Source organism: Nonomuraea sp. NPDC049028 (assembly GCF_043197735.1).
Classification (GTDB): Bacteria; Actinomycetota; Actinomycetes; order Streptosporangiales; family Streptosporangiaceae; genus Nonomuraea.
This window is the reverse complement of record NZ_JBICTR010000006.1, coordinates 113,821-226,428: the sequence shown is the minus strand read 5'-3', so window position 1 is coordinate 226,428 and position 112,608 is coordinate 113,821. Positions and strand designations below refer to the sequence as shown.

The 112,608-nt window shown below is 68.9% G+C and carries 105 protein-coding genes, 2 pseudogenes and 1 riboswitch (2 of these 108 cut by a window edge); of the genes and pseudogenes, 56 read left to right on the top strand and 51 right to left on the bottom strand.

Annotation, left to right across the window (positions count from 1 at the left end):
• The 3 genes in view from ACGFJ2_RS24405 to ACGFJ2_RS24395 are tightly spaced (at most 21 nt apart) and all read right to left on the bottom strand, a layout consistent with a single transcriptional unit that may run on beyond the window.
• Window positions 1-773 carry the 5' portion of a hypothetical protein gene (locus tag ACGFJ2_RS24405; protein WP_357944890.1) on the bottom strand. Its footprint begins 760 nt before the window's first position, so only the first 773 of its 1,533 coding nucleotides appear in the window; the start codon lies at window positions 771-773; its stop codon lies off the left edge, out of view.
• A 1-nt stretch (window position 774) separates the two neighbouring features.
• Window positions 775-1,272, bottom strand: a complete 498-nt coding sequence (locus ACGFJ2_RS24400; protein ID WP_393471841.1) for a hypothetical protein — start codon at window positions 1,270-1,272, stop codon at window positions 775-777.
• Window positions 1,273-1,293: 21 nt separating this feature from the next.
• On the bottom strand, window positions 1,294-4,110 hold the full coding sequence (locus ACGFJ2_RS24395) for a CHAT domain-containing protein (protein ID WP_393471838.1): 2,817 nt from the start codon (window positions 4,108-4,110) through the stop codon (window positions 1,294-1,296).
• Window positions 4,111-4,233: 123 nt separating this feature from the next.
• Here ACGFJ2_RS24395 and ACGFJ2_RS24390 point away from each other — a divergent pair, with 123 nt between their 5' ends.
• Window positions 4,234-6,303, top strand: coding sequence for a hypothetical protein (locus ACGFJ2_RS24390; protein ID WP_357944882.1), 2,070 nt, complete (start codon window positions 4,234-4,236; stop codon window positions 6,301-6,303).
• A 54-nt stretch (window positions 6,304-6,357) separates the two neighbouring features.
• Here ACGFJ2_RS24390 and ACGFJ2_RS24385 read toward each other — a convergent pair whose 3' ends face one another.
• Together ACGFJ2_RS24385 and ACGFJ2_RS24380 are read right to left on the bottom strand one after the other, a co-directional pair.
• Window positions 6,358-7,653, bottom strand: a complete 1,296-nt coding sequence (locus ACGFJ2_RS24385; RefSeq protein WP_393471835.1) for an RNA polymerase sigma factor — start codon at window positions 7,651-7,653, stop codon at window positions 6,358-6,360.
• A gap of 86 nt (window positions 7,654-7,739) precedes the next feature.
• Window positions 7,740-8,087, bottom strand: a complete 348-nt coding sequence (locus tag ACGFJ2_RS24380; protein ID WP_357944876.1) for a YciI family protein — start codon at window positions 8,085-8,087, stop codon at window positions 7,740-7,742.
• Window positions 8,088-8,393: 306 nt separating this feature from the next.
• Window positions 8,394-8,535, top strand: a riboswitch (cyclic di-AMP (ydaO/yuaA leader).
• Between the two features lie 186 nt (window positions 8,536-8,721).
• On the opposite strand from ACGFJ2_RS24380, the gene ACGFJ2_RS24375 reads away from it, so the two are divergent.
• Complete coding sequence (locus tag ACGFJ2_RS24375) at window positions 8,722-9,219, top strand: CHAP domain-containing protein (RefSeq protein WP_393471832.1); 498 nt, start codon at window positions 8,722-8,724, stop codon at window positions 9,217-9,219.
• Between the two features lie 81 nt (window positions 9,220-9,300).
• Entirely contained in the window at window positions 9,301-9,930 is a 630-nt protein-coding gene (locus ACGFJ2_RS24370) for a LysE family translocator (protein ID WP_393471829.1), read from the top strand.
• Between the two features lie 193 nt (window positions 9,931-10,123).
• Here the strand turns inward: ACGFJ2_RS24370 and ACGFJ2_RS24365 are convergent, their stop codons facing one another.
• From ACGFJ2_RS24365 to ACGFJ2_RS24350, 4 genes are all read right to left on the bottom strand, one after another.
• Window positions 10,124-11,002 (bottom strand): metallophosphoesterase, encoded by an 879-nt coding sequence (locus ACGFJ2_RS24365; RefSeq protein ID WP_358188313.1) that lies wholly within the window; start codon window positions 11,000-11,002, stop codon window positions 10,124-10,126.
• 71 nt (window positions 11,003-11,073) lie between these two features.
• A complete protein-coding gene (locus ACGFJ2_RS24360; protein ID WP_393471825.1) occupies window positions 11,074-11,712 on the bottom strand; it encodes a methyltransferase domain-containing protein in 639 nt (212 codons plus the stop codon).
• A gap of 397 nt (window positions 11,713-12,109) precedes the next feature.
• Entirely contained in the window at window positions 12,110-12,550 is a 441-nt protein-coding gene (locus ACGFJ2_RS24355; protein ID WP_358188321.1) for a nuclear transport factor 2 family protein, read from the bottom strand.
• A gap of 57 nt (window positions 12,551-12,607) precedes the next feature.
• Complete coding sequence (locus tag ACGFJ2_RS24350) at window positions 12,608-13,090, bottom strand: DUF3237 domain-containing protein (protein WP_357944861.1); 483 nt, start codon at window positions 13,088-13,090, stop codon at window positions 12,608-12,610.
• A gap of 152 nt (window positions 13,091-13,242) precedes the next feature.
• On the opposite strand from ACGFJ2_RS24350, the gene ACGFJ2_RS24345 reads away from it, so the two are divergent.
• On the top strand, window positions 13,243-13,896 hold the full coding sequence (locus tag ACGFJ2_RS24345; RefSeq protein WP_357944858.1) for a helix-turn-helix domain-containing protein: 654 nt from the start codon (window positions 13,243-13,245) through the stop codon (window positions 13,894-13,896).
• A gap of 403 nt (window positions 13,897-14,299) precedes the next feature.
• Here the strand turns inward: ACGFJ2_RS24345 and ACGFJ2_RS24340 are convergent, their stop codons facing one another.
• Complete coding sequence (locus ACGFJ2_RS24340; protein WP_357944855.1) at window positions 14,300-14,572, bottom strand: type II toxin-antitoxin system RelE/ParE family toxin; 273 nt, start codon at window positions 14,570-14,572, stop codon at window positions 14,300-14,302.
• Window positions 14,569-14,856: a type II toxin-antitoxin system Phd/YefM family antitoxin gene (locus ACGFJ2_RS24335; RefSeq protein ID WP_393471819.1), complete on the bottom strand. Its 288-nt coding sequence runs from the start codon at window positions 14,854-14,856 to the stop codon at window positions 14,569-14,571. The genes ACGFJ2_RS24340 and ACGFJ2_RS24335 overlap by 4 nt, the downstream gene beginning before the upstream one ends.
• 501 nt (window positions 14,857-15,357) lie before the next feature.
• On the opposite strand from ACGFJ2_RS24335, the gene ACGFJ2_RS24330 reads away from it, so the two are divergent.
• From ACGFJ2_RS24330 to ACGFJ2_RS24300, 7 genes are all read left to right on the top strand, one after another.
• Entirely contained in the window at window positions 15,358-16,251 is an 894-nt protein-coding gene (locus ACGFJ2_RS24330) for a TIGR01777 family oxidoreductase (RefSeq protein ID WP_393471816.1), read from the top strand.
• 50 nt (window positions 16,252-16,301) lie between these two features.
• A complete protein-coding gene (locus ACGFJ2_RS24325) occupies window positions 16,302-17,039 on the top strand; it encodes a peptidase E (RefSeq protein WP_357944848.1) in 738 nt (245 codons plus the stop codon).
• Between the two features lie 38 nt (window positions 17,040-17,077).
• Window positions 17,078-17,770: a lipoyl(octanoyl) transferase LipB gene (gene lipB / locus ACGFJ2_RS24320; protein WP_357944845.1), complete on the top strand. Its 693-nt coding sequence runs from the start codon at window positions 17,078-17,080 to the stop codon at window positions 17,768-17,770.
• Between the two features lie 59 nt (window positions 17,771-17,829).
• On the top strand, window positions 17,830-18,894 hold the full coding sequence (locus tag ACGFJ2_RS24315) for a hypothetical protein (RefSeq protein WP_358188348.1): 1,065 nt from the start codon (window positions 17,830-17,832) through the stop codon (window positions 18,892-18,894).
• Window positions 18,895-18,982: 88 nt separating this feature from the next.
• A complete protein-coding gene (gene lipA / locus ACGFJ2_RS24310; RefSeq protein WP_357944840.1) occupies window positions 18,983-19,912 on the top strand; it encodes a lipoyl synthase in 930 nt (309 codons plus the stop codon).
• Window positions 19,913-20,187: 275 nt separating this feature from the next.
• Window positions 20,188-20,868, top strand: a complete 681-nt coding sequence (locus ACGFJ2_RS24305) for a DUF4191 domain-containing protein (RefSeq protein WP_357944837.1) — start codon at window positions 20,188-20,190, stop codon at window positions 20,866-20,868.
• Window positions 20,868-21,647: a class I SAM-dependent methyltransferase gene (locus ACGFJ2_RS24300; RefSeq protein ID WP_393471810.1), complete on the top strand. Its 780-nt coding sequence runs from the start codon at window positions 20,868-20,870 to the stop codon at window positions 21,645-21,647. The genes ACGFJ2_RS24305 and ACGFJ2_RS24300 overlap by 1 nt, the downstream gene beginning before the upstream one ends.
• A gap of 56 nt (window positions 21,648-21,703) precedes the next feature.
• Here ACGFJ2_RS24300 and ACGFJ2_RS24295 read toward each other — a convergent pair whose 3' ends face one another.
• From ACGFJ2_RS24295 to ACGFJ2_RS24280, 4 genes are all read right to left on the bottom strand, one after another.
• The gene (locus ACGFJ2_RS24295) at window positions 21,704-22,642 is read right to left on the bottom strand and encodes a hypothetical protein (protein ID WP_393471808.1); all 939 of its coding nucleotides are present in this window, start codon (window positions 22,640-22,642) and stop codon (window positions 21,704-21,706) included.
• 11 nt (window positions 22,643-22,653) lie between these two features.
• On the bottom strand, window positions 22,654-23,274 hold the full coding sequence (locus ACGFJ2_RS24290; protein WP_393471805.1) for a TetR/AcrR family transcriptional regulator: 621 nt from the start codon (window positions 23,272-23,274) through the stop codon (window positions 22,654-22,656).
• A 57-nt stretch (window positions 23,275-23,331) separates the two neighbouring features.
• A complete protein-coding gene (locus ACGFJ2_RS24285; protein ID WP_393471802.1) occupies window positions 23,332-27,648 on the bottom strand; it encodes a GH92 family glycosyl hydrolase in 4,317 nt (1,438 codons plus the stop codon).
• Between the two features lie 63 nt (window positions 27,649-27,711).
• Window positions 27,712-28,173 (bottom strand): RDD family protein, encoded by a 462-nt coding sequence (locus ACGFJ2_RS24280; RefSeq protein WP_358188393.1) that lies wholly within the window; start codon window positions 28,171-28,173, stop codon window positions 27,712-27,714.
• Between the two features lie 88 nt (window positions 28,174-28,261).
• On the opposite strand from ACGFJ2_RS24280, the gene ACGFJ2_RS24275 reads away from it, so the two are divergent.
• The 6 genes from ACGFJ2_RS24275 (at window position 28,262) to ACGFJ2_RS24250 (ending at window position 33,564) form a co-directional block, all read left to right on the top strand.
• Window positions 28,262-29,311: a hypothetical protein gene (locus tag ACGFJ2_RS24275; RefSeq protein WP_393471798.1), complete on the top strand. Its 1,050-nt coding sequence runs from the start codon at window positions 28,262-28,264 to the stop codon at window positions 29,309-29,311.
• Between the two features lie 95 nt (window positions 29,312-29,406).
• Window positions 29,407-30,831, top strand: a complete 1,425-nt coding sequence (gene glnA / locus ACGFJ2_RS24270; protein WP_225298326.1) for a type I glutamate--ammonia ligase — start codon at window positions 29,407-29,409, stop codon at window positions 30,829-30,831.
• A gap of 134 nt (window positions 30,832-30,965) precedes the next feature.
• The gene (locus ACGFJ2_RS24265; RefSeq protein ID WP_393471794.1) at window positions 30,966-31,856 is read left to right on the top strand and encodes an RNA polymerase sigma-70 factor; all 891 of its coding nucleotides are present in this window, start codon (window positions 30,966-30,968) and stop codon (window positions 31,854-31,856) included.
• Between the two features lie 63 nt (window positions 31,857-31,919).
• A complete protein-coding gene (locus ACGFJ2_RS24260) occupies window positions 31,920-32,666 on the top strand; it encodes an SDR family oxidoreductase (protein ID WP_357944818.1) in 747 nt (248 codons plus the stop codon).
• On the top strand, window positions 32,663-33,070 hold the full coding sequence (locus ACGFJ2_RS24255) for a hypothetical protein (RefSeq protein ID WP_393471790.1): 408 nt from the start codon (window positions 32,663-32,665) through the stop codon (window positions 33,068-33,070). The genes ACGFJ2_RS24260 and ACGFJ2_RS24255 overlap by 4 nt, the downstream gene beginning before the upstream one ends.
• A 158-nt stretch (window positions 33,071-33,228) precedes the next feature.
• On the top strand, window positions 33,229-33,564 hold the full coding sequence (locus ACGFJ2_RS24250) for a hypothetical protein (protein ID WP_393471787.1): 336 nt from the start codon (window positions 33,229-33,231) through the stop codon (window positions 33,562-33,564).
• A gap of 97 nt (window positions 33,565-33,661) precedes the next feature.
• Here the strand turns inward: ACGFJ2_RS24250 and ACGFJ2_RS24245 are convergent, their stop codons facing one another.
• Window positions 33,662-33,904: a hypothetical protein gene (locus tag ACGFJ2_RS24245; protein ID WP_393471784.1), complete on the bottom strand. Its 243-nt coding sequence runs from the start codon at window positions 33,902-33,904 to the stop codon at window positions 33,662-33,664.
• Window positions 33,905-35,190: 1,286 nt separating this feature from the next.
• Between ACGFJ2_RS24245 and ACGFJ2_RS24240 the strand changes: the two genes are divergently transcribed.
• A complete protein-coding gene (locus ACGFJ2_RS24240; protein ID WP_393471781.1) occupies window positions 35,191-35,448 on the top strand; it encodes a type II toxin-antitoxin system Phd/YefM family antitoxin in 258 nt (85 codons plus the stop codon).
• Here ACGFJ2_RS24240 and ACGFJ2_RS24235 read toward each other — a convergent pair.
• A complete protein-coding gene (locus tag ACGFJ2_RS24235) occupies window positions 35,337-35,714 on the bottom strand; it encodes a cupin domain-containing protein (RefSeq protein ID WP_393471778.1) in 378 nt (125 codons plus the stop codon). The genes ACGFJ2_RS24240 and ACGFJ2_RS24235 overlap by 112 nt on opposite strands.
• A 41-nt stretch (window positions 35,715-35,755) precedes the next feature.
• Here ACGFJ2_RS24235 and ACGFJ2_RS24230 point away from each other — a divergent pair, with 41 nt between their 5' ends.
• Together ACGFJ2_RS24230 and ACGFJ2_RS24225 are read left to right on the top strand one after the other, a co-directional pair.
• The gene (locus ACGFJ2_RS24230) at window positions 35,756-36,322 is read left to right on the top strand and encodes a DUF4303 domain-containing protein (RefSeq protein ID WP_393471775.1); all 567 of its coding nucleotides are present in this window, start codon (window positions 35,756-35,758) and stop codon (window positions 36,320-36,322) included.
• 73 nt (window positions 36,323-36,395) lie between these two features.
• On the top strand, window positions 36,396-36,842 hold the full coding sequence (locus tag ACGFJ2_RS24225; RefSeq protein ID WP_393471772.1) for a hypothetical protein: 447 nt from the start codon (window positions 36,396-36,398) through the stop codon (window positions 36,840-36,842).
• A 256-nt stretch (window positions 36,843-37,098) separates the two neighbouring features.
• Here ACGFJ2_RS24225 and ACGFJ2_RS24220 read toward each other — a convergent pair whose 3' ends face one another.
• Entirely contained in the window at window positions 37,099-37,338 is a 240-nt protein-coding gene (locus ACGFJ2_RS24220; protein ID WP_393471769.1) for a GntR family transcriptional regulator, read from the bottom strand.
• 111 nt (window positions 37,339-37,449) lie between these two features.
• Between ACGFJ2_RS24220 and ACGFJ2_RS24215 the strand changes: the two genes are divergently transcribed.
• Window positions 37,450-37,737, top strand: a complete 288-nt coding sequence (locus tag ACGFJ2_RS24215; RefSeq protein ID WP_393471766.1) for a hypothetical protein — start codon at window positions 37,450-37,452, stop codon at window positions 37,735-37,737.
• A gap of 290 nt (window positions 37,738-38,027) precedes the next feature.
• On the opposite strand, the gene ACGFJ2_RS24210 is transcribed toward ACGFJ2_RS24215, so the two are convergent.
• From ACGFJ2_RS24210 to ACGFJ2_RS24200, 3 genes are all read right to left on the bottom strand, one after another.
• On the bottom strand, window positions 38,028-38,333 hold the full coding sequence (locus ACGFJ2_RS24210) for a hypothetical protein (RefSeq protein ID WP_393471763.1): 306 nt from the start codon (window positions 38,331-38,333) through the stop codon (window positions 38,028-38,030).
• Window positions 38,333-38,650, bottom strand: coding sequence for an AbrB/MazE/SpoVT family DNA-binding domain-containing protein (locus tag ACGFJ2_RS24205; RefSeq protein ID WP_358444245.1), 318 nt, complete (start codon window positions 38,648-38,650; stop codon window positions 38,333-38,335). The genes ACGFJ2_RS24210 and ACGFJ2_RS24205 overlap by 1 nt, the downstream gene beginning before the upstream one ends.
• Before the next feature lie 184 nt (window positions 38,651-38,834).
• Window positions 38,835-40,121, bottom strand: coding sequence for an MFS transporter (locus ACGFJ2_RS24200; protein ID WP_393471759.1), 1,287 nt, complete (start codon window positions 40,119-40,121; stop codon window positions 38,835-38,837).
• An 84-nt stretch (window positions 40,122-40,205) separates the two neighbouring features.
• Between ACGFJ2_RS24200 and ACGFJ2_RS24195 the strand changes: the two genes are divergently transcribed.
• Window positions 40,206-41,057: a LysR family transcriptional regulator gene (locus ACGFJ2_RS24195; RefSeq protein WP_393471756.1), complete on the top strand. Its 852-nt coding sequence runs from the start codon at window positions 40,206-40,208 to the stop codon at window positions 41,055-41,057.
• A 31-nt stretch (window positions 41,058-41,088) separates the two neighbouring features.
• On the opposite strand, the gene ACGFJ2_RS24190 is transcribed toward ACGFJ2_RS24195, so the two are convergent.
• From ACGFJ2_RS24190 to ACGFJ2_RS24180, 3 genes are all read right to left on the bottom strand, one after another.
• Window positions 41,089-41,631, bottom strand: a complete 543-nt coding sequence (locus tag ACGFJ2_RS24190) for a GNAT family N-acetyltransferase (protein WP_358188450.1) — start codon at window positions 41,629-41,631, stop codon at window positions 41,089-41,091.
• Window positions 41,632-41,652: 21 nt separating this feature from the next.
• Window positions 41,653-42,687: a hypothetical protein gene (locus ACGFJ2_RS24185; protein WP_357944793.1), complete on the bottom strand. Its 1,035-nt coding sequence runs from the start codon at window positions 42,685-42,687 to the stop codon at window positions 41,653-41,655.
• A gap of 71 nt (window positions 42,688-42,758) precedes the next feature.
• Window positions 42,759-45,698: a bifunctional [glutamine synthetase] adenylyltransferase/[glutamine synthetase]-adenylyl-L-tyrosine phosphorylase gene (locus ACGFJ2_RS24180; protein ID WP_393471751.1), complete on the bottom strand. Its 2,940-nt coding sequence runs from the start codon at window positions 45,696-45,698 to the stop codon at window positions 42,759-42,761.
• Between the two features lie 76 nt (window positions 45,699-45,774).
• On the opposite strand from ACGFJ2_RS24180, the gene ACGFJ2_RS24175 reads away from it, so the two are divergent.
• A complete protein-coding gene (locus ACGFJ2_RS24175) occupies window positions 45,775-46,296 on the top strand; it encodes an HXXEE domain-containing protein (protein ID WP_357944784.1) in 522 nt (173 codons plus the stop codon).
• An 81-nt stretch (window positions 46,297-46,377) separates the two neighbouring features.
• On the opposite strand, the gene ACGFJ2_RS24170 is transcribed toward ACGFJ2_RS24175, so the two are convergent.
• On the bottom strand, window positions 46,378-47,088 hold the full coding sequence (locus ACGFJ2_RS24170; protein WP_393471747.1) for a type 1 glutamine amidotransferase: 711 nt from the start codon (window positions 47,086-47,088) through the stop codon (window positions 46,378-46,380).
• A gap of 54 nt (window positions 47,089-47,142) precedes the next feature.
• On the opposite strand from ACGFJ2_RS24170, the gene ACGFJ2_RS24165 reads away from it, so the two are divergent.
• Complete coding sequence (locus tag ACGFJ2_RS24165) at window positions 47,143-50,559, top strand: protein kinase (protein WP_393471744.1); 3,417 nt, start codon at window positions 47,143-47,145, stop codon at window positions 50,557-50,559.
• A gap of 10 nt (window positions 50,560-50,569) precedes the next feature.
• Window positions 50,570-51,421 (top strand): alpha/beta hydrolase, encoded by an 852-nt coding sequence (locus tag ACGFJ2_RS24160; RefSeq protein ID WP_393471741.1) that lies wholly within the window; start codon window positions 50,570-50,572, stop codon window positions 51,419-51,421.
• Between the two features lie 10 nt (window positions 51,422-51,431).
• Here the strand turns inward: ACGFJ2_RS24160 and ACGFJ2_RS24155 are convergent, their stop codons facing one another.
• Complete coding sequence (locus ACGFJ2_RS24155) at window positions 51,432-52,151, bottom strand: hypothetical protein (protein ID WP_357944775.1); 720 nt, start codon at window positions 52,149-52,151, stop codon at window positions 51,432-51,434.
• A gap of 233 nt (window positions 52,152-52,384) precedes the next feature.
• Between ACGFJ2_RS24155 and ACGFJ2_RS24150 the strand changes: the two genes are divergently transcribed.
• The 3 genes from ACGFJ2_RS24150 to ACGFJ2_RS24140 all read left to right on the top strand — a co-directional run bounded on the left by ACGFJ2_RS24150 (window position 52,385) and on the right by ACGFJ2_RS24140 (window position 56,780).
• Window positions 52,385-53,641, top strand: a complete 1,257-nt coding sequence (locus ACGFJ2_RS24150) for a serine hydrolase domain-containing protein (RefSeq protein ID WP_357946329.1) — start codon at window positions 52,385-52,387, stop codon at window positions 53,639-53,641.
• A gap of 309 nt (window positions 53,642-53,950) precedes the next feature.
• The gene (locus tag ACGFJ2_RS24145; RefSeq protein WP_358188481.1) at window positions 53,951-54,298 is read left to right on the top strand and encodes a hypothetical protein; all 348 of its coding nucleotides are present in this window, start codon (window positions 53,951-53,953) and stop codon (window positions 54,296-54,298) included.
• A 184-nt stretch (window positions 54,299-54,482) separates the two neighbouring features.
• The gene (locus ACGFJ2_RS24140) at window positions 54,483-56,780 is read left to right on the top strand and encodes a WD40 repeat domain-containing protein (RefSeq protein WP_393471737.1); all 2,298 of its coding nucleotides are present in this window, start codon (window positions 54,483-54,485) and stop codon (window positions 56,778-56,780) included.
• Between the two features lie 194 nt (window positions 56,781-56,974).
• On the opposite strand, the gene ACGFJ2_RS24135 is transcribed toward ACGFJ2_RS24140, so the two are convergent.
• Together ACGFJ2_RS24135 and glnA (ACGFJ2_RS24130) are read right to left on the bottom strand one after the other, a co-directional pair.
• Window positions 56,975-57,454: a peptidoglycan-binding protein gene (locus tag ACGFJ2_RS24135; protein WP_393471734.1), complete on the bottom strand. Its 480-nt coding sequence runs from the start codon at window positions 57,452-57,454 to the stop codon at window positions 56,975-56,977.
• 254 nt (window positions 57,455-57,708) lie between these two features.
• Entirely contained in the window at window positions 57,709-59,070 is a 1,362-nt protein-coding gene (glnA, locus tag ACGFJ2_RS24130) for a type I glutamate--ammonia ligase (RefSeq protein ID WP_393471731.1), read from the bottom strand.
• A 152-nt stretch (window positions 59,071-59,222) separates the two neighbouring features.
• Between glnA (ACGFJ2_RS24130) and ACGFJ2_RS24125 the strand changes: the two genes are divergently transcribed.
• Both ACGFJ2_RS24125 and ACGFJ2_RS24120 read left to right on the top strand, forming a co-directional pair.
• Window positions 59,223-59,768, top strand: a complete 546-nt coding sequence (locus tag ACGFJ2_RS24125; protein ID WP_358188499.1) for a hypothetical protein — start codon at window positions 59,223-59,225, stop codon at window positions 59,766-59,768.
• Entirely contained in the window at window positions 59,765-60,745 is a 981-nt protein-coding gene (locus tag ACGFJ2_RS24120) for a terpene synthase family protein (RefSeq protein WP_357944760.1), read from the top strand. Before ACGFJ2_RS24125 ends, ACGFJ2_RS24120 begins: the two co-directional genes overlap by 4 nt.
• Here the strand turns inward: ACGFJ2_RS24120 and ACGFJ2_RS24115 are convergent.
• Window positions 60,736-61,806 carry a DUF5937 family protein gene (locus tag ACGFJ2_RS24115; RefSeq protein WP_393471726.1) on the bottom strand — a complete coding sequence of 357 codons (1,071 nt, stop codon included), beginning with the start codon at window positions 61,804-61,806 and terminating at the stop codon, window positions 60,736-60,738. The two genes, ACGFJ2_RS24120 and ACGFJ2_RS24115, sit on opposite strands and share 10 nt — an antisense overlap.
• Window positions 61,807-61,867: 61 nt before the next feature.
• Here ACGFJ2_RS24115 and ACGFJ2_RS24110 point away from each other — a divergent pair, with 61 nt between their 5' ends.
• From ACGFJ2_RS24110 to ACGFJ2_RS24100, 3 genes are all read left to right on the top strand, one after another.
• Window positions 61,868-63,079, top strand: a complete 1,212-nt coding sequence (locus ACGFJ2_RS24110; RefSeq protein ID WP_393471723.1) for an MDR family MFS transporter — start codon at window positions 61,868-61,870, stop codon at window positions 63,077-63,079.
• 58 nt (window positions 63,080-63,137) lie between these two features.
• Window positions 63,138-64,910 carry an NAD+ synthase gene (locus tag ACGFJ2_RS24105; RefSeq protein WP_357944752.1) on the top strand — a complete coding sequence of 591 codons (1,773 nt, stop codon included), beginning with the start codon at window positions 63,138-63,140 and terminating at the stop codon, window positions 64,908-64,910.
• 277 nt (window positions 64,911-65,187) lie between these two features.
• Window positions 65,188-66,198, top strand: a complete 1,011-nt coding sequence (locus ACGFJ2_RS24100) for a tachylectin-related carbohydrate-binding protein (protein ID WP_357944750.1) — start codon at window positions 65,188-65,190, stop codon at window positions 66,196-66,198.
• A gap of 124 nt (window positions 66,199-66,322) precedes the next feature.
• On the opposite strand, the gene ACGFJ2_RS24095 is transcribed toward ACGFJ2_RS24100, so the two are convergent.
• The 3 genes from ACGFJ2_RS24095 to ACGFJ2_RS24085 form a co-directional block, all read right to left on the bottom strand.
• Window positions 66,323-67,213 (bottom strand): aldo/keto reductase, encoded by an 891-nt coding sequence (locus tag ACGFJ2_RS24095; protein ID WP_357944747.1) that lies wholly within the window; start codon window positions 67,211-67,213, stop codon window positions 66,323-66,325.
• A gap of 169 nt (window positions 67,214-67,382) precedes the next feature.
• Complete coding sequence (locus ACGFJ2_RS24090) at window positions 67,383-68,069, bottom strand: hypothetical protein (RefSeq protein WP_393471719.1); 687 nt, start codon at window positions 68,067-68,069, stop codon at window positions 67,383-67,385.
• Window positions 68,070-68,769: 700 nt separating this feature from the next.
• Complete coding sequence (locus ACGFJ2_RS24085; RefSeq protein WP_357944737.1) at window positions 68,770-69,117, bottom strand: metalloregulator ArsR/SmtB family transcription factor; 348 nt, start codon at window positions 69,115-69,117, stop codon at window positions 68,770-68,772.
• A gap of 79 nt (window positions 69,118-69,196) precedes the next feature.
• On the opposite strand from ACGFJ2_RS24085, the gene ACGFJ2_RS24080 reads away from it, so the two are divergent.
• The 3 genes from ACGFJ2_RS24080 (at window position 69,197) to ACGFJ2_RS24070 (ending at window position 72,575) form a co-directional block, all read left to right on the top strand.
• A complete protein-coding gene (locus ACGFJ2_RS24080; RefSeq protein ID WP_357944734.1) occupies window positions 69,197-70,192 on the top strand; it encodes a zinc-binding dehydrogenase in 996 nt (331 codons plus the stop codon).
• A 325-nt stretch (window positions 70,193-70,517) separates the two neighbouring features.
• Window positions 70,518-71,399 (top strand): hypothetical protein, encoded by an 882-nt coding sequence (locus tag ACGFJ2_RS24075; RefSeq protein ID WP_393471715.1) that lies wholly within the window; start codon window positions 70,518-70,520, stop codon window positions 71,397-71,399.
• Window positions 71,400-71,723: 324 nt separating this feature from the next.
• On the top strand, window positions 71,724-72,575 hold the full coding sequence (locus tag ACGFJ2_RS24070; protein WP_357944728.1) for a hypothetical protein: 852 nt from the start codon (window positions 71,724-71,726) through the stop codon (window positions 72,573-72,575).
• A gap of 319 nt (window positions 72,576-72,894) precedes the next feature.
• Here the strand turns inward: ACGFJ2_RS24070 and ACGFJ2_RS24065 are convergent, their stop codons facing one another.
• A complete protein-coding gene (locus ACGFJ2_RS24065) occupies window positions 72,895-73,929 on the bottom strand; it encodes a DUF5937 family protein (RefSeq protein ID WP_358449823.1) in 1,035 nt (344 codons plus the stop codon).
• Window positions 73,930-73,986: 57 nt separating this feature from the next.
• Between ACGFJ2_RS24065 and ACGFJ2_RS24060 the strand changes: the two genes are divergently transcribed.
• Window positions 73,987-75,210: an MFS transporter gene (locus tag ACGFJ2_RS24060; protein ID WP_393471711.1), complete on the top strand. Its 1,224-nt coding sequence runs from the start codon at window positions 73,987-73,989 to the stop codon at window positions 75,208-75,210.
• Window positions 75,211-75,407: 197 nt separating this feature from the next.
• Here the strand turns inward: ACGFJ2_RS24060 and ACGFJ2_RS24055 are convergent, their stop codons facing one another.
• From ACGFJ2_RS24055 to ACGFJ2_RS24040, 4 genes and pseudogenes are all read right to left on the bottom strand, one after another.
• Window positions 75,408-76,316 carry an NAD(P)/FAD-dependent oxidoreductase gene (locus ACGFJ2_RS24055; RefSeq protein ID WP_393471708.1) on the bottom strand — a complete coding sequence of 303 codons (909 nt, stop codon included), beginning with the start codon at window positions 76,314-76,316 and terminating at the stop codon, window positions 75,408-75,410.
• Window positions 76,317-76,440: 124 nt separating this feature from the next.
• Window positions 76,441-76,695 (bottom strand): annotated as a pseudogene (locus ACGFJ2_RS24050) (FAD-dependent oxidoreductase); the annotation flags it as partial.
• Between the two features lie 50 nt (window positions 76,696-76,745).
• Complete coding sequence (locus tag ACGFJ2_RS24045; protein WP_357944715.1) at window positions 76,746-76,946, bottom strand: ferredoxin; 201 nt, start codon at window positions 76,944-76,946, stop codon at window positions 76,746-76,748.
• Window positions 76,946-78,112 (bottom strand): cytochrome P450, encoded by a 1,167-nt coding sequence (locus ACGFJ2_RS24040; RefSeq protein WP_357944713.1) that lies wholly within the window; start codon window positions 78,110-78,112, stop codon window positions 76,946-76,948. The genes ACGFJ2_RS24045 and ACGFJ2_RS24040 overlap by 1 nt, the downstream gene beginning before the upstream one ends.
• 139 nt (window positions 78,113-78,251) lie before the next feature.
• On the opposite strand from ACGFJ2_RS24040, the gene ACGFJ2_RS24035 reads away from it, so the two are divergent.
• From ACGFJ2_RS24035 to ACGFJ2_RS24025, 3 genes are all read left to right on the top strand, one after another.
• Window positions 78,252-78,866 (top strand): TetR family transcriptional regulator, encoded by a 615-nt coding sequence (locus ACGFJ2_RS24035; RefSeq protein ID WP_357944710.1) that lies wholly within the window; start codon window positions 78,252-78,254, stop codon window positions 78,864-78,866.
• A gap of 272 nt (window positions 78,867-79,138) precedes the next feature.
• A complete protein-coding gene (locus ACGFJ2_RS24030; protein ID WP_358205106.1) occupies window positions 79,139-79,447 on the top strand; it encodes a hypothetical protein in 309 nt (102 codons plus the stop codon).
• Entirely contained in the window at window positions 79,438-80,934 is a 1,497-nt protein-coding gene (locus tag ACGFJ2_RS24025; protein WP_393471703.1) for an ArnT family glycosyltransferase, read from the top strand. Before ACGFJ2_RS24030 ends, ACGFJ2_RS24025 begins: the two co-directional genes overlap by 10 nt.
• Window positions 80,935-81,408: 474 nt before the next feature.
• Here ACGFJ2_RS24025 and ACGFJ2_RS24020 read toward each other — a convergent pair whose 3' ends face one another.
• Entirely contained in the window at window positions 81,409-81,594 is a 186-nt protein-coding gene (locus ACGFJ2_RS24020) for a hypothetical protein (protein WP_393471700.1), read from the bottom strand.
• 133 nt (window positions 81,595-81,727) lie between these two features.
• Here ACGFJ2_RS24020 and ACGFJ2_RS24015 point away from each other — a divergent pair, with 133 nt between their 5' ends.
• Window positions 81,728-83,041, top strand: coding sequence for a cytochrome P450 (locus tag ACGFJ2_RS24015; RefSeq protein WP_357944695.1), 1,314 nt, complete (start codon window positions 81,728-81,730; stop codon window positions 83,039-83,041).
• A 254-nt stretch (window positions 83,042-83,295) separates the two neighbouring features.
• On the opposite strand, the gene ACGFJ2_RS24010 is transcribed toward ACGFJ2_RS24015, so the two are convergent.
• From ACGFJ2_RS24010 to ACGFJ2_RS23980, 7 genes are all read right to left on the bottom strand, one after another.
• On the bottom strand, window positions 83,296-84,099 hold the full coding sequence (locus tag ACGFJ2_RS24010; RefSeq protein WP_393471696.1) for an NAD-dependent epimerase/dehydratase family protein: 804 nt from the start codon (window positions 84,097-84,099) through the stop codon (window positions 83,296-83,298).
• 136 nt (window positions 84,100-84,235) lie between these two features.
• Complete coding sequence (locus tag ACGFJ2_RS24005) at window positions 84,236-85,453, bottom strand: hypothetical protein (protein WP_393471693.1); 1,218 nt, start codon at window positions 85,451-85,453, stop codon at window positions 84,236-84,238.
• A gap of 29 nt (window positions 85,454-85,482) precedes the next feature.
• Entirely contained in the window at window positions 85,483-85,884 is a 402-nt protein-coding gene (locus tag ACGFJ2_RS24000) for a hypothetical protein (RefSeq protein ID WP_393471690.1), read from the bottom strand.
• A 32-nt stretch (window positions 85,885-85,916) separates the two neighbouring features.
• Window positions 85,917-88,046, bottom strand: coding sequence for a right-handed parallel beta-helix repeat-containing protein (locus ACGFJ2_RS23995; protein ID WP_393471687.1), 2,130 nt, complete (start codon window positions 88,044-88,046; stop codon window positions 85,917-85,919).
• 101 nt (window positions 88,047-88,147) lie between these two features.
• Entirely contained in the window at window positions 88,148-88,756 is a 609-nt protein-coding gene (locus ACGFJ2_RS23990; RefSeq protein WP_357944681.1) for a TetR/AcrR family transcriptional regulator, read from the bottom strand.
• Between the two features lie 7 nt (window positions 88,757-88,763).
• Window positions 88,764-90,320: an MFS transporter gene (locus ACGFJ2_RS23985; protein WP_357944678.1), complete on the bottom strand. Its 1,557-nt coding sequence runs from the start codon at window positions 90,318-90,320 to the stop codon at window positions 88,764-88,766.
• A gap of 91 nt (window positions 90,321-90,411) precedes the next feature.
• On the bottom strand, window positions 90,412-91,638 hold the full coding sequence (locus ACGFJ2_RS23980) for an MFS transporter (RefSeq protein ID WP_357944676.1): 1,227 nt from the start codon (window positions 91,636-91,638) through the stop codon (window positions 90,412-90,414).
• A 147-nt stretch (window positions 91,639-91,785) separates the two neighbouring features.
• Here ACGFJ2_RS23980 and panB point away from each other — a divergent pair, with 147 nt between their 5' ends.
• The 3 genes from panB (at window position 91,786) to ACGFJ2_RS23965 (ending at window position 95,272) form a co-directional block, all read left to right on the top strand.
• A complete protein-coding gene (gene panB / locus ACGFJ2_RS23975; RefSeq protein WP_358205066.1) occupies window positions 91,786-92,634 on the top strand; it encodes a 3-methyl-2-oxobutanoate hydroxymethyltransferase in 849 nt (282 codons plus the stop codon).
• A gap of 97 nt (window positions 92,635-92,731) precedes the next feature.
• Window positions 92,732-93,919 (top strand): AAA family ATPase, encoded by a 1,188-nt coding sequence (locus ACGFJ2_RS23970; protein ID WP_357944671.1) that lies wholly within the window; start codon window positions 92,732-92,734, stop codon window positions 93,917-93,919.
• 111 nt (window positions 93,920-94,030) lie between these two features.
• On the top strand, window positions 94,031-95,272 hold the full coding sequence (locus ACGFJ2_RS23965) for a S8 family peptidase (protein WP_357944669.1): 1,242 nt from the start codon (window positions 94,031-94,033) through the stop codon (window positions 95,270-95,272).
• Window positions 95,273-95,366: 94 nt separating this feature from the next.
• On the opposite strand, the gene ACGFJ2_RS23960 is transcribed toward ACGFJ2_RS23965, so the two are convergent.
• Window positions 95,367-96,293: a serine/threonine dehydratase gene (locus tag ACGFJ2_RS23960; RefSeq protein WP_393471681.1), complete on the bottom strand. Its 927-nt coding sequence runs from the start codon at window positions 96,291-96,293 to the stop codon at window positions 95,367-95,369.
• A 48-nt stretch (window positions 96,294-96,341) separates the two neighbouring features.
• A complete protein-coding gene (locus tag ACGFJ2_RS23955) occupies window positions 96,342-97,514 on the bottom strand; it encodes an aminotransferase class I/II-fold pyridoxal phosphate-dependent enzyme (protein ID WP_357944665.1) in 1,173 nt (390 codons plus the stop codon).
• 59 nt (window positions 97,515-97,573) lie between these two features.
• Here ACGFJ2_RS23955 and ACGFJ2_RS23950 point away from each other — a divergent pair, with 59 nt between their 5' ends.
• From ACGFJ2_RS23950 to ACGFJ2_RS23925, 6 genes are all read left to right on the top strand, one after another.
• Window positions 97,574-99,007, top strand: coding sequence for a PLP-dependent aminotransferase family protein (locus tag ACGFJ2_RS23950; RefSeq protein ID WP_393471676.1), 1,434 nt, complete (start codon window positions 97,574-97,576; stop codon window positions 99,005-99,007).
• A gap of 102 nt (window positions 99,008-99,109) precedes the next feature.
• Entirely contained in the window at window positions 99,110-99,796 is a 687-nt protein-coding gene (locus tag ACGFJ2_RS23945; RefSeq protein WP_357944659.1) for an alpha/beta hydrolase, read from the top strand.
• A 45-nt stretch (window positions 99,797-99,841) separates the two neighbouring features.
• A complete protein-coding gene (locus ACGFJ2_RS23940; protein WP_393471673.1) occupies window positions 99,842-100,729 on the top strand; it encodes an ABC transporter ATP-binding protein in 888 nt (295 codons plus the stop codon).
• Window positions 100,726-101,451, top strand: coding sequence for an ABC transporter permease (locus ACGFJ2_RS23935; protein ID WP_357944654.1), 726 nt, complete (start codon window positions 100,726-100,728; stop codon window positions 101,449-101,451). The genes ACGFJ2_RS23940 and ACGFJ2_RS23935 overlap by 4 nt, the downstream gene beginning before the upstream one ends.
• 11 nt (window positions 101,452-101,462) lie before the next feature.
• Window positions 101,463-102,551, top strand: a complete 1,089-nt coding sequence (locus ACGFJ2_RS23930) for a sensor histidine kinase (protein ID WP_393471669.1) — start codon at window positions 101,463-101,465, stop codon at window positions 102,549-102,551.
• Window positions 102,548-103,156, top strand: coding sequence for a response regulator transcription factor (locus ACGFJ2_RS23925; RefSeq protein ID WP_358205012.1), 609 nt, complete (start codon window positions 102,548-102,550; stop codon window positions 103,154-103,156). Before ACGFJ2_RS23930 ends, ACGFJ2_RS23925 begins: the two co-directional genes overlap by 4 nt.
• A 7-nt stretch (window positions 103,157-103,163) precedes the next feature.
• Here ACGFJ2_RS23925 and npdG read toward each other — a convergent pair whose 3' ends face one another.
• Entirely contained in the window at window positions 103,164-103,814 is a 651-nt protein-coding gene (gene npdG / locus ACGFJ2_RS23920) for an NADPH-dependent F420 reductase (protein WP_393471666.1), read from the bottom strand.
• A gap of 518 nt (window positions 103,815-104,332) precedes the next feature.
• On the opposite strand from npdG, the gene ACGFJ2_RS23915 reads away from it, so the two are divergent.
• Entirely contained in the window at window positions 104,333-105,763 is a 1,431-nt protein-coding gene (locus ACGFJ2_RS23915) for a hypothetical protein (RefSeq protein WP_393471663.1), read from the top strand.
• Window positions 105,764-106,146: 383 nt separating this feature from the next.
• Here ACGFJ2_RS23915 and ACGFJ2_RS23910 read toward each other — a convergent pair whose 3' ends face one another.
• On the bottom strand, window positions 106,147-106,590 hold the full coding sequence (locus ACGFJ2_RS23910) for an ATP-binding protein (protein ID WP_357944642.1): 444 nt from the start codon (window positions 106,588-106,590) through the stop codon (window positions 106,147-106,149).
• 335 nt (window positions 106,591-106,925) lie between these two features.
• On the opposite strand from ACGFJ2_RS23910, the gene ACGFJ2_RS23905 reads away from it, so the two are divergent.
• From ACGFJ2_RS23905 to ACGFJ2_RS23885, 5 genes and pseudogenes are all read left to right on the top strand, one after another.
• The gene (locus tag ACGFJ2_RS23905; protein ID WP_357944639.1) at window positions 106,926-107,954 is read left to right on the top strand and encodes a helix-turn-helix transcriptional regulator; all 1,029 of its coding nucleotides are present in this window, start codon (window positions 106,926-106,928) and stop codon (window positions 107,952-107,954) included.
• Window positions 107,951-108,184, top strand: coding sequence for a DUF397 domain-containing protein (locus ACGFJ2_RS23900; protein WP_357944637.1), 234 nt, complete (start codon window positions 107,951-107,953; stop codon window positions 108,182-108,184). The genes ACGFJ2_RS23905 and ACGFJ2_RS23900 overlap by 4 nt, the downstream gene beginning before the upstream one ends.
• Window positions 108,185-108,358: 174 nt before the next feature.
• Window positions 108,359-108,571 (top strand): DUF397 domain-containing protein, encoded by a 213-nt coding sequence (locus ACGFJ2_RS23895; protein ID WP_357944635.1) that lies wholly within the window; start codon window positions 108,359-108,361, stop codon window positions 108,569-108,571.
• Between the two features lie 531 nt (window positions 108,572-109,102).
• Entirely contained in the window at window positions 109,103-109,837 is a 735-nt protein-coding gene (locus ACGFJ2_RS23890) for a hypothetical protein (protein WP_393471658.1), read from the top strand.
• Between the two features lie 68 nt (window positions 109,838-109,905).
• Window positions 109,906-110,424 (top strand): annotated as a pseudogene (locus ACGFJ2_RS23885) (transposase family protein); the annotation flags it as partial.
• Between the two features lie 411 nt (window positions 110,425-110,835).
• Here the strand turns inward: ACGFJ2_RS23885 and ACGFJ2_RS23880 are convergent.
• Window positions 110,836-111,219, bottom strand: coding sequence for a hypothetical protein (locus ACGFJ2_RS23880; RefSeq protein ID WP_357961394.1), 384 nt, complete (start codon window positions 111,217-111,219; stop codon window positions 110,836-110,838).
• A protein-coding gene (locus tag ACGFJ2_RS23875) for a polymorphic toxin-type HINT domain-containing protein (RefSeq protein ID WP_393471654.1) crosses the window boundary here: on the bottom strand, window positions 111,216-112,608 show its end. The gene runs 5,195 nt beyond the window's last position; the window shows 1,393 of its 6,588 coding nt (coding positions 5,196-6,588); its start codon lies off the right edge, out of view; it ends in the stop codon at window positions 111,216-111,218. Before ACGFJ2_RS23875 ends, ACGFJ2_RS23880 begins: the two co-directional genes overlap by 4 nt.

Below are 112,608 nucleotides of genomic sequence, written 5' to 3'. Positions count from 1 at the left end.
CCACGGTACTCGGACGGCCGCCGCAGCCCCATTGTGTCCAGCAACGTCCACCGATACACGTCGAACGCCGAACGGAACAACTCCCCGTACGGCTCAGCGGCACACACCGCCCCCCGATACCCCCACCACGCGACCACCAGCCCGCCCCAGCAGCACCCCAGCGCCCAGTGCCACGGCAGCAGCACCGCCCCGAGCGCCCCGCCCGCCAGCGAGAACGCCAGCCCCAGCCCGCTCACCGTGACCATGAGGTCGAGATCCCCCGCAGCCGCCGCGAACGTCTGCCGGAAGGTGTCCGGCAGCGTCGCGTACAGGCGCGGCCACGCCGTCACCCCGTCGATGCCGTACCTGTCGCGGCTGTGGTCCTCGGCCTCCCGCAGGATGTTGCCCAGCGCGGTCGGCATCAGCCGGGACTCGTCCACCGGATACAGGGAGCCCCGCTGGTCATCGGATGCCATGAAACGCAGCCGGCACCGCTCGGCCAGCCGTTCTCCGTACGGCAGGCCGTCCCAGTAACCCTCATAGACCCGGATCAGCCCGACCCGCCGCACGGCGACGAGCTGGCTGATCAGCAGCGCGCCCGCGAGGACCAGCCCCGACATGACGACCTGCACCTCCGCGCCGAGCCCCGACCACCAGCGGGCCGCTGTGGCCCAGCCCACGCCCGCGACGGCGACCGCCGCCAGGGCGCTCAGGAAGGCCAGCACCGGCAGGAACGTCGTGGTGAGCAACCGGCGGTCGACCACCCCCGACGCCGCTTCGACGAGTCCGCCCATGTCAGGCGCTCCAGTAGGGGACGAAGTCGTGATCCCCGTGCTGGCAGGTGTAGGCGGCCGCCTGACTGAAGCGGCGGAAGGTGTTCGTCGCGCCGCAGGTCTTGCACTGGATGCGGCTGGGGCCCGGCGCGGCCCGCCTGCCGTAAGGCTGCGCGTCGCCGAGCTGCCGTCCGGAGACGAGGCGGGAGGCGGTGTCGCGAACGATCTCCCCTTTGATCGCCTCAGCGCTGAGCACGCCCACGACGTCCTTCCCCCGTACGATCACCAGGCCTGGGCTGCCGGACACCAACGCGTGCAGCAGGTCGGCCGAGTCGAGCACGTCGCCGAACGGAGTGTCCGCCTCGACGACGCAGGCCGGTCCCCGCTTGCCCGCGCCGGTGAGCCCGGCAGGCTCACCGTCCGGCCCGAGCAGGACCGTGAACCTCGGCCCGTTGTCCGCCACCTCCGCGACGGTGAAGTCATTGGTCATCAACTCCTCGACCGGCCGTTGCCGCTCCACACCTTCCCCCTCCTGCCGTGATCAGAGCCAGTCGCCGATCAGCGTGAACGGCGCCCAGTGGTACGGATCGGCGAACGCGGGCACGTTGAGGTCCGGTGCCGCCCCCGCGTCCGTGCCCGTGTCCATGACGAGCGTGGCCTGCAGCATGCCCACCTCCGCGCCCTGCCGCTGCTCCTCGTTCAGGTCGGGGCCGGCGACGAGGTCGCGGAACAGACTGGCCGCCGCGGAGTAGTCGCCCGCCGCCAGGCGCAGCCGCGCCTCCTCCAGCCGGACGGCGGCCAGCGCCCTGGGGTCGCCCGCCAGGCGCAGGCAGGCGCCACGCGCGTAGTCAAGGACGTCGGCGATCGTCCTGTCGCGCAGCCACAGCTGCGCCCTGCGCAGGGCCTCGGCCTTGGGCGAGCCGGCCCGCAACGCCGCGTAGAACTCGCCGAACAGCATGCTGGTCGACAGCTCGTCCACGCGCCACAGGGCGACCAGTGCCGAGGGCGCGCCCGCGTACAGCAGCGCCCTGGTCAGGCCGATCAGCTCGTCTCCTGGGCGGCTCTGGCTCATGCCGGTCTCGCAGGCCGCCAGCGTCACGAGGTCCACGTCGAGCCGGAGCCCGAGGATGTCCGCCGCGGTCAGTCTGCCGCCCGCGAGCTCGATCCCGGACCGCATCGGGTCCTCTCGGTCGAATACGCCGTGAGTCGCGAAGTGGACGATGTCCGGCGCCTGCCCGGGTTCGGCGAACCGGGCCAGCAGGCTCTCGCGGGAGGCATCGCCCGCCGCCAGCACTTCCTGGCCGCCGAGCGTCTGCGACACGGCCAGCGCCTGCTCCCTGGCGAAGGCCAGCGGATGCTCTTCGGGCGGCGCGGCGACGATGAGCGCGCTCGCGCGGCGGGCCTTCCGCTTGGCCTGGCAGTAGCGCAGCACAGAGGCCGACGGCACGAACACGACCGGGTTGCGCTCGATCAGCGGGACGCCCTCGACGAGCACGGCCTGCAGGGGCAGCAGGTGAAGGGAGTCGTGCGGCACCAGGTAGACCACGTCCCCCGGCTCGGCCCACTCGGCCACCGGCGCGAGCAGCCGCACCAGTCGCTCGTCCGCGAGGTGCGCGCCGAGGCCGGCCCTGTCGCGGGCCAGGGTGTCCCCGGCGGCCCCGGCCAGCTCGCGAAGCTCGGCTCGGGTCACGTCCACGGTGACGACCTGCGGCTCCGGCGCGTCGGCCGTCACGCCGAAGACGTACGTCTCGTGGTCGGTCACGTGGTACTCGGCCAGCACCAGACGAGCCATGGCCTCGGTCCCCTCTGGCCCGTCCTGTGAAGGGCCCGGAGTCAGCAGGGCGGTGATGCCGTTCCAGCCGAGGCGTTCTCCCCGGCGCATCGACACATACTCGGGAGTCAGCTCGGCGAGCTGGTTTTCCAGCCGGTGCAGGCGCGACAAGTTCTGCCTGTAGGCCGTCAGCAGCGCCGCGTCCGCCGATCCACCGGACCGCAAGCCCGCCTCCTGCGCACTCAGGAGGCGGCGGGTCTCGGCCTCCTCGGCGAGGATCGTCGCCGGTGCGCCGGGTGGTGCGGCCAGGGCGGTCCAGGCCAGCCTGCGTACGAGCTCCTGACCGCGCGCGGCGTCCGCCCATTCGAGTGCGCCCGCCCTGTCGCCCAGGTGGAGCGAGAGCCGCACCAGCATGCCGGGGGCGTCGAGACGGGACTCGCTGAAGTAGGTGACGGCGTCCGCCTCGTCGAGCAGCGCCCCCCTGGCGTCCCCCATCGCCTCCGCCGCGGCCAGGTAGGCCACGCGCGCCTGCGCGTAGTCCTCCTCCAGCATGCTGATCTCCGCCAGCAGGACGCGCGTCTGGTAGACGGTGTGCGGGTCGGCGAGCGTCTCGGCCTCCCGCAGTGCCTCCTGCAGGTGGTGGCGCGCGAGAGGGAGGTCGTCCTGGTCGCGCGCCAGCACTCCCAGGTCGCAGAGGGTGGCCACGACCGCGCGCCGGTAGCCCGCCCCGCGTTGGATGTCCAGCGCCCGTTCATGCACACGGCGGGCCTCGTCGTACTGGCGGGCGAGCTGGAACAGCGACGCTATGGCACCGAGGTCGTCGGATACGCCCAGTTCGGCGCCGATCTCCAAATTGATCGTCAGGGAGGTGGTGAAGCATTCCATGGCCTCGCGGTGCCGCCCGCCCGTGTCCAGCAAACGGCCCACGTTGTGCGTGGCGGCCGCCTCGCCTTCTCTGTCTCCCGCCGCGCGGTAGGCCTCGGCCGCCTGTCTGGCCAGCCGTTCCGCCGGTGCCGGTTCATTGAGCAGCTCGTGGACGAGGCCCAGAGTGAGCAGCGTGTGCCCGAGCAGCGCCGGGTCGGTGCAGTCGCGGGCCGCGGGCTCGATGCCGGCGAGGAGCCCGCGCGCCTCGGTGAGGCGCCCCTGGTCCTTGACCGCGACGGCGAGGTTGACGGCGGCGCGTACGGTGCCCTCGCGTGAACCGGCCCGCCTGAACAGGTCCACGGCCTTCCGGTGGGACTCCTCAGCCGCGCGGAGTTGCCCGAGGTCGCGCTGCACCAGGCCGAGGGTGTCCAGGGTGCTCGCGTACTGCTCCGCCGCCCCAGGGTCATCGCCCAGCAGCTCACAGGCCTGGACCAGCGCCCGCAACGCCTCCTGGCCGCGCCCCGCCTTCAGCAACGCCAGCCCGAGCCACTGCCGCAGCGCGGACCTGACGAGCGGATCGGCGCGCCTGCCGTCGGCGAGCCTGCACGCCTGCCGGTATTCGCGGGCCGCGTCCTGCGGCCGCCCGCGCGCCAGGCGCCGCCGCGCACGGGCAAGGTTGGGCGTCCAGGGGTCGCCGGTCCGGACACGCAAACGCCTTGGCATGGCCCTCCGCGCTGGTTTTTCCGCCGCCACGCAGAAGTTATCCCCACCGGATCGCTCTGAGAAGGGCGAGATACGCATTCGTGATCGGGCGTGAACAGCGGCGTTCGCGGGGAAATCCCTCCAGTGGGTGACAAGCGGGCGTTACCTGATCATGGCCTGCTGATCCGGCCGCCGGGGCGGGCCGACCGGGTGTCAGCGTGGGCACGGCGGGTCGCCTGCGTGACGCCTGCCGCGCTCGGCGTGTGGGCGGCGGCCCGCACGGGCGGGGGCGCCGCCTGGCTGCCCCTGCTGGCCGGGCTGCTGGTCAGCGGGCACGTGGCGGGCAGGATGACGGCCTGGCGCGGCCTGGTCCGCAAGCGGGCTCGGCTGCGGCGCTGGGGAGAGATCATCGTGCTCGCGGCCGGCACGCTGCTGGTCTTCTCCCCTGCCGGAGAGTGGCTGGCCTCGGCCTGGGCGACGACGGCCTGGGCCACGGCGTTCAACGGGGTGTTCCTGGTGGCCGCCGTGCTGCTGCTGCAGGTCGGGGTCGGCACCTTCCGTGCCGTGGCCAGGCCGCCGAAACCCTTGCGGGCCCCGCTGGCGCTCTGCTCGGTGCTGGCGACCGTGCTGCTGCGTTACGCGTGGACGCCGTTCCTGCTGGCGTACGTGGCGCACCCCGACCCCCGGCTGGCCGTGCCCGCGCTCGCCCTGTGCCTGGTGGAGACGGTCGAGACGCTCCACAGGATCGCTGTCGGCACTCCCCAGGCACAACACTCGGACGTACAGGTGATCACGGCCGTGAATCTCGGTGAGTGGCTCTACGACGGTTTCTTGACCCGCCGCCGCAGGCCCGACTACGCGTTGATCTCCGCGCTGCTGCTGGACGCGCGGCTCACCGTCGGCTCCGTGTCCGCCGAGGCGGCGCTGCGCCGTGTCGAGCTGGCCGAGCTCGCTTTGGACCTGGTCGACGAGGAGGTCGTGCCGCGGACCACCCGGCGGCTGGCACGGCACCAGGAGATCCAGCGCACCTGCTGTCTGTGGCTGCGGGCGGAGATCTACCAGTATCTCGGGCTGGAGGACGAGGTGCTGGCCACCTGGCGGGAGTGCGCCCGCCGCTTCTCCGCCCTGGGCCTGCCGCGGATGGCGGCCCAGGCCCGGCACACTGCCTGGAGCCGCCTGATCACCAGGCACGGTCTCGGCTCGGTGGACCTGGATCACGAGCTTCTCTCGCCGGATGACAGCCCGTACCTGCGTAGAAACGCGCTCTTGGGCCTGGCGGTGATCACGCAGCAGCGCGGCGACGAGGAGGGCGCACGCCGGCTGGAGGCGCGGGCCATGGCGATCCGCCGCAGCGGAATCCGGGAGCGGCTGGCCTGGGGACAGGAGCAGGCGCTCACGTTCAACACCCATCCCTTCGCGCTGCTGATGGGCGTGCGCGGGCACACGAACCTGGACAAGCAGCTGCGCTCGTGGCTGTCCCGGCGCACTCCCGCGCCCTTCCCCGCTTGGGGCAACCCCATCCGCGACCTCGCGCTGCGCGCCGACGATCTCGTGACTGAAGGCCGCCCCGCCGAGGCCGCCGCGCTCTTCACCGAAGCCGCGCTGCGCGCCCGCGCGGCCGGGCAGGTGACATGGGAGATGAACGCGCTGACGGGACTGTCCCAGCTCGCCAGGTCCGTGGGCGACATGGAGGTGGCCAGGGACAGCCTGCTTGAGGCGGTGCGCTCGGCGGAGGACGTGCGCGGGCGCGCCCTCAGCCCTGATCTGCGGATCAGCGCGGGCGGCTCGATCAGCGGCCTGTACGACCTGGGCGTGTGGCTGTTCGCCTCGGCCACGCCGCAGGCACTCGGGGACGGCGGCACCGCGGTCACCGCCTGGCAGTTCTCCGAGCTGGGCCGCTCCAGGGTCTTCCTCGAACTGCTCGGCGAGCGGCTGCCGCCGCCCGCCGAGGGATCCGCCGCCGAGCGTGAGGCGTATGACACCTATGTCCGGCTCCGTGACCTGTCGGACCTCGAGAGCCCCGGCGCGGCCCAGGCCGTGCGGAAGGCCCACGACGAGTGGCACGCGGCGTGCGCCGAACTCGCCGCGCAGGGCGGCGCCGCAGGCGAGTACGCCGCCCTCCGGCTCGGGCGCCCGATCGAGTACGACGAGCTGCGCCGCCTGCTGGGCACGGTCGGCGAGGTCGTGCCCGCGGACACGAACACCGATAAGTGAAGGCGGCATCAGCCGCGGTCAGGGATGACCGCGCCGTCGTTGTCGCGGGCCTCGTCATCGCCCAACCGGCCGAGGTAGTACGCCGAGACGTAGGACAAGCGAGGTCCTGCCCGGATCATGATCAGTTAGACGCTCGGCGAGGAAGGCCCGCTCAACCTCGTTGTCGGTCAACTCCAGCGCCTGCCGGTACGCGGTCGCCGCCTCGTCCGTACGGCCGAGCCGCCGAAGCAGGTCCGCCTTGATCGCCGGCAGGTACTGGTAGCGGGAGAGCCGGCCATCCTGCTCCAGCGTCTCCACCAGCGTCAGTGCGAGCGCCGGTCCATGGGCCATCGACACCGGCACGGTCCGGTTCAGCGCGACCACCGGTGAGGGCCAGAGGGCCAGCAGTCTGTCGTAGAGTGCCACGATCTGTGCCCAGTCCGTCTGCTCGTACGACGGCGCCTCGGCGTACAGGGAGGCGATCGCCGCCTGCAGCAGGTAGCGCCCGGCGCGGCCACCGCGCAGGCCGGCCACGATCAGCTCGTGCGCCTCGGCCAGCGCGCCGCGGTCCCACCGCGAGCGGTCCTGCTCCTCGAGCCGCAGCAGCCGGCCGTCGGCGCCGGTCCGGGTCGCGCGCCGGGCGTCGGTGACCACGAGCAGTGCCAGCAGCCCTCGTACCTCTGGCTCATCGGGCATGAGCTCTCGCAGCGCGCGGGCCAGGTGCAGCGCGCGGTCGGCCAGGTCGGCGCGCACGAGCGCGGGGCCCGAGGGGGCCGTGTGCCCGGCGGTGAACAGCAGGTGGAGCACGCCGAGTACGGCTGCCAGCCGGTCCGGCAGCTCCGCCGGGCGCGGCACCCGGTAGGGGATGCGGGCGACGGAGATCTTCTTCTTCGCCCGGGTGATGCGGGCGGCCATCGTCTGTTCCGACACCAGCAGTGCCCGGGCGATGTCCGGGGTCGGCAGCCCGCACACCAGCCGCAGCGTGAGCGCGAGCTGCGCCTCCTGCGCGAGCGCGGGATGACAGCAGGTGAAGATGAGCCGCAGCCGTTCGTCGGGTACGGCATCCTCCAGTTCCACCGCGTCCGCCTCATCACGGTCCGCCGGCCTGCGCGGAGCGAGCTCGTCGGACTCCACCAGCAGTGGCAGCTTCGACCGGAAGGTCCGCTCGCGGCGGATCGCGTCCATCGCCCGGCGCTTGGCCGCGGTGGTGAGCCACGCCGCGGGGTTGGCGGGGATACCGTCGCGTTCCCAGGCCGACAGCGCCGCGGCGTACGCCTCCTGTACGCACTCCTCGGCCAGGTCCAGGTCCTGCGCGACGCGCACGGTCGCGGCGAGCACGAAAGCCCACTCGCGCCGATGCGCGTCAGCCACCGCCTGACCCGCGTCCGCCCGTCCCGCCTCCCTTTGGCCCGCCTCCGTTTGGCTCGCGTCGGTTTGGCCCGCGTCCGCCGCGGCCGTCATCGGGCGGTGGGCGCGATGCCGCCCGCGACGGGGCGCACCTCGACGCCGCCACGGCCCCACTGGACGGCGGGGTTGCGACGCGCCAGGTCCAGGGCGGCGTCCAGGTCGGGGGCCTCGATGACGCAGACGCCGGCGATGACTTCCTTGGCGTCGATGAAGGGCCCGTCGGTGACCACGTCGCCGCGCAACGAGGTGGCGGTGTCGGCGGACCGCAGCGCGTAGGCCGCGATCATGGCGCCGGAGTCGACGAGGTCGTCGGCGTGCCGCTGGCTCGCCGCCTGCTGCTCGGGGGTGTAGTCGCCGGCTCCGGCGTTGTCGAAGATGAGGATCGCGTACTGGGGCATGAGGGTCTCCTTGGCCGTCTGTCCGGTCGGTACGCCTCTACGTCGGACGGGCGAGGCGAATTCGACAGACCGTACGCGAACCTTTTCCAGACGCGCCCTGGCGCGACTTCAACAAGACACCCCCGCTACTTGACGGATCGACGAGCCGGCCGGGCTGGGCATGGCGATTTCATGGCGATGGAATTACCCAGGTCAGGGGTGCGTTGTACCCCTCTGTGCGCCTGGCCTAGACAGTGAGTATCCCTCTGGCCGCACCACCAAAGTCCGAGTACGGACGTTATACCCATCGCATGCATCACAGGCAATCACCTGTGACCGCTGAACCCGCCTGTGCGCGGGACCGGGGACCCATGTCTCGATCGGGGCTAATCGGCACGTCAACGTGTCGTAGGGCAGCTTCCACGCCCGAGCCCGTCAGCTAACCCGGTAAGCGGAATGGAAGCAAGGAGTAATCACCATTATCCGCACCCCCAAGATCAGCTATGCCAAGATCGCGCTCTGCGCGACCCTCACCGCCGCCGCCCTCGGCGCCCACACCGCGGCGAACGCCGCCACCACCCCCACAGGGCACACCCCCATCGCGGCTCAGGCCGCCCCCGCCTCCGCGCAGGGCGGCAGGAACGGCGAGGCCCAGGTGAACGTCACCGCCCAGCAGGTCCTGAACCTGGCCAAGGCCCAGGTCGGCACGTCCGAGGACGCCAACGGCGGCGGCACCAAGTTCCAGAAGTGGTATATGAACTCGGCCCGCGCCGCCGAGACCGTCCAGCGTGACGGCGGCAGCAGGCAGGACTACCTGAACGCCGCCTGGTGCTCGATGTTCGTCTCCTGGGTCGGCGAGGAGACCGGCGCCCGCTCCCAGGTCGGCTGGGACGCCTACACCGTCGCCCACGCCAAGTGGTTCGCCGCCAACCACCGCTGGGGCACCGTGGCCAAGCCCGGCGCCGTGGTCTTCTACTCCTGGAGCGGCAGCAAGGACCTGAGCTCCATCAGCCACGTCGGCTTCGTGGTCAAGGACAACGGCGACGGCACGATCTCCACGATCGAGGGCAACACCGGCAACGGCAAGGTCGAGCAGCGTGTCCGTCCCACCTCCCAGGTCGTCGGCTACGGCTACCCGCACTACGCCGCCTGACAGCTGGCCTGGCGCCTCTGGCACCCCCCGAGCGGCGTCCCCGAAGCGGTGCGCCGACACCAGAGGTGGAAAGATCATCGCATGCCGATCGATCCGCACCTGCTCGCCGTTTTCACGGCGACCACCATCGTCGCTCTGATCACCCCCGGACCCGACATGCTGTTCGTGCTGGGATGCGGTCTGCGGGGTGGGCCCCGCGCCGGGCTGCTGGCCACGGCCGGCGTGATCACGGGTGACGCGTTGTACATCGCCGCGGCCGCCGCCGGGCTCGCCGTGCTGCTGACGACGTTCCCGGTCGTCTTCACGGTGCTACGGTTCGCCGGCGCCGCGTACCTGATCTACCTCGGCGTCCAGATGATCCGCAACCGCAAGAACGGCCAGGCCGACGATCCGGCCAGCCGCGGAATGTCCGGTCGGCGGGCCTTCCTCAATGGCGTGGTCTCCTCCATGGCCAATCCGCAGACGTTCACGTTCATGGTCGCCTTCCTGCCCCAGTTCATCGATCCCGCGGCGGGGCCGGTCTGGCTGCAGTTCGCCATCCTCGGCGCCGTCCTGATCGTCCTGGAGTTCCTGGCCGACGCGACGGTCGGCGTGCTGGCCGGGCGGATCGGCGGCTGGCTGCGCGGCCGCCAGGCGGTGCGCCGCCGGATCGACGCCGCGACCGGGAGCGTGTTCATCGGTCTGGGCGTCACCCTCGCGGCCGAACGCTGACCGGCCGCGGCCCGGTCAGCGGAGGAACGCGGCTCGCCGCCTCGGTTTCCGACGGGCGACCCGTCTCGCCGGACGGGCTCGTCGGCGCGGTGTGGGGAGACGAGCCGCCGAATCGAGAAGTGCGGGTGCAGTGAGCGGCGGCTGCGCAAGCTCCCTGCGCGCCTGGTCGTCCATCTCCTGATCGCGCCGTGCTTCAGGAGTGGACTGCGATGAGTTCGGCGAGGTCCAACGCGTCCCCGCTGATACCGGCCAGCCAATCATCTTGTACGTACTCGAAGTCACCGGTTTCGGTGTCGAGCAGGCCGATGCTCCCAGCTGTCACCCGTTGTTCGGGGTTGATGGGCTCCGGCTCCCACTTGGTGGTCTTGGGCCGCACCAACTGGGCGAGCGCGTAGGAGGTCGTGCGGCCGTAGCGGCGGGGGCCGTTGGGGTGGTGGTAGTGGCCGCTGACGTGCAGGCGCGGCTGCAGGTGCTCGATGAGTGCGGTCAGCTTCGCCGAGCCCTGTACGTTCCCGCGCCGGTCGCGTGAGATCCCGTACGGGCCGTCATGAGTCACCAGGACGTCCACGTCACCCGGTCTGACCGCCATCAGCCGCGCGTACGCGCTCTCGTCCAGATCCATCTTCCCCGGAACCTCGATAAGCCCCAGGAACGCCACGCGCTGCCCGGCGACCTCAACCACGTTCCCGCAGGCGACATGGAGGTAGGCGCCGAGGGGATCCACCGGCACGACCTCGGCGCCCGCCGCGTCGTGCAAGGATGCCAGCCAGTCGTGATCCTCGTGGTTGCCGCTGACGAACAGCACACCGGGGACCCGCCCGAGAGCCGAGCGCACCCCCTCGGCGAAGGCCGGCGACGGATCGAGCAGCCGGAAGAAGTCCCCCTGAGCGGGATGATCCCGGCCGAACCGACGGCTGGCCTCGTCCCACCGATCGAACGACGGGTAGGCGCCCAGATCGCCGACCTGGATCACGGCGTCGAGCCGGATCTCCCGTCGCTTCCGCAGCGCCACGACCGCACCCAGCGCGTGCAGCACACAACCATGGACATCACCCAAGAAAGCGATCTTCATCGCCTGCCGACCTTTCGCGAAAGCCATCCGGACATGGCCCAGCACCGGTCGAACGGCGCAACGATGCGGTGTCAACCACCGGCCCTGAACCGGTGACTCACATCCCAGCGCTCCACCGCCATCTCGACGACCGAGCCAGGTCGAGCTTGACACCCTGGCCGGAAGAACGTCAACAACGGTGCGACGACCACCGCACCGGGAGCGGCCTGCTGGATCCAGGCGTACGGCACGGTGTGAATGCCACACGTGACGTGTACCCGGTCGTACGGTGCCCGGTCAGGGCAGCCGGCCGCGCCGTCACCGACGATCAGGTGCGGCTGCGCCCCGACCGCGGCCAAGGACTTGGCCGCCTGCTCACCGAGACCTTCATCAACCTCGATAGATGTCACGCTGCCGTCCTCGCCGACCAGATGTGACAGCAATGCGGCGGTCCAGCCCGTGCCGGTACCTCCTTCCAACACGCGGTGTCCAGGCCGGGGATTCAGCAGTCCGAGCAGGCCGACCACGGTACCGAGGGCTGAGCTGGAGCAGTTGTAGCGGCCTTCCGTGGCGCGAAGGGCGGTCGCGCCCTCGTCGAGTTGGGTCACGATGGCGGCCGGCCCGTAGACGGCCGCCCACCACGCGTCTGGATCGCCACCCCAATCGATGAGCACAGGCCCGTCATCGGCCAGAGCCAGCCCCACCGAGGGCACGAACAGGTGCCGCGGCACGGCTTTCAGCGCTTCCTCGAGGGTGCCGGGTGACCGGCTCTCGATTACCGCTTATCGCGTTGATCTTGCCGCTGATGCGGTTGTCGAGGTCCGGCGGCGTCACCTCCGCTTCCCGCTGCTGTGTCGGCCATCTCCTGTGCCGCCCCCGTCACCCTTGTTGTCCTCGTCCTTGGGCGGATCGAACTCCTCGTACGTGCGCTTGTCGCGCCCTCATGCTTGCCCACGCCCAACTCCTCACGCCCCGAACAAACAACCTCCGTAACTGTACGAATACCTAACGTGGCGAATATGTGGCGGTGCAGTCGGGAGTGCGGCACCCTGGCAAGGAGTGCCACCTGGTGACAAGGGCCGTGCGCGAGCGTCATCGGGTTGCGCAGGACCGCACCGGCCATTGGCGTCATGAATGACCCCCGGACCCGGCCGCTACGGCGGTCAGCGCTGCCTGCGCCTGAGGAAGATCGATGAAGGTGTCCTTGCGTTCGACGAGCCCGTTCTCGTCAAGCGTGACCACGTCGAGGCAGTCGAAGCGGATCGGCCGCCGGTTGCCGCCGGAGTCGGTGAGAACAGCGGTGAGAGCCCAGTCAAGAACCCAGTGCCGCTCACCAATGATGACCCGGTGGATGTCGAATCCCAGGTCAGGCCACTGGGCGAACAGCAAGGCGAAGCTGTCGCGGAGCGCGGATCGACCCTGAACCGGCTGCTCGCCGTTGTGCAGCCAGAACTGGGTTCCGGGCGAGTGCAGCGCGGCGATCGCGTCCACGTCGCGGGTGGCGAAAGTTGTGGCGTAGGTGTTGAAGAGTTCTCTGACGTTGTGCGCGGGCGATGCGGCGGTGGGCATGGCGCGCTGCCTCCTGTCACTAGGCTCACTGGGCTCACTCGGCGGGCTGATGGTTGGTCACTGGATGCGGTAGACGCGGTATTCGACGTGGTCGAGGGACAGCTCGTTGACGGCGATGGCAACGGTGGAGTTCAGCCACGAGTAGCGCTCCGCGCCGGTCTCGAACAGCGGCACGGATCGTGCGTGCATCTCGTTCCAGCCGATGGTCTCGCCGGCCAGTAGCCGGCCGATCGCCTCCTCCGACAGCGTGGCGCGGCCAGTGACGGTGACGAACACCAGCTCGTCGTCATGCGTGCGAATCGTCGCCCGGACGTCGAGGCGGGCGACACGGTCGGAGCCGACGGTGATCCAGTCACCGCCACCGGGCAGGAACTCGCCGCGCAGCCGCGGCCCCTCGACGGTTCCGCGGTCAACGACCGCGATCATGCGCATGGCCACCGGGGTGGAGAAGATCTGCATGGTCTGGAACCTGATGGCGAAGTCGCACAGGTGCTCGACCGTGACCATGGTGGCGGTGGGGTCGGTTTCGACAAGGGTCATACAGTCCTCCCAGGGCCAGGTCATGGAGCAGGTCCTGATCGTGCGACCTGCCGCGACAACACCTTCAGGCGATCACTTGGAAAAGTCAAGTAGGTGCTCTGAAATTCAGATCAGCAACTTGGATGGACCGAGAAGTGGGGTAGGCTGCCCCCATGGCATCGCGGTCCTACGGCCATTACTGTGCGGTGGCCAAGACACTTGACGTGGTCGGCGAGCGGTGGACTCTGCTGGTCGTCCGTGAGCTGCTCGACGGGCCGAAACGCTACGTCGATCTACTCGCCGGGCTCGTAGGCATCTCCACCGACATGCTCGCCACCCGTCTGAAGGTCCTGGAGGAAGCCGGAATCATCAGTCGGCGCACGCTCCCCGCGCCGGCCGCGTCAAAGGTGTACGAGCTGACGCCGCTCGGCCGTGCCCTGCAACCGACGATGACCGAGCTCGCCCGGTTCGGCATTCATTTGCTCGGCGAGCAGGACGACGGCGCCGCCTTCCAAATTCACTGGATCACATCGTCCCTGCGGGCGATGTTCCGGCCCGAGCGGGTCCCGGCCACACCCCTCACTGTTGAGTTCAGAGTGGGCACCGAAGCCATGCACGCCCGCATCGCCGAAGGCGACCTGCACACCTTCCCCGGCCACATCGACGATCCAGATGTGGTCCTGACCTTCGCCGATGCCACGACGCTCGCCGAGATGGGGCGCGATCCCGCCGCCGCACTCGCCGCGCTCTCCACGGGCCGCCTCCACGTGCAAGGAAGGCCCGACGCCATCCAGGCCACGAGAGAGCTCTTCGGGCTCAACCACTAGGACGGCCCAGTGCGCCTTCGGCTTCTGCGCCCCGGTCGGCCAACGTCGCCGCTCCCTCGCAGAGGGTCCTTCCACTCACGGCTTTTGGCCGCTGGTCACCCATCTGAACCATGGCAAAGGGGCGAGCGCGCGGCCGACCACCGACCGACTGATCGCCAACTGGCTTGCGGCACATCCCGACCGAACGCTGAAGTGACTGCTGGACAGCGGCGCTGTACGATCCGGGCTCCTGTACGCCATCCACGGTGAGCCAGAATGGGCGAACAGGCGGCCCTGTTCTCGCGCGGCCTTCCCCGGCGGTTCCACAACCCTGACCTGCCCGCATCCCTGACCTATCTCATGTGGCGACGCGTGATCTCCGCCAGCCCCTGGCACCGACAGGTAGGGCGGGCAGCAGCGGGCTCTATGGGCGGTAGGCGTCGCGGCGGTGTTTGATGGACTGGATCGTCACAGTGTGTTTGTCTTCGTCGATGCGGTAGACCACACGGTAGGTCCCGCGCCGGGCAACATGCAGTCCCTCGTATGGCTCTTGCAGAGGCTTGCCGACGCGCCATGGTTCGCGAGCGACAGCGCCGGTGATCAACTCCCAGGCCGCGGCCGCTACAGTCTCGGGAAGGCCCGAGGCGAGCGCAGGGCGAGCCGGTGGGCTCAGGAGGATGGTGTAGCGGTCGCTCACGCGCCGGCCTTGCCGAGGCGAGCCGCCAGGATGGCTGCCATCTCCTCCTCGGTGGTCACATCGCCGCGCGCCTCGGCGGCAGCGGCCTCGACCAGGTCGGCGCGCATTTCCGGGTCAGCGAGAATCTCGAGTGTCTCCTGCAGGGACTCCCACTCGGCCACGGACACGATAACGGCATGCGGCCGCCCGTTCCGGGTGAGTGTGAAGTGATCATGCTCGCGCGCGGCCCGGTCGGCAAGCTCGGTCAGCCGGTCCTTGGCTTCGCTGATCGGAATGACCTCCATGGATCCATGATCGCTCCATGGCTGGGATATCGGCCAAGATTTCGGCTAGCTACCGATGCGCTGCACTGATCGGTTGGTGCGCTCACGACCGTGCACCAAGTGGCGATGCCGGGGCTGCGCCGAGAACCGCCGCCGCGCCGATCAGCTTCTCTCCTGCGGACGGCACCGAGGCAGCGGTCGTGTCTTTGTCGTCGTCTCCAATGACGTCCCTTTCCCGTCTGTCCGGTACGTCCCGTGCGATCGCCCGTTGCCTTGGGCTCGGCCAAGGGCATCACCAGCGCCATCTGGACAACAATCGAAGCCGTGGGCGAAGCGCGCGGCGGAGCCACGCCCCAGGGAGACGCCCGAGCGAAGCGAGGACCGACGCGGGAGCGGGCGCCAGCCCGCCTGACAGAGCGAGCGAGCGAAGCGAGCACCTTCGATCGGGGTGGGCATCAGACGGCCAACACTCCAGACGGGTAACGGTGGGTGGCGGGAGGGCTCCGGCGTAGTGTGGGAGGTATGACGATCATCGTTACGGGGGCGTCCGGGCTGCTCGGGGGGCCCTTGGTGGATGCGCTCAAGGGGCAGGGGCGGCGGGTTGTCAGGATGGTGCGGCGGCCTCCGGAGAGCGATGAGGAGGCCTACTGGGAGCCTCGGGACGATGTGATCGATCTTTCGGTGCTCGAAGGGGCCGAAGGCGTCGTACATCTGGCCGGAGCGCCCATCGCCGACCGGCGCTGGAGCGAGTCGTACAAGCGCGAGCTGGTGCGGAGCCGGGTCGACGGGACTCGGGTGCTCGTCGGCGCGTTGCGACAGTTGTCCCGGCCGCCTGAGGTGCTCGTGTCGGCGTCCGGGGTGGACTTCTACGGTGACACCGGGGATCGGGTCATCGATGAGTCCCAGGGGAAGGGCACCGGGTTTCTGGCTGATCTGTGCGAGCTCTGGGAAGGTGCCGCCAAGCCCGCCGAGGAGGTCGGCATCCGGGCCGCGCAATTGCGTACCGGGCTCGTATTGAGTGGGCGTGGTGGGGCGCTTGGGCGGATGCTGCCCATCTTCAAGATGGGGCTCGGCGCGCCGCTCGGGAGTGGGAAGCAGTACTGGTCCTGGATATCCGAGGACGACTGGGTTCAGGCCGTACTACATATCCTGAAAAATCGGGAATTGGTGGGGGCGGTTAATCTGACTTCGCCCAATCCCGTGAGCAATGCGGAGTTCACCACCACGCTCGGGAAAGCCCTGCGTAAGGGCACTGTACCGATGCCTGTCCCGGCCTTCGCGCTGAGCATCGGCCTGGGAGAGTTCGCGCGGGAAGGGCTGTTGCCCAGCCACCGGATTCTGCCCGGGAAACTGTCCGGCAGCGGCTACGGATTCACCCATAGCCACCTCGACGAGGCCTTGAGCGACATAATCTAGCGCCATAATCTAGGGTGCTGTTCATCCTTTACCACGCGGGAGATACCAACATGACCAGGTCCGGCCAGTCGCACATTCTTGCCATCGGCGGTGGGTCGTTCCGCCCGACGGCGCGTCACGGTTTTCTGGAGGCGAGCCCGCTGCTGCGCTACGGCCTCGACCTGACCGGCCAGGACCGGCCGAAGCTGGGGCTGGTCGCCACCGCGATGGGCGACGACGCCGACTGGCTGCTGAAGATGTACGGCGCCTTCGCCGGGTGGGACGTCGAGCTGAGCCATCTGACGGTGTTCCCGATGCCCAATGTCAAGGATCCCCGGGCGTGGATGCTCGAGCAGGACATGATCTATGTCAGCGGTGGCAGCGTGGCCAACCTGGCGGCCCTGTGGCGGCTGCACGGCTACGACGAGGCGTTCGAGGAGGCGTGGCGGTCGGGCGTGGTGCTGTCCGGGCAGAGCGCGGGCGCCCTGTGCTGGCATGTGGGCGGCAACACCGACTCCTTCGGCCCCGAGCTCAACGTGTGGGCCGACGGCCTGGCCTTCCTGCCCTACTCGTGCGGAGTCCACTACAACTCCGAGCCGCAGCGCCGGCAGCTGCTGCACCAGTCGGTGGCCAGCGGCGAGCTGCCCGAGGGCTACGCCGCCGACGAGGGGGTGGCGCTGCACTACGTGGGCACCGATTTCATTCAGGCCGTAACCACCGATCCAGCCGGATACGCCTACAAAGTCGAGCATGACGGGGCCGAGGGGGCAAAGGAGTTCCGGATCGAGCCTCGGCTGCTCACCTCCTGAATTACCCTGGATGGGTGAGGGAACGGCACAATGGACACATGCGCCCCAAGCACGGGGTCGACCCCCACGCATTGGCCATCGTCCGTCTCGGTGTCGACGTCCCCTACGAGCAGGCTTGGCAGCTGCAACGCTGGGTGCACGGCAAACGGGTGGCCCGGGAGCTGACCGACACGGTCCTGCTCCTGGAGCACGCGCCCGTCTACACGGCGGGCAAGCGCACCGCCCCGCACGAACGCCCCTCCGACGGCACCCCCGTGATCGACGTCGACCGCGGGGGCCGCATCACTTGGCACGGTCCCGGCCAGCTCGTCGCCTACCCGATCGTCGAGATCGACGACGTGACCCGCTACATCTGCCGGCTCGAAGACACGATGATCCAGATCTGTGCGGACTTCGGGGTCACGGCCAGGCGGATACCGGGCTGGGCCGGGGTCTGGGCCGCGGGCGACACCAGCCTCGGCCTGCCCGACCGCCAGCTCGGCGCCGTCGCCATCCGCGTCTCACGCGGCGTCACGATGCACGGCTTCGCGCTCAACTGCGCCAATGATCCGCGGTGGTTCAGCCGGATCGTCCCGTGCGGCATCCCGGACGTGGGGGTCTCCTCACTGTCCGCCGAGACGGGCAGGCGGATCGTGGTCGAGGAGGTCATCCCGATCGCCGAGAAACGGCTGGCCGAAGCACTGGGCCTGGAGCCGTACGACCTGCACGAGGAAGACCTCATGCGCCGCTGACCCACGGCCGGTCGCCGAATCGCGGTGAAATCTGGCATTCGCCTGTTTACGATCAGCCTGTGAAGCGGTCTGTGCAGCAGTCTGCGACGTGGCTCGCGGCCCTGGTTCTCGCTCTCGTCGTGCACACCCTGACGCTGGCCTTCGTCGTGCTGGGCGGGTGGACGATCGTGGTCAACGCCCAGTTCGCCGCGGCGTGGGCGCTCGGTGCCCTGCTGATCGCCATCGGGTGGATGCTGCGGCCGCGCCTCGGCAGCCTGCCCGCCGACGCCGAGGTCCTCGACCCCTCCTCGGCCCCGCAGGTGTACGGGATGGCGGAGCGGGTGGCCGACCGGATCGGCGTCAAGCGTCCCCAGAAGGTGGCGGTCAGGGATCTGGTCCTGGGCACCACGTACACGCGCACCGGCCCGCTCAGGGTGCCCGTGCTGGTCATCGGGCTGCCCTCGTGGCTGGCCCTTTCGCCGCGGCAGCGAGTCGCGCTGCTGGCCAGGGCGTACGCGGAGCTGCCGACCGGCGGCGAGCTCATCGTGGACGGCGCGCTGGCGACGTTGGGCGCATGGCGCGAGGCGCTCATCGGAGCGGCACCGCTGCGTGCGCGCGAGGCGGCCCACACGCAGATGGCCACCTCGCTCGGCGTACTGAACTCCAACAGCACCGGCTACGAGGCGGTCAGCTTCCTGGGCCGGATCGTCGGGCGGGTGCTCGGCGGCCCGGTGCTGCTCACCGAGTACTGCCTGAAGCGGCTGGCCCGCTCCGACGACGCCCGCAGACACGAACGGCGGCAGGCGAGGGCCCTGCGCGTCCTCACGGCCGGGGAACTGGCCGAGATCGACGGGCTGCTGGCCAGCGGCAGGTACGTCGCCCCCATGCAGGCGGCGGCCCTGCGCGGCGAGAGCGTGGCGTCGATCAGGCGGACCGCGCTGCTGGCCCCCAACAGCGCCCCCGACGGCGTCCGCACCACCGCGCCCGGCTCGGCGCTGTCCGGCTCAGCACCGTCCGGCTCAGCGCCGTCCGGGTCCGTGCTGTCCAGCTCGGAGCTGCTCGGCTCGGCCGAGTCGGACCGGATCGACGACGAACTGCACCGCCACTACACCCGCGCCATCCGCAGCTTCGGCCTGGTCATCTGAGCCCGCCAAGCCAGCTGAATCATCCGATGACCCGGCGAATGGTGGCCCTGGGAGTGGGAGAGGTTGGGGCGAGACGTAAGCTGGGTCGGTGACCGTTGCTCCTGAAGGCCGAAAGCTCCTCCGCCTGGAGGTGCGCAACGCCGAAACCCCTATCGAGCGCAAGCCCCCGTGGATCAAGACCAAGCTGAAGACGGGCCCCGAATACACCGAGCTGAAATCGCTCGTGCGCCGGGAGGGCCTGCACACGGTCTGTGAAGAGGCGGGCTGCCCCAATATCTACGAGTGCTGGGAAGACCGCGAGGCGACGTTCCTCATCGGCGGCGACCAGTGCACGCGCCGCTGTGACTTCTGCCAGATCGACACCGGCAAGCCCAAGGAGTACGACCGGGACGAGCCGCGTCGCGTGGCCGAGTCGGTCGAGCAGATGGGCCTGCGCTACGCCACGGTGACCGGCGTGGCCCGCGACGACCTGCCCGACGGCGGCGCCTGGCTCTACGCCGAGACCGCGCGGCAGATCCACGCGCTGCTGCCCGGCTGCGGGGTCGAGCTGCTGGTGCCCGACTTCAACGGCAACCGTGAGCAGCTGGAAGAGGTGTTCTCGGCCAAGCCCGAGGTGTTCGCGCACAATGTCGAGACCGTGCCGCGGATCTTCAAGCGCATCCGGCCCGCGTTCCGCTATGAGCGCTCGCTCGGCGTGATCACGACGGCCCGTGAGGCCGGGCTGGTCACCAAGTCCAACCTGATCCTGGGCATGGGCGAGACGCGCGAGGAGGTCGTGGAGGCGATGCGCGACCTGCACGCCGCCGGCACCGACCTGCTGACGATCACCCAATACCTGCGCCCGACGCCCCGCCACCACCCGGTCGAGCGCTGGGTCAAGCCGGAGGAGTTCGTCGAGCTCCAGGCGGAGGCCGAGGCGATCGGCTTCGCGGGTGTCCTGTCGGGCCCGCTCGTCCGCTCCTCCTACCGCGCGGGCAAGCTCTACAAGCAGGCCATCGAGGCCCGCCAGAGCGCCTGAACTCCCCTGGGCCGCCTCCGCCATGGAGGCGGCCTGGCTGCGTGACATCGGCTCCGCTGAATGGACGTGCAATACCGGTTTGGTAACGCACGTAGGCCGGGGTCTCACCGTCACGTCACGGCGCCCGGCCCCGCATCACCGGAGGAGCGTGCCCCTGGACAGGGCCCGGCCCCGTACGGCGGGTGGGGCCCACCGTGCTCTGCCGTAAAAGAAAAACCCCCGAACGACCAGAGGCGTTTTCGTATCCCGCTCGGTTGGTTTGTATTCTTCGAAGCATGGCAAAGTCCGAGGACCCAGAGAAGCCGGGACGCATCAAGCAGTTCCGCATGATCGCGCAGATCATCAAGCAGGCCAACCCCAAGGGGTTGCCGATCGTCTTCCTTTCGGCGGTCGGCACGCTGGCTGTGATCGTCGTGATCGGGCTGGTCACGGACTATCTGTGGTATTCGGTGTTCCTCGGCGTGCTCGCCGCGCTCACCGTCGGCCTCGTGGTGTTCGGGCAGCTGGCGCAGCGCGCCCAATATTCGATCCTGCACGGCCAGACCGGCGCCGCCGCCGCGGTGCTGCAGGGCATGCGGGGCAACTGGCAGGTCACCCCGGCCATCGCGGTCAACCGTGACCAGGACCTGATCCACCTCGTGATCGGGTTCCCGGGGGTCGTGCTGGTGTCCGAGGGGCCCGGCAACCGGGTGGCGAAGATGCTCGCGGCCGAGAAGAAGCGGGTCGCGCGGGTGGTGCTGGGCGTCGAGATCTACGACATCCAGTGCGGTGACGGCGAGGGGCAGGTGCCGCTGGGCAAGCTCCAGCGCCACATCATGAAGCTGCCGCGCAACCTCAAGAAGCCCTCGGTCAACGAGGTCAAGGACCGCCTGCGCTCGCTCCCCAAGAACATGCCGATGCCCAAGGGCCCGATGCCCAAGGGCGCTCGGGTTCCGCGCGGCCCCAAGATGCGCTAGTGCCTCCAGGGAACGCGCTGTCGGACTCCTCGCGGGCCAACCGCGGCTGGTGGGACGGCAACGCCGACGACTACCAGGTCGAACACGGCGGGTTCCTGCGCGACACCGGCTTCGTCTGGTGCCCGGAGGGCGTCGACGAGGCCGAGGCGCACCTGCTGGGCGACGTACGCGGCCGGCGAGTGCTGGAGATGGGCTGTGGCGCGGCCCAGTGCGCGCGGTGGCTGGTCGGGCAGGGGGCCGAGGTCGCCGCGTTCGACCTGTCGCACCGGCAGTTGCGCCACTCGCAGCGGATCGACCTCGACACCGGCCTGCACGTCCCTGTGGTGCAGGCCGACGCCGAGGTGCTCCCGTTCGCCGGCGGGTCGTTCGATCTGGCGTGCTCGGCGTTCGGAGCGCTGCCGTTCGTGGCCGATCCGCTGGCGGTGTTCCGTGAGGTGGGCCGGGTGCTGCGGCCGGGCGGGCGGTTCGTGTTCTCGGTCAGCCATCCGATCCGGTGGGCGTTCCCCGACGATCCGGGGCCGCGCGGGCTGACGTCCGACCGGTCCTACTTCGACCGTTCGCCCTATGTCGAGACGGACGAGTACGGCACAACCACCTACGTCGAGCACCATCGGACAATGGCCGACTGGATCGGCCTGATCGTCGCCTCAGGCCTGACCGTGACGGGCCTGCTGGAGCCCGAATGGCCGGCGGGCCACGACCGGGTGTGGGGCGGCTGGAGCCCGCTGCGCGGCAAGTACATACCGGGCACCGCCATCTTCACCTGCACACACCACTGACCCACCGCACCCCGACCGACAGCTCGGCCTCGCGCGACTGACCGACCGAGCAGGGTTCAGGCGCGCCCGTACCGGGCCGCCATCGCGTGGAAGGCCGCCTTGGGCTCCCAGCGGGTCTCATCGAGCATCCGGACCACGCCGTACGCGCCCAGGTCGTCGTCGCCGAGCCGGTTGTAGGAGGCGAAGGTGAACCACAGGGCCGTGTCGACCCCCTCCTGTTCGAAGACGTCGAGCAGCTCGTTGAGGTAGCGGATCTGCTCGCCCTCGTCGCGTACGGAGCCGTCGGGCACCTCCCAGGCCATGCCCCCGAGCTCCCCCGCCCCCGTATAGGCACAGGTGCCGAACTCGGTCACCGCCACGGGCTTGCCGTGCTTGAAGTGGCCGCGCACCTCCTCCACGAAGCTGCCGGCGTTGTACGCGGCCCGGTAGGCGTCCACACCGACCAGGTCGAACGGCGTCCAGTCGACGAACTCCCACGGCCCGGAGGCGTACGTGATCCGGCCCCCGAACAGCGGCCGCACCGTCTCGGCGGCCTCCCCGAGAAAGCCGTTGAAACGGCCCATGATCGTGCCCAGCGACTGCCACCACTCCATGTCGGCCGACATCATTGCCCGCAGGCGCTCCATGTAGTCGGCACCGGGCATGAACCCTTCGCAGAAGGCGCTGGTCTCACAGCCGGTGACCAGCACCACCTCGGCGCCGCCGCGCCGGACGGCCTCGGCTCGTTCGGCGCAGTCGGCGTAGAGGGGGATCACCTGTTCCGGCGTGAGGTCGACGGGGAACGGCGCGAACCAGACCTCCAGCCCGGCCGCGGCGGCCTGCTCGGCCGCCACGCTCAGCCGCTCCGGGTCGCCGCCGGACACGCGTACGGCCGCGCAGCGCAGCTCGTCGGCGATCACCCGCATCTCGCGCCCGACCGTCTCGGCGTCGAACGTCGTCCGGGACAGGCTCTCGCCCGGCAGAAACCCGGTGTCATAGTTGATGCCTTTTTTCACGAAATATCCCCTTAATCTCCGGTGAAGCCGTGCTCTAGGAGGTCGAAGGCGAGCTCGACGTCGTCCGCCAGCCGACCGCCCGCCTCGGCGATGGGCGTCCCCTCGACGAGCCGCTGGAAGAACCCCTCCTGCACCGTCGTGAGCACGGCGGTGATCTGCGCGGCCATGAGCTGGTCCCGCAGCTCGCACGACCCGTCCGGCACTCCCCGCGCACTGGCCAGAGCGGCGGCCAGCTCGTACCGCTGCCCGGCCCGGGTCTGGTGCAGCCCCGCCATCAGCGCCGGGCTGGCCGAGATCACCCAGGCCCGGGTGAGCAGGCCCTCGACGTCGACCCCCTCCGTGTCCTCGGCGGCGAACGCCCGGTAGTGCTCGCGCAGCGCCTCGAGCGGCGCCTGTCCCGGCCGCCGCTCGTTGACGATCTTCGCCATGTCCTCCTTGACCACGTCGAGGACGAGGCTCTCCTTGGTCGGGAAGTAGGTGAACAGCGTGACCTTCGCGACCCCGGCCGCCTCGGCGATCTCGTTGACCGTCACGGCCTCGTAGCCCCGCTTGGCGAACATCCGCAGCGCCACCTCGGCGATGCGCCGCCGGGTCTGCTCCTTCTTCTTCTCCCTGAGTCCGGCCATCATCATGGGGACAGCATAAACCTTACCGGGTTCAATATCGAACCCGGTAAGGTTTTTATCGCGCTAGAGACCCTTGCACTGGCCCGCCGACGGTCCCAAGACCGTGTTGGACAGACCGTTCGCGGTCGGTGCCGGAGAGTTGCCCGTGCAGGTCAACGGCCCCTTGACCGTGCTGGCGGCGATCAGCGGCCCGCTGTCGCCGACCAGCGTCACCGGTCCGCCCACCACCGATTTCTCCACGGACAGCTCCTTCACCGAGGTCGCCGTGAGCGGGCCGCCCACCGAGGTGTCCACCAGGACCAGCCGCCCGGCGCCCACCGCGGTGACCGGTCCGCCGACCGTGGCGGCCCGCGCGATCAGCGAGGCCCCCTGCCGGACAATGAGGGGGCCGGTCACGTTCGCGCCCGCCGCCAGGCAGGTCACGCCGGAGCCGACCGTGAGGGGGCCGCTGTGGGTGCCGGTGACGGATCGCGTGCAGGCCGGATCCGGCACTGCCAGCAGCTCCAGCTCGGCCAGCGTGCCGGAGACGGTGAGGCGGTACTGGGCGTACCGCCCGGGGCGGGCGATCTTGAACGGCCGGGTCTGCCTCGCCTGGTCGAACCGCTGGCCGTCCCGCTGGTCGATGACCGTCCAGGCCGTACCGTCGTAGGAGCCCTCGAGCTTCCATGACGTGGGACCGGTGGCCGCCGAGGTGAGGGTGTAGAAGCTCACCTGGTCCCGCGTTCCCGTCTGAAGAGTGATATTTCCGGAAACGGTGGCTGTGGTTGCCGAGGTGTCGTCCGACAGCGCCGCCGGGCCCCCGGTGACCGGGATGTCGCGCATGGGCCGCGGCATCTCGCCGTCGGGCGTGATCGACGCCGGCGGCTCGCCCCACGTGGACGGCTTGGACCCCATCGCGAAGTCCAGTACGGCCCCACCGGCCAGCACGTCGTGCGGTAGCGCGGTGGACGTCCACGCCTTGCCGTTCACCTTGAGGCCCTGGATGTAGACGTTCTCGGCGCTGTTGGCCGGGGCATTGATCACCAGGTCCTTGCCGCTGGGCAGATGCACGGTGGCCTTGGTGAACAGCGGCGAGCCGATCGCGTAGTCCTGGCTGCCGGCCTGGAGCGGATAGAAGCCGAGGGCACTGAAGACGTACCAGGCGGACATCTCGCCGTTGTCCTCATCGCCCGGATAGCCCTGGCCGATCTCGCTGCCCAGGTACAGCCGCGACAGCGCCTCCCTGACCTTGGCCTGCGCCTTCCACGGCTGCCCCGCGTGGTCGTACATGTAGATGATGTGGTGCGAGGGCTGGTTGCTGTGGCCGTACTGGCCCATGCGGACGTCCCTGGCCTCGCGCATCTCGTGGATCACGCCGTTGTACGAACCGGGGAACGTGGCCGTCTCCTGGTCGGCGAAGAACGCGTCGAGCTTCTTGGCCAGACCCGCGCGCCCGCCGTAGAGGGCGGCGAGTCCGGTGCCGTCCTGGGGCGCGTGGAAGGCCATGTTCCAGCCGTCGGTCTCGGTGTAGTCGTAGCCCCAGACGCGGGGGTCGTAGTCGGCCTTGGTACGCCGCCACTTGCCCGTGGAGTCGCGGCCCTGGAAGAAGCCCACCTCCGGGTCGAACATGTTGACGTAGTTCAGGGCCCTGCTCCGGAAATATTCGGACTCCTCCAGGTAGCGGGCCTTCTCCGCGCCGGTGGCGTCCTTGGCCAGGGACGCGGCCATGTTCGAGATCCCGAAGTCGTTGATATATCCGTCCATGGCCCAGGACAGGCCCTCGCCTACCTCGTTCAGGGCGGTGTAGCCACGGAAGATCGAGGTCTGCAGGCCCTTGCGCCCGACGGCCGGGTTCGCCGGCACCACGGTGGCGTTCTTCACCGCCGCCGCGTACGCCGACTTGGCGTCGAAGCCGCGCACGCCCTTGCTGTAAGCGTCGGCGAAGGCCACGTCCGAGCTGGTGCCCACCATGAGGTCGGCGTAGCCGGGCGAGGACCAGCGGGCGATCCAGCCGGCGTCGCGATACTGCTGGACGAACCCGTCGATCAGCTCGCCCGCCTCGGGGGCCAGCAGCGAGTAGGCGGGCCAGGTCGTCCGGTAGGTGTCCCAGAAGCCGTTGTTGACGTAGATCTTGCCGTCCACGATCTTGGCCCCGGTCTGGGTGGGGGTGTCCGGGCCGCTCCTGGCCGATACCGGGCTGGCGTACTTGTAGGCGGGCGCGGCGGCCGTACCGGTGTTCTCGAAGCCCGAGTTCGGATAGAGGAACAGCCGGTACAGGTTCGAGTACAGCGTCGTGAGCTGGTCGGGCGTGGCGCCCTCGACCTCGACGGTGCCCAGCTTGTCCTCCCAGGCGCGCTGGGCGCGCGCCTTGACCTCCTCGAACGTGCCGTTCTCCAGCTCCAGGTTGCGCTTGGCCTGCGCCACGCCGAGGAAGGAGGTGGCGATGCGCATCGTGACCTGCTTGGCGGAGAAGGCGACATAGCCCGTCACGTTGTCGCGGCCGGCGCCGGTCAGCTTGCCGCCGCCGGTGGGCTGCTGGTCGAAGACCGCGTAGACGTACATCCGGGTGGCGCCCGCCGACAGGCCGCTGCGCGTGTCGGTGTAGCCGGTGACGACGCCCTGGTCGATGGTCAGCCCGCCGTCGTTGTTGTAGTTGTCGAAGATCAGGCTGCCGCCGTCGCCGGGGAAGGTGAAGCGGAACACGGCCGCGTGGTCGGCGGGCGCGATCTCCGTACGGATGCCGTTGAGCAGGTCCACCCCGTAGTAGTACGGCCTGGCGGCCTCGCCCGAGTGCAGGAACGGCGTGGCCCTGGCGACCCGGTCGGGGTTCGGCTTGGCCAGCAGCGACGGCATGACCTGGAAGGACTGCCGGTCCCCCATCCAAGGGCTCGGCTCGTGGCTGGCGGCGAACGCCTGGATGGTCGGGACGTTGTCGGCGTTGCCGTTGCGGTGATACTCGTACAGCCACGAGTTAGACCCGGAGCCGGTCATCGGCGTCCAGAAGTTGAACCCGTGCGGCACGGCCGTGGCCGGGAAGTTGTTGCCCCGCGAGAAGCCGCCGCTCGACTGGGTGCCACGCGTCGTCACCACATGGTCGGCCAGGCTCTTGACCTGCTGCGGCTTGGCGTTGACGAGCGTGATGTCGTCCACCCAGCCCTTGAACGGCAGCGGCCCGGCCGGCGCGTCGAAGGCGATCAGGATGCGCTTGATCCGCTTGCCCTTGGCCACGTCGCCGATGCGGGAGCGCTGGAAGTTCCACTGGTCGGCGTAGAGGGTCTTGGACTCGCCCTGCGCCCGCGGCGTCAGCCTGACCCCATGCTGGTCCTCGGCCCTGAGCTCACTGAGATAGGTGCCGTCGGCGAAGGCCAGGTCCACGCTCGCGTACGTGCTGGGGTAGCTCAGCGCAGCACCGGTGAACTCGGGGAACAGCACGTACGACAGCTCGGTGTCGGCCGTGACCTCGATGTCGGTCTCGAACACCTTGTTGGCCGAGTGACCGCCGCCGCTGGTGGTCGTACTGCCGGAGTAGCGCAGCGCCTTGAGGCCCGTGTAGCCGGCGCGGGGCTTGGCGGTGTAGCCGCTGCCGGGGCCGGGGCCGATCAGGCTGCGCATGTCGGAGGGCGGCTTCGGGGCGGTGTCGCCGTCCGAGAGCTGCAGCTCGGCGAGCTGAACGATCGTGCCCGAGCCGATCCGCGTGACGTTGAGCCGGTAGTAGAGGTAGGAGGCCGGATGCGCGACATCGAACTCGCGGGTCTTCAGCCGGGCGTCGAACACCTCTCCCGCCCGCGTGTCCACGGCCGTCCAGCTCTGCCCGTCCGCCGACCCCTCAAGCGCCCAGTCGCGCGGGTCGCGCTGGGCGGCGTCGTTGGCGGAGGCCATGGCGTACCGGGTGACCGCGATGGGCTTGGACAGCTTCACCGACACCCAGCCCGTGCCGGTGAACGCCAGCCACTTGGTGTTGACGTCCCCGTCGAACAGGTTCTCCTTCACCTCGCCCGAGGGGGTGTTCTCGCCGCTGGCCGCGATGTCGACGACCTCGTCGGTGATGTTGCCCGGGATGCCGCCGGTGGTGGCGCCGGTGATCCCCTCGGCCTTCCTGCCCTCGTCGACCGTGTTGAGCCAGGTCGGCTGCGGGTCGCCGGTCTCGAGGGAGGAATAGAAGAGCGCCCCCGGCGGCGCGGTCCGTACGGCGGCTTCCCGCTTGGCGCCCGGAGGCGGCGTCACCTCCTCGATGGGCGCCGGCTGCGTGGGCGCCGCCGAAGGCGCGTCCGACGGCAGCGGTGACGGAGCTGGATCGGTCACTGTTGGTGACGTCGGCGGATCGGCCGTCGCCACCCCGGATAACCCGGCGAATCCCAGTACAGCCGCGGTCGCCACGACCGCAAGACGTGCTCTCCGCATGTCGCCCTCCTGACAACGTTGTCAACAGCAGACTCCGCGAAGACAACGTTGTCAATGGACGTTTCACATACGCACGACGACCGTGTTGGAGGCGCGGTCGTGCAGCCCCCTGTGGTCGCGATCCCAGATGAGCGCGGGCACGGCCAGGCAGAGCAGCACCGTGCGTGCCAGCACGGGCACCAGCCGGGGGCTGCCACCGTCCATCGCGGCCACCCTGATCCCCGCGAGCCGGTGCCCGAACGTCTGCCCCATGAACCCGACGAGCAGGATGTACTGGATCGCGAACACCACCACGGGCGCCCACGGCGACTCGGCCGGGTTCATCCGCAGCACGAGCTGGACCACGACCCACGTGCAGATCATCCAGTCGATGACCAGCCCGGCGATGCGCCGCCCCCACCCGGCGACGGCGCCGCTCCCCTGCTCCGGCAGCCCCAGACGCTCACCCGGGTAGCCGAGATCGACCCCCGCCGCCCTCACACCGCCCAGCCAGGTCTGCGTCCACCGAGGCTCGTTCCCGCTCATACCCTCAACGGTATCCGGCGGGGGCCGCGGTCGGGATCGTGACCCAACCGCGCCACAAAGATCACCTTTGTCCCCCATCATGTACGCCATGCCGAACGGGGATGACTTAGACGCGCGCTTCAACGAGCTCGTCGCGCAGATCGATGAGGACGAGCGGCGCAGGATGCGCGCGGCGGCCAGCAGGGGAGCCAGGGCGCCGCGCTCGGACAAGGCCACCCGGCCACGGCGAGCGGGGCGGGGCCTGCTCGCGGCCGGTCTGGTGGCCGCGGTGATCGGCGGCGCGACCGTGATCGTCGCCGCCCGGCCCGACCTGCTGACACCGCAGGTGGGGAGTCCGGGGCCGGTCCCGGAGGAGACCCAACCGGTCATGGCGGCCCCGGAGGCGGCCGGCGTCGAGACCGCGACCCCGGAGCCGACCACGGCGGACCCGTTCGCGGGCTCCCCTGCCGAGAAGTACGCGGAGGGGGCGGCCGGCTTCGTCCTGCCCAAGGCCAAGGCGCTCGGCGGGCTGTCGAAGAAGGACGTGGCGAAGGCGCTGGACCGTACCCGCAAGCTCATGACCGCGGCCTTCCTCGACCGCAAGACGCTCATGGGCGGCAAGCCGAAGGCGTTCATGAAGCTGCTCGATCGCGAGCAGCGCGTCTGGTTCCAGAAGTACCTGGACCTCAAGAAGAGGGCCAAGGACGACTTCGACAGCCGCGGCTGGGTGACCAGCTTCGCCCCGAAGACCGCCCAGCTCTCCACGGACGTCATCAAGGTCAAGGGCAGGACGACCGTGGCCAAGGCCAGGAAGTACGGCCGCAGCGGCGCCGAGGTCAAACTGAACTACCTCGTGGTCTATGCCGTGAACCGCCCTGGACAACCCACCACGACCATCCGCCTCGTCACCCACCGCGTCGGCAGCGTGTTCGTCTACCGCGAGGCGGGAGAGCTCGTTCTGTGGCTGAAGGACTGGAGCAAAACCAGCACCCCCGTGCGCTGCGACGTGGGCGACTTCTTCATCCACCCCGCCTACGACGACTCCGCTCCGGACGCGGTGAAACCGAGCGGCCCACCGTCGAACCCCTACGACCTGGACGACGACAAGCACGGCAAAAAAGACGACAAGGACAGGTGCTGGGCTTCGGACCCGACCTGAGTCCGCTTAACATGTGCGAAACAATCGAGACACCGATCGGAAACGGCCGCGACCTAACCTCGGCCTGATAGTCATGTCCCCAGGGAGGTTCGAGAGTGTTCAACTCCGCCGACGACGTCCTGAAGTTCATCAGTGACGAAGGGGTGCAGTTCGTCGATGTCAGGTTCACCGACCTGCCGGGGACGACGCACCACTTCACCTTCCCGGTAGAGAACTTCGGCGCCAGTGTCTTCACCGATGGGCTCATGTTCGACGGCTCGTCGATCCGCGGCTTCCAGGCCATCCATGAGTCGGACATGCTGCTGCTGCCCGACCCGTCCAGCGCCGTGCTCGACCCGTTCCGCCAGCACAAGACGCTCAACATCAACTTCTTCGTGCACGACCCGCTGACCGGCGAGGCCTACAGCCGCGACCCGCGCAACGTCGCCCGCAAGGCGGAGGAATACCTCAAGGGCACCGGCATCGCCGACACCGTCTACTTCGGGCCCGAGGCGGAGTTCTACATCTTCGACGACGTCCGCTTCGAGACGCGGCAGAACGCCGGCTATTACTACATCGACTCCATCGAGGGCGCCTGGAACACCGGCAAGGCCACCGAAGGCGGCAACCTCGGCTACAAGCCCCGTTACAAGGGCGGATACTTCCCGGTCCCGCCGATGGACCACTTCACGGACCTGCGCTCGGAGATGGTGCGCAACCTCATCGAGGCCGGCATCGACGTCGAGATGCAGCACCACGAGGTCGGCACCGCCGGCCAGGCGGAGATCGACTTCAGGTTCGGCACGCTGCTCAAGACGGCCGACAACCTGATGCTCTACAAGTACGTCATCAAGAGCACCGCCCTCGAATACGGCCACACGGTCACGTTCATGCCCAAGCCGATCTTCGGCGACAACGGCTCCGGCATGCACTGCCACCAGTCGCTGTGGAAGGACGGCTCGCCGCTCTTCTACGACGAGGTCGGCTACGCGGGCCTGTCCGACACGGCCCGCTACTACATCGGCGGCCTGCTCAGGCACGCGCCGTCGCTGCTGGCGTTCACCAACCCGACGGTCAACTCCTACCACCGTCTGGTGCCCGGCTACGAGGCCCCGGTCAACCTGGTCTACTCGCAGCGCAACCGCTCGGCCTGCGTCCGCATCCCGATCACGGGGTCCAACCCGAAGGCCAAGCGCATCGAGTTCCGCGTGCCGGACCCGTCGTGCAACCCGTACTTCGCCTTCTCGGCCATGCTGATGGCCGGCCTCGACGGCATCCGCAACAAGATCGAGCCGCCGGAGCCCGTCGACAAGGACCTCTATGAGCTGCCTCCGGAGGAGGCCCGCCAGGTGCCGCAGGTGCCCGGCTCGCTCCCCGAGGTCCTGGCCGCGCTGGAGGCCGACCACGACTACCTGCTGGAGGGCGGCGTCTTCACGCCTGACCTGATCGAGACGTGGGTGGCGTACAAGCGCGAGAACGAGGTCGACCCGATCCGGCTGCGCCCGCACCCGCACGAGTTCGAGCTTTACTACGACATCTAGCAGCCCGACCGGAACAGCCCGGAACCGACCACGGTTCCGGGCTGTTCCGCGTTCGGGTGGGTGATCGTCTGGGCGCGAGCGGCGTACGGAGGTCGAATATCGGCCCGGCTCGGTGGCCTGGAAGGCTGGCGGGCGTGACAGGTGACGCGGTTGAGGAGTTCGAGCGGCACCGCTCGACCCTGTTCGGGCTGGCCTATCGGATGCTGGGTTCGGCCGAGGAGGCCGAGGACGTGGTCCAGGACACCTTCCTTCGCTGGCATCACCGCTCGGCTGTCGAATCGCCGTGGGCGTGGCTGGCCAAGGTGGCGACCAACCTGTGCGTGAACCGGTTGACTTCGGCGCGTGCCCGCCGGGTGAGCTATGTCGGTCCGTGGCTGCCTGAGCCGGTGCTGACCGCGAACGGCGCTCTGGGACCGCTGGACAGTGCCGAACAGCGAGACTTCGTCTCACTGGCCTTCCTGACCTTGCTGGAACGGCTCAACCCCGTGGAGCGCGCGGTGTTCGTGCTCCGTGAGGCCTTCGACTACAGCCATCGCCAGGTGGCCGAGGTCATCGACTCCTCCGAGGCGAACTCCCGGCAGCTGTACCGGCGTGCTCGCCTGCGACTCACCGACGCTCGTGGGAGCACCGAACGCCCGGTGGACCAGGCTCACCACCGTGACCTGGTGAAAGGTTTCCTGGCGGCCGCGGAGGAGGGGGAACTTCCAGGGTTGGAAAAGCTGCTGGCCGACGACGTGACCGTGTGGGTGGACGGCGGCGGCAGGATCAGCGCCGCCAGGCGACCTGTCTTCGGCGCCGACCGGGTGGCGCGCTATCTGGTCGGCGCATCGCGCACCACCGGTCAGCGGATCCGGCTGTCGATCGCGGAACTGAACGGCGCTCCCGGCCTGCTGGCCCTGGCCGGTGAGGAGCTGATCGGCGTGCTGGTGCCGGAGACGGCGGGCGGCCTGATCAGCGAGATTCGCATCATCGCCAATCCCGCCAAACTTCGGTTGTCACGTCGGGAAGGGCTGACCGGTTCTTAATGGGTGCACCTGACAACCGCGCGCGGCCATCAGCCTCGCGCTCTTCCATGAGAGTTGCCACCCATGACAGATCCGATCCTGGTGACGGGCGGTACCGGCCGGCTCGGCCGTAGGTTGGTTCCACGGCTTCTGGCCGCCGGCCACTCCGTACGCGTGCTGAGCCGCCAGCCGCCGCACGACCAGATGACGCACCGCGGCGACCTGATCACGGGTGAGGGGCTCGAGGATGCGGTCGCCGATACCGGCACGATCATCCACTGCGCGACCGGTAACGGCCACGCGGACCAGGACGCCACCCGCAATCTCGTCCGGGCGGCCATGCGAACCGGTCGCCCGCACCTGATCTACGTGTCCATCGTCGGCATCGATCGAGTTGACATCTCCTACTATCGGGCGAAGCTGGCGTGTGAGCGGCTCCTGGAAGAGTCCGGGCTGCCATTGACGATCCAGCGCACCACCCAGTTCCACGAGCTCATCGCCTGGATGTGCGCGATCCAGCGGCGGCTGCCGATGATCATGATGCCCGCCGGGGTCAGCTTTCAGCCCATCGACACCGGCGAGGTGGCCGCCCGCTTGACCGACCTGGCCGAGGCGCCACCGGCGGGCCGGGCGCGGGACATGGGCGGGCCTGAGGTACGTACCGCGGCCGATCTGGCCCGCGCCTATGCTCGGGCGCGGTCCAGCCGCCGGCCGGTGGTGTCGGTGCCGCTGCCCGGGATCGGGGGAACGCGCGGCTTTCGGGAAGGAAGACACCTGGCTCCCGACCATGCCGTCGGGCAGATCACCTTCGAGCGGTTCCTCACCGCATGAGCGCGCGCATCTGGCTCCGCGCGGGCCTGGCGTTCCTGGCCGCGGCACAGTTCGCCGTGGGCTGCTGGGCGCTGTTCTTCCCCCGATCGTTCTTCGACATCCCGTTCGTGGGGATGCGCATGCCGTACAACGCGCATCTGATGATGGATTACGGCGCGATGAGCCTGGCGACGGCGGTGGCGCTGGGGGTGAGCTTCTTCGTCGTACGGCGCGGCATGGTGCGCACGGCGCTTGCCGTGTACGTGGTGTTCGCGGTGCCGCACCTGGCGATCCACGTGCGGCTGCTGCACCACCTGACGCCTGGAGAGCGCGTGCCGTTGCTGCTCGCGCTCTCGGCGGCGGCCACGATCCCGCTGGCTTTGTGGCTGCTCACCAACAGGCTCAAGCCCTACGACGACCTCTAAGCCCGACCAGAACAACGCTCGCCGAGCAAGTGCGGGGCGTCCGCAACCCCCCAGATCAGGGGGGATGTGGACGACCGGAATGCTGCCGACGATGGGAGTCAGCCGAACGAGTCGAACCCGACTCGTCAAGAGCTCGCCAAGAGAAGGAGTCCCCCCCCATGTCCCAAGAGACCGTCGGCGCCATCCCGACCATCGAAGCCGACGCCCACGCACCCGCCGACCAGACGGGTACCGCCGCCGACGAGGCTCACGGCCGCAACGAACACTTCAGCGCCGCAGGAGAGGTCATCCTCCGCGCGGCGCTGGCCGGTGTCACACCGTTCACCCCGGTCACCGTCTCCATCACCGAGGTCGACGCCAACGGTCACCCCTTCATCGGCGGCGCCCGCATGACCGTGCACAACGTCCGCGCCTTCGAGGACGGCGTCGACACCCGGGTCAGCATCGAGTTCGACCGGCCTCTGCAGGTCAGACTCAGCTACCTCTGGCCCTGACCGCACTCACACTCTGGGAAAGGCCATCGGCTGTGCCCCCTGCAGCCGATGGCCATGCGTTCGATCCCGGCCGGTACCCGCGTTCCGAGCAGGGCCTTCAGCCGGTCGAGTTCCTGTCCGTGCCGCGCGATGATCGCCCGATGAGCGTCAGGGCGCACATCACGGTTCCAGTGAGCGCGCCGACGATCAGCAGGATCACCAGCGGGTTGACGTATCCGTATACCAGATCGGTCGTGGTTCCATCCCACCAATGGCACAGATGCCTGAGCGGAAACCACGTCCATGAGATGGACGGATCACCCAAAGGCTTGCCGACACGGTATTCGCTGGTGGGAGCCAACTCGAGAAATCGCCCAGCCCAGAATCCGTGCGCTTGACGTGCTCCTCACCCTGAAGAGGCGAGGATTCCTGTGCTGCTTACGCAGCAGTCCATGCCGCGTAAGCAGCACGAGCTGTGGAACAGGATGCTTGACGCTTCACCGACCCGCCTACCGGCAAGTCTCCACGTCCTGTCACCGCCCGCCCGGCGGCCTCGTCGAACCGATGAATCCAGAAAGTGATCTCACAGCCAGCTTGGTTATCGCTTGCCCGTTCGATCACAGAAACATTACTTTAAGCGATCGAGAAATCGCAAGCAGTTCCGATCACTGCACGCTCACGCCCTAAAGGGCACTCACGCGCAGGCCCACACCATCCCGCCTGAAGACGGGAGCACTGGCCCGCATCTCAGTAGACGATGAGCGCGCCGACAGTGGAGAGGAACGCGACAGCGAACCAACGGGAAGCTCTCACAAATGCCCGACTTTGCTGGGCCTGCTGTTTTAGCCGAAGGTTCGCGTCAGCGATCTTGATCACTATGGCCTCACAGAAACCCAGCAAGAACTCCGCCGGCTTCTCGCCGACAGCACGGTCGGGACGCTCCCGGGCGGACCGCGTAATCCAGACGTAGTGATTGCGTCAACCTCCAACGCATCTCATAGAACTACTAGAAACGGGACTTATGGTCCCGGCCGACCAACTTTTCCGGCGCCATTCCCCGCGCACACCGTACTGTCAAGACATGGGCACGACAGACGACGATGACGAGCAGAAAGAACACAGGCACCGCGGCGCCTGTTTCGGCGAGAGTGAGCTGAACGGGAAAAGCGACAAAGAGCGTAAGTGGACCAAATATCGCGCTTGCGGGGGGAGTGGTCGGCAATGACCCGCCCCCTCACCTGCCCCGAATGCCAAGGCACCGGCGAAGATCGGAGTATTCCCGGGTATGTGCTCAAATGCATATGCTGCTACGGGAGAGGCGTCGTAGGCGGTCCTGACGATCCAAAAGAGAACCCTCGACCCGCGCGGACGACACCACTCCCCGCGTGGCTGCATCCGGCACTGGAAGGAACAGGGCTGTGCGGCTACTGTGTCGGCTCCGGCCTGGTCGCCCACGTCAACGAGGAGACCAGCCGTCTCACGGAAACACCCTGCCCAGTATGCGCGCCAGCACCGCCGCCCATCACCCTCTGAGCCGGATCTCTCCGAGGCCCTCGCTGCCCTGGAGACCAACCACGACGACCTGCTCGAGGGCGGCGCCTTCGCGCCCCCTGGGCAGTCATACATATGTGCATGTTATGTGTGTACATGATGACTGACCGCGTGGAGCCCGAGGAGACCTCGGCCACCGTGTCCGAACTGGCGCGCAATGTCGCAGCCCTGATTCGGCGAGTCGAAGCAGGAGAAGAGATCATCATCACTCGTGACGACTCGCCTGTAGCGGTGATCGCTTCTCATTTCAAGCCCAATGGAGCCGCTCTCATAGCATTGTTCGAAGGATATGGGCCAGACCCCCAATGGGCCGAGTTGATCGAGGAGAGCCGGGAATTCATGTGGGGTGACTGATGAAGGCCCGCAAAGGTCCTTATGGCCACGAATGTCATCATCTCCCTGGAAAAGGGATTGTCTCTGGCCAGCCTGAGTAAGGGAGAACAATCTTCGTCGTCTGTGATGACGACCATGTCGGGCAGAGCGTTGAGCAGGCGGTCACTGATGCCGGCCCGGACCTGATAGGCGCCGCTGAGCAGGACGGCCGAGCCGCTTTCCGCGATACCGCAGGAACGGGGGTTCATGGCCGCTTCGCCGTCCTCGATCGTCCGCGAGGTCGCCACACAGTTGGAGGCGTTCCGCAATCGTTTGGCAGGATCGGCGCATGTCGATCGAGGATCTGGTGACTCGTCTGGTCGCTGCCACTCGCGCCGCCTTCACCCAGGCACGGGAGCTGCACCCAGACGAGTCGTTCTACTGTTACGCGCTGTACACCGACGCATTCGCCGCCTACATCTTGCCGACCTGCGGCTCTGAGGAGGGATTGCGGCAGGTGGCGCGCCGATACGCCGCCGAATTCGGGGGCACCGTAGCGCAGCAGGCGGATGATCTCCGCTGGAATCCGCCGGACTGGCCGGACCACGTGACCGGGGAGGAGCACTTCGCCGGTGTTCTTGAACTGCTCGAAAGCCGCGGTGACCCATGGCAGCGCGATGACGACGGTCTCGACGCCGAGGTGGGCGCCCGCTTCGAGGCGTGCTTCCGCGCGCTGGCCCTCCTGGACACGGAGGGTTTCTTCGGCCAAGGCGCCGAACGCGACCAGGTGATCGTCACCGTGCTCCAAGGCGACCAGAGCGATAGAAGCCGGCTGGAGAACGCGCAACGGCTCAACCCACCCGCCGCCATCACGCGCCTGGAGCCCTGCCTGAACGTCCCCCGAGCCTATTGGTGACTGCGTCACACTTGGATCGAAGGGTGCCTACCAGATCACCGCACTAGCCTACGCCGCCGATGCGAAGCGGCTGGTGGCGTGTGGCTCCTCCGGCGAACTGTTCGCCTGGGACCTGAACGACGAACGTGAGCTGCTTGCCACCGTCCGCGAGGCGAGCTACCAGGACGCCGCGATCTCGGCGAACGGCCAGACCTTGCTGGTGACCGATCACAAGCGGCTGCTGCGCGTCGAACTGCCCGGCGGTACGCGCCACAACCTGGGCATCCCGGACGCTCGAGCCATCGCTGTTTCCTCAGACGGGGCCATTATGGTCTCCGCCCACGATGGGTTCGTCCAAGCACGCGCCGTCGCCACCGGAAAGGAGTTGTGGCGGCTGAACCGCCCGGCGTCCTGCCTGCGGTTCAGCAGTGACGGGATGTTGCTGGCGTTGACCGGCAACGTCGGTGCCAAGGGCGTCGCCCTGGTGGATGCGTCCGACGGCTCACTGCGACAGGATCGGGGTCCACATCTGGGAGGTTGACGCCGGTCGGCACCTGCAACGGTTGCGCGGGGTGCAGGAGTCCATGACCGCCGTCGTCTTCGTCGACGGCCACCACCTCGCGGCCGCAGGCCGGGACGTCGACGCCGGCCCTCCCGTCTATCTCTGGACAGTCGCGGCCGGGTGACCGGATGGCGAGGTTGAGGTCAGCCTCGCCGACGCGGGCACGGGCGTTATCAGTTGCTGCCCATCCTCGTGCAGCGTGTGGCCACTCGATGGGACTCCCTCTTCCGCTCGCCTACTCGCCCTCCGGCGGCGAGACGAACGAACCCATCTGCGGCACGGTGTAAATCAGGCCCTCTTCCCGGAGCGCGGCCACCACCTTCCGAGCCGTTCCTCTCGCGACGCCGAACTCCCCGACGAGTTGCGTCTCACTGGGGATGGGCTGACGCGGCCGGTAGGTCCCGCTGCGGATGCGTTCACGCAGGATGTCGGCAACCTGCTTCCAGACGGGACGGTCCGCGGCGAACTCGATCATAGATCGACCGTAAGCGAGCATACTCAACACTTAATATTTGAGTACGAGGATGTACGAGTATGGACGAGCAGTTATGCTGGCAGCCCGAGGAGACTCAGGAGATCCGACATCATGGACATCTATCCCGACTTCCACGGCCCACATGCCGGCGAACAGCGACCGGATGCCGAGACGATCACCTGGCTGGCGCCAATGTCGAGATTCCCATGCGTGCGGGTCATCCGGCACACGTGCGAGTGCCAGGAAGTGATCTATGAGCTGTGCACGAGTGGTGGGCTCGCGTGGGTGCGGGTGACCGAGCGAGCGAAATCGGGTCCGGTCATTCGGGAAAGCCACCCGGGCCCGTACGGCGCCGCTGAGGAACTCTGGACGAAGTTCATGACTGGCCAGGTCAGGTGAGCCGCTCAACCGCCAGTCTTGCAGCCTCGCGACCGCGTCGGCGGATCAGGCGGAGATCACCGGGCCCAAGGGTCTTCTGCCGAGCTGCCCGGGCCTCCGCCTCGGCAAGTGGGCCGTGGATCTCCTCACTGGCTCTGACGAGAGCGGCCAGGTTGTCGCGCTCGATCTACCCTCTGTCGGGCGCGGGTCGCGACGCCGTAGCAGGCGCAGGTCAGTGCGGTCAGGATGGCGGCCACCGGCAGAGGGTTGGACAGGCCGCCGAGTACGGCCACACTGAGTGTGGGTTCCCTCTACGGGCCGGGTGGCGGAGTGAAAATGTCGTGAGTGCCTATCCTGCGCCAGACGATGTGGACTTCACCGGGAATTCGCTCGTCGCCGTAACCAAAGGTGGCTCGACCGTCCGGAGCCCACGTCATCTCGAACACGCCCGGATATGCGGTCACCCCCTTCACGCGAAGCCCCCCGCGGAAAGGCCCGTCAGCGACGATGTCGGGGATGAACGCCTCGGTGATCACCTTACGGAATCGAGCCTGTTGCCCGGCAGTCAGCTTTCGCCAGTCCCGCTCGGAGCGGTCGGCCGTTTCGAAGGTGGGCATCAGGCGTCGTCGCCCGAATCGTCGTCGCCCGAGTCAAGATGGGCGAACATGTCCTCAGCAGAGCGATGGAAGGTGGTACGGCCCGCAGTGATGTCAGCGGTCGCCTGCCCCTCACCGGCTTGCCATTCAGGCGTCCAGAACCACGCCTGATCGGCGGGGACCGACACGAAGCCGCGAATTGTCACGGTGCCGTCGTCGTGCACGGAGAACTCGACCTCGTCCCCTTCGCCGATGTGCAGCGCTCGGCGGATCTCATCGGGGAGGGTGAGCTGCGCCTTGGGGCGCACCTTGGCACGGGCCACTGACGTGACAGACACGATGGCTCCTCTAACTGTCGGATTTTCCAACAGTCCTACTCTACCCGGCGGGCGCGGGCCCCAAGTGCCCGGCTCCCTCTCCGATGGCCCTCACCGCCTTCGAGGCCGACCACGACTCGCTGCTCGAAGGAGGCGTCTTCACGTCTGACCTAATCGAGACGTGGTTTGCTAGAGGGGCCCGCGATTATTTACTGGCGGAAAGCCCAGCTGCCCCCGGTGAGTCGACAGCGGACACCGTGCGCCGAGCGCGGACCACGGCGCCATAGCAGGCGCAGGTCAGTGCGGTCAGGATGGCGGCCGCCGGCAGAGGGTGGGACAGGCCGCCGAGTACGGCCACGCCGAGGGTGGCGCCGACCTGACGGAAGGAGTTGAGCACGCCGCCCGCCGTGCCCGCCGTACCGATCGGCGCGCTGGTGAGGATGCCGGCCATCAGCGCGGGCAGTACGAACGACAGCCCGAAACCCATCACGACCAGTCCTGGCGCCAGGAAGTCGGTGAGCGAGACGCTCGCCAAGCCGGTCGCGAGCAGGGCGAGGCCGCCGAGGATCGGCAGGCGGGGGCCGTAGCGGGCCACCAGACGGCCGGTGAGCAGCGGGTTCACCGTCATCGGGAGGGTGAGGGGCAGGAAGGCCAGCCCGGTGGCCAGCGGGGTCATGTGGTGGGTGCCCTGCAGGGAGAGGGTCAGGACGAAGAGGGCGCCGGAGAAGGCGAAGTTCGCCACGGCGCCCGCGAGCAGTTCCGGCCAGGTCATGGCGAGCAGGCCGCCAGGCAGAGCGGGGGCGTGGCTGTGGCGCTCCACGAAGACCAGCGTGACCAGGGCGACCAGCGCCGACACCCCGGCGATCAATGACGAGTCGATCAGGGCTTCGGCGAGCAGGCCGAGCAGTACGCAGGCCAGCGCCTGCACCCACCAGTCGATGAGCCGGTGCCCCCGGGGTGAGCGCACCCTTCGCATGGCCAGCAGGCTGATCAGTGCGATGGGTGGGTTGAGCAGGAAGACGGCCCGCCAGCCGTACTGGTCGACCAGGAGGCCGCCCAAAAGCGGGCCCGCGGCCAGGGCGGTGCCGGTGATGGCGGCCCACAGGCCGGTGGCGCGGGCGCGGGCGGCGGGGTCGGGGAAGAGTTCGGGCAGGAGGGCGAGTGAGCCGCCCGTGCAGAGCGCTCCCGCCACGCCGAGCAGGGCGCGGGCCGCGACCAGCGCGCCGAGATGGGGCGCCGCGGCGCTCAGCAGTGAGATCACGCCGAAGGCCGCTACGCCGATCTTGAAGATCCGGGCGGCGCCGTACCGATCGGCGACCGCTCCCCCGGTGAGCAGTGACGCGGCGAAGGCGACGGTGTAGGCGTTCACCACCCATTGCTGTCCGGCCAGTGAGCCGCCGAGGGAGGTACGGAGGTCGGGCAGGGCGATCGTGAGCACGGTCGTGTCGAGGATCACCAAGAAGTAGGCCAGGGAGAAACCGAACATCTTCATGCCCCGAAGCCTGCTAAAGCGGCATATTTCCCCTCAACAGGCGCGGCCGCAGGGGGCGTTCGGGAAAACCGTATGCTTGGCCGAATGGATCTGCGTCAGTTGCGGGGGTTCGTGGCGGTAGCGGGGGCGGGCACCGTCACCGGCGCCGCGAACAACCTCGGTCTCGCTCCCGCCTCGGTGTCCGAACAGGTGCGCAGACTGGAGGACAGCCTCGGCGTCGCGCTCTTCGAGCGCACTCCCCAGGGCATGCGCCTGACCGGCCCGGGCGCCACCCTGCTCACACGTGCGCAGGGCCTGCTCGACCATGCGGACGAGGTACGGCGGGCGGTGACGGGCGGACGCCGCCAGGTCCGGATCGGGGCGCTGGAGATGTTGGCCGCGGCCAAACTGCCGGTCATCGTCCGCCGCCTGTCGCAGCGCCACCCCGACCTGGACGTGGAGGTGCGCTCATACACCAGGCAGGCGTTGCTGTCCGAGGTGGCATGTGGCGACCTGGACGCGGCGCTCCTGCTCGATTCCGGTCCGCGGATCGGCGGGCTGGGGTTCGCCCCGCCACCCGACCTGGACTTTCTGGACGTGGACGAAGTCAAGCTGCTGCTGGTCGCGGCTCCAGACGGTGATCGGGAGACGCTGCTGGTGAGCGCGCCGGGGTGTTCGATCCGGCTGGCGGCCGATCAGCTCTTCGGCACGCAGGTACCGCGCAGGGAGCTGACCAGCATCGCCATGGCACGTGAGTGGGCCATGCAGGGGTTCGGCAGGGCGCTGCTGCCCGACTTCACGCTGGAGGCGCACTTGACCGCCGGCACACTGGTCCCGCTCGACTTCGCGACAGAGACGGACCCCGCCTCCGACGCGCCGACGCTGGTTCTGCGGCTGGTCTGGCTGCGCAGCCGCGAGGCCGCCCTGCGCGACGTGCTCTACGCGATGAGCGCCTGACCTGACCAGACCACCCATAAGCCGGTACGTACTACGCCATGAGCGCCTGACCGCGCCTGAGCCGGTACAGGACGTGCGGCCGTTGCGGGCTGTCCGCCGCGACCCGCGGGTGATAGAAGTCGTCAGCTATGTCACGGGTCATGCCCAGGCGTTCCATGACCTTGCGCGAGCGGGTGTTCCCCACGGTCGTTATGGAGACGATCTCGTCCAGCCCCGCCACGTCGAACCCATACCGTACGGCCTCCCGGGCCGCCTCGATCGCGTACCCGTGCCCCCACGCCGCCTTGGCCAGCCGCCAGCCCACCTCGACCGCCGGGGTGAACGGCGCCTCGAACGTCTGCAGGACCAGCCCGGTGAACCCGATGAACTCGCCGCTCGTGCGCACCTCCAGCGCCCAGAGCCCGTACCCGTGGGCCTCGAAGCCCGCCTCGATCCTGTCGACGAAGCCGTCGCTCTCCGACCTGGTCAGCAGGGCCGGGAAGTGCTCCATGACCTCGGCGTCGGCGTTCATCGCCGCGAACGGTTCCCTGTCGTCGTCGCGCCATCTGCGCATGATGAGCCGTTCTGTCTCCATCAGCGCAACACTAGCCCAGATCTAACGACGGCCACGGAGACCGGTGAGGCGGCGGAGCAGGTCCCACCAGAACGACGCGCCGAACAGCAGCGCCACGAACGTCAGCACATAGCCGGGCCAGTGGCTGAGCGTGGTGAGGCGGTCCCACCAGGCGGCGCCGTTCCAGTGGATGCTCGGGTCGCCCTCGGCCGGGATCGCGATGTTGACGATCGCGTGGTCGAACACCATGACCAGCGCGGGCTGGCTCAGCGTCTCAGTGATGCACGGCATCGGATTGGACTGCGCGCACCGCTCCTTGAGCTCGCTGTAGGCGTCGGGCCCCGCCTCGGCCACGGCCGTCACCGAGGCGCGGAAGGCGTTGTCGCGCAGCAGCGTCTTGCCGTACTCGAACCCGTCCATCGTGAACAGCAGCACCACCACCACGCCGAGCAGGGCGACCACCCACTTGACGTAGCGCTTGTAGAGCATCGACAGCCGCTGCATCTCGCCGTCGAACCACGTCTCCACGCCCTGCCGGAAGCGGTCCATGTCGCGCTGCGCGGTCTCCCACACGCCCTTGAGATGGCCGTAGAGCGGGCTGCCCATCGACTTGAGCTTGGCCAGCAGCCCCTCGACGCCGTCCTTCTCGCCGGCGGCCATCTCCATCAGGGCCACCGCGAAGCGTTCCGGCGGAATGTTGGCGATGCTGGTGCGGCCCCTCTTCGGATGGTCGATCTCCTGGACCCGCTGGTAGAGCAGCTTCGTCACGGCGTCGTCGGCCTTGGTCTCCTGCTCGGGCGCCTGGGCCGCCTCGACCGGGGCCGGCTGGTCGCTGTGGGCGGGCCGTGGATCACGGATGAACGGCAGCCGCGCGAACACGTCGGCCACCTTGGCCGGCAACCACGACTTCCCCTGCGCGTCGCTGCCGTCCATGGTGTCGCGGAGATAGGCCCACAGGAACTTGCTACGAATGCCCAGCAGCCGTACGAAAGCCTCGTTCAGCCCGCTCACCAGCAGCGACAGCAGGAGGAACGCCAGCACCAGACCTAACGCGAGGTCGACGTAAATGGATAGCAAAATGGATCACCCCGCGCCTTGATACACCCGCCAGGGCGCGCCCGCACGGCCCGCAACCAACCTGTTACAGGTCACGAACCGTAGAAGACCCGGTCGACCACCTGGCGGGCCCGCCGGGTCACCCGGCGGTAGTCGTCGAGGAAGTCCTCCGAGCCATCGGGCGGATAACCGAGGATGCGGGCGATGAGCCTGCGCTCCCTGACGTCGGCCGGGACGCTGTCGCCGGGACGGCCCTTGACCAGCATGATCGCGTCCCTGACGCGCGAGGCGAAGCGCCAGGCCGCCGCCAGTACGGCCGCGTCGGGGGCCGCGAGCAGGCCCTCCCCCTCGGCCGCGCGCAGCGCCTCCAAGGTACGGGTGGTCCGCAGCGCCGGGTGTCCGGCCGCGAAACGGAGCTGCAGCAGTTGCGCCACCCACTCGACGTCCGACAGGCCGCCGGGGCCCAGCTTGGTGTGCAGGGCGGGATCGGCGCCGCGTGGCAGCCGCTCCGCCTCCATGCGGGCCTTGAGCCGCCTGATCTCGCGTACGACGTCGTCGGACAGGCCTTCGGGCGGGTAACGCAGGTCGTCGATCACGGCGACGAAGTCGGCGCCCAGCGCGGCGTCACCGGCCGAGAAGCGGGCCCGCAGCAGTGCCTGCGCCTCCCAAGGGGACGACCAGCGCGCGTAATAGGCCTGGTAGGAGGCCAGCGTACGGACGAGCGGGCCCTGCCTGCCCTCGGGGCGCAGGTCGGGGTCGATGAGCAGCGGCGGGTCGGGGGCAGGGAGGGCGAGCAGGCGGCGCAGCTCGTTGGCGACCGCGTACGCGGCGTCGGTGGCGTCGCGTTCGGAGGCGCCGGGCACGGGCGAGTGTACGAACATCACGTCAGCGTCGCTGGCGTAGGAGGACTCCATGCCGCCGAGCCGTCCCATGGCGATCACCGCGAACCTGGTCGGCAGCGGCCCCCGCCGCTCCAGCTCGACCTTGCCGATCGCCACGTCCAGCGCGGCCTGGATGGTCACGTCGTTCAGCGACGACAGCGCCACCCCGACCTGCTCAATACTCATAAGTCCGGAAATGTCGGCTACGGCCGTACGGAACAGCTCCCTGCGCCGCAGCGCACGTACCGCCGCCACCGCCGACTCCATGTCGGACCCGTGCCTCGACACGGCGGCCGACGCCTCTTTCAGTAGCGCGTCCGGCGAGCGCGCGGCCAGGTCCTCGTCGGAGCCCAGCAGCCCGACGGCGTCGGGCGCGTTCAGGAGCAGCCCGGTCGCGTAGCGGCTGCTGCCGAGCACCCGCGCCATCCGCGCCGCCACGGCCGTCTCGTCGCGCAGCAGCCGCAGGTACCACGGCGTGGTGCCGAGCTTGTCGCTCACCTGGCGGAAGCCGAGCAGCCCCGCGTCCGGGTCCGGCGTGTCGGCGAACCAGCCGAGCATGACCGGCAGCAGCGTCCGCTGGATCGCCGCCCGCCGCGAGACGCCCGTGGTCAGGGCGGCGATGTGGCGCAGGGCGCCGTTGGGGTCGACGTAGCCGAGCGCCGCCAGCCGGGCGGCCGCCGCGATGGTGGACAGCCGGGCCTCCGACTCGGGCAACCGGGCCACGGCCTGCAGCAGCGGCCGGTAGAACAACTTCTCGTGCAGCCGCCGCGCCTCCCTCGCGTGGCGGCGCCACCTGGCGGTGAACTCCCCCACCGGGTCGGCGTGCATGCCGAGCGCGCGGCCCAGCCGCCGCAGGTCGTCGGGGTCCGACGGCAGGACATGCGTACGACGCAGCCGGTGCAGTTGCAGCAGGTGCTCGACCTGGCGCAGGAAGGTGTACGCCTCGGCCAGCCCGCGTGAGTCGTCACGGCCCACGTAGCCGCCACGGGAGAGCGCGGCCAGGGCCGGCAGGGTGGCCTTGCGCCGCAGCAGCGGATCCTGCCGCCCGTGCACCAGCTGCAGCAGCTGCACCGCGAACTCGATGTCACGCAGCCCGCCGGGACCCAGCTTGATCTGCCGCTCGCCCTCGGCCCGTACGTGGGACTCGACGCGGCGGCGCATGGCCTGCACGTCCTCGACGAAGTGCTCCCGGGTCGCGGCCGACCAGACGAACTCGTTGACCGCCTCGACATAGGCCGAGCCCAGCGCCAGGTCGCCGGCCACCGGCCGCGCCTTGAGCAGCGCCTGGAACTCCCAGGTCTTGGCCCAGCGCCGGTAGTAGGCCAGATGGCTGGCCAGCGTGCGCACCAGCGGCCCCGCGCGGCCCTCGGGCCGCAGCCCGGCGTCGACCTCCCACAGCGCGCCCTCGGGGGTGGTCGCGGTGCAGGCCCGCATCATGGCCTGGGCCAGGCGGGTGGCGCCGCGCAGGGCCGCCGTCTCGTCGGCGCCCTCGCGCGGCTCGGCCACGAAGATCACGTCAACGTCGCTGATGTAGTTGAGCTCCCTGGCGCCCTGCTTGCCCATGCCGACCACCGCCAGCCGTACGTCGCTCGCGTCGACCTCGGCCCGCGCGATGGCCAGCGCGGCCTCCAGCGCCGCGCCCGCGAGGTCGGACAGCTCGGCGGTGACGTCGGGCAACCCGATCTGCCCGGTGAGGTCGCGCGCGGCCAGATGCAGCAGCCGCCCGCGGTAGGCGACCCGCAGCGCCACCAGCGCGCCGGGATCCGACGCGGTGGGCTCGTCCTCCTCCGGCTCGGCGCCGACGGCGCGCAGCAGCTCGGCCCGCGCGTCTCCCAGCTCGGGCAGGGCCAGCAGCCCCACCTGCTCGGGATGGCGTACGAGGTGCTCCCCCAAGGCGGCGCTCACCCCGAGCACCGCGAGCACCCGGCCCTGGAGGTCTTCGTCCGCGCGCAGTGTGTCGAGCACGCGGGGCTCGCGCTCGGCCAGGCGGGTCAGTGAGGCGAGCGCCAGGTCGGGATCGGACACGGCCACCAGTCCTTTGAGCAGATCGTCCAGCTCGGCCCCCGACTGTCGTACCAGGGTCGCGGCCCGCGCGCCGTCGGCGAAGCCGAGCTTGGCCAGGCGGGCGGCGGTGGACTCGATCCTCGGCACCCCTCCATCTTGACAGCCCACCGCCCCCGAAGCCTAAAGTTAAACGCAACGTTGCGTTGCGTTTTAGGGAGTTGAGATGGACGGCGTGCCGGCGACGGTGACGTGGGGGCTGCTCGCGGCCTGGGTGGCGCACGACGCGGAGGAGCTGGCCACGATGGCCCGCTGGACCCGCGAGCACCGGCCCGAGCTGGAGCGGCGCTACCCACGGGTCCCGTGGCAGCGGCTGGAGATGTCGCAGCGGCAGGTGAACGTGGCGATCGGGCTGATGGGCGGCGTCGTGGCCGGGGCGTCGGCCATGGGGGCGCGCACCGGAGGACGCAGCCCGGTGTTCCAGGCGGTGCTGGCCGGGTTCGGGCTGCACGGGGTGGGCCATCTGGTGCAGTCGGCGCTCGCGCGCGGCTACACGCCCGGCGTGGTGACGGCGCCGGTGGTGGTGATCCCGTTCACGGTGTGGGCATGGCGGCGGCTCAAGGCGTCGGGAGTGCCGACTGGGGGCGCCGGGTCGGCCCTGACCGGGCTGGCCGCGCTGCCGCTCGTCCTGGGCGGCGTCCACGCACTCGCCCACGCGCTCACCCGACCCCGTACCGGCCGCCGGTAATCCATCCGGCCCGGCGGCCGGTACGCGCGGACGTCAGCCGACGCAGACCAGGAACAGCCAGGGCGCGCGTCGGGGAACGACTCAGGACATGCCCTGAATGGGCTCAAGGTCCGCCCGCGCCCTGTCGGCGACCAGGCGCCCGAACGCCTCGGCCACCGGCCGCCAGGTGGCCATGAGCGTCTCCTCGGCCGCGCCGACCGCCGCGTTCAGCTCGCGGGCCGAGCCGAGGCCCGAGGCCGTGGACCACGAGGTGAAGATCTCCGGCGTGGCCTCGGGGTGGAACTGCACCGCCCAGGCCGCCGCGCCCAGCCGGTACGCCTGGTTCGGGTACGGCGTTCCCGTCATCAGCGGCACCGCCCCGTCGGGCAACCTGACGATCACGTCCTGGTGGAACTGGACGGCCACCGCCGTACCGACACCGGACAGCAGCGGATCGGCGGCCGCGGCGGGCAGCGCGACCACTTCGCAGACGCCCACCTCCAGCCCTTCGCCGCCCCGCTCGACGGTGCCGCCGCAGGCCAGGGTCATCAGCTGCGCGCCGAGGCAGATGGCCAGCGTGGGCGTACCGTCCTCGACGGAGCGGGCCAGCAGGTCGCGGGTGGCGGGCAGCCACGGGCAGCGATCGTCCTCCCACGCCGCCGCCTCCCCGCCGAGCACGATCAGCCCGTCGGCGGCGCGCTCGGGAACCTCCTCGCCCAAGTACGGCCGTACGACGTCGCAGACCGGCCCCAGCCAGTCGCCCAGGTAGCCGAGGGTCGCGTCTGCCTCGTGCTCAATGACCGTAATCCTCATAAAGAGTAATTTATCCGCCCAAACTTTCACCAAGCCGCACGCATCCAACTGCCCGTGGACAAGTTGATCGACGGGGATCCCCAGCGGCTGGGCAACTACTGGCTGGCCGGGCGGCTCGGCACGGGCGGACAGGGCGTGGTCTACGAGGGCTACGCCGAGGACGGCCGCCGGGTGGCGATCAAGGTGCTGCACGGCGACCAGTCGGCGCAACTGGCCAGGGAGGCGACCGCGGCGCGGCGGGTGGCCGCGTTCTGCACCGCGAGCGTCCTGGAAGCCGACCTGGAGGGGCCCAGGCCGTACATCGTCAGCGAGTACGTCCAGGGCCCCAGCTTGCGCAAGGCCGTCTCGGAGGGACGCCGCTTCGGCGGCGGCGAGCTGCACCGGCTGGCCACGGCCGTGGCGACCGCGCTGACCGCCATCCACGACGCCGGGGTGATCCACCGCGATCTGAAGCCCGACAACGTGCTGCTCGGCCCCGACGGGCCGCGGGTGATCGACTTCGGCGTGGCGCGGACCGCGGAGATGTCGCTCACCGCGACGGGCCTGGTGACGGGCACGCCCACGTACATGGCGCCCGAGGTGTTCGGCGGGCAGCGGGCCGGGACGCCCGCCGACGTGTTCGCCTGGGGCGCGATCATGGTCTACGCGGCGAGCGGCACCGACCCGTTCGAAGCCGAGAACCTGGGCGCGGTCATGCACCGGGTGCTGTCGGCCCGGCCCGACCTGAGCGTGCTGCCCACCACGCTGCGCCCGCTGGTGGCCGCGGCGCTCAGCAAGGAGCCGCTGGAGCGCCCGTCCGCTCGGGAGCTGCTGCTGGCCCTGGTGAGCGCCGAGGGCGGCCTCGACACCGGCCTGCTGCTCGCCGCCGGCGGCAGGGAGGCCGCGCGGGTGGGCGCCCCCGCCCACGATCCCGCGCTGGGCACGCTGGCCGAGGAGGCGTACGCGCTGCTGTCCGCCGAGGAGCGCGAACTCGCGCCTGAGGTCTTCCTGCGGCTGATCACGGTGAGCGAGCAGGGCGGCCTCGCGGTACGGCGGGCGGAGCTGGCCGAACTCGTCGAGGGCCGGCCGCTGCCCGAGGTCTCGTCGATCACCCGGATCCTGGAGGTGTTCGGCTACCTGCTGTCCAGGGAAGGCGAGGAGGTCTGGCTGGCCCGCCCCGCCATGCCCCTCGCCTGGCCGCGCTATCGCCGCTGGGTCGAGGCCAACCGGGACGGCCTGGCCGTACACAAGGAGATCCTGACCGCCGCGCGGCGGTGGGCTCGGGCCGGGCGCAAAGACGGCGACCTGTTGCAGGGCAGCAGCCTGGAGAACGCGCTGCGGTGGGCGGCCACGGCCCGCAGGAACATCACCCTGTCCACCGCCGAACGCGACTTCCTCGACGCGGGCGCCGGTCTGACCAGGCGCAGGAGCAGGCGGACCAGGCTCATCTCCATCAGCCTGGCGGCCCTGCTGGTGATCTCGCTGCTCGCGACCGGCCTGGCCGTCCAGCAGAGCGCGCTCGCCGACGAGCGGGCCGATCGGATCGCCGCGCAGCGCGACCAGGCGGAGGCGGCGCGACTGGCGCAGTTCGCGGGCACGCTGCGCAAGAGCGACCCGAGAGCGGCGATGCTGCTGAGCGTGGCCGCCTGGCGGCTGGACCGGACCCCGCAGACCAGGGCCGCGCTGACCGCTTCGCTGGCGCAGCGCGAGGTCGCCGCGTTCAGGGACCCCGCCGCCTCGGGAGACGCGCTGCGGCTGCTGAGCCGCGACGGCAGGACGCTGGCCAGCGTGAGCGACGACGCGGTCAGGCTCTGGGACGTACGCACCGGCAAGCGGAGCGGCGGCATCGGCCGGCTGGGCCTGGCGGGCGAGCGGCCGCTGACCGCCGCCCTCTCCCCCACCGGCCGGAATCTGCTGGTCGCCACCAACAAGCGGGCCCATGTGTGGGACCTGCGCACCGGCAAGGCCGCCGGGACGTGGACATTCAGCCATGACGTGGGCGACGACACGGGCACCTCGGTCGGCGTCCAGTACGGGACGACCGACCGGTACGCGCTGATCATCCTCGACCAGGACGAATACACCTGGGACCTGCGGACCGGCACCCGGACGAAGAGCCCGCTCGCCACTCGCCCGGTCGTCTCACCCGACGGCAAGTCGGCGGTGCGGCTCGTGGGCGGAAAGCTGCGGATCACGTACCGCCCGGGCGGACAGACGGAGAATCTCGGGAACGAGGTGGACATCTGGAACGGCGGCGCGGTGACCTTCAGCGCCGACGGGCGGTTGCTCGCCTCGGCGACCGGGCAGAACATCCAGGTCTGGCGGGCATACGACAGACTGCTCACCACGCTGACCCTGCCCGGCGGCACTGAGGACGATTCCGTGCCGCTGCCTCAGGTCGGCTTCGACGGCCACACCCTGCGCTATCTCAGCGAGGACCGCGTCCTCACCGTGGACCTGAGCGACTTCCCGGTGCGCAGGCCGAAGAAGGCGCCCTCGTGGTGGTGGGCTAAGTTCGGTCCTGGTGCGCGGCAGACCCTGACCTCCGATGACGGCTACAAGGTCTTCCTCGCCGACCCGCGCCGGCCACTCGGCGCCCCGGTGCTGAAGAAGCCCGGTTCCGACCCGGTGGACGCCGCGGCGATCAGCCCCGACGGGCGGCTGGCCGCGGTGGGCAGCATCAGCGGGTTCACGGTCCTCGACACCGGCACGCGGCGCACGCTCGCGCAGGCGGCGCCCCGCGGCGACCTGGCGGAATACACGACCTCCTTCCTGGCCTTCAGCCCCGACGGCACGAAGCTGGCCACTGGGCTGGAGTACAGCGACGAGGACGTGTCCCGCCGCTACGCGGTGAGCGTCTGGGACTGGAAGTCGAAGCGCCAGCTGTGGTCGGCCAAGGTGGGCGAGGTACATGACGCCGACTTCTCCCCCGACGGCAAGGTACTGGCGGTGGGGTCCGGCGAGCAGTACCTGTTCGACGCGGCGTCGGGCAGGCGGCTGGGCAAGCCGTTCGGGGGCACCGGCCGGGGCACGACCGTCACCGACGTGGTCTTCACCCACGACGGCAGGTCACTGGCGGTCGTGGACTCCCGCGGTCGCGTGAGCGTCTACGACACCGCCACCGGGAAGCGGGCCCGCCAGGCCGCCCTGGGCCGGCTCGAGGGCGGGGACGTCGCGGTCAGGTCACCCAGCGAGGACGTGGTCGCGCTGGTCACGCGCGACCACCGTTTACGGCTCGTCGACCTGGCCGCCGGCGCGGACCTGGGCACGCTCGACGACGGCGACGGCAGCGGCGGCAAGCTTTACGGCCCGGCGTTCACCACCGACGGCTCGGGAGTGCTCACCCTGGACGAGGCAGGGGCCCTACGCGAGCGGCCGGTCGAGCCGGGCAAGATGGTGGCCGCGATCTGCGCCCGCACCGGCCGGTCGCTGAGCCCCGGCGAGTGGCGAAGCTTCGTGTCGGGAGTGCCGTACCAGAAGGTTTGTCCTTAAGATCCCGGCTATGAGACTCGACGAGGTCGACGGCATGCGGGTCGCCACGTTCGGCACGGGACCGCGCCTGATCATCGCGGTGCACGGGATCACCGCCTCCCTGATGGCCTGGGCCGCGGTGGCGCGGCTGCTGCCCGCCGACTGGTCTCTGGTCGCGATGGACCTGCGCGGTCGCGGGCACAGCGCCGCGCTGCCCGGCCCGTACGGGCTGACCCGGCACGCGGAAGACGTGCTGCGCGTGGCCGACCACGTGGGCGCGGGCCCCGAGACGGTGCTGACCGGGCACTCCATGGGCGCCTACGTCGCCGCGCTGGCCGGTGCCGAACGCGACTTCGCCCGCGTGGTGCTCGTCGACGGCGGGTTGCCGCTGCCGCTGCCCGAGGGCGCCGATCCCGACGCGGTCCTGGAGGCCACCCTGGGACCGGCCGTGGAACGGCTGCGCCGGACATTCCCGACACCGGAGGCGTACGTCGGCTTCTTCATGGCGCACCCGGCCTTCCTCGACAGCTGGAACGCCGACGCCGAGGCGTACGTGCGCTATGACCTGACCGGCACCGAGGGCGCGCTGCGCTCGCGCGTGGCCGGTGACGCGGTGCGCGAGGACGGGCGGTGGATGCTCACCGAGTCCGAGCGCATCGGCGCGGCGCTGACCGCGATCGGGGCGCCGCTCTCGCTGCTCAGGGCGCCGCGCGGGCTGCTCAATCAAGACACCGGCATGCTGCCCGACGCGCTGGCCGCCACGTGGACCGCGCGCCTGCCGGGGCTCACCGACGAGGTGATCCCCGGCTGCAACCACTACACGATCATGTTCGACGAGCGCTGCGCGTCGATCGTCGCCGACCGGCTCACGTCCGGATCCTGAAGCCTGCGTCTCAGGCTTCGCGGGGAGCGATCCAGGTGGCGCGGGCGGCGGCCACCAGGGTGCCGTCGACCTCGTAGATCGCGCTCTCGCCGAACAGCTTGCGCCCCTCGCGGCCGGTCGCGCGGGCCACGACGGAGTAGGCCCCGCCCGCGTACAGCCGCCCATGGATCTGTACGGCCAGCCGCCCGAGCAGCGCCGACTCGCCGGGCTTGAAGTGGGCCCAGCCGGTGACGCAGTCGAGCGCCGCACCCACCACGGAGGCGGGCACGCCGTCCTCGTCGGCCACCGTGAACGGCACCCGCCACCCAGCGGCCACCAGGTCGGTCCCCTCGACCGGGCCGGGGAAGATCCGCAGCCCGTCACCCGGCTCGCGCAGCCCGCACGCGAAGCACTCGGGGAAGGCGTGGCCCCGCCAGCCGGGGAAACCGGCCTCGGCGCGGGCGGCGTCGTTGAACGGCACGAACTCGGGCGCCGTCAGGTCCTCGGCCACCGGGATGGCCTCGACCAGCAGCTTGTCGCCCTCGTGGAGGGACACCGTGTTGGCGACGTGCTCCAGGCACAGATCGGTCTCCAACGGGGTGGGCGCGTGCAGCGTGACCTCGACCGCCGATCTGTCGCCGCCCAAGGCCTCCGCCATGGTGCCGGCTATCCAGCCGCCGTTGGCGACTCCAGCCGGGCCCCTGAAACGCTCAGGAACGGTCAGCACGGTCTGCAGGGCAGCCGTCGTCATGCCACACCCTCCAACATCGCCCATATGGCGAAATATCCGAAAAGTCGTTTTGGAACGAGCCGATTTTAACGGACGATCAGTTTCCCACAACCTGAACGGGTCTTTGCCCACCGCATAACCCGCGCGGGGGCGTGAAACTTCCCAGCGGGAGACCCGGGCTGCGCCGGATCCTCCATGTCCGTAAGATACGGGCCCAACTTTGCACGGACGTTACCTGGGAGTCAGAAGTGACAATGCTCACTCGCCGGATGCTCACTCGTAGGAGCCTTCTCAAAGCGGGGGCCATTGCCGTACCCGCCGCCGCGATGACGGCTCGGCCGGCGCTCGCCGCACCCGTTCCGGTGGTGGAGACGTCGGGGACCGCTCCCGCGTCCTTGGCCGGGTTCGACAACGTGATCAAGACCTTCGTGAAGGAACGCGAGATCTCCTGCGCCCAGCTGGCGGTCATGAAGAGCGGAAAGATCGTCCTGGCCCGTGGCTATCGCTACAACACCGGCGCCCAGGCGATCCCCGCCGTCACTCCGACGTCGTTGTTCCGCATCGCCAGCCTGAGCAAGAACATCACCTCCGCCGCCATCATGCGGCTGGTGCAGGACGGCAAGCTGAGCCTTTCGGCCAAGGTGACCACGCTGCTCGGCCTCACCCCCGCCGACACCCGGATGAACCAGGTCACCGTGCTCCGGCTGATGCAGCACCTGGGCGGCTGGGACCGCGACACCTCCAAGCAGGACCAGCTCTGGCTGGACCACACGATCTCGGCCGCGCTGGACGTGCCGCTGCCGATCGGCCACGCCGAGATCATCAAGTACGCCACTGGCCGGCCGCTCGACTTCGCCCCCGGCTCGAAGATGGTCTACAGCAACTACGGCTACATGCTGCTCGGCCGGATCATCGAGAAGGTGTCGGGCATGTCGTACGAGACGTACGTCAAGACGAAGCTGCTCAAGCCCCTCGGCATCACCCGGATGCGCCTCGGCAAGAGCCTCAGGACCGAGGCCGCGGCCGGCGAGGTGATGTACCAGTCCCAGTACACGAACAAGACCGTCATGGACGAGTCGGGCACCGTCGTGCCGTACCCGTACGGCGGCTTCAACATGCCCAACCAGGACGCCAACGGCGGCTGGCTGGCCTCGGCCGTGGACCTCGTCCGCTGGACGCTCGCCTTCGACCGGCCGGGCACGGTGCTGAGCACGGCGTCGATCGCCAAACTGTTCGCCAAGCCGGAGACCGGCGTCACCTCCTCCGGCTCCTGGTACGGCGGCGGCTGGTGGGTCCGGCAGGTGACCGGGCACCTCAACACCTGGCACAACGGCTCGATGCCGGGCACGTTCTCGTACCTGGCGCGGCTGCAGAACGGCTGGAGCTACGCGGCGGTGTTCAACCGGCGCGAGGAGACGGGGACGCCGGACTTCGACGTGATCGACGACCAGATGAACGCCGTCAAGATCACCACCTGGCCGACGACGGACCTGACCTCGAAGTACTTCTGATCCAACGACGCGGCGGCCCCTCGCCGAGGGGGCGCCGCATCAGGCGTGAGCTCCCGATCAAGCTAGCCATCACGACCTGCGGCGGGCAGGGCTGGGTGATCCAGGAGCGAATCTGGAGAAACAGAGCCGCGACTTCCTGAACGGCACCGCCATGGGCGGTTACTCCGTTCCTCAACATGGGCCGAACCGTGGGACCGGCTGCCACGAGGCCACGACCTGCGACTGAAATATCCTGGCTTGGGTAGCTCAGCAGGTGATGTGGACTGCGACATCTCCCCGGCAGTGCCTCGCGCGTGTTGGAGGGAAGCCATGAAATTCATCATCGCCGCCGCCGGGTTGTGGCTGCTCCCCATGTTCGGAACGATCCCCGCCTGGGACGGCGACCGCCACCAGGTCAGCGAATCCCAGTACGAGGTCCTGCTGCATCAATGCAGGTACGCCAACACATCGCAGGCACGTTCGGAGTGCCGCGCGGCGGTCAGGGCGAACTACCGCGTCGGGGAGGTCGATCCCTCGCTGGATTGCCGCACCTATTCCAGCGTGACCGTGTGCGGCATGTTGCGGCTGAGCGCGAACGAACGCGCGTGCGTGCGGGACTCCGTGGCCAAGCACCTGTCGTATCGCCGAGCCGAAGTGGAGTGCTACGCGTTCCAGTGACCGCCGCGCCATCCACCCGAGCCGACGCTCGGGACCCAAATGATGCGCCGGTTCCACCAGGGAGAGGTGATGACCGCTGCCCAGATGATCACGATTCGGCGAAGCCCGCCATACCTTGGCGATCACGATCATTAGGTTCTGATCGAGCGCAAGAGGATCGAGCGCAAGAGGAGGGACAGCGCCCATGCCGCTCGATCTCACCTCGTTGATCGAGGCCGGTCCGGCGCTCCCGCACGGCGCGCTCGACGGGTCCTGGCCACCGGCCTTGCTGCGGGCCTATCTCCGGGCGCTCCCGCGGCTCCGCACGCTGCCCGGCTCTGAACGGCTCGAGTTCCTGCGCGCGACCGCCGCCGCCGAGGAACCGGAGGCCCTGGCGGCATTGGACTCGGCAGAGCCGGGGACTTGGACCCTGGCGTGGGAGACCGGCGAACAACCCACGGCCTTCCACGTGTGCCCGGCCCGGCACGACGGCCCGGTCTGGGCGGTGGCGGTGGGCGAGTTCGAGGGCCGCACGTTGGTGGCCAGCGGCGGCGACGACCACGTGGTACGGCTTCGCGCCGTGTTCGACCAGTCCGGATCGGAGCTGGAGGGCCATTCCGACCAGGCCGCGCCGGACCTAGAAGGTCATACGGCGAGCGTCCGCGCCCTGGTGTTCGGCGTGGTGGACGGCCACCCGATGCTGGCCGGCGGCGACGACGGCGGCACGATCCGTACCTGGAATCCGCTCACCGGAGCGAGCGGATTCACCCGCGACCTGACCGGCGGCTACCCGACAGCCCTGGCCTTCGTCGAGGCCGAGGGTGGGCGGACGCTGCTCGCCGTAGCCATCGGCTTCTACAACCGCGGCCACCCGGAGGACGACGAGGACGGGCGCGTCGACCTGCTGGATCCGGCCACCGGCGAGCTCGTACGCGCACTGCGCGCGGAGGAGCGGGACGCGGTACTCGACCTCGGTGTGACGAAGCTGGGCGAGCGGACGGTGCTGGCCGCCCTGTCCCCGTACGAGCTGCACGTGTGGGACGTCACCACCGGCGAGCGACTGGCGACGGCCGAACTGGACGACATCTGGGAGGACATGGAGCAGGACGGCCTCACTCCGCCCCTACTGATAGGCGAGGAGAACGGCCGGCCCGAGGTCGGTGTGGTGGTCCGCATCGAACACCCGCCCGGCTACACGGTGCAAAGCCGCGAACTGGTCTACCTGAAACTGGACGACCTCCGCGACAAGTCCCGCGGCCGAGGGTTCGACCGCGACCAGGGACCGGTGGCCATGACGACCCACGCCGGGCGGAACGTCATGCTCGTGGCGAACCACACCGACACCGGCAAGAAGTGGGAACGGCCCGCGAAGGCGGTGATCAGCCACCCAGGCCACAAGACGGACATCGACCTGGACGCCGACACCCGCCTGATCACGACCGCCGCCTTCGGGAGCCTGGCGGGACGTCTCTGCCTGGCCACGGGCGGGCTCGACGGGACGGTGCAGGTGTGGGACGCGCAGACGCCGCACCAGCACCGGCGGACCGGCCACGGCGGGTCAGGGCTGGCGCTGTTCACCACGGCACCGGGCACGCCCGCCCTGGCCGTCGGCACGCACAGCGACACCGTGCTCCTGGTGGACGCGGCGGGCGGGAAGAAGATCGGCTCAGTGGGCTGCCGCCAGAGCGGCCGTGGCCACGACTGCGACATCTCGCCCTACGACCACTGCTGCCGAGGCTTGACGGCCGGGCAGGTGGCCGGTCGGCCGTACATCGCGAGCAGTGGCTGTGCCGCGTACGGCACCATGCTGTGGCAGCCGCTGAGCAAGACCCGCGGGATCGCGCGGAAGGACGACGCCGAGGGCGGCCGGGTCACCTTCGGCGGCATGGACCACTCCTCACCCACCGCTCTCGCCTTCGGCGAGGTCGACGGCCGGGCGCTGCTCGCCGCCGGCGCCGAGGTGTGGGACCCGGTCACCCAGGAGTGCGTGGCCAAGCTGCCCAGGTGGGGGTTCGCGCTGAGCGAGAGCGCCTTCGGCCGGGCCGGGGATCAGCCGGTGCTGGCCACGCGGCGCGACGGCGAGGTGGACCTGTGGAACCCGCTGACCGGCCGGCACATCCGGACGCTCGGCGTGGATGACGCCGGTGCGGGCCTGGCCATGAGCCGCATCGCCGATCACGACGTACTTGCCGTCGGCAGCGGGAGGTATGTACACCTTTGGGACGCCGCCGCCGGAGAGCTCCGGGAGTGGATCCCGCACACTTCGACCGTCACCTGCCTGAGCCTGGTCGAGCACGACGATCGGGTCCTGCTGGTGACCGGGACCGAGGACGGCACGGTGACACTGTGGGACGCCGCCGCCTCGCGGCGCCGGGTGGCCGTCCTGGGCGCGTTCGCCCGCCCGGTACGCTCCGTGGCCGCGGCGACCATCCGCGGGGAACTGCACGTGTACGGCCAGTCGCGATACGGCCGCGTGCTCGCCTGGCGCGTCGACGCGGTTTGAGCGAATCGCCAGGCCGGAGACCGACCACGCGAAAACGGTGGAGGCCGCGCCGGCAGGCGCCGCCTGAAGAGGATGCGGAGTGTATCGACGCGCGCGGCCCCTCACCGCATTTTGCTGGTGAAGGGCCGCCCTGGCCGGACGAGGTCTGAACTAAGCGAAAGTACGACTTTCGCTCCGACTTTCGGCAAGCGAGTTCAGATCGTCTCTACCCAGGTATTGGTCCATGTGTTCCGCCCGACGCGACCGTCGACCTCGAGAGCGTGCTCTTTCTGGAATTGGCGGCAGATTTCTTCGCTCTTTGGCCCGTAGCTCCCGTCGACCGTGAGGGGCCAGCCGCGCTTGTTAATCTCGTCCTGCCACTGCCGCACATCCTCGCCGTTCATGATCGGCGGCTGCTTGAGGACGCGACCGGGGAACGGCGGGGCCACCGCGCTCGGGGCCGTCCACGTCTTGTCCCACGTCGTCTCGTCGACGACGCCGGTGACCTGCAGGTGCTTCTCGGCCTGGAAGTTCTTGCAGAGACGCTCGCTCTCTGTTCCATAGATCCCGTCTACTTTGATGTGCCAGCCGCGGTCCTGCATCCGCTGCTGCCATTTCTTTACGGCTTCGCCCTGCTGAGGCTTTTTGATGACGCCGGGAAATGGCGGTGCCTGCAAAGTCGGCGTAATGGTCACGAGTCGTCCTCCGTCGAGTCGTCGGCAAGGGCGGCGTCAGTCCCGCTTTCTGGGACACGTAATTCGCCGCCCTAATCCAGGTTTCCGGCAGGTGGATACCCGGCACCATCGGCGGCACTCTGGGGAAGCCGACGATTTAACTCGTTCTGGAAAATGTCGATACGACCTGTTGACACCAAGCCGAGGTGCGGCACCGACACCGTCGGGCGCGAAGCTCGGGCGGCGGGTGTCACGACGGACCCGCCGCCCCGCGCTTACAGCACCGGCAGGTAGCGGCCAAGCTCGAACTCGGTGACCTGGCGCCGGAATTCGCGCCACTCCGCCCGCTTGTTGCGCAGGAAGAAGTCGAAGACGTGCTCGCCCAGCGTCTCGGCCACCAGCTCGCTCTGCTCCATGACCGCGATGGCCTCGTCCAGCGACTGCGGCAGCGGCTGGATGCCCAGGGCGCGCCGCTCGGCGCTGGTGAGCGTCCACACGTTGTCCTCGGCGGCGGCCGGGAGCTCGTAGCCCTCCTCGATGCCCTTCAGACCGGCCGAGAGGATCAGCGCGAAGGCCAGGTAGGGGTTGCAGGCCGAGTCGAGCGAGCGGAACTCGATGCGGGTCGAGCCGCCCTTGTGCGGCTTGTACATCGGCACTCGTACCAGCGCGGACCGGTTGTTGTGGCCCCAGCAGACGTAGGACGGCGCCTCGCCGCCCTGGCCCGCGATGGCCTCCGCGCCGCCCCAGAGGCGCTTGTAGGAGTTGACCCACTGGTTGGTGATGGCCGTGATCTCGGCGGCGTGCTTGAGCAGCCCGGCGATGAACGAGCGGCCGGTCTTGGACAGCTGGTAGTCGGCACCGGCCTCGTAGAAGGCGTTGCGGTCGCCCTCGAACAGCGACATGTGGGTGTGCATGCCGGAGCCCGGGTGCTCGGTGAACGGCTTGGGCATGAAGGAGGCCCAGATGCCCTGCTCCAGCGCGACCTCCTTCATCACCAGCCGGAAGGTCATGATGTTGTCGGCCGTGGTGAGCGCGTCGGCGTAGCGCAGGTCGATCTCCTGCTGGCCGGGCGCGCCCTCGTGGTGGCTGAACTCGACCGAGATGCCCATCGACTCCAGCATCATGATCGCCTGGCGCCTGAAGTCGTGGCCCGAGCTGTGCGGGGTGTGGTCGAAGTAGCCGCCGGAGTCGATCGGCTCGGGGCGCCGACCCGGCTCGGGCCGGTTCTTCAGCAGGAAGAACTCGATCTCCGGGTGGGTGTAGAAGGTGAAGCCCATGTCGGCGCACTTGGCGAGCGTGCGCTTGAGCACCCAGCGCGGGTCGGCGTGCGACGGCGAGCCGTCCGGCATGAGGATGTCGCAGAAGATGCGGCCCGCGCCCGGCGTCTCGCTGCGCCACGGCAGGATCTGGAACGTCGCCGGGTCCGGCTTGGCCAGCATGTCGGCCTCGTAGACCCGGGCGAAGCCCTCGATGGCCGAGCCGTCGAAGCCGATGCCCTCGGCGAAGGCGCCTTCGAGCTCGGCCGGGGCTATCGCCACCGACTTCAGGAAGCCGAGAACGTCGGTGAACCAGAGCCGGATGAACCGGATGTCGCGTTCCTCGAGCGTGCGGAGCACGAACTCCTGCTGGCGGTCCAAAGCATCCCCTAGCGAAGACAGTACTGAGTTCCCTATCAGGATGCCGTGTCCGTGTTTCGCACACGTTACGTGGGGTCCCGGTGCGAGCCTCGCTGACAAAGAGCCCGGCCGGACCTATCGTGATCACGCAGTCAGTCTCGGGGGAGGCATTGGTGGCTATCGACCTGCTCAATCACAAGCTTGATAGGGCTTTCGACCACATCGACGCGGGCGACGGGGGCGTCATCGAGCGTGTGGACCTGCTGGGGTTGGGTGCACGGCTCCTGGTGGGATTCGGAGAGTCCCCAACCTCGGTCACCGGCAGCGATCTCGTCGCCGGTTTCGACGGGATCTGGTCGACTCTGTCCGAAGTGCTCGGCCGGGACGCCGACTGCCAGATCTTGCGGGAGGAGTTCCGCGAAGGCATGACGGCGGCGTTCGTCGAGGGCGACCTGTACGACCCGGTGTTCCGGCCGGCCACGGCGGCCGTGGCCGACCTCTGCGACGACGACGGCGACGGCCTGATCGGGCCCCGCGAGTTCCGTACGCTGCTGAGCGCCTTCGGCACCGCCTACGACGACGTGGACGAGGCGTTCGACCGGCTCGACCGGGCGGGCAGGGGCGTGCTGACCGTGGACGAGCTGATCGCGGCCGCCTGGCAGTACTACGTCAGTGACGACCCGAGCGCCGCGGGCAACTGGCTCTTTGGTCCCCTATGAGTACCGACGTGATCACCTCGGTGCGCACCGCCCTGAGGTCCATGCTCCAGTGGAAGCCGCTGGCTCCCGGACCGCGCCGCGGGGCGCCCGCCGCCACCACGCTGCTGGTGCTCACCGAGCGGGTGCCCGGCATGGCGGAGCCCTGCCGCATGCATCCGGCCGTGTACGCGATCGAGGCGGCCGTTCTTGACTGGGCCCGGCGGACCCATCTCCACGCGGGTCCCGGTGTGGGGTTCCACCGCATGGCGGGCCGCGCGTTCGCCGAGTTCGACGCGGCCGCGGCGGCGCTGTTCGCGCAGTGGCTGACCTGGCTGTTCAACCTCGACGACGAGCTCGACGAGGGGCCGGGCCGGCTGGAGGTCTTCCAGGGCCTGCTGGCGGGCGGCGCGGCCCATCCGCTGGAGGCGGCCTTCGCCGACCTGTGGCGGGTGACCAGCGCCCGGATGAGCGACCTGTGGCGGAGCAGGTTCGCGGCCAACCTGCGGCGTCAGCACGACGCCTGCCGCATCGAGGCCGAGAACCGCGCCACGGGCCGCGTACCGACCCTGGAGCAGTATCCGGCGCTGCGCAGGGGGACCGTCGGCCCGTACCTCTACGACCTCGTGGAGCCGTGCCTGCGCGTGGAGGTGCCCGCGTGGGTGCACGCCTGCGAGCCGTGGCAGCAGCTCGTCGACGCCTGTACCGACGTGACCGCCTGGTGCAACGACGTGGCCTCACTGCCCAAGGAACGCGGCGACGGGCACAACCTCGTCGTGGTCGTGATGCACCAGCTCGGCCTGGACCAGCCGGAGGCCACGGCCTGGGTGCTCGACCGGATCGCCGAGCGCTGCCAGGACATGCACGAGGCGGCCCGGAGCCTGCCGCTCGACACGCTCACGCCCAGGCTGGCGCGCGACGTGAGCAAGGTGGCGTGCGCCTACCTGGCCGCGCCGCGCGCCCACCTCGACTGGCTCCTGGAGTCGACCCGCTACACCTGACGACCGGCGATGGCGGGCGTGGGAGCAAGCGTGGGGGCGGGCGTCACCGGCATTGCGGGCGTGGGGGCCGGCGTGACCGGCATTGCGGGCGTGCTCGCGGCCAGCGTGTCGCCCGCGGCGGTGCGGCGGTACACGACCTGCTTGCCGACGCGCATCCCGACGGCCAGCCCGCCGCCGCTGAGTACGCCGAGGTGCTGGCTGACCGCGCCGGGCGTGAGCGACATGCGCCCGGCCAGCGCCGAGGTCGTGCTGGGCTCGGCCAGCGCGAGCAGGATCCGCGCCCGGCTGCGCCCGATGAGCGCCGCCAGCGCCTCGGGCGCGGGCGGCGGGCCCTGCTCCCACAGCGTCCCGACGCCCAGCACCGGATAGACCAGCATCGACTGGTACGGGGCCGACATCACGGCCACCGACGGCCAGTAGAACGCGCTCGGCACCAGCACCAGCCCGTCGCCGTGCAGCCCGGCGCCGTCCCTGTCCATCGTGCACCACGGCCGGTCGATGTGCAGCCGCTCCCCCGTCCACTCCACGGCGGGATCGAGCGCCGCGAACAGCTCGCGGGCACCGCCCTGGGCCAGCTGCCGTGACCTGCGCAGCACGTCGCGCTCCAGCAGCCCGTAGACGCGCGGCCAGAACTCGGCGAAGCACGTCTCCCAGTAGGCCTGCAGCGCGTCGGCGACCCGGGCCACGCCCGCCGCCGGATCATCCATGAACCGTTCGATCACCGCCGGGTCGGTTCCCCGAACCTCGGCCGCCTCGGCGCGGGCCCGTTCGGGCGGAGTGAGCCGTACGCGATCCAGCTCGGCGGTGAAGTCCGGCAGCGGCGTGTCGGGCGGCGGCGTGATGAAGTCGGCGAGATAGCCGCTCGGCGGGACGAGCGCGAACAGCTCGGTCAGGTCCAGCGCCGCGAGGCGGGGACGCACGCACTTGATCCACGGCAGGTGGATCGACTGCCTGGCCGGGTCCTGCAGCGTACGCAGGCTGGCGACCAGCTCCCACATCGGCGAGAACGCGAACCTGATCCGCGCGACGTCCTCGGGCCGCATCACCCACATCACCGACATACCTTTTAGTGTGCCCTAAATCGTTCGCGGCCACCAAAGGCGAAGGCTCAGTCTTAGTCCCGTGACTAGCACTGTTGTTGAGAAGCAATCGTTTCTGAAGTCCCAGGTGGGCGGGCTCCCCCGGCCGTTCTGGGCCCTGTGGAGTGGCACGCTGGTGAACCGCCTGGGCACCATGGTGATGCCGTTCACCGGCGTCTATCTGACACAGGCCAGAGGCGTCTCGGTGGCGGGCGCGGGGCTCGTGATGGCCGTGTTCGGCGCGGGGTCGCTGATCTCGCAGTTGCTCGGCGGGTGGCTGACCGACCGGATCGGGCGGCGGGCCACGCTGTCCGGCAGCATGATCGCCACCGCGGCCGCGATGCTGGCCCTGGGATACAGCACCTCCCTGGCCGCGATCACGACCTCGATGTTCGTGCTGGGGCTGGTGGTCGACGCCTACCGGCCCGCGTCCAACGCGCTGGTGGCGGACCTGGTCTCGCCGGTGGAGCGGCCCAGGGCGTACGGGCTGCTGTTCTGGGCCATCAACCTCGGCTACGCGGTCGGGATGACGGCGGGCGGGTGGCTGGCCCAGCTCGGGTTCGGCTGGCTGTTCTGGATCGACGCCGTCAGCAGCGTGATCTTCGCCGTACTGGTCTGGCGGGCGGTTCCCGAGACCCGCACGGCCGAGCGGGAGTCGGCGGGCGGGTTCGGCGTCGTGCTGCGCGACCGGGTGATGGTCGCCTTCACGCTCGTCGTGCTGGGGCAGGCGCTGGTGTACATGCAGACGGTGACCATGCTGCCGGTCGCGATGGTCAAGCAGGCGGGACTGTCCACCGGGGAGTTCGGCGTGGCGATGGCGCTGAACGGGGTGCTGATCGTCATCGTGCAGCCGCTGGTGTCCGGCTGGATCGGCCGCCTGGACGCCGCCAGGACGCTCGCGCTGGGGCTGGCCATCACGGGGGCCGGGTTCGCGCTGACCGCCTTCGTCACCGATGCCGTCTGGCTGGGCGTCACCATCGCCGTCTGGACGGCCGGCGAGATCATGACGGCGGGCATCGCGGGGACCATCGTCGCGGCGCTGGCGCCCGCGCACCTGCGGGGGCGGTATTCGGGGCTGTTCGGGTTCGCGTGGTCGGTCGCCTCGGTGCTGGCGCCGCTGGCCGGTGGAGCGCTGCTGGACGTGGGGCCGCAGGCCCTGTGGTTCACGGTGGGCGGCGTCGGGCTGCTGTCGGCGGTGGCCATGCTGGCGCTCGGCCCGGCGATCAGGCGGCGCGCCCTCCAGCCGGCTCTGTGAGCGAGCCCACTTTTCGTCGCTTGGACGATAAAAACGGCACCGTACTAGGCTGACCTTTGTGGCACAACTCCGTATCGCGCTGGCACAGACCAAACCGACCGTAGGCGACCTCTCCGGCAACGCCGACCGACTGCTCACGTGGACCCGCGACGCCGCGGACCGCGGCGCGCACCTGGTCGTGTTCACGGAGATGTTCTTGACCGGCTATCCGGTGGAGGACCTGGTCCTGCGTACATCCTTCGTGGACGCCAGCATCAGGACGCTGGGCGAGGTCGCGCTCAGGCTGCGAGAGGAGGGGCTGGGCGAGCTGCCCGTGGTCGTCGGCTACGTCGACCGGGCGGGGCTCGCGCCGCGCATCGGCCAGCCCAAGGGCGCCTCGCTCGACGCCGCCGCGGTGCTCCACCGGGGCGAGGTCGTCGTCCGCACGGCCAAGCACCACCTGCCCAACTACGGCGTGTTCGACGAATACCGCTACTTCGTGCGCGGCGACCGGCTGCCGATCTTCCGGCTGCACGGGGTCGACGTGGCGATCGCGGTCTGCGAGGACCTGTGGCAGGAGGGCGGCCCGGTGGCCGTGGTCGGCCAGGCCGGCGCCGGTCTGCTGGTGGCGCCCAACGCCTCGCCGTACGAGAAGGAGAAGGACGACGTACGCCTGGAGCTGTGCGCGCGCAGGGCGCGTGAGGCCGGGTGCGCGCTCGTCTACGTCAACCAGGTCGGCGGGCAGGACGAGCTGGTCTTCGACGGCGACTCGATCGTGGTGGACGCGGCCGGCGAGCTGGTGGCGCGCGCCGGGCAGTTCCGCGAGGAGCTGCTCGTGGTGGACCTGGATCTCCCGGTCTCCACCGCCGAGACCGGGTCGTTCCCGTACGACGCGGGCGACGGCTCCACCATCACCGTGGACCGCCTGGTGCTGTCGTCCGACCCGGTCGAGCCGCGCGAGCCCGTGCCCGCGCCGGTGGCCGAGCGCCTGGACCCGCACGCGGAGGTCTACTCGGCGCTGGTGCTGGCCGTACGCGACTATGTGGTCAAGAACGGCTTCCAGTCGGTGATCCTCGGCCTGTCCGGCGGCATCGACTCGGCGCTGACCGCGACCATCGCCTCCGACGCGATCGGGCCCGATCGGGTCCACGTGGTGCTGATGCCCTCGCGCTACTCCTCCGACCACTCGCTCGGCGACGCCGAAGAGCTGGTACGCAGGCAGGGCATCAACGCCCAGGTGGTGCCGATCGGCGAGATCGTCGACGCCTTCGAGAAGGAGATCGACCTGTCCGGGCTGGCCGCCGAGAACCTGCAGGCCCGCGTCCGCGGCACGATCCTCATGGGCCTGTCCAACGAACACGGCCACCTGGTGCTGACGACCGGCAACAAGAGCGAGCTGGCGACGGGCTACTCCACGCTGTACGGCGACTCGGCGGGCGGCTTCGCCCCGATCAAGGACGTACCGAAGACGATGGTGTGGGAGCTGTCCCGCTGGCGCAACGCCCATGGCGACCCGTCGTTCCGCCTCGACGCCGAGCGGCCCATCCCGGAGAACTCGATCACCAAGGAGCCGAGCGCCGAGCTGCGTCCCGACCAGCGCGACACCGACTCGCTGCCGCCGTACGAGGTGCTGGACCGACTGCTCGACGACTACGTCGAGAAGGACATGGGCGTACAGGAGCTCATCGCGGCCGGCCACGACCCCGCGCTGGTGACGCGCATCATCCGGCTGGTGGACACGGCGGAGTACAAGCGCCGGCAGTACCCGCCGGGCCCGAAGATCACCCCGAAGAACTTCGGCCGCGACCGCCGCCTCCCCATCACCAACAGGTGGCGCGAAACCACCTCCTAAGGCATGGTCCTCATTGCGGAGGCGCTGCGCGCCCATGGCTCGGGCAGCGCCTCCCAGGGGGCTGCCGCCCCCTTCGACCCCCGACAGGCATGGTCCTCGCTGCGCTCGGGCAGCCTCACTGGGGGCTTCGCCCTTAGCGAGGGGGCTTGCCAGCCCCCTCGCGCTCCCCCGGCCCCAGGCCTCTCCCGACTCATGCTCACTTTTCGTGATTACGCTAGCGCGGAGAGCGACGACATGTTGTCATTGGACTCGCCCTTCCCCCGGACGAGAACCTCCGATGCCACCACGTTCCCGTGCCCGCACCGCCGCCCGCCCCCGGACACAGAAAGAGCCGCAGAAAGAGAAATCAGCCCGAGAAGAGGAGCCTCACCGGCGGGTCGATCGCCACACGTTCTTGATGTGGCTGGCCGGAGCCGTGCTGATCCCAGCCATCGCCGCGATACCCGCCTATGTGCGCTTCCTCGGCGATGACACACCACCCTCGCAGACCGCGAAGGTGGCGCAGACGCTCCCATCCTTCGCAAAGGCGAGAAAGATCACCTATGCGGGTTCCGGCGTGCTCTACGCGATCTTCGCCGACGGAACCCTCCGCCGATTCGTCCACACCGATCCCGAGAACGGCGGCGCCAAGTGGCTGGCCCCAAAGGGAGAGGAACTTGGCGGCGGCTGGAACCGATTCCGCTGGCTGGAGGCAGGAGCGGACGGTTCCCTTTATGGGGTGGACGCGTCAGGCGACCTGTTCCTCTTCAAATATCAGCCGGGCGCACGTATGGAAGCCGACTCCGGCCAGGGCATCGGGCACGGGTTCAACGCATTCAGGGATTTCACCGCCGCCCCCGGAAACGGCTCGGATCAGATCTTCTACGGCCTCCTGCCCAACGGCCGACTCTGCTGGTATCGCTATCTGGGACCCGACGCTGTCGAACCATGGGTGAACGCCGGGCGCTGCAAGGTGGTCAAGCGGGGCTGGCAACGCTACCGCCGCATCATCGCATTGGAAGACGGCGTCCTGTTCACCATCGACGCACGCGGAGACCTGTACTGGCACCGCCAGCACGCACCCGAGAAAGGCGGCCGGACCTGGTTCAGAGACGATTACGAACCCAACGGCACCGGATGGCTGATCCACCAGGACGAGACGGCCTACCGGGGCGTCTTTTACATCCTGCTCCGCAGTGGCGAGCTCAGATGGTTCAAGTATCTCGAACCAGGCGTCTACAAGCCGGGCTACACCGGGTGGACATACCTCGGCAGTCCACGTTTCCCCGCCGGACAGATCACCGGCTAAGACGACCGCCTCCTCGCCCTCACCCGCACGCACGTAGGGGAAATATCCTCCCTGGAAGACGGTCAGGTGACCCGGTAGTCATATACGGCTCCGAGCGTTTCACGGTCGTCAGGCGAAGCGGCGCTTACGCCTCAGGGATGACGATCCCCAGGCTGATCGGGTCCCGCTCGTCGGGGTCCGGACCGCTGCGCACGCCGGTGTCGAGCGCGTCGACGCGGGCGATCTCCTCGGCTGACAGTTCGAAGTCGAACACGTCGAAGTTCTCGGCGATGCGGGCGGGATTGACGGACTTCGGGATGGCGGAACGCCCCTGCTGCAGGTGCCAGCGGAGCATCACCTGGGCCGGAGTCTTCCCGTGCGCGTCCGCGATCTCACGCAGCACCGGATCGGAAAGCACGCTTCTGCGGTGCTCGCCCCAGCCGGGATAGAAGGTGATGCCGCCGATGGGCGACCACGCCTGGGTGAGGATGCCGTGCTCCGCGTCGGCCTTCTGCACCTCGGGCTGGGTGAAGTAGGGGTGCAGCTCGATCTGGTTCACCGCGGGCACGACATCGGTGCGTTCGATCAGCTCGGCCAGGTGCCGGGGCATGAAGTTGCTGATCCCAATGGAGCGGACCTTCCCGTCGGACAGAAGTTTCTCGAGCGCTCGATAGGCGGCGATGGTCGCCTCGAATCCCTTCGGCGCCGGCTGGTGCAGGATCAGCAGGTCGATCTGCTCCACACCGAGCTTCCCGGCGGCCTTGTCGAAGGCATGCAGGGTCTGGTCGTACCCGTAGTCGCTCACCCAGACCTTGGTCTCGATGAACACCTCCGAGCGGTCCAGCCCCGAACGGCGGATGCCCTCGCCCACCTGGCGCTCGTTGCCGTACGCGGCGGCGGTGTCGATGTGCCGGTAGCCAGTCTTCAGCGCGGTCTCGACCGCCGCGGCGGTCTCTTCCGGAGACGACTGGAAGACGCCGAAGCCGAGAGCCGGCATCACGACGCCGTTGTTCAACTGGAGAGAAGTGGTGCTCATGACTCCACCTTAGGAAGCCTCGGCCGCGTGAGGGAGAGCACGCCAGTACCTCTCAGGCCAGGAATAGACGAAGCGCCGAACTGACAGCTTCTGGCACCACCGGTCAAGCCAGGCCCTCCCGCGGCGGCTGGGTCAGGGGCGTATGGATGCGAAGAGTTCAGCGAGGCAGCTAGTGGAGTGCCGCCTCCGCCTTTTCATAGGCCTCTTGGGCGATCTGGGGGAGCAGTTTGGCGGGATTGGCGCGAGGGCGCGGTTCCTGATTCGGGATCCGGATCTCCAGCAGATACCGCGAGGTCTGGATCACCTCCACCCAGTGCCAGATGGGGACCTTCCCGCTGCCGGTGATGCGATAGGCCCAGGCTCGTTCGCCCAGGCGTGGAACATCTATCGGCTGGATGTCTCCGGATCCGACGTCCGCATCGGACAAGTGGCGGCATCGCGCGGGCAGACTCGGATCCCCAAGACGGTTCAGCATGTCCGGGGAGCCGGTGATGATCGCCTCGTGGAAGCCCGCACCCTCGGGCCGTCGCAGGTGCTGCGTCCCTGGGTTGGGGACGGACTCGGTGATCGCGGTGACGGCCATCTGCGCACCTGCGGTGTTGTACCTACGCAGCACCTCGAACCACATTCCGGCGGTCCACTTGTCGCACTCCTCCGGCCCCACAAAAGGGGTGCTGATCTGGCGCAGTGGAATAAAAGTGGACTCCAGGTCGGCGACGGGCAACGCAACGACGGCACCCGGCACGTACGACCACTCCCGCACATCTCGGAAGCGAGTGAGCAGGGCTGCGACCAGCCGTGGGTCGCCCGCGCCCGAACCGGGATTGGGAGTTTTGTCCTCCTGCCCCCGTTTCATGATCCTCACATCCAGCCACGCCGACGCGGACGCACTCGGCGAGGGAGACACGGATAACGACGCCGACGCGGACGCACTCGGCGGAGGAGATACGGATGTGGCGGTCCGGGCTGCGATGTTGGCCGGTTGTGCTCCACATCCCGACGCGGCCACGCCCAATACTGCGGCGACCGCTACCCACCTCACCGCCCTGTGACTTGTCATGCTCCACCTCCCGAAGCCAGGCGCTCGAAAGGTCGAGGCCGAAGATCAATTATCGACCCTTTCTGTGCTGCGTCCGCGAATGCGTCGATCTCCTGACCACCCTGGCCGACGACGCACACGCCTCCCGACTGGCACCGTCGGTCACCTTGATCGTGTCACTGATGAGCAGCAGCCGTACTTCGTCGTCAGGGACGCGCACCGGGAACTCGGCGATACTCGATCCCACCCAATACGCGGCAGAGACAGCCAACGAATGGGAGCGCCAGATTGCCCCCGCCCCCGTTACACTCCGGCAATGATGGATGTGATCTTCCCTCCCAAGCTGACCGATGGTGACGTCGTACGAGGCCGCGTTCGACCACGGCCGGCAGCTGGGCGCCCTGGTCACCTTCGCCATCGACGGCTGGCAGCCGGGTACGTGGCCCCGCGACGGCGATACTGACCGCAGGGGCCGCGCTGGGCGGGCCTGCTCGTGGTGGCGATCACATGACCGCTGTCAGGCGGTGGTCGATGCGATCTGCCGGTTGTACGTATTGACGATGGCGTCCAGGAGACCAGGAAAGCGGTTCTCGAGATCCCCCAAGCGGAGTGTGGTCCAGCGACGGTTGCCGTCCTCGCGCTGGTGGATGATGCCGGCCTCTCGGAGTACCCGGAAGTGGTGCGTGAGCGTGGAGGGCGCGACGTCGACCGGGAAGGTGCCGCATGCTCGCTCGGGATCGACGCGCAGGGTTCGTACGATGGTCATGCGGGTCGGGTCGGCGAGCGCATGCAGCACGTCCAGCACGTCGAACTGGTCGGTGTCCGGGTGGGTCAATGTTGCGCGGCGGCCGTGTGACCGGGGCATCCCGCACCTCCTTTTACAGACATCGTACAAGCATGATACTACTTTCGTCGTACGACGAACGTCGAAATAGGAGCCCGTTATGCGTGCTTTGCTGATGGCCGCACCGTCACAGGGATCGGACCGCACTCAGGTCCAGGAGATCGACGAGCCACGTCCGGGCCCGGGAGAGGTGACCATCGATGTCGCCTACGCCGGGGTGAACTTCATGGACGTGATGGCGCGCCGCGGCGACCCCGGATACGCATCTGCCTGGCCGTACGTGCCCGGCCTGGAAGTTGCCGGGACCGTGCGCGAGGTGGGTGCGGACGTCGGCGACCTCGCCGTGGGGCAGCGGGTGGCCGCGTTCACTTCTGGGGGCGGCCTGGCCGAGGTCGCACGCGCTCGTGCGGCGCTCACCGTTGCAATACCGGACCAGGTCTCGTTGCTCTCGGCGGCGGGCGCTCCGATGGTGTTCACGACCGCCCTGCTCCTGCTGACCGACGCCGCCCGGCTCGGCTCTACCGACAGCGTGCTGGTGCACTCGGCCAGCGGTGGCGTGGGCAGCGCTCTCGCGCAGGTGGCGCCCACGGTAGGGGGCGGACTGCTCATCGGCACCGTCGGCCGCCCTAACAAGGTCGACTCGGCGCGCAAGAGCGGCTATGACATCGCCATCGCCCGTGGGGACGATCTGGTCGAGGCGGTACGTGCGGCCACCGGAGGCAAAGGCGTCGACGTCGTACTGGATCCTCTTGGCACCAGCATGCTCGACGTCGATCTGGCGGTCACGGCGCCCGGCGGGCGGATCGTGCTGTTCGGCAACGCCGGCGGCGCGCAACCCGCCCCGCTCCCGCCCGCAGGCAGGCTCATCGGCGGCAACGTCGCGATCGGTGGGTTCAGCATCACCGGCCTGAGCGCTTCCGCTCCCGAGCGCGTCGCCGCAGCCCTGCGCCGCGTCCTGGACATGCTCGCCACCGGCCGGCTCGACGTTGCCGCCACCGAGGTCGACTCACTCGCCGGCGTACCCGCCGTGCACCAGCTGCTCGCAGACGGGCGCGGCAACGGCAAGTACGTGGCACGAGTGACCGCCGGCGAATAGCACTCCCATGCCAACATCAACATCGATTGCCCCGTCCACGCGGCCTGGACTACAGGATCCTCTCGTGTTTCGCGGTTTTCCTTGATCATTATGCATGCGGGAGGGGGATGTTTCCGCGTGCCTTCGCTGGTCTGCGGGGCGGATATGGAGATATCAGAGGAGCATCGGCGGTGTCTGCAACACCCTGCTAGAAGGTGAATCCGCCGATGCTCTACCCGTTCTTGGCGCCATCCATACTTCTGATCCCAACGCCGACGGCCCCACAACCGCCGTACGTGCTCGAACCGCTTGCCGCACCCGCCGGGCGAGTGGCACCTTGATCGCCATGACTGCTGTGCCCCCGGCCTGGGTCGACGACCTGTTCCCTTTTCCCACGCCGCCCGCGCTCGCCAAACTGGTCGACATCGCCTGGCCGCACGCCTTCATCGACGAGGAGCTGTACGACGACGGACTCCTGACAACGCACTACGACTTCATGTTCGACCTGGAATCCGTTCCCCGCGCCCCCGACGGCTGGGAAGAGGCCTATCCAGGTCCGGCGTGGCGAGGTGACCACGTGCCGTTGTTCGCCACACCGGAGTATCTGCAGTTCGGCCATCTGGGCAACGGCACCTACGTCGGCTGGGTGGTGCCCGCGCCGGAACTGGGCGGAACCGACCACCCTGTCGCCCTCTTCGGCCAGGAACCCGGAGGACGCGTCATCGCCAGGGACACCCGGGCCGGCCTGGAGTGGATGCTCTCGTTCGGCCTCCGCAAGGAGAACCTCAGCGACGACGACCGCTCCCTCATCGCCCGCGTCGCCGCCGAGCTCGACCTCGACCCCGCCTCTGAACGCGCCGTCACCCCGGACGGTTTCGACGTGGTGGTGCCCCTTGAGCTCGCGGTCCCGTCCGGATGGAGACACGAGCCCGGTGCGTACGGAATCGGCCCCGGGGTTCTGGCCCCGGCGGACGCGTTCGCCCCGGACGGCCCCATGGACTCCTACCGGCTGGATGACGTCCTCGCCGACGCCGCCCAACTGCTGGGCGCGGGGTTCCCGGCAACCGCCCTGCACGGAATCATGGACGCGTTCCACCGTGACATCGCCCACTTCACCAGCCTGCTCCCCCTCTGGGTGCGCGCCTACCAGGACCTGGGCCGACCGCAATTCACGACCCGGCTCGATCACATCCTGCCGATGTACGAAGGCCTGCAGCCGCTTTCGTGATTCGCGGTACTTCGCGACAGCCGGATTCATTTTCTGGACAGCACGAGCCCTTGGGGGAAGGTGGTCATGGGCACGAGCAGAACCAACTGCTCCCCCTGACGAACAAGGTGAGCGCCTAATCCCACTAAGTCTTCAAAACTGACAAAATTCCAAGAGATGCGCATTACGACTACTCTTGACTTCTTCTGGAACTCCACTTTGACCTCCCAGGCTGGCGCGTCCCGATATGTGCGCATATCGTAAGTGGCATGGCAGAACATAATGGTCCTGTTCTGTGGCGGGCAATGCAGCCGGTCATGCCGTAACTGACGAAGAAGGCCCTCGATGACATCGAACAAGCCGGATTTCATTACACTCGTGCTCGTAGGGGCATTCTCCCTCGCCCTGGCCGCCTGCGATGCCCATGGCCAGATGGCCATTCGCGGGAGCACATCCGCATCCCCATCGAAGGCAGCCGTCAACGCACCATCGCCATCCCCGTCCGTTTTTGCCACCGGGCTATCGACGACTGGGGCTACACCAGATCCGAACAACGACTCCCCTGTGCTGAACATGATCCAGGAGCGCGGAGGCGGCAGCCTTGCCGCCCCGAGGGGAGCCATGGCCTACAGCGACAATCCCAGGAATACTACGGTTGTAGTACCCCAACAAGAAGGTTCCGAGTACTGGGGGACGGACTGGTGTCATTACTTCTACCGCCAGGCTCGCTGGTACGGGGATCTTTGCTTGCGACAGGCGCTCGCCGGTAATGGCCAAGCATTGACCAACATATACAATTTTTATCTCTACCAACCTGGCACGCTCGGCCAGTTGGTCCTGCAGGCTGATTTCAACGATCCACGCTGGAGAGTTATCAGCAGCCCGCTATTTCCGATGTCCAATGTGGTTCATTGGTTGGCGTGGCCAACTGCTGGCGAGGCGACGGCAAACACGCTGTGGCTTAACATGACAGACTACCAACAGAACCAGAATATCTGGCTTCCCTACCAGAAAGTGGCTGCTGAGATTCGAGCCGGAAACGGTTCCCGATTCGGCATTCAGGCAAACCAGCCACCACAAGACCTGTCCGCATGGGCTTGGGGGGTCTCCACTTTTACCAGCATGACCAACGCCATCGGCACACAATGGACTGCGCCGCAATGCGCCGCCAGCTATAACGGCTGCGGAACAGGTTGAATTCGTAGAGTGAACGCCACCTGGGCCTTCCATGCGCCTTCTTCCGCCTGCACCTCGACACCTGACAGCATCTGAGCTTCGACCGTGAACCCGGCATCGCGCAGCCAGGCTGCCACCTGGGCGGGCTGACGGTGGTGAACGTGGACCTTCATGGGATGGCCGCCATAACCTTGCGTCTTCAATCGTGACCCGTCACGACATGGAAGCCGACCAACACGAGTCCGCCGGGCCGCAGCACCCTCTGGAAGTGGCCGAAGACAGCGGGGATCTCAATATCTGGGACGTGAATCACCGACCAGAAGGCGAGCAGCTCGGCGTCTCAGGCCTCCTGGCCGAACTGACCGGGACCGGGGTGTGCGGCGTCCTCCGCTTCGCGGTCGACACCGGCGGCCCGGAGTCCTGATCCGGTGACGAGGGCGTCGCCGAGCTCCGAGCGTAGATAGAGGACCGAGCGGCCGTGGCGGGCGCTGGCGAGGAGGCCGGCGGCGCGGAGGGTGCGGAGGTGCTGGTTGACGGCCGATGGGGTGACGCCCAGGCGGCCGGAGAGTTCGGTCGATGAGGCGGGGGTCTCGAGCATGGTGAGCAGCCCTGCCCGGGTGGCGCCCAGAAGGTCGGTGAGCACCCCTGGGGAGTGACGGGGCTCCGGTTGCCACAGCGTGCCGACGCCCCGAGTGCCGTACATGATCAAAGGGGGCTCGGACGGGGAGATGGGGACGGTGGAGGCCCGGGTGAAGAGGGTCGGGACCAGGGTGATGCCCTCGCCGCTGGTGGAGCGCCGGTAGCGGGTGTCGCTGATCAGCCTCATGCGTACGACGCCGTCCTTCAGCTGAACACGCTCGCTGAGGTCGGCGAACATCGCGGCCAGGCCGCGGGCCGAGATGACCTGGCCGCGGTGGACCACGTCGGCCTGCAGGACCGCGCGCATCCTGGGCCACCAGGGCGCGAAGCAGGTACGCCAGTAGTCCCGCAGCGCGTCCAGGATGCGGGACGACGGGTCGCCGCGCAGCGGCTCGGGGAGCCGGGGGTGGATGACGCGCAGGTCATCGAGCACCCGGTCCACCGGGACGCGGGCGACTGTGGCGAGTTCGTCGTCGATGCGGGTAAGCGGGGCGTGGGGGCGGGGCGACAGGTAGTCCGGTGTCCACATGTCGTCGTTGGTGAGCGCTTTCAGCAGGGGCACGTCCAGCGTGGATCGGGCCTGCTCCGTGCGGCGCAGCCAGGGCAGGTGCACGGGATAGCGTCCGGGGTCGCGGAACGTGCGCAACGACAACGTGAGCTCGTTGAGCGGCGAGATGGCGAAGCGGACGTCGGCCACATCCATCCCCGCGAGCTCGTACTCGACCAGCCCGGCCATGAAGCCATACGCTACATCAATTGGCGACAAAGGCCCTATTGCGAGATAAAAGCCCCCGTGATCCAGACCTTCTTCCCTCAGGACCGCGTCGCCCGCTCACTGACCGTCAGCACGATGGCGTTCGCGCTCTCCAGCGGCGTCTTCTACACCGTCAGCACGCTGTACTTCACGCTCGTCATCGGGCTCAGCGCGACGACGGTGGGTCTCGGGCTGGGCATCGCGGGCGGCACCGGGGTGATGGCCTCGTACGCGGCAGGGTGGCTGGCTGACCGGGTCGGCGCGCACCGCGTCCAGACGGTGGCGACGGGGCTCAACGGGGTTGCGCTGCTCGCCTACACGTTCGCCTCCGACGCCGTCGTGTTCGCCCTGATCGCCTGCTTGGCCGTGATCATGCGTTCGGTGTGCTCCTCGTCGAAGCAGGCGATGCTGGCGCGGTGGTACACCGGCCAGGAGCGAGTCGAGGTACGGGCCCGGATGCGCGTGGTCACGAACGTCTTCATCGGCCTGGGCACGGTGGCCGCTGCGGCGGCGCTCCTGATCGGCACCGCTTCGGCGTACCGTGTGGCGATGATCGTCGCCGGCGTCTTGCTGCTGGCGGCCACCGTGCCGCTGGCCGGGCTCGGGCGTCAGGTGCCGGAGCTCGCCGCCAGGATGACCGCCGTCAGGGAGCGCACCGCGTCCACCGGGCCTTCGCCGCTCCGGGACCGTACGTACATCGCGAGCGTGGCGTGCAACGCCGTGGTGGCCACGCACTTCGGCCTGCTGACCGTCGGCATGCCGCTCTGGGTGGCCACCATCGACGCGCCCACCGCCATCGTCTCGGTGCTCCTCGTCCTCAACACCGTGGTCGTGGCCGCACTCCAGGTGCGCGCCTCGCGCGGCACCGACGACGTGCGCAAGGCCGGGCGCACGGTCAGGCGCGCGTCGTGGCTGCTCGCGATGGCATGCGGTCTGTACGCCCTGGCCGGCTACGGAAACATGATCGTCGCCTGCGTCCTGTTCGTCCTGGCCGCGTTCGCCCACACCATGGGTGAGATCCTGGGCGAGGCGGGTGGCTGGGGCATGGCCTTCGAACTGGCCGACCAGCGCAGCGCCGGTGCTTACCAAGGCCTCAGTCAGACCGGCTACGCGATCGCCGCCATGTTCTCCCCGATCCTCGCCACCACCGCCGTCGAACACGGCACCGCGGGCTGGGTCGGCCTGGCCGCCCTCTTCGTCCTGGCCGGCACGGGCGCCGCCGCGGTGGCCCGGCACGCGGCCACGATGATCCCCGCCGCCTAGCGAAGAGACGGAGCTGCGACGAGTCCACGTCCAGATGGTCCCGCTCCCGACCACACCAGGCACACTGTCGAGGCCGCTCACCGCGTGGATGGTATGGCCGGAGAAGCAGTGGAACATCCGAAGATCATTCATGCGCGAGACCGCATCCCCGCTAGTGGGCGGTGTGGCGCGGGAGTGCCGGTACACCGTCCAGGTGTTCAGGTCCCGCTCGGCATGGATCGGAGAGCGTCGGTGACGTGCCCGCGGGCGAGCCTGACGCCGCGCGGATGGTTCCAGCCGATCGCCGCGGTGGGGACGCCGTCCACTTCGGCCAGGGCGGCGAACCGGCCGCTGCCCGGCTCGCCGTCGAGTGGGCGCAGGCGGGCGCCGGGTGGGATGTGGCCGTGGATCTGGAGCTTGACGTCGTACTGGTCGGTCCAGAAGTACGGGATCGGGGTGTACGGCGCGCCATCGCCCATGATGTCGGCGGCTACGGCCATGGCTTGCTGGGTGGCGTTGGTGCGGTTCTCCAGGCGGATGCTCGTACCCAGAAGCTCGTGGTGCCAGCGGGCCACGTCGCCGACGGCGTACACGCCCGGTGCGGCCCGGCAGTGGGAGTCGCACTCGACGCCGTCGGTGAGCGACAGGCCGCTTCCGGCCAGCCAGCCGGTGGCCGGGACGGACCCGACGGCGATCACCACCACGTCGGCGGGGACACTCTCGCCGCTGGTCAACTCGACCGCACCGACCAGTCCGGCCGGACCACCCCCGCCCAGACGATCCGCACCCGGGCCGTCCCTGCCCGGACCATCCCCGGCAGCCGCTCCCGTCAGGCCGGCCACGCCCACCCCGGTGCGTACCCGGACTCCGTGGCTTTCGTGGAGTGCCCCCACCAGGCTGCCGAGCTCGTCGCCCAGCTGGCGGACCATCACGGTCGGCAGGGGGTCGACGAGCGTGACCTCGGCGCCCAGGGTGCGAGCGGTGGCGGCGATCTCGCAGCCGAGTACGCCCGCGCCGATGACCGCGACCCGCCGCGCCCCGCGCAGCCGCTCGCGCAGGGCTAGGGCATCGTCGAGAGTGCGCAACGTATGCACCCCGACGAGGTCCTGAGCGCGCAACGTATGCACGCCGACAAGGTCCTGAGTACGGCAACGCGGGCACCCCGACGAGGCCATCAGCGCCCAACGTGTGCACGCTGGCAAGGTCCCCCAGGAACGGCGGTCGGCGCGGGCTCAGCCCGGTGGCGATGACGAGCGTGTCATAGGACAGCGTCCGCCCGTCGTCGAGATCCACCGTGCGAGCGGTGGTGTCGAGCCGTTCGGCGCGGCGGCCGAGGATGAACTCGGCGCCGAGCGCGTCGAGCCGCGCGGCGTCGCGCAGGAAGACGCGTTCGGCGGGCCAGGCTGCGGCCAGCACCTCCTTCGACAGCGGTGGCCGGTCATAGGGCAGATGCGGCTCCTGCCCGACCAGCCGGATCTGCCCGGCGTACCCCTTGGCCCGCAACATCTCCGCCACGGTGAGCCCCCCGGCCGAGGCGCCGACGATGAGCACGCCGCTCACGGCTCCTCCGTCAAAGCGATGGCCGTGGCCGGGCACAGCAGCGCGGCCTCGCGGACGGCCGCGTGGAGTTCGGGCGGCGGCGCGGGGTCGAGCAGGACCACTACGCCGTCGTCGGGGTGCTGGTCGAAGACTTCAGGAGCGCTGAGCACGCACATGCCCGCGGCGCAGCAGCGTTCCGGGTCCACGTCGATGCGCATCACACCACGTCCCAGGTGACCGGGAGCCGGTGCACGCCGTAGATCATCATGTCGGTGCGCAGCGGCACCTCCTCCGCCGGTACGTCCAGGCGCAGCGTCGGGAACCGCTCGAACAGCGCGGGCAGGCCGACCTGCAGCTCGACGCGGGCCAGCTGCTGGCCCAGGCACTGGTGGACGCCATGGCCGAAGGCCACGTGCCCGGTGGCCGGGCTGCCCAGGTCGAGTACGTCGGGGTCGGCGAACTGGTGCGGGTCGTGGTTGGCCGCCGGGATCGACACGGTGACGGTCTGACCGGCCTTGATCAGCTGCCCGCCGAGCTCGATGTCCTCCAATGCGGCCCGGTGCAGGCCGGGGACGATGCTCAGGCGACGCAGCAGTTCCTCGACGGCCCTGCCGGCGTCGGCGCGCAGGAGCGCGAGCTGGTCGGGGTGGCTCATCAGGGCGAAGGCGCTCAGGGCGAGCATGTTCGCGGTGGTGTCGAACCCGGCGCCCATGAGGATGCCGCCGATGACGGACAGCTCGTCGTCGGTCAGGTCGCTGTCGTTGGCCAGGCCGCTGAACAGGTCGTCGGTGGGCTGGACGCGCTTGGCCGCCGCCAGGTCGCGCATGAACCCCTGCACCGCGGCGAAGGCGGCGACCTTGTCCTCCGGAGATATGCCCATGCCCCCGAGCACGGCCATGTGGTGCTGGAACTCGGCCCGGTCGGCGGTCGGCACGCCCAGCAGTTCGCAGATCATCAGGGCCGGGAGCGGCAGCGCGAACGCCTCCACCAGGTCCACCGGCGGGCCGTGCCGCTCCATCGCGTCCAGGTGTTCGGCGGTGATCTGCTCGATCCGGCCCGTGAGCTGACGCATCCGGCGGACGGTGAACTGGCCGGTGAGCAGCTGGCGGTAGCGGGTGTGCTCGGGCGGGTCCATCGAGGGGAAGGCGCCGGGCGGCGCGGGCCGGGGCTTCGCGCTGAGAGTCGCCCCGGGGAACGGGCTGTGGGTGAGCTCGGCCCGGTGGCTGAATCGCTTGTCGGCAAGGACCGCGCGGACCAGGTCGTGCCTGGTCACCAGCCAGCCGATATGGCCGTCGGGATAGGCCATCGGGGCCACGGGATGTTCGGAGCGCAGGTGCCCGAGCTCTTCGGGCGGGTCGAAGGGACAGCCTGGGCGACGCGTCATCGGAATCGGGATCGGGCTCGGGTACGAGGGTGCGGACATCTCATTCCTCTCTGGTCTGGAGGTGACGCGGCTCCACTTAACACCACTAAGAGTAAAAATACAACTAGTGTAAAAACAGTCGTGATGTAAGCTCGTCCCCGTGGAGGAGACACGGCGTGAGCGCAAGAAGCGCCAGACCAAGCAGCTGCTCGTCAGCACCGCGTACCGGCTGTTCAGCGAGCAGGGCTACGAGCGGACCACCGTCGCGCAGATCACCTCCGAAGCGGATGTGGCCACGAAGACGTTCTTCAACTACTTCCCGAGCAAGGAGGACGTGCTGTTCTCCGACGCCGAGCACTATTACGAGGCGGCGCTGGAGGTCCTCGCCGAGCGGGCACCGGATGAAGGAGTCCCGGAGCTGCTGCTGCGGACCTACGACCGGGTCATCGCCCGCTATCTCGCCGACGGTCCGCTGGCCGGCGACCGTGAGCGGATGGAGGTCTACGGCAACCTGATCATGACCGTCCCGGCCGTACAGGCGAAGGCCCTGCACGTGCTGTTCGACCTGCAGAGCAGGATCGCGGGCGCGTTCGTGAAGGCCTTCCCGGACGAGCTGGACCCGATCAGCGCGGCGGCCGCGCTCGGCTCCCTGCTGGGCGCCGTCCAGGCGGCCACGCGCGCCTGCGGGGAACTGCACGGCCATTCGGAGGAGGAGTACTTGAAGGCGGGCCGCCGAGCCGTCGAGATCGCCATGCGCGGACTGGGGACATTGTGACCGGGCTCTTCTCGTACGAAATGCCGACAAACCCGGCCATGCCTAGTCCGCGACCACACGCTCAGGTGTGTCAAGCCAGAGCTGCTGCCCCTGAGAAGTGACGGTCATGCCGTACCTGGAGGTCATGCGCACCCTTCCAGAGGCATGAGCCACGCAGCGCCGCTCATGAAACACGTCCTACATACCGTCTCCCACAAGGCCAGTTAACCGGCGCCTTCAGACGTCACCAACGTCGCCAGAGCATCGAGGATCGGCGACGAGGTGATAGCAACATGATATCATCCAGCTATCAGGCAGCACTGAGGCTCGTTGACTGCTGGACTCATCATGAGCGCGAACACGGGCAAGGACATGTCCGCACGTCGAATCGGTCGACGGCGGCGGTCGCAGGCGTCAATCGCACGGCGGCCGAGCGCGAGATCTTCGGCCCGCGCGGCGAACGGTCCTCGCCGACCGGATCCGTCGAGCGGCGTCGAGCCGGCCGCCACCTCTTCCGGCTGGTCCTGCGCTACGGCGATCGCGAACGCCCTACCGATACGACCGGTGGTGATCACGACCGATGGTTGACGGCGTGGATGTGACGAGGTCGCCGGCGGGTTCCCGATCGTGGGCGGTGCCGTGGCCGGTGTGGCTGGTGGCCGGGCTGATGGTCGCCGGGTTGCTCAGCCTGTCGGGGGCGTACGGCTTCCATGGTGACGAGATGTACTTCGCGGTGGCGGGGCGGCATCCGGCGTTCGGGTACGTGGATCAGCCACCGCTGACGCCGTTGCTGTCTGCGGCGTCGGTCGCGATCCTGGGGGCCTCGCCGACGGCGGTGCGGATCCTGCCGGCGCTGGAGATGGCCTCGGTCGTGATGATCGTGGGGTTCATCGCCCGCGATCTGGGTGGCTCCCGCCGGGCGCAGATACTGGCCGCGGTGACGGCCGGCGTCTCCGGGTATCTCGGCGCGGGGCATCTGGACACCACCACCGAGCTGGACCTGCTGGTCTGGGCGGTGGTGATGTGGTTACTGGTGCGGCTGCTCGCCGGCGGGGATCGGCGGCTGTGGGTGGCGGTGGGGCTGAGCGCGGGCATCGGGCTGGAGAACAAGGACACGCTGCTGTTCCTCGCCGCGGGGCTCGCCATCGGGGTGCTGCTGTACCGGCGCTGGGAAGTCGTCCGCTCACCGTGGGCGTGGGCTGCGGCCGTGATCGCGGCCATGATGTGGGCCCCGAACCTGGCATGGCAGGCCGTGAACGGCTGGCCGCAGCTGACGATGGCCTCGCAGATCGCCGGGTACGCGGCGACGAACCGCGCCCAGGCCCTGCCTTTGCTGTGGCTGTTCACCGGTCCCTTGCTGTTCCCGGTCTGCGTCATGGGCCTGGTCTGGGTGCTGGGGTCGCGGGCGGCCGCGCCTTGGCGACCGCTGGGGGTCGCCGCCCTCGTGGCCATGGTCTTGGCCCTGCTCAGCGGCGGCAAGGCGTACTACGCGATCGGCAGCGCCGCGCTGTTCATGGCGGCCGGCGGGATCATCCTGGACAAGTGGATCGCCCGGGGCCATCGACGGCTCAAGATCGCGGGGTTCGGCGCGGCTGGCGTCGCCTCCGGTGGGCTGATCGCGCTGCTGACCCTGCCGGTCCTGCCGGTCGGTGCTTACGCCAAGACCACCCTGCCGGCCACGGTGCCCGACGTGGCCAACCAGATCGGCTGGCCACAGTTCGTGGCGACCGTGGAACAGGTCGTAGCCGGGCTGCCCCCGGCGCAACGCGCCCACGCGGTGATCCTGGCCAACAGCTACAGCGAGGCCAGCCCTCTCATCCTCCTCGGCAAGAGCCTGCCGCCGATCCACTCTGGCCACAATTCCTACTGGACCTGGGGACCCCCGCCCGCCGAGCGCACCGTCGTCGTCCACGTCGGGGACTGGCGACCGGCCAACTGGGCCCAGTACTTCACCGGCTGCCGGGACGCGGCCCGTATCGACAATCGGCTCGGGATCGACAACGGCGAACAGGGCAAGCCGGTCACGGTGTGCACCGGCATCCGCGCCCCGTGGACAACGATATGGCCCGCCCTCCGCACCATCAGCTGACCCAGCAAGCCCGCCTTGACCAGCCGCGCCGCAGCCCACGTCGCCGCCGTGAACCTCGGTATCCCGACATTCCGCGACATCGCCAGCGAACGATCATCGGGAACGAACGCTCAGGGCATTGACCCGGCTCAGCCGGGTTCCGGTGGGGTCTGCTCAGGACACCGATCGCGTGTCACGCATACGGCCGCCCCGTGAGCCGCCTCTTAGCTTGACGTTTAACCTGCGATCTACACATTTGCCGTGATGGGTCGCATGGGTGACGTCTGCTGCTGTAACGGATTGTGGCGATCTGGGCACGGGCAGGCGCTATGCGTAGGGCGGCCATCGCCTCATCGTCGAGTTGAGAAGACCACGAGGAGAGGCGGTGGCCGTGACCTCCATTTTGGCGTGCGCGACGGCGAGCGTCCCAGCACCGGTCGGGGAAGGCTCGCGTACCCAGGCGCTGGATGACCTGTCGGAGTTCCGAGCCGAACTCTACGACCCCGCGTGTTCGGCCGGCCGCCAGCAGTCCTTGCGCTCGATCCCGGACAGCAGCCCGGACAGATGGGCGCGGGCGGTACGGCGCGGTTCCACCCGGCAGAACCGGTCCGCGATCCGGCCCATCAGTTCCTCGAAGGTGACCGGCCGGGCTTCAGGCCCTACGCTGTCGCCCGCGGCCACGTCACGAGCGTCTCGAGTTCGAGCAGGCGCTCGAACTCACTGATGATCACGCGGTGGCCGTACTCATGTGGCCTCAACAGCGAGATCGCGAAGTGTCGCTGGGGCCCTCCCCTGGAGTGCTAGGAGACAGCGCATGCCCACGAAGCCGTCCCTGCCCGAGGTGGTCGCAGCGCTGCTACGCCGGGACCCGGTCGTGCTGTGTACCCGACTGGCGCTCACACACGAAGGAGTTGCCCGGCTGCCGATCCCGGGGCGCCGGAAGTTTTGGGTAGTGAGCGATCCCGACTGCCTTCATCGAATCCTGGTCACCGACGCGACACAGTTCGACAAGGGCGGGCCCATCTATCGGATCATCGCCGATGCCCTGGGCGAGGATGGACTATTCACGGTGAACGATGAGGCGACCTGGCGCCTGCTGCGCCAGATCATGAATCCCGCCTTTCGCCGAGCCGAACTGCGCACCGTAATGGAGTTGACGGCCGATGCTTGGCGGAGCCGAATGGACGCATGGGATCTGCGCGGTCCGATAGACATCTTCAGCGAGCTGAAGCTGCTGAGTGTCGAGGTGTTGATGCGGCATGCGCTGGGGAACGCAGTCGATACGGCCGAGCTCACGCAGCTCGCCCTGCCGGTCTTCGACGGCATGGCGGGGCGAATCTTCCTCCCGCACTGGGCACCTGGGGCGAGCGGCTATCGAAAGGCCATCGCGGCGCTGGATGACAGAGTTAGGTCAATCATCTCCTCGCGCCGGGATCAGGGCACCGAGGCCGGGGACCTGCTCGGGCAGCTGATGACCGCCACCGATCCGCAGACCGGTCACCGCCTAAGCGACCGGCAGGTACGAGACCAGGTCTTCACGCTGTTGATGGCGGGATTCGACTCCACGGCAACCGTGCTGTCGTGGGCGTGCGTCCTGATGGCCGAGCGAGGGGATCAGCTGGACCGGCTACGGACCGAGGTGGTCAATGTCTGCGCGGACCGCACCCCTACACTGGAGGACCTTCCGCGGCTCGTCACCGTGCAGGCTCTGCTGCAGGAGTCGCTGCGCCTGCATCCCGCGTTCCCCATGTTTTTCCGCAACGTCAAGGCGGAGACTCAACTTGGTAAGCACCGGCTCGCCGTAGGCGACCAGATCATCATCGCCCCCTATGCGACGCACCGCGATCCAGCCCGATGGCCCGGCCCGGCGGGCTTCGACTCCGGCCGATTCGCCGGCAGGCTCGACCACGAGCAACGGGCGGCTTATCTGCCGTTCGGCGAGGGAAAGCGGAAATGCATCGGTGAGGACATGGCCACCATGACCGGGCTCCTCATCCTGGCTATGTTGGCGCAGCGGTTTACCGCTTTTCGCCGCCCGGATGGCCATAGCGGCCAGGCGGCTCGATACGCGATGACCCGTCCATCAAGGGACAACGCCCGCTTGATCCTCACGCCGATCGGTGAGTAGGCCGACCTGGTGCGGCAGCCTCCATTTGTTTAAGCTGAGCTGCTTGTATGCGGTGGCCAGGCAGATTTGTTGGTGGAACCAGCGGGCGCGGGCTTGGTGCTGGCGTCGCCAGGCTGACCAGTGGGCGGTGTGTTCCAGTTCGTCGCGGGCAGAAATTTCGGCAAGATATGCGCGCACTACCATGTCGGCGGTCGCGTTAGCTTTTGGCAGGGCAACTGCCGGCCCATGCGAAACGTCACACGTCGAGCGGCCACTTATGGCATTCGATCGAGAGCATGACGGAGTGTGTAGTCCGCAGTGGCGTAGACGCCGCCCTGAAGCGGGTCACCGGTGAAGTACTGGGTCGCTCCAGGGATCCGGTCCGCATAGACCTCCGCGTCATCTTGAGGGCGATACCCGAGTTGGTCGTCGAGCTCCCAGAACCGGCGGGTATTGGCCGATACCGCGTACGCGGCGGTGAAGGTGATGTCGGGCCGGGTCAGGGCGGACCAGATGAACCCGGCGCAGTCGCGCGGGCTCAGCCAGGTGGCCAGGTGCCGGGGCTCGCTCGGCTCGTGTTCGAGGCTCCCGATGCGCAGGCACACTACCTCCATGCCGAACTTGTCGGCGTACAGCCGCCCCAAAGCTTCCACGGCGACCTTGCTGACGCCGTACAGGCCGTCGGGGCGAGGCGGCAGGTGCGGCGAGACCGTTTGCGCGGCCGGGTAGCAGCCGGTCAGGCGGTTGCTACTGGCTAGTACCACGCGCTTGGTCCCCGTCCGCCGCGCCGCCTCCAGAACATGGTGGGTGCCCAGGACGTTGCCCTCCAGGAGGTCGGCGAGCGGCGCTTCATCTGGCACTCCGGCCAGGTGCACGACCGCATCGGCACCCCTGATGACCGACATCACGTCCTCGATGCCGGTCAACGAAGTTTGGCGGACTTCCTCGTTCGGCCCTTGAACGGTCAACGGCGCCCGGTCGACGGAGATCAGCCGGCTGAGTCGCCGCCGCAGCGGCTCACGCAACACACTTCCGACCCGTCCAGCGGCACCAGTAAGAACAACCGTCTCCATCGTCATGAACGGCAGTATGTCAACGCCGTCCGACGCTCCTGATCGCAGGAGGTCCCGCATTGATCTTCTCGCGACCGATATCCATGGGTGGGGCGCGGTGGGGATCGTTTTGTTTCGGCTACGTCGCAGCACCCCAGCACCTTCAGGCGAAGAGCAGGGTCAGGCCGCCGATCGTGTAGCAGATCATCAGGACGAACAGCGGGATCTGCCCCGCCACCGCCCTGTCGGGCCGCAGCAGGCGGACGGATCGGTCATGCGCGGCGACCACGCCCACCACGTGCCCGATCACGATGGCCAGCACCTGGACCGTGGCGATCGTGGCCGGGCTGACCACGTTCTGGTCCACCGAGGTGTCGAGGCCGAGTGACAGGATGATCGCGCGCTGGCCCTCGATGACCAGCAGTGAGAAATAGTGCGCGATCAGGTAACCGATCGCGATCGGCACCAGCGAATGGGCGAAGCGGGGCGCCAGTCCCCTGGTCCCGCCGATCAGTCCGGCCAGCCCGAGGCAGGCGCCGTACAGCACCGCCACCCCGGCGATGGCCGCCAGCAGGCCGAGCGTGCCGAGCCCGGCTCTGCCCAGGGAGCCGGACTGCAGGGCGTTCACCCAGGCGGGCGACGAGGAGAAGCCGTCGTAGCCGGTGCCGCCGAGCAGTACGCAGACGGTGGCCACCAGGCCGGGGGCCGGTTCGAGGGCGTCGAGGCCGTCGAACGGATTCCGCAGCACCGGCTTGCCGTCGGCCCGCCTGCCGAAGGGTGCCAGATGGCCGATCAGGGTCGAGTACACCTCGAACGGGTCGCCCCTGGACAGCCACGCGTGGCCGTACACCAAGGTCCCGGCCAGCTGCGCCATGCTGTACAGGCCGCAGAAGACCAGCAGCGTCGCGGGCGCGGCGGGCTCGGGCGCGACCAGCTCCATCCAGGTGTACGCCAGCAGGCCGACGGCGGCGGGCCAGTAGCCGAGCCGCGGTGGCAGTGGCGCGCGCGGCCGGTCGGGCAGCAGCCGGAACGGGTTCAGCACCCGCCACACCGGCCCGAACAGCAGCGAAGCGGGCACGAGCCCGACCCAGAAGAGCACATACACCAGGTACGGGCCGGCGTTGCCGTCAGCGGGGCCGACCACGAGCCAACCCAGCGTGTACGCGACCGCCAGGAGGGTGAGCACCCGCAACGGCCGGGCAGGTGGGCGCAACGGGAGCACCCATCCCGCCCGATCGCCGCGGAAGCGGGAGTCCGCCCAGAGCAGCCCGAGCGCCAGAAAGGACACCACGAGCGCGGCGAATGCCCCGGCATAGGCGTAGAAGAGCGGAATCGGCAGATCGCTGCGACTACCAATCCCATGCGCCAGCACGCCGGTCACCTATCCGCCCACCGTCTCGACCGCGCCCGTCATCGAACGGCCACCTGGGTGAGTACGAGCTTGCTCCGGTGTGTCTCCACCTGGAACACGCCGGTCAGGTCCGCGGTGAACCGCAGCGTCACCGGCTCGCCGGGGCGCAGCTCGGCCTTGAGGTCGTAGCCGTGCACGTGCACCTCGTCCGCGACGTCGCTGGTCACCGTGATGCTGACCGGCTGCCCCTTGGCCACCTCCAGCCACCCCGACGGCGGGCTCACCTTGCCCCCGGCGATGGTGATCGCCGCGTTAGGCCGCGCGCTGGGCTGTCCCGTGGAGACCTCGTGGCTGTTGCCGGGATTGTGGTGGGTCTGCGACAGCGGCCCGCACCCCGTCACCAGCCCACACGCCAACGCACACACCGGGGCACACACCAGGGCGACGACGGCTCTCCTCACGTGAGCACTCACCCGAGCACTCACCCGAGCACTCACGCCGGCACCCCGGCCTCGGCCGACGCCGTCTCCGCCGTACCGCCGCGCCGCCTGGGCGCCAGGACGACCACCGCGCAGAGCACCCAGAACCCGGTGAGCAGCCCGCGAACCCAGCCGGGCCCCAGCGGAATCACCGGGATCAGATAGACCACCCGGTCGAACGCGTCCAAAGCCGCCAGCACCCCCAGCACGATCGTGAACCAGCCGAACACCGGCCGCCCCCGCCGCAGCGCCGTGCCCAGACAGAGCCACCAGCCCGCCATGAGCAGCAGCGCGAGCGCCGCCACCAGCGTGCCGCCCGTGGCGGCGGCCACCACGTCGAACGCCAGACCCAGGAACCCGCACAGGCTCCCGGCCACGACCAGCCGGTGCCGGTACTCGCTGCGCGCGGCCATCGCCGGGGGCACCCCGTTGGCCGCCGGATCGCCCTTGCGCCGCCGTACGGCCTGGCCGGTCCGTCGCCAGAACAGGGCCGCTAGCAGCGCGAGCACGGCCGAGCCGCCCAACGCGAGCTGGGCCTCCACCTTGCCGAGGCCCGCGGCGCCGAACCAGTCGCAGCCCGCGGGCAGCCGCGCCTGCGCGGCGCTGAAGTCGGCGCACAGGTAGAGCTTGATGAGCTTCACCGGCTCGGCCAGCCAGCGGCTGGAGCCACCGGACAACGCGGGCGCCTCGGCCGCGCAGACCGGCAGCACCGCGGGCGAGGCCCGGCCCACGTCGGCCTGCCAGCAGTTGCCGGTCCCCTGGCCGTCCCACCAGACGTCCAGAGCGTTGGGGCGCCGCTCGCCGGTGGGGCTCACGCCGAAGACGTTGCCCTCGTAGCGGTTGAAGTTGGAGGTGTCGGCCTGCTTGGCGAGGTCGTTCTCGCCCCTGATGAACGCGGGGACGCCGAAGAGCCCGAAGGCCGCGCGGTTGTGGCCCCAGATCTGGTTGTTCTTGAAGACGTTGTAGTTGCCGCCCGCGACCAGCACGCCGGTGCCCGGCGGGGCGCCCGTCTGCGAGCAGACCACGCCCTGCTCGTAGCCGCGCTGGGCGGGCGGCTTGGCGCAGGTGCCGTTGCGCGTGTACTCGTAGTAGTCCTTGTTGTTGTCGTGGATCTTGTTGTTCTCGAACTTGGCGTGGTTCTGCGGCAGGCCGGGGTGGCTGGGCCAGAGGCTGTCCATCGTGGCGCCGACCATGTTGTCGTAGAACTCGTTGTCGTGGACCCACATGGAGTCGCCCGCGGTGCCCGAGTAGCCGAGCGCGTTGTCGTGGCTCTTGCAGCGGCGAATCTCGATGGCGTAGCGCGGGACCTCGTGGCCGCGGCCGTTGTTGATGTTGGAGGCGCTGCCGGGGTAGAGGCCGCCGTCGCCGTTGCCGTACGCCTCGCAGTCGGTGTAGAGGCCGTGGTCGCTGGCGAAGGTCAGGAAGCCGTACTCGTCGTTCCAGCGGGTGAGCACCTGGTCGATGACGAAGCCGTCGGTCTCCAGGATGTACAGGGAGTTGAACGTCGTGCGCTGGGCGGTGAGGTTCCTGAAGTAGACGCCGTCGGTACGGTCGGCGCGGATGGCGTTCAGCTTGCGGTACTGGGCGTCGACGATCACGTCGAGGGGGGACGCGCCGGTGCCCTCGATCTGGAGGTCCTTCTTGCCGAGGATGGCGACGAGGTTCTGGTTGTGCGGGCAGCGCTGCTGCTGTTCGAAGGAGAGGATCTGGTAGCCCCAGGTGGACCAGCGGGCCGGGAGGTGGGCGCAGTCGCCGGTCGGGGCGGCCTGGCTGGGTTCTTCCTGGTACAGGCCGGGGAGTACGGCGATGGTCATGCCCGGCCGGTCGACCTTGTCGACGGCCTCCTGCAGATCCCTCACCCCCTTTTCCCGACATTTCGCGAAAAGGTGGAGGTTGCGTTGTTTGATGGATTCCGGGAAGGTCGCGATTCTTCGGGCGAAGTCGTCCGCGTCTGTTTTACAGACCAGCAGATCGGGCTCCGCCCCGCGTAAGCCGGGTCGTAAGACGGGTAAGGTGCCCGAACCGTCGGGCAGCGTGACCGGGCGCTCTTCGTGGGCCAGCGCCGGGGCGGCGAGCATGAGCAGCAGGGACGAGCTCAGGGCGACGACGGTGGCGACGGTGGCGAACCTGCGCATGGGGGGCATGGCCGCGAGGCTAGAACAGGACTCATGTTCTGCCTAGAGCCAAGATCAAAACGGCCGGGAGAATCTCCCGGCCGTCCGAACCTCAATCCTGAGAGCTGATCTCAGCTCTGGGGACCGATCCCCGCTATGACCGCGTCGACGATCCGCTCGGGCAGGTCGGCGGGCAGGTCGCCGGCGGGCGCCCACTTGGTGTGGTGCATCATGGTCCCGGACAGCATGGCCATGGCGAGGTCGATGTCGAGGTCCGGCCTCAGCTCACCAGAGGCGACGCCACGCTCCAGCGTGCCGCGCATGGCCCGCTTGCGCGGCTCGATGGCGCGCTTCATGAAGCGCTCCATCAGCCGCGGGTAGCGATCCGCCTCGCTCATCGCGATGTTCATCACGCACCGGCCCCGGGACTCGCCCGCTTCCTTGCGGATCAGTTCCAGCAGGACGATCAGGTCATCGCGCACCGACTCTTGGAGTAGCGGCGGCAGCGGTGCCCTGAGCGTGGCGAGCGCGTCGACCACCAGGTCTTCCTTGTTGGACCAGCGCCGGTAGATGGTCGTCTTGCCGACGCCCGCCCTCGACGCGATCGCCTCGATGGTCAGCTCCGACACGCCCATGCCCTCGGCGATCAGATCGAGGGTCGCCTCGATGATCGCCTTCTCGGCCTTTTCGCTGCGCGGACGGCCCGCCGGACGGGCCGTCGTGGATTCCTGGATCGTCATCGCGGCCTCACACTACCGCTGGTTCTTTCTTTTCCACCTGCTGGACCGGGCGCGCCTTGCCCGGCATCCACTTCAGCACCACCAGCACGCCCAGCAGCGCGATGACCGCGGAGACCAGGGCCGTGGTGTGCATCCCGTGGAGGAAGGCGTTGAAGGCGGGCTGGATGAGCGCCTGCCCGTGCTGGCCGAGGGCGTGCGCGGCGCCGACCGTCGCCATGATCGACTCACCGGCGGCGTGCTGGGCGTCGGCCGGGAGGCCGAGGCCGGACAGGGCGGGCGCGATCTCGCCCCGGTAGCTGGAGGACAGCACCGAGCCGAGCACGGCCACGCCGAGCGCGCCGGAGATCTGGCGGACGGTGTTGCTCATGGCCGAGCCGACACCGGCCTTCTCCCTGGGCAGCGCCTCCATGATGGCGGTGGTCGCCGGGGGCATGATGTTGGCCATCGCGGCGCCCTGCACGAAGAAGATGATCTCGATGATCACGATCGGCGTGCTCTGGTCGAGGAACGCGTAGCTGGTGAGCGCCGCGGTGACCACCAGCATGCTGACCACGGAGGAGAGCTTGGCTCCGAAGCGCTGGTTAACCCGCTGGCTGAGCGGCGCGAAGATGAGCTGCGCCGCGGCGAACGGGATCATCAGCGCGCCCGCCTGCACCGGGGTGAAGCCCAGCACGATCTGCATGTAGAAGGTCAGGAAGAACATCCCGCCCATCATCGCGAAGAAGACGATGCCCATCATGCCGATGGCGGAGGAGAACCGGACGTTGCCGAAGTTGCGCACGTCGAAGGCGGGGTGGTCGGTACGCCGCTCCCACCAGACGAACGCCGCCAGCACCGCCACACCGATCAGCGTCGGGGTGAGCACCTCGGCGGAGGCCACGGTGGCCAACTCGCCGCCGCGGATGATGCCGTAGACGATGGCGACCAGGCCGATGATGGACAGCACCACGCCGATCGGGTCGAGCTTCGACGGCTTGGGGTCACGCGACTCCGGCACGATCGTGCCGATGAGGATCATGCTGATGATCACAATCGGCACGTTGACCAGGAAGACCGAGCCCCACCAGAAGTGCTCGATCAGCACGCCGCCGGTGATCGGGCCGATCGCCACCGCCAAGCCGACGCCACCGGCCCAGACACCGATGGCCTTGCCGCGCTCGCTCGGCGGGAAGACGTTGGAGATGATGGCCAGGGTCGCGGGCATGATGGCCGCGCCGCCGATGCCCATCGCCGCCCGGGCCAGGATCAGCTGCATCGGATCTTGTGCGTAGGCACTGGCCAGCGAGGCCAGGCCGAACATCAACATGCCGATGAACAGCATCCGCTTGCGTCCGGTGCGGTCACCGATCACCCCGAAGGTGAACAGCAATCCGGCGAACACCAGCGTGTAGGAGTTGATCGCCCACTCCAGCTCGCTCTGGGTCGCGCCCAGACCGACGTTGGGGTCCGCGATGGTCTTCATCGCCACGTTGAGGATCGTGTTGTCGAGCACGACCGCCAGCAGGCTGAACACCAGCACGCCGAGGATGGGCCAGCGGCGTGGATGTCCTGTGTTCGCATCCATGGAAAGCACCTTAATTTCGATACGCTTGAGTTTCGCAACGCTACCGTATCGCAAGGATATTCCGATACGCAACGGACTCGTTTCGTAAGGGTTAACTTGTGGCGACGACTGGCTCGGCCGGCTCCGTGACCACGGTCGGCGGCGCCTCGACCGGCTGGGGCCGCCGCCGCCAGAACGGCAGCGCGACCAGCACCATCGCCACCCCGGTGAGCCCGGCCACCACGAACGCCCAGGCAGGACCGTGCGCGTCGATGATCGCCCCGGCGACCGGCGCGGAGAGCGCGCCGCCGATCAGCAGGGCGGTGCCGTGGAAGCCCATCGCCTCTCCCCTGGCGCCCGCGGGCACCCAGCGGCTGACGGTGTCGACCGTGGAGGACAGCGAGGGGGCGCAGAGCACACCGGCGGGCAGCAGGGCCAGCATGAGCCACCACCAGTCGCCACCGGCCAGCGAGGCCAGCACGGTCAGCAGCCCCATGCCCGCGATGAGGGCCAAGGGCGAGACGCCGCGCGACAGCCCACCGTACACGAAGCCGCCCGTGAGTGAGTAAAGGCACCAGATGGCGACCGCGAGCCCGATCCACGGGGTCTGACCGGCGTGCTCCATGGTGCCGACCAGGGCGAGCTCGGTCGCGGTGAGCACGAACGTGGCCGCGGCCACCGTGCCCAGCAGCGCGACGAAGGCAGGTGTGAGCCACTGCCGCCGGGGCACCTTCATCGCCGGCGCCTTCAGCTCCTCGGCCGACCGGGTCGGCGGGTTGAGCGCGATCAGCGCCACGCCCGAGCCGGTCAGCCCGACCGCGATGGCCGCCAGCGTCGGCCCGCTGCCGAGGGTGGTCATCCCGGCCACGGCCAGCGCCGGGCCGACCATGTAGGCGAGCTCGACCAGCATCGAGTCGAGCGAGAAGCCGGCCCTGCGGTGCTCGACCGGCACCATGGCCGCCAGGCACTGCCTGATCACGCTGAACACCGGCTGCCCCAGCAGCCCCGCCACCGCCGCCGCCACGACCAGCCCCGCGTACGGCAGCGCCCACGCGCCCGCCCAGAACGCCGCCTGCGCGACGGTGGTGACGGTGAGGATCGGCCGCAGCCCGTATTTGTCGACGAACCTGCCCGTCAGCGGCGACCCGACGGCCATGCCGACCGTGCTGGCCATGGTGACCAGCCCCGCTTGCCCGAAGCCGAGCCCCAGGCCGTTGACGACATAGAGCGTCAACGCCATGCCCGTCGCGGTGGTGGGGATGCGGGCGATCAGGCCCACCAGGAGTAACGTACGCACGCCGGGCAGCCGGAACAGCCGCTTGTAAGGGTCGAGAGCCATGTTGATTGCTTACCTCCAGGTCCATTGTGGCAAGCGGCACCGACAATTCCGCCACTGGTTATCGCCGTGCGCCGTCAGCCTCGTGCCATCATCGGAAGGGTCCGGGTACGCCACAGGGGCGCCTCGAGACTTCACCGGAGGGTTGTCATGTCCTCTTCCACCACGCTGAACGGTTCCACCACGCTCTACGGCGGCGCCACGGGCCGCCGCGTCACCGTCCGGGACCTCATCGCGGCCAAGGAGCGCGGAGAGAGGTGGCCCATGGTCACCTCCTACGACGCGATGACGGCCCGCGTGTTCGACCAGGCGGGCATCCCCGTCCTGCTGGTCGGCGACTCGGCGGCCATGGTCGTCTACGGCTACGACTCCACGCTGCCCGTCACGGTCGACGACCTGCTGCCGCTGACGGCCGCCGTCGTCCGCGGCTCCGCGCGCGCCCTCGTGGTCGCCGACCTGCCGTTCGGCTCGTACCAGGGTTCGGCCCAGCAGGCGCTGGAGACGGCGGCGCGTTTCATGAAGGAGGCCGGCGCGCACGCGGTCAAGCTGGAGGGCGGCCGGCGTGTCCTGCCGCAGGTCGAGCTGCTGGTCTCGGCGGGCATCCCGGTCATGGGGCACCTCGGCCTGACCCCGCAGTCGGTCAACGTCCTCGGCGGCTACCGCGTCCAGGGGCGCGGGCAGTCGGGCGACGAGCTCATGTCGGACGCCAAGGACCTCGAACGGGCGGGCGCCTTCTCGGTGGTGCTCGAATGCGTGCCCACCGAGCTGGCCGAACGGGTCACCGCCTCGATCGCCATCCCGACGATCGGCATCGGCGCGGGACCGGCCACGGACGCGCAGGTGCTGGTGTGGCAGGACCTCATGGGGCTCACCCCGCGCCCGGCCAAGTTCGTCAAGCAGTACTCGGGGCTGGCCACGGAGATGGACCGCGCCGTACGCGCCTTCGCGGCCGACGTGACCTCGGGCGCCTTCCCGGAGCCCGGCCACTCGTACGAGTGACGCGAGTGACCGGCCACGGCCAGACCCCTGGACACATCCCGACAAATGGGAAAAAGTTTATTGACAGCTTATAGTCCGGCCGGTTGGGGTGCGCGTCATGCCTTTCGTGGGACGAGAGCACGAACTCCGACAGCTGGCCGACGCCCTGAGCCGTCCCCCGCTCGTCCTCCTCATCGAGGGCGAGGCGGGGGTCGGCAAGACCCGGCTGCTGCATGAGCTCACCGGCCAGCCGATGCTCGTCGGGAGCTGCCACCCCATGCGGTTCCCGTACGGGCCGGTCGTGGAGGCGTTGCGCGAGGTCCGCCCGCTGCGCGACCTCAACCCGATCACCGGGGCGTTACGCCCGTTCCTCCCGGAGTGCGGCCATCTGCTGCCGCCCGCGCCGCCCCCGATCCAGGACGCGATGGTGGAGCGGCATCGGCTGTTCAGGGCGGTGCTGTCGCTGCTGGGCTCGCTGCGGCCGATCACGCTGGTGGTCGAGGACGTGCACTGGGTCGATCCGGGGACCAGGGAGCTGCTGGCGTTCCTGGCCCGCTGCCTGCCCGACGGGGTCAACCTGGTGGTCACGTACCGCACGGAGGACCTGAGCCATCCCGTGACCGAGCTGCTCGCGCATCTGCCGCCGCGGATCGACCACGCCGAGATCGCGCTCGCCCCGCTCGCCACCGCCGAGACCGCGCTCCTGGTCAAGCATCTGCTGCCGGGCGCGGCCGACCTGTGGCCGCTCACCGGCGGCGTACCCCGCGCCATCGAGGAGCTGACCCGCATGCTGGCCGACGGCCAGGAGCCGGGCACGCCGCCCGCGCTGCGCGACGCCGTGCTGGTGAAGCTGGCCGCGCTGCCGCGCGCGGCGCGCCACATCGTGCAGGCGGCCTCCCAGGTCGAGCATCCGGTGTGCGAGGACGTGCTGACGGGCGTCGCGGGCGTGCCGCCGGAACAGGGCGAGCGCGGCCTCACCGAGGCGGTACGGTGCGGCCTGCTGCGCGAGTGGGCACCCGGCAGGTACGGCCTGCGCCAGCCGCTGGTCAGGCAGGCCGTCTCGGAGACGATCACCCCGGCGGCCGGCAGGCGGCTCCGGCGCAGGCTCGCCGGCCCGGCCGAACCTCAGGGCACGCTGTCGCCGCGCGAGGAGGAGGTGGCCAGGCTGGCCGCCGACGGTCTCACCAACAAGGAGATCGCCGAGAGCCTGTTCCTGTCGCCGCGCACGGTGGAGGTGCACATCGCCAACGCGCTGCGCAAGCTCGGCCTCACCTCACGCAAGCAGCTCAACGTCGGCACGACGTGAAACGCACTAAGTAGTCGCAATACGTGTCCTCCACGTATGGCCGCGAGCGCGCTTCTGACTCATGTTTTCAGTGATCCCCGTCCAATACCCCAGGAAGGGTTCACACCTGTCATGCGACCACGCACCCTGATGCTCGCATCGCTCGTCGGCGCGCTGGCTCTGTCCGCGGCGCCGCTCCCCGCCTCGGCCGCCGCGCCGGAGACCAGCACGTACATCGTCCAGCTCAACCCCAACGTCCGCGCCGGCACGCAGGCCGCCGCCCAGGACCAGGTCAGCAGGTACGGCGGGCACCTGATCGGCGTCTACGAGGACGCCTTCAAGGGTTACACCGCCACCTTGACCGCGGAGGCCGCCGAGAAGCTCCGGCAGACCCCTAACGTGCTCACCGTCGAAAAGGACGCCGTCGTCACGGCGTTCGCGCAGACGGTCCCGACGGGCGTCCGGCGGATCTTCGCCCCGTCCAACCCGAACCTGGACATCGACGGCGTCGACGACGTCCAGATCAACACGGACGTGGCCGTCGTGGACACCGGGGTGGACTACACCCATCCCGACCTGAACGTGGTGGCGCGGACCAACTGCGTGACCGGCGTCTGCGTGAACAACACGGGCACCGACGACAACGGCCACGGCTCGCACGTCGCGGGCATCATCGGCGCGCGCGACAACACCATCGGCTCCGTCGGCGTGGCCCCGGCCGCCCGCATCCACGCGGTGAAGGTGCTCAACGCGGCCGGCTCGGGCACCCTGTCGGCCATCGCCGCCGGGCTCAACTGGGTCGTGGCCCGCGCCTCCACCATCGAGGTCATCAACCTGAGCCTCGGCTGCAACGGATGCACGAGCAGCGCCATCAGCACCGCGATCACGAACGCCACCAACGCCGGCATCGTGGTCGTCGTCGCGGCGGGCAACAACCACGCGAACGCCTCGTCGTTCTTCCCGGCCAACCACCCCGACGTGGTCACCGTCTCGGCGCTGACCGACAACGACGGGCTGGCGGGCGGCCTCGGCGGCAGCACGCTGTCGTGCCGCAGCGAGACCGACCAGGACGACACCTCGGCGTTCTACTCGAACTTCGGCGCCACGATCGAGATCACCGCGCCCGGTACCTGCATCTACTCCACGTGGATGAACGGCGGCTACAACACGATCAGCGGCACCTCGATGGCCAGTCCGCACGTCGCGGGCGCGGCCGGCATCCTCACCTCGGGCGCCCGCAAGCCCACCAACCGGGCAGGGGCGCTGGCCGTGCGGAGCAAGCTGATCTCCACCGGCAACTCCAACTGGACCGACGACTCGGGCGACGGCGTCAAGGAGCCGCTGCTCGACGTACACGACGCGACACAGTACTGACCCCTCCCCTTCACTGACCGCTCCCCCTCACTGACCGCTCCCCCTCACTGACCGCTCCCCCTCCAGGTGCCCGGCACGCCGGGCGCCTGGAACGTCAGGCGAGCGTGGCGGGGTCGGTGTTCGAGCCGCACACCACGACCGCGACCCGCTCGCCGTCAGCGGGCACGTACGCCCCGGACAGCAGCGCGGCGTACGCGGCCGCTCCCGCGTGTTCGGTGGCCAGCCGGCGCTCCTCCCAGAGGGCATGGCGGGCGGCCACGATCGCGTCGTCGGACACGAGCACGCTCTGGACACTCGCCCGGGAGAGGACGTCGTAGGCCACGCCGCCGACCTGGCTCGCGCCCAGCGCGTCCGCTCCCACACCGCTGACCTGCACCGGCACCGGATGGCCCGCCCGGAGCGCCTCGTGCAGAGTCGGGCACAGCACCGGCTCGACGGCGACGATCCGCGGCCCGCTCCCGCCACCAGAGGCACCGACACCGACCGTGATGCCCGCGGCGAACCCGCCGCCTCCCACGGCCACCACCACCGTGTCCACCCCGCCCGTCTGCGCCATCAACTCCAGACCCGTGGTCCCCTGCCCCGCCACGACCTCCGCCTGGTCGTAGGCGTGCACCGAGAGCGCCCCGGTCTCCGCCGCCCGCTTGGCCGCCGCCTCCGCGGCCTCCGAGTAGATGGCCCCGATCTGGTTGATCTCCGCGCCCAGCCGCCGCAGCCCGGCCACCTTCACCGGGCTGGTCACCTCCGGTACGAAGATCTCCGCCCGGACGCCCAGCGCCCTGGCGGCGTAGGCGACGGCGAGGCCGTGGTTGCCGCCGCTGGCCGCGATCACCCCGCTCGGCGGCAGCTCGCCGGCCGACAGGATGCGGTTGAACGCCCCCCGCACCTTGAACGATCCCGAATGCTGCAGCTGCTCCAGCTTGAAGAAGAGCCCGGGAGAGATCTCGAGCACCGGTGTACGCAGCACATGCCCGCCGATCCGCTCGGCCGCGCTCGTCACGTCCTCGTACGTCACCGTCATCGAGATCTCCCTCCGAAGCATTTAGGCATTTTCCTAATTCCCTAAGCGTTATGTCAACGCCTGGGAGATGTCCGCCCACAGATCCTCGGGGTGCTCGATGCCCACGGCGATGCGTACGGTGCCCTCGCCGATCCCGTGCCTGGCCAGCTCCTCGGCGCTGAGCCCGAGGTGCGACGTGGTCGCCGGGTGCATGACGAGCGTCTCGACACCGCCCAGCGAGGGAGCCAGCAGCGCCAGCTTGATCGAGCTCATGAACTTCTCCCCGGCGGCCCGGCCGCCGACGAGGTCGAAGGAGAACACGCCGCCGAAGTCGGGCAGGAGCTTGGCCGCCAGCTCGTACGACGGGTGCGACGGCAGTCCCGGCCAGTGCACGGCGGCGACCGCCGGATGCTCGGCGAGCCGGGTGGCGAGCAGGCGGGTGTTGGCGCAGTGGCGTTCCATGCGCAGCGCCAGCGTCTGGATCCCGCGCAGCGTCAGCCACGCCGCGAACGGGTCCGCCGAGGCACCCAGCTTCGTCGCGAAGCGCCACACCTTCTCGTACAGCTCCTCGTCGGCGAACACCGCGATGCCGCCCACCACGTCCGTGTGCCCGGACAGGTACTTGGTCGTGGAGTGGACGACGATGTCGGCGCCGTGTTCGATGGGACGGCACAGCATGGGCGTGGCGAAGGTGTTGTCCACGACGGACACGATGCCGAGCTCCCGCGCGACGGCGAACATCCCGGGCAGGTCGGCGACCTGGGCGATCGGGTTGGCGATGGTCTCCAGGTAGACGAGCCTGGTCTCGGGGCGCACGGCGGCGCGCAGGGCGGCGGGGTCGTCCTCGGGCACGTAAGTGACCTCGACGCCGAACCTGGCGACCAGGTCGTTGATCATCCCGGCCGTCCCGCCGTACAGGGCCTTCTGGGCGATCAGGTGGTCGCCCGGCTTGAGCAGGCCCAGCAGCACGGTGTTGATCGCGCCCATGCCGGAGCCGGTGGCCATGGCGGCGACTCCGCCCTCCAGGCCGGAGACGGCCAGTTCCAGGGCTCGGACGGTGGGATTGCTGTAGCGCCCATACACGAACGGGCCGTCGGGGCGGCCCATCGCGTCGGCCATGATCGCCGGGTCGTCGAAGACGAAGCCGGAGGTCTGGTAGATGGGCATCGTGATCGGACGGCTGCCCTCGATGGGTGGCTGGGGCAGATGCACGGCTCGGGTCTCGGGGTGCAGTTCGCTCATACAGCGAGAATGTCCCAAGATGTGGCTCTTTGTCAGATCCAATGATAGAGAATTGGTCCATGAATGGGGCCAATCTCGATGACCTCGTCGACCTGCTGGGCCGCTGGGCGTCCGGGCGCGGGCCCCTCTACCTGCTGCTCACCGGCCGCCTGCGGGCGCTCATCGACGACGGCGTACTGCCGCCCGGCGAGCAGCTGCCGCCCGACCGGGCGCTGGCCAGGCGGCTGGCGGTCGGCCGGGGCACCGTCGTGGCCGCCTACGACCTGCTCCAGCAGGAGGGCCGCGTGGTGCGCCGCCAGGGCAGCGGCACCCGCGTCGCGGCCTGCGACCTGCCCTCCACCCGCGCCACGGACAGCGTTGTCGCCAACCCGCTGCTCCTGCACATCCTCCATCCCCCGGACGGCGTACAGCTGCTGACCTGCGCCGCCCCCGACGACCCCCCGCCCGAGCTGATCGAGGCCTACCAGGAGGCGGCCGGCCGCCTCGCCGGTATGCGCGACCTGGGTTACCAGCCCGCCGGGAACCCCGCCCTGCGCGAGGCCGTCGCCGCCTATTACCGCGAACGCGGCGTGCCCACCACCGCCGGGGAGATCCTGGTCACGAACGGCGCGCAGCAGGCGCTGACGCTGCTGTCGGGCCTGCTGGTCGCGCCGGGCGACACCGTGCTGACCGGGTCGCCGACGTACCCGGGCGCGCTGGAGGTGTTCAGGCACGCCGCCGCGGCCGTCCGCCCCGTGACCCTGGACCCGGTCCCCGCCGAGGCGATGCGCGAACGGCCCGCCCTGGTGTACGCCGTGCCGACCGCCAGCAACCCGGCCGGTTCGATCATGGAATCGGCTGACCGGAGGCGCCTGGCCGCCCTCGCCGCCGAGTACGACGTGCCGGTGATCGACGACGAGGTCTGCGCGGAGCTCTGCTTCTCCGGCGAGATCCCGCCGCCGCTGGCCGCGTACGGGACCGGCGAGCAGGTGATCACGATCGCCTCGCTGAGCAAGCTGGTGTGGGGCGGGCTGCGGGTGGGCTGGATCCGGGCGTCCGCGCCGCTGGTCTCGCGGCTGGCCCGGCTGCGGGCCGTACACGATCTGGGGGGCGAGATCCTCGGCCAGCTCGCCGCCGCCACGCTGCTGGGACGGCTGGAGGAGATCAGGCGAGCGCGCGTACGGACGCTGCGGGCGCGCCACGACCACCTCTGCGCCGAGCTGCGCGAACACCTGCCCTCGTGGGAGTTCGAGCCCGCGTGCGGCGGCCAGACGATCTGGGTACGGCTGCCGCGCGGCGAGGCCGACTCGTTCGCGCAGGTGGCGCTCAGGCACGGGGTGGCGGTGCCGCCGGGGCGCTCGTTCGACCCGCTCGGCGGGCACGCCGAGTACACGCGGCTGCACTTCCTGTTCCCCGAGGAGGAGCTGTCGCGGGCGGTCGCCGGCCTGGCGCGAGCCTGGCGCTCGTACGACGGCGCCCACGAGCCCGCCACCCGCCACACACTGATCGTCTGATTCGCCATCGTCTAATTCGCCATCGTCTGATCCGCTCCCCGCCGAGTCCGCCGACAGCTGACATCGGCGTGGCCGGATCATCGCGTGCGGGAAAGTAGAAGCATGAACGTGACGTTCGTGCTCGTGCACAGCCCGTCAGTGGGGCCTTCGACCTGGACGCCGGTGGCCGAGGCCCTGGGGCGCAGGGGTTATGCCGCCGTGGTGCCCGACCTGACCGGAGTGGCGCGGAGCGGCTCGCCGTACTGGCCGAAGGTGGTGGAGGCGGTGCGCGCGGCCGCGCCCGAGACGCCGCTCGTGCTGGTCCCGCACAGCAACGCCGGGCTCTTCCTGCCGGTGATCAAGGAGGGGCTGGGCGAGCGGGTGGTGTCGTGCGTGTTCGCCGACGCGCACATCCCGCCCCGTGACGGGCTGGTGCGGGCGGCGCAGGAGGCGTTCCTGCCGTTCCTGCGTGATCTGGCCGACGACGACGGCGTGCTGCCGCGCTGGACCGACTGGTGGAGCGACGACGACGTGGCCGCCATGCTGCCCGATCCGCGCGTCCGCGCCACGGTGGTCGAGGAGCAGCCGCGCCTGCCGCTCGGCTACTACACCGAGCCCATTCCCGTCCCCGCCGGGTGGGACGCGGTCAGGTGCGCCTGCCTCTGGTACGGCCCGCCCTACGACAAGGTGGCCGAGGAGGCGCACGGGCGGGGCTGGCCCGTGCTGCGGACGCCCGGCGAGCACCTGCAGCAGGTCGTCGATCCCGAGGGGGTGACCGACGCGCTGCTCAAGCTCTCACGGAAGTCGTGAATTCTTCACGGGCGCCGACCCGCACCTCCCGAAATAGTCGTACATATGACAGCGATTCATGTGGAAGAGGTCAGGAAGCGCTACGGGGACTTCGCGGCGGTCAAAGGCATCTCGTTCGAGGTCGCCGAGGGGGAGATCTTCGCCCTCCTGGGCCGCAACGGCGCGGGCAAGACCACGGTGATCGAGCTGCTGGCCGGGTTCCAGCAGCCGGACGGGGGCGCCTGCCGGGTGCTCGGCCTCGACCCCGCACGGGACCGGTCGGCCGTCAGACGGCGCACCGGCATCATGCTGCAGGACGCCGGGTTCTTCCCGGATCTGACCGTCGCCCAGACCGTCGACATCTGGCGTGACCTCACCGTCGCGCCGAGGCCCCGCGAGGAGGCGCTGGAGCTGGCGGGCCTGCTGCCGAAGGCGGGCACCCGGGTGCGCCAGCTCTCCGGCGGCGAGAAGCGGCGGCTCGACCTGGCGCTGGCTCTGCTGGGCCGACCCGAGGTCCTGTTCCTGGACGAGCCGACCACCGGCATGGATCCCGAGGCGCGCCGGAACACCTGGGAGGTCATCCGTGACCTGGCCGGGCAGGGCACCACGGTCCTGCTGACCACTCACTACCTGGACGAGGCGCAGCGACTGGCCACCTCGATGGCCATCATGGACGGGGGCGAGATCGTCGCGTCCGGCGGGATGGCGGAGACGCTCGCCGCGCGGAGCGGGCGGGTGGCGTTCCGGCTGCCCCCGGGGACGGCACCGGACGACCTGCCGCTCCCGGTGACCCTGGAGGGCGAGACGGCCGTGTGCCGGGCGGCCGATCCCGATCTGGCCGCGCAGACGCTGCTGAGCTGGGCGGCCGAACGCGGCCTGCGGCTGGCGGGCCTGGAGGTCCGCACGGCCACCCTCGAAGACCTCTTCCTCGACCTGTCCAGGAGCGCCCGATGAGCTACGCAGCGACCTACCGGCTCGGCACCAGGTTGTTCTGGCAGGACCGGGCCATGCTGTTCGCCTCGGTGATCACGCCCGTGGGGCTGAGCGTCGGCCTGCCGGTGCTCATGCGGCACGTGACGGCCGACGGCGTGGCCAACGCCACCCATCTCTCCCAGGGCATGACCTCGATCCTGCTGTCGCTCACCGCGTTCATGAACGTCGCCGTGGCGCTGACCACGCGCCGCGACCAGCTGGTGCTCAAGCGGCTGCGCGCCACCGGGCTGACCGACGGGCAGATCCTCTCCGGCCAGATCGCCAGCACCGCCACGCAGACCGTGGTCGTGGCCGCGCTGTGCGCCGTGGCGGTGCGCCTGCTCGCCGACGTGCCGGTCCCCGCGAACCCGCTGGTGTACGCCGGGGCGGTCGTCGTGGGCGCGGTCGTCATGGCCACGCTCGGCGTCGCCTACACCGTGGTGATCCCGCGCGCCGAACTGGCCGCCGCCACCACGATGCCCATCTTCCTGGTGTCCGGGATCGCCTCCGGCGCGATGGGCCCGATCCGCGACGCCCTGCCCGCCTGGGTGGGATCCGTACTCGACCTGCTGCCCACCTCCGCCGTCGTGCACGCCCTCAGGACCGGCGAGGTGGCGCTGCCCGCGCTGAACCTGGCCGTGTGGGCGGTCATCGGCGTCGTCGCGATCCGGCTCTGGTTCCGGTGGGAGCCCCGGCGGTCATAATAAGTCCGGACATGAACTCCTCCTCTGCGCAGCGGCTCGCCCGCGTCCTGATCACGGCCGTATCTGTCGCGTACTCGTTCATCGGGCTGCTCTACTTCGCCAGCGGCCCGTTCAACGGGTTGGTGGCGAGCGTGGCAGTGATCGTTCTCGTCGTGACGCATTACCTGAACATGCGGGCCGGGCTGCGTGGTGAGCGGCCGCCGCTCTTTCCGCTCACGGTGGTTCTGCAGGCGCTGGCCACGTATGTACCCGAATACCTGCTGCCCTACGGCTGGTCGGTGTTGTCGGCGCCGATGTTGGCCGGGACCCTGCTGGTCTTCCTGCCGCTGCGCTGGAGCGGTCCGCTGGTCGGCGCGATGACGCTGTGGGACGGCGGCTCGATCTTCGCCTGGTCCGCCAACCCGGTTTTAGCCCTCTTCTACGGTCTCTCCGTATCCACCACCGGCGCGATGATCTACGCCATGGTCCGGTTCGTCCGCGTGACCGTGGACCTCTCACACGCCAGGGCGGAGCTCGCCGAGGCCGCCGTACTCAAGGAACGGCTGCGCATCTCTCGTGACCTGCATGACGGGCTCGGCCGCAGCCTGACGGCGATCGCCCTCAAGGGCGACCTCGCCGCCCGCCTGATGGACCGCGACCCCACCGCGGCGCGCGGCGAGGTGGGCGAGCTGGTGCAGGTGGCCAGGGAGGCGGCGCAGGATGTACGGCAGGTGGCGCGGGGATATCGAGAGCTGTCACTGGTGAGCGAGGTGGATCGGGCGGTGGCGCTGCTGGAGTCGTCGGGGGTCGGTTGCCAGGTGCATCTGGTGGACGCCGCGCTGCCGGAGCGGTCGGAGGCGGCGCTGGCGTGGGGCGTGCGGGAGGCGGTCACCAACGTCCTGCGCCACAGCCGCGCCACCACCTGCACGATCAGCACGTCCCTGACGGAGGACCGGCTGCGGCTCGAAGTGGTCAACGACGGCGCCCCTGACGCCGATGGCCGTGAGTCCGGCGGAGGGCTGACGGGACTGGCGGAGCGGGCCGCCCAGGCGGGCGGGACGGCCGGCGCCGCCGCGACGGGCACCGGCGGATTCCGCCTGACCATGGAGGTACCCGCGTGATCCGGGTACTGCTGGCCGAGGACATGCACATGATCAGAGCCGCCCTCACAGCCCTGCTCCGCCTGGAGCCGGATATCGAGGTGGCGGCGGAGGTGACCCGGGGCGACGAGATCGTACCCGCCGCCCTGAAGACCCGGCCCGACGTGGCGATCGTGGACATCGACCTGCCGGTGATCGACGGCATCACCGCCGCCGCCGAGCTCCGCGAACGGCTGCCGTCGTGCCGCATCCTGGTGCTCACCGCGATGGGCCAGCCCGGCCAGGTGCGCCGCGCGCTCGGGGCGGGCATCGAGGCGTTCCTGGTCAAGGACGCCCCCGGCCACCGCCTGGCCGACGCCATCAGGCGCACCGCCGCCGGGCTCCGCGTACTCGACGCCGAGCTGGTGGCATCGGCGATGGAGTACGGCGAGAGCCCCCTCACCCCACGGGAGACCACCGTGCTGCGGGAGGCCGCCCGTGGCGCGTCGGCGGAGGAGATCGCCGCCCGCCTCCACCTGTCGGCGGGCACGGTGCGCAACCACCTCACGGGAGCGATCACGAAGACGGGCGCCCGCAACAAGATCGACGCCATCCGCATCGCCGAGGACGCGGGCTGGCTCCCTTAAATGGTCGTCACACGTCGGTGACGCGGACTCCGGCGTGGGCCTTGTAGCGGCGGTTGATGGAGATCAGGTTCGCCGTCAAGGCCTCGACCTGGAAGGCGTTGCGGAGCCGTCCGCCGTAGACGCCGCGCACACCCGGAATGACCGACGCGAGCGCCTGCACCGTGTCGGTCGCCTCCCGGTCGTCACCGAGCACCAGCACGTCCAGATCGACCTTCTCCACGGCCGGATCCATCAGCACCACCGCCGACACGTGGTGGAAGGCCGCCACCACCCGGCTGTCCGGCAGCACCGCGGCGGCCTGCTGGGCGGCGCTCCCCTCCTCGACGGGCAGCGCGTAGGCGCCCTGCTTGTCGAAGCCCAGCGGATTGACGCAGTCGACCACGATCTTCCCGGCCAGCTCGGTACGCAGCGACTCCAGCAGCGCCTTGTGCCCGTCGTACGGCACCGCCACGATCACCAGATCGGCCTCGGTGGCGACCACCGCGTTCTCGGCCCCCCGGGCGCCGGAGCCGATCGACTCGGCCGCCTCCTGGGCTCGCTCCGCGTTCCGCGACCCGATCAGCACAGGGTGCCCGGCCAGCGCGAACCGCCGCGCCAGCCCCTTCCCCTGGTCTCCGGTCCCGCCCAGAATCCCGATCGAAACACCGCTCACAGTCATGTCGCATTCCTATCAGCCCGTTTCGCCCCTGAGCACGCCGGGCCCCAGGAGCGCGCCGATAACGGGCGAAAGGCATGGTCCCTCATAAGGGCGCGCTTCGCGCGTGGTGTCTCGGGGCTGTTCTTCCCAGGGGCCTGCCGGCCCCTTCGACCCCGGCCCTTGGCCGTCTGGGTGACCACGATCGGACAGAGGTGCCGCCTGGCACATTTCGTAGCAGGGGTTTGTGCACCCGCATGTCCCCGCGATGACGTGCAGGCCACAGCCAGCGCCGACGTCCCCTTCTCATCGTGGTCGGGCTCTTCGCATCGTGGTCGGGATCGGTCAGCCGAACGTCAGTTGATCGGCCACAGGCGGCAGTTGATAGGGGCCTACTAGGTTGTCCCGTTCTTCAACGACCGCTTTCCCGGCGTTGTCCGGCCGGTTAGTTTCGATCATTAGATCTGGCATCTGATCGGACCTGCTCAGGGGCGCGATTCATCCCGCCCACGGCGCAGTCCATGCAGCGAAGGAACCCCCTGATGCGAGTTGTCCAGCTGTTAACCGCGACGGTCGCTGTCCTGACCGGCTTGACCGGCTTGGCCGGTTTGACCACCCCGGCCATGGCACAGGTCACCCCCACGCCAGCCGACGCCACCCACACCCGGCCCATCGAGGTCCGCCGCAACCACCCGGACACGCGGATTCCTGTCATCGTCCGGAAGTCCGGCGAGGCACTCATCGACCTGAACGCGTCCGCACCGAACACGGACTGGGCGAAGGCGGGCGCCGAATCGGCCGTCGTGTCCATCTCGGTCGACAACCGCTATGTCGCCGACCTCGTGGTCTCCGGCGCCCAGCCCCTGCACCGGCAACTCGCCCTGGGCCGACTCAAAGCCGGAGTACACCAGCTGCGCCTGCACTTCGCCGGCGAGCGCTCCGCTGCAGGGAGCAAATCAGTCGCGGTGGACGCACTGAAGGTCTCTACATACGCGCCGGGAAGCCCCGAGTACCTGGTACTGCGATACGCACCCGTCGTCTATGGCCGCAACCTCGCCGCCCTCGGCAACCCGTACCAGAACGCGACCACCGACACCCCACTCATCGCCTGGCACGACGCGGCACCGGCCACCACCCCCGGCCACACAAAGCTCACGTACTCGGTGATCTGGAGCAACGAGGACGGCGGCACGAACACCCCCGCGCTGATGGCCCGCTGGGGCCGCACGACCGACATCGAGTGGATCTACAGCGTCGAGGTCAACCAGAACGGCGACCGGGTCGCGGGCAGCGACACCTACCAGGCCCCTGACCACCAGACCCTGCGCTTCTCCGGCCGGTACGAGAACGACCACGCTCTCCTGCAGACTTGTACGTCGAACAACAACATGTGCGACACCGTGGACGACCCGATGCGGTTCTTCCTGTCCTACCTGCCGACGCTGCCGGCTAACCAGGCTCGCGAGTACCTCATGGACGCCAACCCCTGGACCTACGAGATCATGGCCAAGGAAATGCTCCGCGAGGGCAAGATCGAGGCCCCCTCAGCCACCACACCGACCACGCCCGAGGTGAGCGACCAGCGCAACTACCTCTACGCGGTGGTCAAGAAGACGACGCAACCGGCCAACGCGGGAGCATCCTGGGTCGGGGTCTCGCTCGGCGTACGCCTGGTCAGCGGCGACACCGTCTATCTGTCCAACCACGTGGATCCGACCTGGTCCATCCAGCGCGACGACCCGGCGGCGACCACGGTCGAACTGCCTGCGGGCACGACGGCTGACGACATCGCCGAGGTGACGGCCCACCGCGTCGTGGTCGGCACCGACACCGGCGCCACCGTGCACGTCACCGGGATCAAGCGCGGCTTCCTCCTCGGCCAGAACTACCTCCCCCAGCAGTCGTTCCTGACCTGGAACGGCGACGTCACCCTCGACAGCACCACTACCTCAGCCGCCCTCTGGCACCGCTGACACCACGGCGTGGCGGGCATCGGCAGGTGCCCGCCACGCCCACATTGCACGGCCTGGAGCCTCTTCTCAGTGGAGTAGACCGAGCAGCAAAGCACTCCACTGCGCATCCGCATGCTTGGCAGGCCATCTATCGCTTTCATCGACGATCCACGCGTTCGACCCGATACGCGTGCGTCGAATGAACCACTGGCCGCCCACCTGGCACAGTTCGTAGAAAGGGCTGCTGCACTCGCACGTACACGCGATCACGCGCACGCCACGGTCGCCCTCATGCGGCGCGTTCCACGTCAACCGCTCGGCATGCGACCGCGCTGGGGACGTATGCGGACTTGTGCAGTGAGGAAACCACACTTGATCGACTATCCAGGACACCCCAAAGCACCTCATTTCCGCCCTCCCGTCCTTGCCACGGAGGCCGACGTACCGTCCTTCGTGGACATCTCCACCCACACGACCCGCCGCCGGTAGGCCTCATCTCGCACACCCCACCCGACCGCGACCGCCTCCACCAGCCACAGCCCCCGGCCGCCACACTCACCGGCATCGGCGTTACGCACCTCGGGAATGGTCACCGACCCCTCGTCGATCACCTCGATGTAGGCCGTCACGGCATCCACGGAGGAGATCTCCACCGTGACGAACCCGCCAGGCTCGCGAGAAGCGGAGTGGGACACGGCATTCGTCACCAACTCACTCACCACAAGCAGCACGTCGTTGAGGTCCTCATGCCCGGCGACAATCAGCACCTCCCTCACACACCGACGAGCCACCGCCACAGAACGCTCCACCCCCGGCAACACGATCTCGGCCAGGAACAACCCGCTCATTGCGCAAGCTCCCAGATCCGATCGGCCGCACTCACGTCAAGCGCGGCCACCTGCCGGAGTCGGCCCCACCCGCACATGAACGCCCGCCGCTCGTCCCGCAACACGGCCTGCGCCCGCGCACAGGATCCCGTCGCGCTCGATAGCGCGATGAACGGCTCCCATTTGCGCAGTAATCCAACCTCAGCAGGCACACCCATCTGACGCAGAACACAGGCCAGTGCCACCAGACGGAGATATTCCTCCCGGTCTCGGATGGACCGCGTCCGGTAATGCCACATCGCGTCAACCGCCCTTCAGCGACTTGCGCCTGATTCGAAATAGAAGGAAAGAGCAGAATGCCCCTTTTGGCGGCAATCCCGCTTCCGGCTGGTAGTCTCCAGCATGGCCGAGCAATTGCGGCTACGCAATTGCGTCTAAGCAACTGGCGCGACATCGACGCGTTTGCGTGGGTTGCCGCCGATGGCCAGACTGAGAGCGAGCAGGACGAGAGGAGCAGCATGCCCACCAGCCCTACCGCGCGCCGGCGACGCCTCGGACACGAGCTTCGGCGCCTGAGGGAGGGTGCGCGGCTACGAGCTGACGAAGTCGCCGAGCAACTACAGTGGTCTGCGACCAAGATCTCGCGAATTGAGACCGGGCAAGTCAGCGTGCATCACGGAGATGTTGCCGACCTTCTTGTCCTCTACGGCGTCAATGATCCGGCCCTCAAGGCAGAGTTGACGGACATGGCCCGCCAGTCGCGACAAAAAGGCTGGTGGCATCGTCACCGCGATGGTTTCAAGCGCGGGTTCGACTCGTATATCGGCTTGGAAGCTGAAGCCAGTCGTATACGCACCTATCAGGGGCAAGTAATTCCCGGCCTTCTCCAGACCGAGACGTACGCACGGGTGGCGATAAGCGCTACAGCGATGGAACAGGCAAGCGGGACAGACATCGACGGCAAAGTCGCAGTCCGCATGAGTCGCCAAGAGCTGATAACCCGCACGCCACCGCTTCGTCTGCATGTCATCCTGGATGAAGCAGTGCTACGCCGCCCGGTAGGCGGCGCGGCGATAATGGCCGAGCAACGTCAATCCCTCGTCAGCCGAGGAGAACGAGACAACGTAACGCTGCAGGTACTCCCCTTCGCTGCCGGGGCTCATGCAGCCCTGGACGGCGCGTTCAGCATGCTGGAATTCCCGCACGCCAAGGATCCAGACGTTGTCTACCTGGAGCAGGCAACGAGTGGCCTGATACTGGAAGACGCCGCGGAGTTGAAGCGCTATGCCGAAATATTCGAGCACCTGATCCGTCTCGCACTCGATCCTGACGAGTCGATTACCTTTATCAAGTCTCTCGCACAATCGAAGGGAAGCGCCCGATGACGGTTTCTCAAGAGCCACATGTCGCATGGCGCAAGAGCAGCCACAGCACCAATGGCGGAGATTGCGTCGAAGTGGCTACCATCGCCCATGGCTCAGGCAAGTCCCCTGGCATTACGGTACTAATGCGTGACTCCAAAGACCCCGATGGGCCTAGGCTCGAATTTACTGACGCCGAGTTTCAGGCTTTCGTCCAAGGAGTAAAAGACGGGGAGTTCGACGGCCTGATTTAGCCGTTGGACCCGTCTCGCCGCATCCTTACACCTACGTCTGATTGTCCGGGCGCAGGTGGAACCTGAGCAGGAACGGGCAACCATCTGACCACGTGATCTGGCGATGGGCGGGAGCGCGCGTTCCGGGCGGCGAAAGTGTCACTGTAATTCCACATCCGTGGGAGGAGGGACGGCATGGAAGACAATGACCTGCTTGGCGCCAGTTGGCGGACGAGCAGCCTGAGTGGTGGAAACGGTCAGTGCGTAGAGGTTGCCTTCATCGGCCAACGTGTAGCCGTGCGAGACAGCAAAAACCCTGGCGCGGCAGTACTGATCTTCACCCCAGACGAGTGGCGCGCCTTCACCGGCGGCGTCCACTTGAACGAATTCGAAATCCCTACCGACTGACCTGCCAGACCGCGACTGATCTCCTCACGAAGAAACTATCCTTCCCGGAGCCATCGAGAGCCCTCGCCATTCCCGGTAAGGGCTCAAATATGAGTTCGCGAGCAGGTAACCTGGGCAGGCAAACACACCGCCACCACCGATGACTCTCCTCTCCAGCCGCCCAGTCGGAGCACTTGGCGTAACATCCGCGGCTTGTCGGGCTGATCCTGCAACCCGACGACGCCGGCCCGACCAGCACCCAGATCATCGACTAGCTCAATACCGAAGGCCTGCGCCCTTCCAAGCGGGTCGCCATCCCCGGCGCCCAGACGCTCCAGGACGTGGTACACCCCCTGCGTACCACCACCGACCAGCCGGGCCGCAACCTGGCCCAAGCAGCCACAAACCCGGCCACCATGCCTGGCAACCAGCCGAACTCGCCCGCGCACTGGCCATGCCCCAGTTACCCTCAACAAGCTCGATCCGCCACGGCTGGGTGACCACAACCCACGGCTCTACGAATTCTGCCTGTGGTAGCGCACAATAGCCGCCATGAGCTATCTCGCCCCAACAGACAATCAGGGCTTAATGCAATTTCTGAGCAGCTGGTACGGCAGCGCAACATTCCCCAATTCAAGCTTGAGAGAAGCGTCTGCGGCCCCCAGGGAACTTGTTGAATGGCATGACATCTCCGCACGATGGCACGGAGCGATCACCTCACATAACTACCCCATTCCTGTTTCGGAACTCACACCAGAAGACGGAAAGGTACCGTTCTGGGTCGAGAACCAAGGAACTTGGGCGTGGGCATTTGACCCAGACGATGAAGCCCATTGGGTATACGAGCGAGAGCCATCCGATAACCCGAACCCATGGACACGCACCGGCGAGCAGCTCTCAGACTTTTTGATTCACGCCACAGTCATCGAGGCAATCCTGGGAGCTCCTGCAACTAAATTTGCGCGAGAAGTACAGGCCGATTGGATCCAATCCCAGGAAGGGAGTCGCGAGCTCGGCCTTCCGGCATGGAACTGGCCGACTCGCGATTCACGCATCTTCCTCGGCGAGCAGTGGCTGGCCCTCGTACACCCGAGCGACGAACCCAAAGCGGGATATGACGTCACGCTGGCAGCGACTACACCAGAGCACCTGGCGTGGGTGGAGAATACCCCAGAAATCAAGTGGCACTCCTACTCTGCTCCTCAGAACTACACAACTGAACCTTTTTCATCCCCAGGCGGCAGGGGTGCTGGTCACAGCATGATCGCGAGCTTGGTGTTCGCCTGACGACGTAAGAAACCCCTGGTAGACGGGTTGATCACCACAACCAGATCCGTCACAACCAGGGGCTTCGGATGCTTTTCTATCGTGCTGCCGTCGATTTGTCGCGTTCAACGCTGAACTACGTCGCTGGGGTGATCCGCCGGCATCGCAAGGCGATCGGGTCGGCCTGGCGGCTGCTCAACGCGGGTCAGCAGGCATTGCTGGTGCTGGTCTACCTGCGCAAGGGCGAGACGTTCACCGAGCGCGGAGCCGGTTTTGGGCTGTCGACCGCGACCGCGTGGCGGTATGTGGAGGAGACGATCGCGCTGCTGTCGGCCCGGTCGCCCAAGCTCGGCCAGGCGCTGCGCAAGGCCAAGCGGGACGGGCTGCACTACCTGGTGCTGGACGGCACGCTGATCCACACTGACCGGATCAAGGCCGACCGGCCGTACTTCTCCGGCAAGCACCGCGTGCATGGCATGAACGTGCAGGTCCTCGCCTCACCGAACGGGACGATCCTGTGGACCTCCGGAGCGTTACCGGGCAAGGCCCACGACCTGAGCGCCGCCCGCATCTGGGGCATCCTGCGCGCCCTCGAGGAAGCGGGCTTGGCCACCCGCTCACGCAGCGCGCAATACACCCCGCGCATGACGTGATCTCGCGTATACCTTCTCGTCTCGCTCACCGCGCCCGACCCATCCGGTAGTACTGAACCGGCGCTACTTTGTCGAGGCTACTCCCACCCTCCTTGGTGATCCCCGGGTCAGGCTGCCTCCAGCTTTACCCCGCCGCTACGACGGCGAAGAAACGGATGGTCTTCCACCTCCATCCGGAAATAACCGCGCCTCGTGGCGCACTTGTACTCGTCACACAGTCTTGATCACGAGCGGCTGCTCTCGTTGTTCCCGCTTCCGGTCACAAGATCGCATCGGCCTATCGCGCATTCATGCTGGTCACGCCGTGAATAGCGACTGCCGTATTAGCGGGGCTCACCTATCCGTACAGCTTCTCAGCGCCCAGGATCAGGTCAGGACCTCAAGCGAAACCGTTGCGATTGCAGCGATCACGTCGAACTGTACCGGTCCCTCTACCCTAAGCCAGAGCAACGGCGGCAAGGAAGTTGAGCGTACGAGGTCAAGAGAGATACCGTCGGGCCAAGGCGCATTCTCAGGTCCCAGCACCGTTGCCATCACCTGATCCAGCGGCCCGGCTCCGGGCCCGGGAGTCCTACCAATGGAGAAGAAATACAAATCTCGAAAGGCGAGCATAATATCCGGCTTCTCGGGCCCCCAGCGGAGACCGATCTCAAGAGCATCAACGTCATCGACTTGCGCCAAAGAGAGTCGATCCACGACGTACCCCTCGCAGCGCGGCGCAACCTTGAGGAACTGATCAAATGCGCTCATCGTACTACGAACTCCCCCGTTGAATGCCCAGTTGCGACCTTTCCGTCCGGGCCGTATCTGACACTGTAGTTCTTTTGGTTCGGACCAGGATCAATCTTCGGTCCGATCCTTTGAACTTCTCCGTTCGGCCGGATCCAAAGCACACTCCCGTCTGAATGGTCGTACCTCCGGTATCCACCCTTGGTCTCCGACTTAAAGGTAAAGCCACGGCTGTAGATCTCCTGCTCGGCTTCAGCGAGAGATTTCCCGTGAAGGTTTGGCAGGGTTGCAACGCTACAGGGCCCATTGCTGTTGTGGACGAGGACCGGGGTGGCAGCTGCGAGCACATAGTACGCGTGGATGTCGTCGATTGTCAGGTTGTACATGTACTGCGCGCCGGCGAAGGCTCGCACCTTGACGATTGTGACGCGGCCACCACGGGGTGTCCGGAGGGTATCCGCGGGATGCAAGTCAGCGGCATCGACCCAGGTCTTTTTGGTGGCGTTCCAGAAGGGGTGGTGCTGGGTCGTGTGGATGGTGGCGTGGCCATCGGCGGTCGGGATGGTGATGTCGGCCAGGTCGGTGTCGCGGTTGCGGTGGAGTGCTGTGACCTTCTTGGCGCCGCTTTTGCCCGGCTCGGGGTCGTCGGCGAGCACTTTGTCGCCGACCTTGATCTCTTCTATTCGTTTTTTGGTGCCGTTGGCCATGAGGACGTAGGTGCCAGCCGCGAAGCTATCGAGACACTTGCGAAGTGCCTTGACGCCCTTAGTGCCGACCGCGACTTCAGCCTCTTTAACGGCTGTCTTTGCTCCAGCGCGCGCTGCGGCACGAACCAACGCCGCGCCGATGCCTTTAACGACTCCGCCTATGCCGGTTACAGCCCCGATGATGTTCGATACGTCATCGTTTTCTTCGACCCGACCCTCGTCGCATTTGTTGTGACCCTTGCATGGAACCTGCGACTTCATGGCGTCGTCTTCCCGCTGCTGCCGAATCTTGTCTGCAGCCAGAGCGTCGCGGGTTCGATTGCGCTCGTTTGCGGTTGCCTGCTTGTGCAGCCGCTTTCTTTCTTTCCTTTCGAGCTTGATCTCCCATGTCTTCTTTTTCTGGCCGCTGGGCTTGTGTGTTTTGGAGAAGGTTTTGTCGGATTTGGCGTTTCCGGTGTCGACGCGGCGACCGTCGGGGTCGGATTGGGTGATGGGGTCGTTGGCGGCGTAGCTGTAGGGGTTGGCCCATTCGGGGGTGCGTAGGTCGAGTTCGGGGTCGGTGGAGATGAATTTGGCGATGGCGGGGTCGTAGTAGCGGGCGCCGAGGTAGTCCAGGCCGGTGGCGGCGTCTTCGATCTTGCCGAGGAAGCCTCGGTCGGTGAAGGGCAGGTCGTCGCCGCCGCGGCGCTGGCCGTACGGCAGG

Excerpts from the sequence above, each read along its gene's own strand:
- ACGFJ2_RS24395 (WP_393471838.1), bottom strand. The coding sequence starts at position 4,110 with ATGCCAAGGCGTTTGCGTGTCCGGACCGGCGACCCCTGGACGCCCAAC.
- ACGFJ2_RS24380 (WP_357944876.1), bottom strand. The coding sequence starts at position 8,087 with ATGCCCCAGTACGCGATCCTCATCTTCGACAACGCCGGAGCCGGCGAC.
- ACGFJ2_RS24370 (WP_393471829.1), top strand. The coding sequence starts at position 9,301 with ATGCCGATCGATCCGCACCTGCTCGCCGTTTTCACGGCGACCACCATC.
- ACGFJ2_RS24365 (WP_358188313.1), bottom strand. The coding sequence starts at position 11,002 with ATGAAGATCGCTTTCTTGGGTGATGTCCATGGTTGTGTGCTGCACGCG.
- ACGFJ2_RS24355 (WP_358188321.1), bottom strand. The coding sequence starts at position 12,550 with ATGCCCACCGCCGCATCGCCCGCGCACAACGTCAGAGAACTCTTCAAC.
- ACGFJ2_RS24350 (WP_357944861.1), bottom strand. The coding sequence starts at position 13,090 with ATGACCCTTGTCGAAACCGACCCCACCGCCACCATGGTCACGGTCGAG.
- ACGFJ2_RS24345 (WP_357944858.1), top strand. The coding sequence starts at position 13,243 with ATGGCATCGCGGTCCTACGGCCATTACTGTGCGGTGGCCAAGACACTT.
- ACGFJ2_RS24335 (WP_393471819.1), bottom strand. The coding sequence starts at position 14,856 with ATGGAGGTCATTCCGATCAGCGAAGCCAAGGACCGGCTGACCGAGCTT.
- ACGFJ2_RS24330 (WP_393471816.1), top strand. The coding sequence starts at position 15,358 with ATGACGATCATCGTTACGGGGGCGTCCGGGCTGCTCGGGGGGCCCTTG.
- ACGFJ2_RS24325 (WP_357944848.1), top strand. The coding sequence starts at position 16,302 with ATGACCAGGTCCGGCCAGTCGCACATTCTTGCCATCGGCGGTGGGTCG.
- lipB (WP_357944845.1), top strand. The coding sequence starts at position 17,078 with ATGCGCCCCAAGCACGGGGTCGACCCCCACGCATTGGCCATCGTCCGT.
- ACGFJ2_RS24305 (WP_357944837.1), top strand. The coding sequence starts at position 20,188 with ATGGCAAAGTCCGAGGACCCAGAGAAGCCGGGACGCATCAAGCAGTTC.
- ACGFJ2_RS24290 (WP_393471805.1), bottom strand. The coding sequence starts at position 23,274 with ATGATGATGGCCGGACTCAGGGAGAAGAAGAAGGAGCAGACCCGGCGG.
- ACGFJ2_RS24285 (WP_393471802.1), bottom strand. The coding sequence starts at position 27,648 with ATGCGGAGAGCACGTCTTGCGGTCGTGGCGACCGCGGCTGTACTGGGA.
- ACGFJ2_RS24280 (WP_358188393.1), bottom strand. The coding sequence starts at position 28,173 with ATGAGCGGGAACGAGCCTCGGTGGACGCAGACCTGGCTGGGCGGTGTG.
- ACGFJ2_RS24275 (WP_393471798.1), top strand. The coding sequence starts at position 28,262 with ATGCCGAACGGGGATGACTTAGACGCGCGCTTCAACGAGCTCGTCGCG.
- ACGFJ2_RS24260 (WP_357944818.1), top strand. The coding sequence starts at position 31,920 with ATGACAGATCCGATCCTGGTGACGGGCGGTACCGGCCGGCTCGGCCGT.
- ACGFJ2_RS24255 (WP_393471790.1), top strand. The coding sequence starts at position 32,663 with ATGAGCGCGCGCATCTGGCTCCGCGCGGGCCTGGCGTTCCTGGCCGCG.
- ACGFJ2_RS24250 (WP_393471787.1), top strand. The coding sequence starts at position 33,229 with ATGTCCCAAGAGACCGTCGGCGCCATCCCGACCATCGAAGCCGACGCC.
- ACGFJ2_RS24240 (WP_393471781.1), top strand. The coding sequence starts at position 35,191 with ATGATGACTGACCGCGTGGAGCCCGAGGAGACCTCGGCCACCGTGTCC.
- ACGFJ2_RS24230 (WP_393471775.1), top strand. The coding sequence starts at position 35,756 with ATGTCGATCGAGGATCTGGTGACTCGTCTGGTCGCTGCCACTCGCGCC.
- ACGFJ2_RS24220 (WP_393471769.1), bottom strand. The coding sequence starts at position 37,338 with ATGATCGAGTTCGCCGCGGACCGTCCCGTCTGGAAGCAGGTTGCCGAC.
- ACGFJ2_RS24215 (WP_393471766.1), top strand. The coding sequence starts at position 37,450 with ATGGACATCTATCCCGACTTCCACGGCCCACATGCCGGCGAACAGCGA.
- ACGFJ2_RS24210 (WP_393471763.1), bottom strand. The coding sequence starts at position 38,333 with ATGCCCACCTTCGAAACGGCCGACCGCTCCGAGCGGGACTGGCGAAAG.
- ACGFJ2_RS24200 (WP_393471759.1), bottom strand. The coding sequence starts at position 40,121 with ATGAAGATGTTCGGTTTCTCCCTGGCCTACTTCTTGGTGATCCTCGAC.
- ACGFJ2_RS24195 (WP_393471756.1), top strand. The coding sequence starts at position 40,206 with ATGGATCTGCGTCAGTTGCGGGGGTTCGTGGCGGTAGCGGGGGCGGGC.
- ACGFJ2_RS24190 (WP_358188450.1), bottom strand. The coding sequence starts at position 41,631 with ATGGAGACAGAACGGCTCATCATGCGCAGATGGCGCGACGACGACAGG.
- ACGFJ2_RS24175 (WP_357944784.1), top strand. The coding sequence starts at position 45,775 with ATGGACGGCGTGCCGGCGACGGTGACGTGGGGGCTGCTCGCGGCCTGG.
- ACGFJ2_RS24170 (WP_393471747.1), bottom strand. The coding sequence starts at position 47,088 with ATGAGGATTACGGTCATTGAGCACGAGGCAGACGCGACCCTCGGCTAC.
- ACGFJ2_RS24160 (WP_393471741.1), top strand. The coding sequence starts at position 50,570 with ATGAGACTCGACGAGGTCGACGGCATGCGGGTCGCCACGTTCGGCACG.
- ACGFJ2_RS24155 (WP_357944775.1), bottom strand. The coding sequence starts at position 52,151 with ATGACGACGGCTGCCCTGCAGACCGTGCTGACCGTTCCTGAGCGTTTC.
- ACGFJ2_RS24150 (WP_357946329.1), top strand. The coding sequence starts at position 52,385 with ATGCTCACTCGCCGGATGCTCACTCGTAGGAGCCTTCTCAAAGCGGGG.
- ACGFJ2_RS24145 (WP_358188481.1), top strand. The coding sequence starts at position 53,951 with ATGAAATTCATCATCGCCGCCGCCGGGTTGTGGCTGCTCCCCATGTTC.
- ACGFJ2_RS24140 (WP_393471737.1), top strand. The coding sequence starts at position 54,483 with ATGCCGCTCGATCTCACCTCGTTGATCGAGGCCGGTCCGGCGCTCCCG.
- ACGFJ2_RS24120 (WP_357944760.1), top strand. The coding sequence starts at position 59,765 with ATGAGTACCGACGTGATCACCTCGGTGCGCACCGCCCTGAGGTCCATG.
- ACGFJ2_RS24115 (WP_393471726.1), bottom strand. The coding sequence starts at position 61,806 with ATGTCGGTGATGTGGGTGATGCGGCCCGAGGACGTCGCGCGGATCAGG.
- ACGFJ2_RS24100 (WP_357944750.1), top strand. The coding sequence starts at position 65,188 with ATGCCACCACGTTCCCGTGCCCGCACCGCCGCCCGCCCCCGGACACAG.
- ACGFJ2_RS24095 (WP_357944747.1), bottom strand. The coding sequence starts at position 67,213 with ATGAGCACCACTTCTCTCCAGTTGAACAACGGCGTCGTGATGCCGGCT.
- ACGFJ2_RS24090 (WP_393471719.1), bottom strand. The coding sequence starts at position 68,069 with ATGAAACGGGGGCAGGAGGACAAAACTCCCAATCCCGGTTCGGGCGCG.
- ACGFJ2_RS24085 (WP_357944737.1), bottom strand. The coding sequence starts at position 69,117 with ATGCCCCGGTCACACGGCCGCCGCGCAACATTGACCCACCCGGACACC.
- ACGFJ2_RS24080 (WP_357944734.1), top strand. The coding sequence starts at position 69,197 with ATGCGTGCTTTGCTGATGGCCGCACCGTCACAGGGATCGGACCGCACT.
- ACGFJ2_RS24075 (WP_393471715.1), top strand. The coding sequence starts at position 70,518 with ATGACTGCTGTGCCCCCGGCCTGGGTCGACGACCTGTTCCCTTTTCCC.
- ACGFJ2_RS24070 (WP_357944728.1), top strand. The coding sequence starts at position 71,724 with ATGACATCGAACAAGCCGGATTTCATTACACTCGTGCTCGTAGGGGCA.
- ACGFJ2_RS24065 (WP_358449823.1), bottom strand. The coding sequence starts at position 73,929 with ATGGCCGGGCTGGTCGAGTACGAGCTCGCGGGGATGGATGTGGCCGAC.
- ACGFJ2_RS24045 (WP_357944715.1), bottom strand. The coding sequence starts at position 76,946 with ATGCGCATCGACGTGGACCCGGAACGCTGCTGCGCCGCGGGCATGTGC.
- ACGFJ2_RS24040 (WP_357944713.1), bottom strand. The coding sequence starts at position 78,112 with ATGACGCGTCGCCCAGGCTGTCCCTTCGACCCGCCCGAAGAGCTCGGG.
- ACGFJ2_RS24030 (WP_358205106.1), top strand. The coding sequence starts at position 79,139 with ATGATATCATCCAGCTATCAGGCAGCACTGAGGCTCGTTGACTGCTGG.
- ACGFJ2_RS24015 (WP_357944695.1), top strand. The coding sequence starts at position 81,728 with ATGCCCACGAAGCCGTCCCTGCCCGAGGTGGTCGCAGCGCTGCTACGC.
- ACGFJ2_RS24010 (WP_393471696.1), bottom strand. The coding sequence starts at position 84,099 with ATGACGATGGAGACGGTTGTTCTTACTGGTGCCGCTGGACGGGTCGGA.
- ACGFJ2_RS23995 (WP_393471687.1), bottom strand. The coding sequence starts at position 88,046 with ATGCCCCCCATGCGCAGGTTCGCCACCGTCGCCACCGTCGTCGCCCTG.
- ACGFJ2_RS23990 (WP_357944681.1), bottom strand. The coding sequence starts at position 88,756 with ATGACGATCCAGGAATCCACGACGGCCCGTCCGGCGGGCCGTCCGCGC.
- ACGFJ2_RS23985 (WP_357944678.1), bottom strand. The coding sequence starts at position 90,320 with ATGGATGCGAACACAGGACATCCACGCCGCTGGCCCATCCTCGGCGTG.
- ACGFJ2_RS23980 (WP_357944676.1), bottom strand. The coding sequence starts at position 91,638 with ATGGCTCTCGACCCTTACAAGCGGCTGTTCCGGCTGCCCGGCGTGCGT.
- panB (WP_358205066.1), top strand. The coding sequence starts at position 91,786 with ATGTCCTCTTCCACCACGCTGAACGGTTCCACCACGCTCTACGGCGGC.
- ACGFJ2_RS23970 (WP_357944671.1), top strand. The coding sequence starts at position 92,732 with ATGCCTTTCGTGGGACGAGAGCACGAACTCCGACAGCTGGCCGACGCC.
- ACGFJ2_RS23965 (WP_357944669.1), top strand. The coding sequence starts at position 94,031 with ATGCGACCACGCACCCTGATGCTCGCATCGCTCGTCGGCGCGCTGGCT.
- ACGFJ2_RS23960 (WP_393471681.1), bottom strand. The coding sequence starts at position 96,293 with ATGACGGTGACGTACGAGGACGTGACGAGCGCGGCCGAGCGGATCGGC.
- ACGFJ2_RS23955 (WP_357944665.1), bottom strand. The coding sequence starts at position 97,514 with ATGAGCGAACTGCACCCCGAGACCCGAGCCGTGCATCTGCCCCAGCCA.
- ACGFJ2_RS23950 (WP_393471676.1), top strand. The coding sequence starts at position 97,574 with ATGAATGGGGCCAATCTCGATGACCTCGTCGACCTGCTGGGCCGCTGG.
- ACGFJ2_RS23945 (WP_357944659.1), top strand. The coding sequence starts at position 99,110 with ATGAACGTGACGTTCGTGCTCGTGCACAGCCCGTCAGTGGGGCCTTCG.
- ACGFJ2_RS23940 (WP_393471673.1), top strand. The coding sequence starts at position 99,842 with ATGACAGCGATTCATGTGGAAGAGGTCAGGAAGCGCTACGGGGACTTC.
- ACGFJ2_RS23935 (WP_357944654.1), top strand. The coding sequence starts at position 100,726 with ATGAGCTACGCAGCGACCTACCGGCTCGGCACCAGGTTGTTCTGGCAG.
- ACGFJ2_RS23930 (WP_393471669.1), top strand. The coding sequence starts at position 101,463 with ATGAACTCCTCCTCTGCGCAGCGGCTCGCCCGCGTCCTGATCACGGCC.
- npdG (WP_393471666.1), bottom strand. The coding sequence starts at position 103,814 with ATGACTGTGAGCGGTGTTTCGATCGGGATTCTGGGCGGGACCGGAGAC.
- ACGFJ2_RS23915 (WP_393471663.1), top strand. The coding sequence starts at position 104,333 with ATGCGAGTTGTCCAGCTGTTAACCGCGACGGTCGCTGTCCTGACCGGC.
- ACGFJ2_RS23910 (WP_357944642.1), bottom strand. The coding sequence starts at position 106,590 with ATGAGCGGGTTGTTCCTGGCCGAGATCGTGTTGCCGGGGGTGGAGCGT.
- ACGFJ2_RS23905 (WP_357944639.1), top strand. The coding sequence starts at position 106,926 with ATGCCCCTTTTGGCGGCAATCCCGCTTCCGGCTGGTAGTCTCCAGCAT.
- ACGFJ2_RS23900 (WP_357944637.1), top strand. The coding sequence starts at position 107,951 with ATGACGGTTTCTCAAGAGCCACATGTCGCATGGCGCAAGAGCAGCCAC.
- ACGFJ2_RS23895 (WP_357944635.1), top strand. The coding sequence starts at position 108,359 with ATGGAAGACAATGACCTGCTTGGCGCCAGTTGGCGGACGAGCAGCCTG.
- ACGFJ2_RS23890 (WP_393471658.1), top strand. The coding sequence starts at position 109,103 with ATGAGCTATCTCGCCCCAACAGACAATCAGGGCTTAATGCAATTTCTG.
- ACGFJ2_RS23880 (WP_357961394.1), bottom strand. The coding sequence starts at position 111,219 with ATGAGCGCATTTGATCAGTTCCTCAAGGTTGCGCCGCGCTGCGAGGGG.